Annotated in this window: 90 protein-coding genes, 3 tRNA genes, 1 rRNA gene, 2 pseudogenes and 2 CRISPR repeat arrays (1 of these 98 running past the window's edge); of the genes and pseudogenes, 54 read left to right on the top strand and 42 right to left on the bottom strand. The window is 62.2% G+C overall.

Features of this window, described 5'->3' with window-relative positions:
* The 6 genes and pseudogenes from gyrA to dnaA form a co-directional block, all read right to left on the bottom strand.
* Nucleotides 1-1,434: the 5' portion of a DNA gyrase subunit A gene (gene gyrA, locus LE416_RS12505; RefSeq protein ID WP_225049312.1), read on the bottom strand. The gene continues 1,284 nt to the left of window position 1, outside the view; 1,434 of the gene's 2,718 nt are visible here — the first part of the coding sequence; the start codon lies at nucleotides 1,432-1,434; its stop codon lies off the left edge, out of view.
* A 711-nt stretch (nucleotides 1,435-2,145) separates the two neighbouring features.
* On the bottom strand, nucleotides 2,146-4,128 hold the full coding sequence (gyrB, locus tag LE416_RS12500; protein ID WP_274705070.1) for a DNA topoisomerase (ATP-hydrolyzing) subunit B: 1,983 nt from the start codon (nucleotides 4,126-4,128) through the stop codon (nucleotides 2,146-2,148).
* Between the two features lie 400 nt (nucleotides 4,129-4,528).
* A pseudogene (gene recF, locus LE416_RS12495) lies at nucleotides 4,529-5,632 on the bottom strand (DNA replication/repair protein RecF); the annotation flags it as partial.
* Nucleotides 5,629-5,847 carry a S4 domain-containing protein YaaA gene (gene yaaA, locus LE416_RS12490; protein WP_225049311.1) on the bottom strand — a complete coding sequence of 73 codons (219 nt, stop codon included), beginning with the start codon at nucleotides 5,845-5,847 and terminating at the stop codon, nucleotides 5,629-5,631. The pseudogene recF and the gene yaaA, both read right to left, overlap by 4 nt.
* Nucleotides 5,848-6,754: 907 nt before the next feature.
* A complete protein-coding gene (gene dnaN, locus LE416_RS12485; RefSeq protein ID WP_225049310.1) occupies nucleotides 6,755-7,894 on the bottom strand; it encodes a DNA polymerase III subunit beta in 1,140 nt (379 codons plus the stop codon).
* 204 nt (nucleotides 7,895-8,098) lie between these two features.
* Nucleotides 8,099-9,433: a chromosomal replication initiator protein DnaA gene (dnaA, locus tag LE416_RS12480; RefSeq protein ID WP_225049309.1), complete on the bottom strand. Its 1,335-nt coding sequence runs from the start codon at nucleotides 9,431-9,433 to the stop codon at nucleotides 8,099-8,101.
* Between the two features lie 567 nt (nucleotides 9,434-10,000).
* Between dnaA and rpmH the strand changes: the two genes are divergently transcribed.
* The 7 genes from rpmH to mnmG all read left to right on the top strand — a co-directional run bounded on the left by rpmH (nucleotide 10,001) and on the right by mnmG (nucleotide 18,223).
* A complete protein-coding gene (rpmH, locus tag LE416_RS12475) occupies nucleotides 10,001-10,141 on the top strand; it encodes a 50S ribosomal protein L34 (RefSeq protein ID WP_003568442.1) in 141 nt (46 codons plus the stop codon).
* A 736-nt stretch (nucleotides 10,142-10,877) separates the two neighbouring features.
* Nucleotides 10,878-11,234, top strand: a complete 357-nt coding sequence (rnpA, locus tag LE416_RS12470) for a ribonuclease P protein component (RefSeq protein WP_225049308.1) — start codon at nucleotides 10,878-10,880, stop codon at nucleotides 11,232-11,234.
* 84 nt (nucleotides 11,235-11,318) lie between these two features.
* Nucleotides 11,319-12,149: a membrane protein insertase YidC gene (locus LE416_RS12465; RefSeq protein WP_225049307.1), complete on the top strand. Its 831-nt coding sequence runs from the start codon at nucleotides 11,319-11,321 to the stop codon at nucleotides 12,147-12,149.
* Nucleotides 12,150-12,178: 29 nt separating this feature from the next.
* Nucleotides 12,179-12,946, top strand: coding sequence for an RNA-binding cell elongation regulator Jag/EloR (gene jag, locus LE416_RS12460; protein WP_225049306.1), 768 nt, complete (start codon nucleotides 12,179-12,181; stop codon nucleotides 12,944-12,946).
* Between the two features lie 427 nt (nucleotides 12,947-13,373).
* A complete protein-coding gene (locus LE416_RS12455; RefSeq protein ID WP_225049305.1) occupies nucleotides 13,374-13,535 on the top strand; it encodes an LPXTG cell wall anchor domain-containing protein in 162 nt (53 codons plus the stop codon).
* A gap of 872 nt (nucleotides 13,536-14,407) precedes the next feature.
* Nucleotides 14,408-15,880: a tRNA uridine-5-carboxymethylaminomethyl(34) synthesis GTPase MnmE gene (mnmE, locus tag LE416_RS12450; protein WP_225049304.1), complete on the top strand. Its 1,473-nt coding sequence runs from the start codon at nucleotides 14,408-14,410 to the stop codon at nucleotides 15,878-15,880.
* Nucleotides 15,881-16,321: 441 nt separating this feature from the next.
* Nucleotides 16,322-18,223 carry a tRNA uridine-5-carboxymethylaminomethyl(34) synthesis enzyme MnmG gene (mnmG, locus tag LE416_RS12445; protein ID WP_225049303.1) on the top strand — a complete coding sequence of 634 codons (1,902 nt, stop codon included), beginning with the start codon at nucleotides 16,322-16,324 and terminating at the stop codon, nucleotides 18,221-18,223.
* An 89-nt stretch (nucleotides 18,224-18,312) separates the two neighbouring features.
* Here the strand turns inward: mnmG and LE416_RS12440 are convergent, their stop codons facing one another.
* The 5 genes from LE416_RS12440 to LE416_RS12420 all read right to left on the bottom strand — a co-directional run bounded on the left by LE416_RS12440 (nucleotide 18,313) and on the right by LE416_RS12420 (nucleotide 21,370).
* Complete coding sequence (locus tag LE416_RS12440) at nucleotides 18,313-18,678, bottom strand: hypothetical protein (protein WP_225049302.1); 366 nt, start codon at nucleotides 18,676-18,678, stop codon at nucleotides 18,313-18,315.
* 91 nt (nucleotides 18,679-18,769) lie between these two features.
* Complete coding sequence (locus tag LE416_RS12435; protein ID WP_225049301.1) at nucleotides 18,770-18,943, bottom strand: hypothetical protein; 174 nt, start codon at nucleotides 18,941-18,943, stop codon at nucleotides 18,770-18,772.
* An 18-nt stretch (nucleotides 18,944-18,961) separates the two neighbouring features.
* Nucleotides 18,962-19,222 (bottom strand): hypothetical protein, encoded by a 261-nt coding sequence (locus LE416_RS12430; RefSeq protein ID WP_225049300.1) that lies wholly within the window; start codon nucleotides 19,220-19,222, stop codon nucleotides 18,962-18,964.
* A gap of 307 nt (nucleotides 19,223-19,529) precedes the next feature.
* Nucleotides 19,530-20,207 (bottom strand): CPBP family intramembrane glutamic endopeptidase, encoded by a 678-nt coding sequence (locus LE416_RS12425; protein WP_225049299.1) that lies wholly within the window; start codon nucleotides 20,205-20,207, stop codon nucleotides 19,530-19,532.
* A gap of 299 nt (nucleotides 20,208-20,506) precedes the next feature.
* Nucleotides 20,507-21,370, bottom strand: a complete 864-nt coding sequence (locus LE416_RS12420) for a helix-turn-helix domain-containing protein (RefSeq protein WP_225049298.1) — start codon at nucleotides 21,368-21,370, stop codon at nucleotides 20,507-20,509.
* Between the two features lie 123 nt (nucleotides 21,371-21,493).
* Here LE416_RS12420 and LE416_RS12415 point away from each other — a divergent pair, with 123 nt between their 5' ends.
* On the top strand, nucleotides 21,494-22,624 hold the full coding sequence (locus LE416_RS12415; RefSeq protein WP_225049297.1) for an MFS transporter: 1,131 nt from the start codon (nucleotides 21,494-21,496) through the stop codon (nucleotides 22,622-22,624).
* A gap of 422 nt (nucleotides 22,625-23,046) precedes the next feature.
* On the top strand, nucleotides 23,047-23,424 hold the full coding sequence (locus LE416_RS12410; protein WP_225049296.1) for a YxeA family protein: 378 nt from the start codon (nucleotides 23,047-23,049) through the stop codon (nucleotides 23,422-23,424).
* A 124-nt stretch (nucleotides 23,425-23,548) separates the two neighbouring features.
* On the opposite strand, the gene LE416_RS12405 is transcribed toward LE416_RS12410, so the two are convergent.
* A complete protein-coding gene (locus LE416_RS12405) occupies nucleotides 23,549-24,127 on the bottom strand; it encodes a TetR/AcrR family transcriptional regulator (protein ID WP_225049295.1) in 579 nt (192 codons plus the stop codon).
* A 303-nt stretch (nucleotides 24,128-24,430) separates the two neighbouring features.
* On the opposite strand from LE416_RS12405, the gene LE416_RS12400 reads away from it, so the two are divergent.
* The 7 genes from LE416_RS12400 to LE416_RS12370 all read left to right on the top strand — a co-directional run bounded on the left by LE416_RS12400 (nucleotide 24,431) and on the right by LE416_RS12370 (nucleotide 33,089).
* Nucleotides 24,431-25,144 carry a pilin N-terminal domain-containing protein gene (locus LE416_RS12400; protein WP_225049294.1) on the top strand — a complete coding sequence of 238 codons (714 nt, stop codon included), beginning with the start codon at nucleotides 24,431-24,433 and terminating at the stop codon, nucleotides 25,142-25,144.
* On the top strand, nucleotides 25,099-26,226 hold the full coding sequence (locus LE416_RS12395; protein ID WP_225049293.1) for a SpaH/EbpB family LPXTG-anchored major pilin: 1,128 nt from the start codon (nucleotides 25,099-25,101) through the stop codon (nucleotides 26,224-26,226). Before LE416_RS12400 ends, LE416_RS12395 begins: the two co-directional genes overlap by 46 nt.
* A gap of 32 nt (nucleotides 26,227-26,258) precedes the next feature.
* Nucleotides 26,259-26,933, top strand: a complete 675-nt coding sequence (locus LE416_RS12390; protein ID WP_225049292.1) for a hypothetical protein — start codon at nucleotides 26,259-26,261, stop codon at nucleotides 26,931-26,933.
* 100 nt (nucleotides 26,934-27,033) lie between these two features.
* Entirely contained in the window at nucleotides 27,034-29,943 is a 2,910-nt protein-coding gene (locus LE416_RS12385; protein ID WP_225049291.1) for a hypothetical protein, read from the top strand.
* A 207-nt stretch (nucleotides 29,944-30,150) separates the two neighbouring features.
* On the top strand, nucleotides 30,151-31,224 hold the full coding sequence (locus LE416_RS12380) for a class C sortase (protein ID WP_225049290.1): 1,074 nt from the start codon (nucleotides 30,151-30,153) through the stop codon (nucleotides 31,222-31,224).
* Nucleotides 31,208-32,242 (top strand): class C sortase, encoded by a 1,035-nt coding sequence (locus tag LE416_RS12375; protein ID WP_225049289.1) that lies wholly within the window; start codon nucleotides 31,208-31,210, stop codon nucleotides 32,240-32,242. The genes LE416_RS12380 and LE416_RS12375 overlap by 17 nt, the downstream gene beginning before the upstream one ends.
* Nucleotides 32,235-33,089, top strand: a complete 855-nt coding sequence (locus LE416_RS12370; protein WP_225049288.1) for a class A sortase — start codon at nucleotides 32,235-32,237, stop codon at nucleotides 33,087-33,089. The genes LE416_RS12375 and LE416_RS12370 overlap by 8 nt, the downstream gene beginning before the upstream one ends.
* A 570-nt stretch (nucleotides 33,090-33,659) precedes the next feature.
* On the opposite strand, the gene LE416_RS12365 is transcribed toward LE416_RS12370, so the two are convergent.
* The 9 genes from LE416_RS12365 to LE416_RS12325 form a co-directional block, all read right to left on the bottom strand.
* A complete protein-coding gene (locus tag LE416_RS12365; RefSeq protein WP_225049287.1) occupies nucleotides 33,660-34,283 on the bottom strand; it encodes a response regulator transcription factor in 624 nt (207 codons plus the stop codon).
* Nucleotides 34,280-35,488 carry a sensor histidine kinase gene (locus LE416_RS12360; protein ID WP_225049286.1) on the bottom strand — a complete coding sequence of 403 codons (1,209 nt, stop codon included), beginning with the start codon at nucleotides 35,486-35,488 and terminating at the stop codon, nucleotides 34,280-34,282. The genes LE416_RS12365 and LE416_RS12360 overlap by 4 nt, the downstream gene beginning before the upstream one ends.
* A gap of 77 nt (nucleotides 35,489-35,565) precedes the next feature.
* Complete coding sequence (locus LE416_RS12355; protein WP_225049285.1) at nucleotides 35,566-36,285, bottom strand: ABC transporter permease subunit; 720 nt, start codon at nucleotides 36,283-36,285, stop codon at nucleotides 35,566-35,568.
* Nucleotides 36,286-36,322: 37 nt separating this feature from the next.
* Nucleotides 36,323-37,216: an ABC transporter ATP-binding protein gene (locus LE416_RS12350; RefSeq protein ID WP_225049284.1), complete on the bottom strand. Its 894-nt coding sequence runs from the start codon at nucleotides 37,214-37,216 to the stop codon at nucleotides 36,323-36,325.
* Between the two features lie 12 nt (nucleotides 37,217-37,228).
* Entirely contained in the window at nucleotides 37,229-38,134 is a 906-nt protein-coding gene (locus tag LE416_RS12345; protein ID WP_225049283.1) for an ABC transporter ATP-binding protein, read from the bottom strand.
* A gap of 691 nt (nucleotides 38,135-38,825) precedes the next feature.
* Nucleotides 38,826-38,990 carry a PspC domain-containing protein gene (locus LE416_RS12340; protein WP_225049282.1) on the bottom strand — a complete coding sequence of 55 codons (165 nt, stop codon included), beginning with the start codon at nucleotides 38,988-38,990 and terminating at the stop codon, nucleotides 38,826-38,828.
* 349 nt (nucleotides 38,991-39,339) lie between these two features.
* Nucleotides 39,340-39,453 carry a putative holin-like toxin gene (locus tag LE416_RS12335; protein ID WP_225049281.1) on the bottom strand — a complete coding sequence of 38 codons (114 nt, stop codon included), beginning with the start codon at nucleotides 39,451-39,453 and terminating at the stop codon, nucleotides 39,340-39,342.
* A 230-nt stretch (nucleotides 39,454-39,683) separates the two neighbouring features.
* Nucleotides 39,684-40,391, bottom strand: coding sequence for a glucosamine-6-phosphate deaminase (nagB, locus tag LE416_RS12330; RefSeq protein ID WP_225049372.1), 708 nt, complete (start codon nucleotides 40,389-40,391; stop codon nucleotides 39,684-39,686).
* Between the two features lie 87 nt (nucleotides 40,392-40,478).
* Nucleotides 40,479-41,255, bottom strand: coding sequence for a tyrosine-protein phosphatase (locus LE416_RS12325; protein WP_225049280.1), 777 nt, complete (start codon nucleotides 41,253-41,255; stop codon nucleotides 40,479-40,481).
* A gap of 256 nt (nucleotides 41,256-41,511) precedes the next feature.
* On the opposite strand from LE416_RS12325, the gene LE416_RS12320 reads away from it, so the two are divergent.
* Entirely contained in the window at nucleotides 41,512-42,438 is a 927-nt protein-coding gene (locus LE416_RS12320; RefSeq protein WP_225049279.1) for a ribose-phosphate diphosphokinase, read from the top strand.
* Nucleotides 42,439-42,649: 211 nt separating this feature from the next.
* On the opposite strand, the gene LE416_RS12315 is transcribed toward LE416_RS12320, so the two are convergent.
* Nucleotides 42,650-43,414, bottom strand: a complete 765-nt coding sequence (locus LE416_RS12315) for a tyrosine-protein phosphatase (protein ID WP_225049278.1) — start codon at nucleotides 43,412-43,414, stop codon at nucleotides 42,650-42,652.
* A 114-nt stretch (nucleotides 43,415-43,528) separates the two neighbouring features.
* Here LE416_RS12315 and LE416_RS12310 point away from each other — a divergent pair.
* Nucleotides 43,529-43,601 (top strand) — tRNA-Lys (locus LE416_RS12310).
* A gap of 318 nt (nucleotides 43,602-43,919) precedes the next feature.
* On the opposite strand, the gene LE416_RS12305 is transcribed toward LE416_RS12310, so the two are convergent.
* Nucleotides 43,920-44,897 carry a hypothetical protein gene (locus LE416_RS12305; protein ID WP_225049277.1) on the bottom strand — a complete coding sequence of 326 codons (978 nt, stop codon included), beginning with the start codon at nucleotides 44,895-44,897 and terminating at the stop codon, nucleotides 43,920-43,922.
* 596 nt (nucleotides 44,898-45,493) lie between these two features.
* Here LE416_RS12305 and LE416_RS12300 point away from each other — a divergent pair.
* The 5 genes from LE416_RS12300 (at nucleotide 45,494) to LE416_RS12280 (ending at nucleotide 61,316) form a co-directional block, all read left to right on the top strand.
* Nucleotides 45,494-51,469 (top strand): S8 family serine peptidase, encoded by a 5,976-nt coding sequence (locus LE416_RS12300; protein ID WP_225049276.1) that lies wholly within the window; start codon nucleotides 45,494-45,496, stop codon nucleotides 51,467-51,469.
* Nucleotides 51,456-55,499, top strand: coding sequence for a leucine-rich repeat domain-containing protein (locus LE416_RS12295; protein WP_225049275.1), 4,044 nt, complete (start codon nucleotides 51,456-51,458; stop codon nucleotides 55,497-55,499). Before LE416_RS12300 ends, LE416_RS12295 begins: the two co-directional genes overlap by 14 nt.
* A gap of 489 nt (nucleotides 55,500-55,988) precedes the next feature.
* Nucleotides 55,989-60,638: a MucBP domain-containing protein gene (locus tag LE416_RS12290; protein WP_225049274.1), complete on the top strand. Its 4,650-nt coding sequence runs from the start codon at nucleotides 55,989-55,991 to the stop codon at nucleotides 60,636-60,638.
* A gap of 216 nt (nucleotides 60,639-60,854) precedes the next feature.
* Nucleotides 60,855-61,103 carry a CsbD family protein gene (locus tag LE416_RS12285; RefSeq protein WP_225049273.1) on the top strand — a complete coding sequence of 83 codons (249 nt, stop codon included), beginning with the start codon at nucleotides 60,855-60,857 and terminating at the stop codon, nucleotides 61,101-61,103.
* Nucleotides 61,104-61,243: 140 nt separating this feature from the next.
* Nucleotides 61,244-61,316 (top strand) — tRNA-Lys (locus tag LE416_RS12280).
* A 165-nt stretch (nucleotides 61,317-61,481) separates the two neighbouring features.
* On the opposite strand, the gene LE416_RS12275 is transcribed toward LE416_RS12280, so the two are convergent.
* Nucleotides 61,482-62,492 (bottom strand): ABC transporter substrate-binding protein, encoded by a 1,011-nt coding sequence (locus LE416_RS12275; RefSeq protein WP_225049272.1) that lies wholly within the window; start codon nucleotides 62,490-62,492, stop codon nucleotides 61,482-61,484.
* A gap of 615 nt (nucleotides 62,493-63,107) precedes the next feature.
* Between LE416_RS12275 and LE416_RS12270 the strand changes: the two genes are divergently transcribed.
* The 3 genes from LE416_RS12270 (at nucleotide 63,108) to LE416_RS12260 (ending at nucleotide 65,552) form a co-directional block, all read left to right on the top strand.
* Nucleotides 63,108-64,445, top strand: a complete 1,338-nt coding sequence (locus LE416_RS12270; protein WP_225049271.1) for a hypothetical protein — start codon at nucleotides 63,108-63,110, stop codon at nucleotides 64,443-64,445.
* 16 nt (nucleotides 64,446-64,461) lie between these two features.
* Nucleotides 64,462-65,349: a class II fructose-bisphosphate aldolase gene (locus LE416_RS12265; protein ID WP_225049270.1), complete on the top strand. Its 888-nt coding sequence runs from the start codon at nucleotides 64,462-64,464 to the stop codon at nucleotides 65,347-65,349.
* Between the two features lie 130 nt (nucleotides 65,350-65,479).
* Nucleotides 65,480-65,552: transfer RNA gene (locus LE416_RS12260), tRNA-Lys, on the top strand.
* Nucleotides 65,553-65,652: 100 nt separating this feature from the next.
* On the opposite strand, the gene LE416_RS12255 is transcribed toward LE416_RS12260, so the two are convergent.
* The gene (locus tag LE416_RS12255; protein WP_225049269.1) at nucleotides 65,653-66,633 is read right to left on the bottom strand and encodes an NAD-dependent epimerase/dehydratase family protein; all 981 of its coding nucleotides are present in this window, start codon (nucleotides 66,631-66,633) and stop codon (nucleotides 65,653-65,655) included.
* Between the two features lie 108 nt (nucleotides 66,634-66,741).
* Between LE416_RS12255 and LE416_RS12250 the strand changes: the two genes are divergently transcribed.
* From LE416_RS12250 to LE416_RS12240, 3 genes are all read left to right on the top strand, one after another.
* The gene (locus LE416_RS12250) at nucleotides 66,742-67,929 is read left to right on the top strand and encodes a helix-turn-helix domain-containing protein (RefSeq protein ID WP_225049268.1); all 1,188 of its coding nucleotides are present in this window, start codon (nucleotides 66,742-66,744) and stop codon (nucleotides 67,927-67,929) included.
* A 64-nt stretch (nucleotides 67,930-67,993) separates the two neighbouring features.
* On the top strand, nucleotides 67,994-69,124 hold the full coding sequence (locus LE416_RS12245; protein ID WP_225049267.1) for an LCP family glycopolymer transferase: 1,131 nt from the start codon (nucleotides 67,994-67,996) through the stop codon (nucleotides 69,122-69,124).
* A gap of 77 nt (nucleotides 69,125-69,201) precedes the next feature.
* Nucleotides 69,202-69,897 (top strand): hypothetical protein, encoded by a 696-nt coding sequence (locus LE416_RS12240; RefSeq protein ID WP_225049266.1) that lies wholly within the window; start codon nucleotides 69,202-69,204, stop codon nucleotides 69,895-69,897.
* Between the two features lie 70 nt (nucleotides 69,898-69,967).
* Here LE416_RS12240 and galU read toward each other — a convergent pair whose 3' ends face one another.
* Nucleotides 69,968-70,885, bottom strand: coding sequence for a UTP--glucose-1-phosphate uridylyltransferase GalU (galU, locus tag LE416_RS12235; RefSeq protein ID WP_225049265.1), 918 nt, complete (start codon nucleotides 70,883-70,885; stop codon nucleotides 69,968-69,970).
* Between the two features lie 534 nt (nucleotides 70,886-71,419).
* Between galU and LE416_RS12230 the strand changes: the two genes are divergently transcribed.
* From LE416_RS12230 to LE416_RS12220, 3 genes are all read left to right on the top strand, one after another.
* Nucleotides 71,420-71,740: a KxYKxGKxW signal peptide domain-containing protein gene (locus LE416_RS12230; protein ID WP_225049264.1), complete on the top strand. Its 321-nt coding sequence runs from the start codon at nucleotides 71,420-71,422 to the stop codon at nucleotides 71,738-71,740.
* A 60-nt stretch (nucleotides 71,741-71,800) separates the two neighbouring features.
* On the top strand, nucleotides 71,801-73,201 hold the full coding sequence (locus tag LE416_RS12225) for an LPXTG cell wall anchor domain-containing protein (protein ID WP_225049263.1): 1,401 nt from the start codon (nucleotides 71,801-71,803) through the stop codon (nucleotides 73,199-73,201).
* Between the two features lie 247 nt (nucleotides 73,202-73,448).
* Nucleotides 73,449-73,820 (top strand): hypothetical protein, encoded by a 372-nt coding sequence (locus tag LE416_RS12220; RefSeq protein ID WP_225049262.1) that lies wholly within the window; start codon nucleotides 73,449-73,451, stop codon nucleotides 73,818-73,820.
* Nucleotides 73,821-73,971: 151 nt separating this feature from the next.
* Here the strand turns inward: LE416_RS12220 and LE416_RS12215 are convergent, their stop codons facing one another.
* Nucleotides 73,972-74,907, bottom strand: a complete 936-nt coding sequence (locus LE416_RS12215; RefSeq protein ID WP_225049261.1) for a phosphotransferase family protein — start codon at nucleotides 74,905-74,907, stop codon at nucleotides 73,972-73,974.
* A 260-nt stretch (nucleotides 74,908-75,167) separates the two neighbouring features.
* Here LE416_RS12215 and LE416_RS12210 point away from each other — a divergent pair, with 260 nt between their 5' ends.
* Nucleotides 75,168-76,193, top strand: a complete 1,026-nt coding sequence (locus tag LE416_RS12210) for a branched-chain amino acid aminotransferase (RefSeq protein ID WP_225049260.1) — start codon at nucleotides 75,168-75,170, stop codon at nucleotides 76,191-76,193.
* 95 nt (nucleotides 76,194-76,288) lie between these two features.
* Here the strand turns inward: LE416_RS12210 and LE416_RS12205 are convergent, their stop codons facing one another.
* Nucleotides 76,289-76,936 (bottom strand): nitroreductase family protein, encoded by a 648-nt coding sequence (locus tag LE416_RS12205; RefSeq protein WP_225049259.1) that lies wholly within the window; start codon nucleotides 76,934-76,936, stop codon nucleotides 76,289-76,291.
* A 382-nt stretch (nucleotides 76,937-77,318) separates the two neighbouring features.
* On the opposite strand from LE416_RS12205, the gene LE416_RS12200 reads away from it, so the two are divergent.
* The 5 genes from LE416_RS12200 to LE416_RS12180 all read left to right on the top strand — a co-directional run bounded on the left by LE416_RS12200 (nucleotide 77,319) and on the right by LE416_RS12180 (nucleotide 82,375).
* Nucleotides 77,319-78,713, top strand: coding sequence for a LysM peptidoglycan-binding domain-containing protein (locus LE416_RS12200; RefSeq protein ID WP_225049258.1), 1,395 nt, complete (start codon nucleotides 77,319-77,321; stop codon nucleotides 78,711-78,713).
* A gap of 101 nt (nucleotides 78,714-78,814) precedes the next feature.
* Complete coding sequence (locus LE416_RS12195) at nucleotides 78,815-79,639, top strand: HAD family hydrolase (RefSeq protein WP_225049257.1); 825 nt, start codon at nucleotides 78,815-78,817, stop codon at nucleotides 79,637-79,639.
* A gap of 21 nt (nucleotides 79,640-79,660) precedes the next feature.
* Nucleotides 79,661-80,473, top strand: a complete 813-nt coding sequence (gene yidA / locus LE416_RS12190; protein WP_225049256.1) for a sugar-phosphatase — start codon at nucleotides 79,661-79,663, stop codon at nucleotides 80,471-80,473.
* Nucleotides 80,474-80,888: 415 nt separating this feature from the next.
* Nucleotides 80,889-81,587 carry a metal ABC transporter ATP-binding protein gene (locus tag LE416_RS12185; RefSeq protein ID WP_225049255.1) on the top strand — a complete coding sequence of 233 codons (699 nt, stop codon included), beginning with the start codon at nucleotides 80,889-80,891 and terminating at the stop codon, nucleotides 81,585-81,587.
* Entirely contained in the window at nucleotides 81,587-82,375 is a 789-nt protein-coding gene (locus LE416_RS12180; protein WP_225049254.1) for a metal ABC transporter permease, read from the top strand. The genes LE416_RS12185 and LE416_RS12180 overlap by 1 nt, the downstream gene beginning before the upstream one ends.
* A 70-nt stretch (nucleotides 82,376-82,445) precedes the next feature.
* Here the strand turns inward: LE416_RS12180 and LE416_RS12175 are convergent, their stop codons facing one another.
* The 5 genes and pseudogenes from LE416_RS12175 to pepF form a co-directional block, all read right to left on the bottom strand.
* Nucleotides 82,446-83,309, bottom strand: coding sequence for an IS3 family transposase (locus LE416_RS12175; protein WP_225046558.1), 864 nt, complete (start codon nucleotides 83,307-83,309; stop codon nucleotides 82,446-82,448).
* Entirely contained in the window at nucleotides 83,306-83,485 is a 180-nt protein-coding gene (locus LE416_RS12170; protein WP_225049371.1) for a hypothetical protein, read from the bottom strand. The genes LE416_RS12175 and LE416_RS12170 overlap by 4 nt, the downstream gene beginning before the upstream one ends.
* Nucleotides 83,486-83,500: 15 nt before the next feature.
* A pseudogene (locus tag LE416_RS12165) lies at nucleotides 83,501-83,842 on the bottom strand (transposase); the annotation flags it as partial.
* Nucleotides 83,843-84,160: 318 nt separating this feature from the next.
* Nucleotides 84,161-85,039, bottom strand: a complete 879-nt coding sequence (locus tag LE416_RS12160; RefSeq protein ID WP_225049253.1) for an NAD(P)-dependent oxidoreductase — start codon at nucleotides 85,037-85,039, stop codon at nucleotides 84,161-84,163.
* 479 nt (nucleotides 85,040-85,518) lie between these two features.
* A complete protein-coding gene (gene pepF, locus LE416_RS12155) occupies nucleotides 85,519-87,315 on the bottom strand; it encodes an oligoendopeptidase F (RefSeq protein ID WP_225049252.1) in 1,797 nt (598 codons plus the stop codon).
* 296 nt (nucleotides 87,316-87,611) lie between these two features.
* Here pepF and LE416_RS12150 point away from each other — a divergent pair, with 296 nt between their 5' ends.
* Nucleotides 87,612-87,926 (top strand): DMT family transporter, encoded by a 315-nt coding sequence (locus tag LE416_RS12150; protein WP_225049251.1) that lies wholly within the window; start codon nucleotides 87,612-87,614, stop codon nucleotides 87,924-87,926.
* A 79-nt stretch (nucleotides 87,927-88,005) separates the two neighbouring features.
* Entirely contained in the window at nucleotides 88,006-88,734 is a 729-nt protein-coding gene (locus LE416_RS12145) for a nitroreductase family protein (protein WP_225049249.1), read from the top strand.
* Nucleotides 88,735-89,429: 695 nt separating this feature from the next.
* On the opposite strand, the gene LE416_RS12140 is transcribed toward LE416_RS12145, so the two are convergent.
* Nucleotides 89,430-89,873, bottom strand: a complete 444-nt coding sequence (locus LE416_RS12140) for an Rrf2 family transcriptional regulator (RefSeq protein ID WP_225049248.1) — start codon at nucleotides 89,871-89,873, stop codon at nucleotides 89,430-89,432.
* Between the two features lie 171 nt (nucleotides 89,874-90,044).
* Nucleotides 90,045-90,893, bottom strand: a complete 849-nt coding sequence (locus LE416_RS12135) for an NAD(P)H-binding protein (RefSeq protein WP_225049247.1) — start codon at nucleotides 90,891-90,893, stop codon at nucleotides 90,045-90,047.
* Between the two features lie 219 nt (nucleotides 90,894-91,112).
* Between LE416_RS12135 and LE416_RS12130 the strand changes: the two genes are divergently transcribed.
* From LE416_RS12130 to LE416_RS12115, 4 genes are all read left to right on the top strand, one after another.
* Entirely contained in the window at nucleotides 91,113-91,448 is a 336-nt protein-coding gene (locus tag LE416_RS12130) for a PadR family transcriptional regulator (protein WP_225049242.1), read from the top strand.
* Nucleotides 91,441-92,373, top strand: coding sequence for a DUF1129 domain-containing protein (locus LE416_RS12125; RefSeq protein WP_225049238.1), 933 nt, complete (start codon nucleotides 91,441-91,443; stop codon nucleotides 92,371-92,373). The genes LE416_RS12130 and LE416_RS12125 overlap by 8 nt, the downstream gene beginning before the upstream one ends.
* A gap of 111 nt (nucleotides 92,374-92,484) precedes the next feature.
* Nucleotides 92,485-93,183 carry a DUF2087 domain-containing protein gene (locus tag LE416_RS12120; protein WP_225049236.1) on the top strand — a complete coding sequence of 233 codons (699 nt, stop codon included), beginning with the start codon at nucleotides 92,485-92,487 and terminating at the stop codon, nucleotides 93,181-93,183.
* Nucleotides 93,176-93,517 (top strand): GIY-YIG nuclease family protein, encoded by a 342-nt coding sequence (locus tag LE416_RS12115; protein ID WP_225049234.1) that lies wholly within the window; start codon nucleotides 93,176-93,178, stop codon nucleotides 93,515-93,517. The genes LE416_RS12120 and LE416_RS12115 overlap by 8 nt, the downstream gene beginning before the upstream one ends.
* Nucleotides 93,518-93,642: 125 nt before the next feature.
* Here LE416_RS12115 and LE416_RS12110 read toward each other — a convergent pair whose 3' ends face one another.
* The gene (locus tag LE416_RS12110) at nucleotides 93,643-96,138 is read right to left on the bottom strand and encodes a hypothetical protein (RefSeq protein ID WP_225049232.1); all 2,496 of its coding nucleotides are present in this window, start codon (nucleotides 96,136-96,138) and stop codon (nucleotides 93,643-93,645) included.
* A gap of 211 nt (nucleotides 96,139-96,349) precedes the next feature.
* Here LE416_RS12110 and LE416_RS12105 point away from each other — a divergent pair, with 211 nt between their 5' ends.
* Nucleotides 96,350-96,799, top strand: coding sequence for a hypothetical protein (locus LE416_RS12105; RefSeq protein WP_225049230.1), 450 nt, complete (start codon nucleotides 96,350-96,352; stop codon nucleotides 96,797-96,799).
* A gap of 202 nt (nucleotides 96,800-97,001) precedes the next feature.
* Here the strand turns inward: LE416_RS12105 and LE416_RS12100 are convergent, their stop codons facing one another.
* The gene (locus LE416_RS12100; protein ID WP_225049229.1) at nucleotides 97,002-97,727 is read right to left on the bottom strand and encodes a hydrolase; all 726 of its coding nucleotides are present in this window, start codon (nucleotides 97,725-97,727) and stop codon (nucleotides 97,002-97,004) included.
* Between the two features lie 401 nt (nucleotides 97,728-98,128).
* On the opposite strand from LE416_RS12100, the gene LE416_RS12095 reads away from it, so the two are divergent.
* The 3 genes from LE416_RS12095 to LE416_RS12085 all read left to right on the top strand — a co-directional run bounded on the left by LE416_RS12095 (nucleotide 98,129) and on the right by LE416_RS12085 (nucleotide 101,198).
* Nucleotides 98,129-98,884: a DeoR/GlpR family DNA-binding transcription regulator gene (locus tag LE416_RS12095; protein ID WP_225049227.1), complete on the top strand. Its 756-nt coding sequence runs from the start codon at nucleotides 98,129-98,131 to the stop codon at nucleotides 98,882-98,884.
* Between the two features lie 611 nt (nucleotides 98,885-99,495).
* A complete protein-coding gene (locus tag LE416_RS12090; RefSeq protein WP_225049226.1) occupies nucleotides 99,496-100,263 on the top strand; it encodes a glycosyltransferase family 2 protein in 768 nt (255 codons plus the stop codon).
* A gap of 167 nt (nucleotides 100,264-100,430) precedes the next feature.
* Entirely contained in the window at nucleotides 100,431-101,198 is a 768-nt protein-coding gene (locus LE416_RS12085; RefSeq protein WP_225049222.1) for a DUF975 family protein, read from the top strand.
* A 298-nt stretch (nucleotides 101,199-101,496) separates the two neighbouring features.
* On the opposite strand, the gene lepB is transcribed toward LE416_RS12085, so the two are convergent.
* Nucleotides 101,497-102,108: a signal peptidase I gene (gene lepB, locus LE416_RS12080; RefSeq protein ID WP_225049220.1), complete on the bottom strand. Its 612-nt coding sequence runs from the start codon at nucleotides 102,106-102,108 to the stop codon at nucleotides 101,497-101,499.
* Between the two features lie 147 nt (nucleotides 102,109-102,255).
* Between lepB and cas9 the strand changes: the two genes are divergently transcribed.
* From cas9 to csn2, 4 genes are all read left to right on the top strand, one after another.
* Nucleotides 102,256-106,257 (top strand): type II CRISPR RNA-guided endonuclease Cas9, encoded by a 4,002-nt coding sequence (gene cas9, locus LE416_RS12075; protein WP_225049218.1) that lies wholly within the window; start codon nucleotides 102,256-102,258, stop codon nucleotides 106,255-106,257.
* A gap of 316 nt (nucleotides 106,258-106,573) precedes the next feature.
* The gene (gene cas1 / locus LE416_RS12070; RefSeq protein ID WP_225049216.1) at nucleotides 106,574-107,479 is read left to right on the top strand and encodes a type II CRISPR-associated endonuclease Cas1; all 906 of its coding nucleotides are present in this window, start codon (nucleotides 106,574-106,576) and stop codon (nucleotides 107,477-107,479) included.
* Nucleotides 107,457-107,762 (top strand): CRISPR-associated endonuclease Cas2, encoded by a 306-nt coding sequence (cas2, locus tag LE416_RS12065; protein WP_225049213.1) that lies wholly within the window; start codon nucleotides 107,457-107,459, stop codon nucleotides 107,760-107,762. The genes cas1 and cas2 overlap by 23 nt, the downstream gene beginning before the upstream one ends.
* Entirely contained in the window at nucleotides 107,759-108,445 is a 687-nt protein-coding gene (csn2, locus tag LE416_RS12060) for a type II-A CRISPR-associated protein Csn2 (protein WP_225049212.1), read from the top strand. Before cas2 ends, csn2 begins: the two co-directional genes overlap by 4 nt.
* A 14-nt stretch (nucleotides 108,446-108,459) precedes the next feature.
* Nucleotides 108,460-109,155: direct repeats of the CRISPR family, unit length 36 nt.
* Nucleotides 109,156-109,226: 71 nt separating this feature from the next.
* On the opposite strand, the gene LE416_RS12055 is transcribed toward csn2, so the two are convergent.
* The 3 genes from LE416_RS12055 to LE416_RS12045 form a co-directional block, all read right to left on the bottom strand.
* Nucleotides 109,227-110,126 carry an IS3 family transposase gene (locus LE416_RS12055; protein WP_179394254.1) on the bottom strand — a complete coding sequence of 300 codons (900 nt, stop codon included), beginning with the start codon at nucleotides 110,124-110,126 and terminating at the stop codon, nucleotides 109,227-109,229.
* Nucleotides 110,123-110,383 (bottom strand): transposase, encoded by a 261-nt coding sequence (locus tag LE416_RS12050; protein WP_179394255.1) that lies wholly within the window; start codon nucleotides 110,381-110,383, stop codon nucleotides 110,123-110,125. Before LE416_RS12050 ends, LE416_RS12055 begins: the two co-directional genes overlap by 4 nt.
* A 117-nt stretch (nucleotides 110,384-110,500) precedes the next feature.
* Nucleotides 110,501-111,131: a CRISPR direct-repeat array (repeat unit 36 nt; unit sequence GTCTCAGATAGATGTCGTATCAATCAGCGCCAGCAC).
* A 57-nt stretch (nucleotides 111,132-111,188) separates the two neighbouring features.
* On the bottom strand, nucleotides 111,189-112,121 hold the full coding sequence (locus LE416_RS12045) for an ADP-ribosylglycohydrolase family protein (RefSeq protein WP_225049211.1): 933 nt from the start codon (nucleotides 112,119-112,121) through the stop codon (nucleotides 111,189-111,191).
* Between the two features lie 383 nt (nucleotides 112,122-112,504).
* Here LE416_RS12045 and LE416_RS12040 point away from each other — a divergent pair, with 383 nt between their 5' ends.
* The gene (locus LE416_RS12040) at nucleotides 112,505-114,046 is read left to right on the top strand and encodes an ABC-F family ATP-binding cassette domain-containing protein (protein WP_225049207.1); all 1,542 of its coding nucleotides are present in this window, start codon (nucleotides 112,505-112,507) and stop codon (nucleotides 114,044-114,046) included.
* Between the two features lie 99 nt (nucleotides 114,047-114,145).
* On the opposite strand, the gene LE416_RS12035 is transcribed toward LE416_RS12040, so the two are convergent.
* A complete protein-coding gene (locus LE416_RS12035; protein WP_225049202.1) occupies nucleotides 114,146-114,883 on the bottom strand; it encodes a class I SAM-dependent methyltransferase in 738 nt (245 codons plus the stop codon).
* A gap of 389 nt (nucleotides 114,884-115,272) precedes the next feature.
* Here LE416_RS12035 and LE416_RS12030 point away from each other — a divergent pair.
* Nucleotides 115,273-115,343 (top strand): 16S ribosomal RNA (locus LE416_RS12030); the annotation flags it as partial.

Below are 115,343 nucleotides of genomic sequence, written 5' to 3'. Positions count from 1 at the left end.
CTTGCGCTGGATTTCCAGCAGCTCGTCGTAGATGATCTGGTGCACGCGCTCCGGCTTGGCCAAAATGTCCTTGTAATCGGCGATGGCGGCCTGCACGTCCGCGAACTCGTTTTCAACCTTCTCGCGCTCCAGGCCGGTCATGCGGACCAGGCGCATGTCGAGAATCGCCTGGCTTTGCTTGTCGGACAGCTGGTACTTGTCCATCAGGATGACCTTGGCCTTGTCGCCGGTTTCGCTGGAGCGGATGATGCTGATGATCGCGTCGATGTGGTCCAGCGCAATCTTCAAGCCCTCCAGGATGTGGGCGCGCGCCTCGGCCTTTTTGAGGTCGAACTGGGTGCGCCGGCGGATGACCTGCTCCTGGTGGGCCAGGTAGTAGGTCAGGATTTCCTTGAGGCTCAGGGTCTTCGGCGCGCCGTTGACGATGGCGACCATGTTGAAGGAAAAACCGGTCTGAAGGGGCGTCAGCTTGAACAGGTTGTTCAAAACGACGGTGGCGGAGATGTCGCGGCGCACGTCGATTGTGATGCGCATCCCTTCACGATCCGACTCATCGTTCAGGTCGGTGATGCCCTCGATCTTCTTTTCGCGCGCCAGCTCGGCGATGCGCTCGACCAGCTTGGCCTTGTTGACCATGTACGGGATCTCGGTGACGATGATGCGCTCGCGGCCGTTCTTTTCGGTCTGGATCTCGGTCTTGGCGCGAACGGTGATCACGCCCTTGCCGGTTTCGTAGGCGCGGCGGATGCCGGACTTGCCCAGCACCAGGCCGCCGGTCGGAAAGTCCGGCCCCGGCAGCGCGGTCATCAGGTCGAGCGTCGTCGCGTCCGGGTTGTCCATCAGGATGTGCAACGCGGAGATGACCTCGGCCATGTTGTGCGGCGGGATGTTGGTGGTCATCCCCACCGCGATCCCGGTCGCGCCGTTGACCAGCAGGTTAGGAAAACGGGCGGGGAGCACAACGGGTTCTTTTTCCGTGCCGTCGTAGTTGTCCTGGTAGTCGATGGTGTCCTTGTTGATGTCGCGCAGCATCTCCATGGTGATGCGGCTCATGCGCGCCTCGGTGTAACGCATCGCGGCGGCGCCATCGCCGTCGACGGAGCCGAAGTTACCGTGCCCGTCGACCAGCATGTAGCGGTAGGAGAAGTCCTGCGCCATGCGCACCATGCCCTCGTAGATCGAGGAGTCGCCGTGGGGGTGGTACTTACCCATGACGTCCCCGACGATGCGGGCGGACTTCTTGTACGGCTTGTCCGGGGTGACCCCCAGCTCGTTCATGCCGTACAGGATCCGGCGCTGAACGGGCTTGAGGCCGTCTCTGACATCCGGCAGCGCCCGGGCCACGATGACACTCATCGCGTACTCGAGGAACGAGGTTTTCATCGTTTTGGCCAGATTGACAGTGGTAATCCGGCTTTCTTGGCGATCGTCCAAAAGAATTATGTCTCCCTTCAGTGACCAGCGCCTTCGCGCTGTTTTCGGTATCGTGCTTGGCAGTTTCAGTGCCAGTGGCTTTTTAGGTTTAGTGGTTGAGGCCGCGGGCTCCGGGGCCCAGGCAGGGCGACCTGCGCGGCCGGTCTCCGCCCGTTGGGCTCCGACCTAGATTTGGAGCCGGCGCCGCGTTGCGGCTACCCCGTCTCCAAATCTGCCGGGATTGGCCACGCGCAAGCCGCGCCAAGTACGCGCGTCTTGCGGGCGGCCAATCCAATCGCTGGCCGCCCCGCCTGGGCCCCTACGCCCGCTACATCACGGTTGAAAGGCTACCGACGTGATGGGCAACACAGGCAAGCGCTGCGAGACTGATTACGAGAACCGGCCTCATGATGACGCTGCATGCCCACACGGTCGTCGGCAGAAACCCGACTCACAAAGGCTTCCGCAACGCTTCAGACCTCAACAGGCCAGCGCCACAGCCAGCGCGATGCTGCCGGTGGAGGGCGCCGGACGGGTCAGCCCGTGAAACGAAGATGTTCGTGATGACCGCGGTTTTGGTGGGCATCACCAACATCTTCGCGGCAGATTTGGAGACGGGCAGCCGCAACGCGGCTCCGGCTCCAAATCTAGGTCCGAGACCTTGGCTCGGACCGGCCGCACAGGCCGACCCGTCCGGCGCCCGGAACCTCCACCGCAGCCGTAGCCCGGCTTTTACGCGTCGATGTTCTTCGCGTCCACGTAGACGGCGTTGTCTTCGATGAATTGGCGGCGAGGGCCGACCGCGTCGCCCATCAGCATCTCGAAGATGCTGTCGGCGTTTTCCGCGTCCTCGGGTGAGACCCGCAGCAGGCGGCGCTTGTCCGGATCCATGGTCGTCTCCCACAGCTGGGAGGCGTCCATTTCCCCGAGCCCCTTGTACCGCTGGATCTCGGGCTTCGGGCTCGGCGGCAGCTGGCCGATCACTTCGGCCAGCTCCTCGTCGGAGTCGATGTAGCGCAGCATTTTGCCCTGGCGAATCCGGTACAGCGGCGGCTGCGCGATGTAGACGTAGCCGGCGTCCAAAAGTGGGCGCATGTAGCGGTAGATCAGAGTCAAAAGCAGCGTGCGGATGTGGGCGCCGTCGACGTCGGCATCGGTCATGATGATCAGCTTGTGGTAGCGCGCCTTGGCGACGTCGAATTCGTCGCCAAAACCGGTGCCCATCGCGGTGAACAGCGTGCGGATTTCCTCGTTGGCCAAAATGCGCTCCATCGAGGCCTTCTCGACGTTCAGGATTTTGCCGCGGATCGGCAGGATGGCCTGGGTCAGGCGACTGCGGCCGGACTTGGCGGAGCCGCCGGCGGAGTCCCCCTCGACGATGAACAGCTCGGAGATCTCGGGGTCCTTGCTGGAGTTATCGGCCAGCTTGCCCGGGAGGTTGGAGATCTCCAGGCCGGACTTCTTGCGGGTGGCCTCGCGCGCACGCCGGGCGGCGGCGCGGGCCTTGCTGGCCATCATCGCCTTGTCGACGATCTGCTTGGCCTCGGTCGGGTGCTCCATCAGGTACTTGTTGAAGTGCTCGGAAAAGGCGCGGTCGGTGACGGCGCGCGCGTCGGCGTTGCCCAGCTTGGTCTTGGTCTGGCCCTCGAACTGCGGGTCCGGGTGCTTGACCGACACGACGGCGGTCATGCCCTCGCGCACGTCCTCACCGGACAGCGAGTCGTCGTTCTCCTTCAGGGCGCCGGACTTGCGCGCGTAGTCGTTGATGATGCGCGTCAGGGCCGTTTTGAACCCGGTCTCGTGGGTCCCGCCCTCGTAGGTGTGGATGTTGTTGGCGAAGGTCATCAAAGTGGAGTTGTAGCCGTTGACCGAGTACTGCAGCGCGACCTCGACGGTGATGCCGTTGGCCTGGCCCTCGACGTAGATCGGCTCCTCGAGCAGGTTGTCCTTGCTCTTGTCGAGGAACGCGACGTACTCCTTGATGCCGCCTTCGTAGTGGAAAATTTTCTTCTCGGCGGTGTCCGCGCGCTTGTCCGTGAAGGTCAGGCGCAGGCCCTTGTTCAAGAACGCGAGCTCGCGGATGCGCTGCGTCAGGATTTTGTCGTCGTACACCGTGGTCTCGGTGAAAATGTCGGGATCAGGCGTGAAGTGAACCTTGGTGCCGTGGGCGTGCTCGGGCGCCGACCCGATCACCTTCATCGGCGTCTTAACCTTGCCGCGGCTGAAGTCCATGTAGTAGTACTTGCCGCCGTGGCTGACGGTGACGTCGAGGCTCGTGGACAGCGCGTTGACGACGCTGGCGCCGACCCCGTGCAGCCCGCCGGACACCTTGTACCCGCCACCGCCGAACTTACCGCCGGCGTGCAGGATGGTGAAAACGGTCTCGAGCGCCGGGCGGCCGGTCTGCTTCTGGATGTCGACCGGAATCCCGCGCCCGTTGTCGAACACGGTGATGGAGTTGTCGGGCTCGACGGAGATGTTGATCTCGTCGGCGAAACCGGCAAGTGCCTCGTCGATCCCGTTGTCGATGATTTCCCAAACCAGGTGGTGGAGCCCCTGAACCGAGGTAGACCCGATGTACATCCCGGGCCGCTTGCGCACGGCCTCGAGCCCCTCGAGCACCTGAATCTGGCTGGCGTCGTACTCGGCGGCCAGCTTCTCTTTCTTCTCCTCCGCGGCGGCTGCGTCAACCGCTGCGTCGGCTTGCGGCGTCAGATCTTCTGGCGCGGTGGTCTGCAAGTATTTGTCTTCTTGATCGGACACGTAAAATCCTCCTTACGAGCGTGAAACGGCGCGGGTTTAGCGGGTCGGCTAGCGTAGCGCCGGTGCTTGAAGCGGTTTGTGCTTCGAGTGCCGGTGCAAGCTAGACGCGCCCGCGGTGCGCCGTGGAACGCGTTTATGTCAGAGCGTGGAACCGAGCGCTAAAAGGCTCGGCGATATAATTTCAGCAATGCGATAAATTATTTTATTATGTTTCGTCTGTTTGCTGCGTATCGGTCGGTGCCGGTTTATCCGGCTCATCCGGGCCAGGGTCCGGCGCGGTCTCATCCCCGCCGGCATCAGGGTCAGCTTCGGAGTCGGCCTCGGCCCCAGCTTCATCCCCGCTCACCGCCGTCAGCTCACCGCCCGCCACGCGGAAGACCGCGGGCGCGTCGATGATTTCCCGGGCAATCCCGTCCAGGCTGGTGGTGGTGAGGAAGGTCTGCACCTTGTTTTGAATCGCCTTCAGCAGGTGGGTCTGGCGGTCGTCGTCGAGCTCCGACAGCACATCGTCGAGCAGAAGCACCGGGTACTCGCCGGTGTTGGCCTTCATCAGGTCGATCTCGGCGAGCTTGACGGCCAGCGCCGTGGTGCGCTGCTGGCCCTGGCTGCCGAAGCTTGCGACGTCCTTGCCGTTGACCACAAAGGCCACGTCGTCTCGGTGCGGCCCGACCAGCGTGGTGCCCTGCTCGATCTCGCGGTCGCGGTGGGCGGCGAACAGCTCGCTCAGCGCCTGGTAGGCGGCCTCGGTGCTCGCGCGTTGGTCCGCCGGCACCTGGGTCTGGTAGGCGAAGGTCAAGGTCTCCTGGCCCTTGGTGATACCCTGGTGGATCACCGCGGCGAAGTCCGCCATCTGGGCCAAAAGCCGGGCGCGGGCGACCACGATCTCGGCGCCGAACGCCGCGAGCTGGTCGGACAAAACGTCCAGGAACACGCGGTCCTTGGCTTGGTGGAACTTCAGCTGCTTGAGGTACGCGTTGCGCTGCCGCAGCATCGTCCGGTACTGGGTCAGGTTGTACAGGTACTTGGCGCTCATCTGGCCGAACTCCATGTCGATGAAGCGCCGCCGAGTCGCCGGGCTGCCCTTGACGATGGCGAGGTCCTCCGGCGCGAACAGCACGACGTTGAACTTGCCGAGGTACTGCGACAGCTTGGGCTGCTCGATGCGGTTGACCCGCGCCTTTTTGCCCGCCTTGGAAATCACCAGCTCGAGGCCGACGTCGCCGGTGGCCCGGCTGACGGTGCCCTCGATCCTGGCGAACTCGGCGCCGAAGCGGATCAGCTCGCGGTCGTTGCTGGTGCGGTGGCTGCGCGCTAACGCCAGCACGTAGATGGCCTCCAGCAAGTTCGTTTTGCCCTGCGCGTTGGCCCCGATCAAAACGTTGATCTGCGGGGAAAACGCGACGTCAAGCGCCGGGTAGTTGCGGTAGCTGCGCAGCTTGAGCCGCTCGAGCCTCACCCAGCCGCCGTCACGGTGAACGCCGCGCCGTCCGGCAGGGTCACCACGTCGCCGGGCTCAAGCTTGCGGCCGCGCCGGTCGTCCGGCGCGCCGTTGACCAGCACCCGGTTCTCCTTCAAAAACCACTTGGCCGCCCCACCGGAATCGATCACGCCGGCGTCTTTCAGTAACTGCCCCAGCGTGATGGTTTCGGTTGTGATCGAAACTTCGTTCATCGTTGCCACTCCTTTGGCGCTAAATGTTAAACACAGCGTTTACCTATATATTATACATTTTTTTGCGTGTCCCGACAACGCAATTCGGGCGTCAAACGCGTTCTAAGCGATTTTTCGCCGCGGGTAGCCCCCGACCCCAGAAGCGGCCAAAATTCCCTAAAACGCAAATCCACGCCGAAATTCGGCAGGCGGCCAAAAATTCCGCCCGGCAGCCGGCGTGAAAATCGCCTTGCAAAGCCCCCGGCGGTTCAGCGGGCCAACCACTCGCCGCGCGCACGCAAAAGGCGGGCCGGTCACCATGCGACCAGTCCGCCTGAATTTCAAAATTTGTCTTGGCTCCGCCCTAGGGTCGTCGAGCTCCGCAAGGCAACGGCCGCTCGTCCTTACGCTAGCCGGCGGCCTAAGTACGCCTCGCTCCGCTCTGGGTTCCTAGCTTCTTGCCCACCGGATCAGCCACCGCACCAGCGCGATCAGCGCCGCGGCAACGAGAAGCCAGATGACGACGGTGAAGACCGCGTCACCCCAGTTGAGTGCTGAAAGATTAATCATGTTTGTGTCCTCCTCGCGTATCATCGAGCTCCGCCGAGCAACGCCGGTTCGTCTAGCTAAGGCCGGCACTCGGGCCAAGGTGCGGCCCAAGCACCAGCCTTTCGCTAGCCGACCGGCTAAATGCGCTCGGCTCCGCCCTGGTTTCGTCGGGCTCCGCAAGGCAACGGCCGCTCGTCTAGCTAAGGGGGAACACCGGGCCAAGGTGCGGCCCGATGCTCCCCCTTACGCTAGCCGGCGACCTAAGTGCGCCTTGCTCCGCCCTGGTTTCATCGCCAGTCTACACCCAATTTTCGGGGGGGGGCAAGCGTGACCCCAAACAATAAAAAACACGCCAACGCGGCGTGCTTTTTATCGTCAATTAGTAGGTTCGCACCGGCGTGATCAGCTGGATGAAGTGGTCGTGGTCCTCGCTCGGCACCAGGGTGAACGGGCGCAGCGGCGCGGTGAAGTTCACCGCAATCACAGTCTGGCCGAGGCCCTGCAAGGCGTCTTTCATGTAGTCCGGGTTGAAGGAGATCTCCAGGTCGTCGCCGGTCAGGCTCTCGAAGCTCAGGTCTTCCTCGACGTTGCCAACCTCCGGGGAGTTGCCGTAGATCGTGGCCTTTTGGCTGGCCACCTCGAGGTTCAGGCGCACGACGTTATTGGCGCTTTCGTGCGACAGCAGGCTGGCACGCTGGATCGACGCGAGCAGGGTGTTGGCGGTGAACTCGACGGTCGTGGTCGAGCTGGTCGGAATCAGGCGGCTGGTGTCCGGGTAGTTGCCCTCCAGCAGTCGGGAGTAAAACGCGGTTGCGCCGGCCAGGAAAAGCACCTGGTTGTCGGCGAAGCGGATCTCGACTTGCTTGATGTCGTCGGTCAGCGTCCGGGACAGCTCGACCAGGCTCTTGCCGGGCACGATGACGTCGAAGTTGGCGTCCTGGGCGTCCGGCAGCGCGATCGTGCGCTGGGCCAGGCGGTGCGAGTCGGTGGCGACGGCGACCAGCTCACCGTTTTCAATCTGGATGTGCACCCCGGTTAGGATCGGACGGCTCTCCTGGTTGGACACGGCGATGACGGTCTGGCCGATCAGCTCCTTCAAGACGGCGGCGTCCAGCACCAGCGGCGAGTCGGTGACGATCTCCGGCAGGTGCGGGTAGTTGTTGGCGTCCAGGCCGTTGATGGTGAACTCGGACGAGCCGGAGGTGATCACGGTCTGGAAGTTGTCCTGGACCTCGAGCGTCATGGTTTGCTCAGGGAGTCGCTTCACAATGTCGGTGAAGAAGCGGGCGGGTAAAACGATGCTGCCGGTGGATTCGATCTGCAGGTCGTTGGTCTCGGCCGTGGCGTCGATGCGCGACTCAATGGAAATGTCCGCGTCGCTGCCGGTCAAAACCAGCGCCTCATCGGACAGCACCAGCTTCAGGCCGGTCAGGATGGGAATCGTGGTCTTGCTGGTAATCGCGCGTGACACATCGTTGAGCGTCTTGATGAAGGTTGAGCGAGTAATCGTGAATTTCATAGCGTGCCTCCTGGTGGTTGTATATAGAGATTAGGTCTTTAAGTAATAGTAGTAGGGCCTGTGGCTTCTGTGGATAACTCACAAAACGGCGCGGGCTTGCACTTATCCCCCTGTGGATAACGGGAACGGATAAGTCGGCCGGAAGTTTTGAGTTGTCCACATCCCGGTTTTTTGCGCGGTTGCGCCCGGGCGCGAGGCTTTGGGTCAGCCGCGGTTTTTGAGCCGGTTTTTCAGCTCGATCACCTGGGACTTGAGCTCGGGGTCGGCCGACAGCTCGGCGGTGATCTTCTCGTGGGCGTGGATCACGGTGGTGTGGTCCTTGCCGCCGAACTCGGAGCCGATCTTGGGCAGGGAGTTCTCCGTCATCTCGCGGGCCAGGTACATGGCGATCTGGCGCGGCATGACGATCTGCTTCACGCGCTTTTTCCCCTTCAGGTCCGAAATCGTGATGTGGTAGTACTTGGCGACCACGTCCTGGATGTGGTTGATCGACAGCGCGGCGTCCTTGTCGTCGATCTTCAGGCTCTTCAGGGCGTCGGCGGCAAGCGAGGTGGTGATGTCCGCGCGGTTCATCGCGGCGAACGCCTGCACGCGCACCAAGGCACCCTCGAGCTCGCGGACGTTAGAGTCGATCTGCCCGGCGATGTAAGACAGCGTGTCGTCCGGGATCACCAGCTGCTCGGCGTTGGCCTTGTTGCGCAGGATCGCGATGCGGGTCTCGAGGTCCGGCGGCGTCACGTCGACGGACAGGCCCCACTTGAAGCGCGACACCAGGCGCTCCTCGAGCTTCGGAATCTCGTTGGGCAGGCGGTCGGAGGTCAGCACAATCTGCTTTTTGTCCTCGTACAGCGCGTTGAAGGTGTGGAAGAACTCCTCTTGCGTCTGCTCCTTGTTGCCGAGGAACTGGATGTCGTCGACCAAAAGCAGGTCGACGTTGCGGTACTCCTGGCGGAACTGCTCGGTGCCGTTGGTCCGAAGCGCGTTGATGAAGTCGTTGGTGAACGCCTCGGACGTGACGTACTTCACGTTGGCCTCGGGGTGGTAGGCCAGAAGCTGGTGGCCGATCGCCTGCATCAGGTGGGTCTTGCCCAGCCCCACGCCGCCGTACAAAAACAGCGGGTTGTAAAGCTTGCCGGGCTCCTCGGACACCACCAGCGCCGCGGCGTGGGCCATCTGGTTGCCCTTGCCGGTGACGAAGGTTTCGAACGTGTACTTACTATTGAGGTGCGTCGGCGTCTTGAACGTCGGCACCGGCTTGGCCGCGGGTGTCGGCGTCGGGGCCGGCGCCGCGTCGCCGATCAGCTGGATCAGCGGCTGGATCTCGAGGTTCTTGAACGCGTAGCTCCACTCCACGACCTTGGTGGCGAGGTTCGCCTCCCAGTAGGATTTGTGGTACGCCGTCGGCACGCCGATGACCAGCGTGTGGCCGGTCAGGCTGATCGGCTTGGCGGTGTCGACCCAGGTGTCGAAGCTGACCTGCACCAGGTCGGCGCGGAATTTGTCTACGAGGTATGCCCATAGCTCGTCTAGTGATGGCACCCTGAAGCCCCCTTCTTGTCAATATTCGTCGGCTGCATAAAAATTCACGCCAAAAAACGGCGCCCGGGCGGCCGACAATCGCAAGGTTAAGTTTAGCATTTTACCAGAAAGTTTTCCACAAGTAAGCGGCATATCCACAGCCGGGGAAAAGCGACCGGAAGATTGTCGACAACCCTGCGAATAAGTTATCCACAGGCCCGTTAACAACGGGGGCGACCACTCGCTCAACTGGGGTTATCCACAGGCCATCTGTGAAACTGCGCCGCGGCGTGATGCATGTTTCACACGTTGTTCACAACCTAAAACACACCTGTGGATAATCACAATCACCCCCTGTGAACTTCCGGACGACCCGGGAAAAGCCTGTGGATTGTCGTCGGCGGCCGCGGCCGACGAGCACAGATTATCCACAACTTTTCCGCTGCTTTCACAAAATTTGTGGATAAAGTCGCCCCGGTTTTTTCGCCGTTCCGGCTTGACGCGGCGGGGGTCGGCCCGTATAATGGGAAGATGTTTGAATGACAATACGTTACTGAAAATAGTAATCGATAAACAGGAGGTGTCCTTATGACCACCAAGCGTACTTTCCAACCTAAGAAGCGTCACCGTGAACGCGTTCACGGCTTCATGAAGCGGATGAGCACCAAGAACGGCCGTAAAGTTTTGGCTCGTCGTCGCGCTAAGGGACGTAAAGTTTTATCCGCCTAACAACCCACTGACCGCGGTCAGTGGGTTTTTTTTGCAGAGGGCGGAGCAAGCCGATTTTAGCGGGACAAGCAGTGTAGGTTAGGAACCCGGGCCGTGCACTTGGGCCCGGGTTCCTAACCGTAGCTGATTGCTCCCGCGTTGGCTTGCGGAGCCCATTTAGATCAGCATGAAGTCCGGACTCCGGCCCGGCCACACCACTGCTTCCAACTCCGGGCCGAGGCGGCGGAACGCGTGGGGCTCTCGCAAGCCCAAAGACCGGTCTTGCGACCCGCCCTTGCTGTAAGCCGGCAAAGTACACCGACCGCGCCCCGAGAAAGCGCGGCTGCAATTTCACGCTGGCTCGCCTCGGCCCTCCGCCTCCAGCAGTGGTGCGGCCGGACCTCCGCCCTGCAAAGTGTTCAGAGGTGATGCGATGCTGGCATAGTCTAACCCGGTAGCTATCTGGGATTAGATTGGGAAAGACGTCGCTGGATTACGCTTGCTTGCCACAGTCAGCGAAGCCATTCGGTCCAGCGGTGTGCGCGTGGGGTTCGTTCGACGGGGCGGCTGTAGCCACATACTTGGGAGCCGGGGACGGTCGGATTAAGCCACGTCGGTGAAGCGACCCGCCGCCATTTGCGCGCATTTTTGCACAAACAGGCGTGATGGGCTGCACATACATAGGAAATTGCCGGTTTACAGGTGCGCCGACTGGTGGCGTCTTGTATAATAGAGAGCAGATTGTGAGGGAGCGTTCTTGCGTAAATCGTACCGAATCAAAAAAGAAGATGAATTCCAGCGCGTGTTCGACCAGGGCGCGTCGGTGGCCAACCGCAACTTTGTGGTGTACCACCTGCACGCGGACCAGCCGCACTTTCGCGTCGGGATTTCCGTGGGCAAAAAGGTCCACCTGCGCGCCGTGGTGCGCAACCGCGTGAAGCGCTACATCCGTCAGTCGCTGCTCGAGCTGCGCGACGACATCGACCCGCAGACGGATTTTCTGATCATCGCGCGCAAGTCGGCCAAGACGCTGGACATGGCGGGGACCAAGAAGAACCTCGTGCACGCCTTGAGCCTTGCGGGTATCCTGAACGATCACATCGACATCATCTAGGCCTGGGCGCGAGCGCCACTGCGGCGCTTGCCCCCGGCTTTTGTATACGACGACGCACCGCGTCGAACGAAAGAGGGAGAATTCGTGAAGAAACGCAATACCAAGCGGCTACTGGTCGTCCTTGGGATGCTGGCGCTGACCGTGTTCCTGACGGCCTGCGGCACCAGCACCGTCACCGTGCACAGCACCAACGTCTGGGACCGCTACGTCATCTACAACGCCGCGCAGTTCATCCTGTGGCTGGCCAAGATCTCCGGCGGTAACGCCGGGGTCGGGATTATCATTTTCACCATCATCATCCGCATCCTGATCTTCCCGCTGAGCTACATTTCAATCAAAAACATGTCCAAGCAGCAGGAAATCGCGCCGCAGATGAAGGCCCTGCAGCAGAAGTACCGCAGCAAGGACACCGACACCCAGCGCAAGCTGCAGCAGGAGACGCAAAAGCTGTACGCGGCCGAGGGCATCAACCCGGTGATGGGCTGCCTGCCGATCGCGATCCAGATGCCGTTCCTGTTCGCCCTGTACCAGGCGATCTACCGGACGCCGGCGCTGAAGATCGGCCACTTCCTGTGGACCAACCTGGGCCAGCCGGACCCGACCTGGATCCTGCCGATCCTGGCCGCGATCTTCACGCTGCTGACGAGTCTGACCTCCACGCTGGCGCAGCCGACGCGGACCACCGTGCAGTGGGTCATGGTCGGTGTTTCACCAATCATGATTCTTGCGATGGGCTTCACGTTCCCGTCCGCGCTTGCGATTTACTGGGTGGTCACCAACGCCTTTTCACTGGGGCAGACCCTGCTGTTGCAAAACCCGTTCAAGATGAAGAAGGCGCGTGACGAAAAGGCCCAGGCCGAGCGCGACCGCAAGAAGGCGCTGCGCCGCGCCTACAAGCGGGCGCTCAAGAAGTAAGCACCCGTTCCAGTAAGGAGGAGTCACCCATGCCTACTTTTCAAGGGGCAACGATCCAAAAGGCGATCGACGCCGGCCTCGTGACGCTCGGCGTCGCCCGGGAGCAGGTGGCCGTCGAGGTGGTCCAGGAGGGCAAGCACGGCTTGTTCGGCCTGGGCAAGCAGCAGGCCATCGTCAACCTGAGCGTGCTGGACGCCGACACCACGACGCCCGCCGCGGGCGCACCGGGCGCTCAGCCTTCACCGGCCCCCGTGGCCGCGCCGACCAGTAGCGTGCCCAAGCCGGTTCAAAAGGCGCTGGAGCACCTGCCGCACCCGGCCGGCCCGCGCCGCGACGACCAAACCGCCGTCGCCCTGGTCCAAAGCTACCTCGAGGACATCACCCGCGAGCTGGGGCTTGCGGCCACCATCACCAGCGAGCGCCGCGGCGACCAGGTCTGGTTTGACCTGAACACCGAGCGCGAGGCGCTGTTGATCGGCAAGCACGGCAAGATTATCAACGCCATCCAGTACCTGGCCCAGACCGAGTTCAACCACTACGGCAAGTCCAAGTGGACCGTGATGCTGAACGTCGGCGACTACCGCGAGCGTCGCGACGCCGCGGTGCGTCGCCTGGCGGAAAAAAGCGCGCGCGAGGTGATCGCCCGCGGCGCCAGCGTCTACCTCGACCCGATGCCGTCCTTTGAGCGCAAGGCGATTCACGCCACGCTGGCGGACAGCCCGTACGTCGACACCCACTCGGAGGGCACCGACCCGCGCCGCTACATCGTCATCACGCCCAAGGGCCGCGGCTTGTAACGCGCGCCACATCACAATGCACTGACGCCACCCCGGCAGGTCTTATACCTGCCGGGGTGTTTTTGCGTCCGGTGACGCGGCGTCGGGGATGCTTCGCCGGTGTGAACAGACCGTCATAGCGGGTTGTGGTGGTTTCCGCGTCTGGGCGTCGTGGCCCGTGCGGGTTCTGGCAGTCACGCGCACCGGCGCTGGCACTTGGCGTGGGGCCGACTGCCAACCATTTTACCCGGTAAGGGTTATTTCTGGCGGGCCGGCGGGTCAAGTTGCTACACTTAACTTAAAGGCGGCCATCGTGGCCGCGAGCGTTGTAACTGCGCGACAACGTGCCGACGTGATTGCCAGCCGCACCGAACGCCGAGGGATTCCTCCCGCCCGGCCGCGACGATTGTCCCCGACCCGATTCGCGCTCCCATGAGGAGGACTCTTTATGTACGGAAACACTTCTAAGCCAAGCCTCGCCGGCGCCGCGGTGCTGCCGGCGACCGGCGGGATCATCTCGCCGTGGATTGCCGTGGCCGGCTACGTTGTTCTGGCCGTGACCCTCGTCTCCTTCTACTGCCTGTGGCGCGCCACCAAGAAGATCAAGTAAGCCCGCGCGGCCCCTCCATGCGAGGGGCCACGTTGTTTTTTTATTTTGGGGAAAATCGCGTTGTGACGGCGTTTGGAAAACTTTTTTCGCCGCACGACGCTTAATATTTGACGGGAAAAGTTACCGGCGTTATGATGCCTTCAGATGATTATCTTAGGATGGGACGGCAGCTCAAAGCCACGGCTGTTGCAGTAGTCACCACCCGGGGAACGGTCAACGGGTCGCCCCGTTAGTACCCCACCCTTACCAAGCCGGACGTGTATCGCCACCCGGCTTTCAAGTGAAATCGCTTTAGTGTAACTCCCGGTATTAGTTGAGGGAGACACCAGGGACAAAGACTGCCACCCCATGGCCGTGCCACCGACTCGCCAACCCGCACCGCGGGGCAGCCGCGACGAGCCGGAGACCGTGGGCTTGTTCCACCGTGTCATCGCAAGACCTAGCGCGATGGCTCACCTCAGGATTCACCATCACAGCAGCAAAGGGCCAAGGCCACCGCGAAGCACAAGCGCGGTGGCTTCGGCGCGGCCGTCACCAGGGGCGTGGTGGCGGCCGTTTTTGTGCGGTGCCGGTTTGCTCGGCCGAGGGCGCATGGTATCATCAAGACACGGAGCCAGCGGACCGTTGATGACGGTTGGCTTCACAGTTGAATCATTAGATTGCTAGACTAATCTGCCGAAAAGTCTACTAGGGGTCTTTTTTGTTACTGTGCTGCGTCGGTCATCGCCGGCATGGACGACCGAGGTTTTGACAAATGCCGGCCGGTTTTGTACAATACAGTCACAATATTGCGATGAAGTAGTCAAAGTGCTTTGTCCGCCGCGGCCCCAGGGGCAGTGGCGGATACTGCACTTTTTTATTTGGAGGCAGCGATGGCACAGACGGTAACGGAGTACGACACGATTGCGGCAATCTCGACGCCGCCCGGCGAAGGGGCGATCTCGATCGTGCGCCTGAGCGGGGAGCACGCGCTCGCGATTGCACAAGCCGTGTACAAGGGGAAAAATCTCACGAAGGTGGCGAGCCACACCATCAACTACGGCCACATCCTCGACCCGGACACCGGCACGGTGGTCGACGAGGTGATGGTCAGCGTCTTGCGGGCGCCGAAGACCTACACGCGCGAGGACATGGTCGAGATCAACACGCACGGCGGCATCGTGGCGACCAACCGCGTGCTGCAGCTCCTGCTGGGCGCCGGCGCCCGGCTGGCCGAGCCCGGTGAGTTCACCAAGCGCGCCTTTTTGAACGGACGCATCGACCTGACGCAGGCCGAGTCCGTGATGGACCTGATCCGCGCCAAAACCGACCGCTCGCTGCAGGTCGCGGTGGACCAGCTCGACGGCAACCTGCACCACCTGATCACCAACCTGCGCCAGGACATCCTGGAGGTGCTGGCGCAGGTCGAGGTCAACATCGACTACCCTGAGTACGACACCGATGAGATGACCACCAAGCTGCTGCAGGAGAAGGCCGAGCAGGTGCTGACCCGCGTGGACGGCCTGCTTCAGACCGCCAGCCAGGGCAAGGTGCTGCGCGACGGCCTGGCCACCGCCATCGTCGGCCGGCCCAACGTCGGCAAGTCCAGCTTGCTCAATTATATGCTTCACGAGGCCAAGGCCATCGTGACCGACGTGCCGGGCACCACCCGCGACGTGCTCGAGGAGTACGTCAACGTGCGCGGCGTGCCGCTGCGCCTGCTGGACACGGCGGGCATCCGCGACACCGACGACAAGGTCGAAAAAATCGGCGTGGAACGCTCGCGCAAGGCGCTCGCGCAGGCGGACCTGGTGATGCTGGTGCTGGACGCCAGCCAGCCGCTGACCGCGGAGGACCGCGATCTGATCGCGGCGACCGCCGCCAAGCCGCGCATCGTGATCCTGAACAAGCAGGATCTGCCGGTGCGGCTGGACCTGAGCGCGACGGCCACCGCAGCAGAAGCTTCGGCTGCCGAAGCCTCGGGTGCGACCGGTGCCGCGGCGGCGGCCACAGCGGCCGCTGCGCCGAGCGCGAGCCTGATTCCCGAAGGCCAGATCGTGCGCACCGCCATCACCACCGGGGCAGGGATGCCGGCCCTGGACACCAAGATTGCCAACCTGTTCAACGCGGGCATCGAGAACTCGCAAACCACGGTGATGGTCACCAACGCGCGCCAGATCGGGCTGCTGCGGCAGGCCAAAGCCAGCCTGCAGAGCGTTTTGGACGGCATCGCGGCGGGGATGCCGATCGACCTCGTGCAGATCGACATGACCGCGGCGTGGGACAAGCTCGGCGAAATTACGGGCGACGCCGCGCCGGACGAGCTGATCACGCAGCTGTTCAGCCAGTTCTGCTTAGGTAAGTAGAGGGCGGAGAAGCGCGGTTAGCGGGACGGCTAGCCTAGCCGAGACGCTTGGGCCCGCACTTAGGCCCGAGTGCCTCGGCGTAGCTAGACGCGCCCGCGATGCGCTTCGTAGCCCGTTTGGATAGAGGGCGGAGCGCGGCGCACTTAGCCGGGCGGCTAGCGTAAGGCAGGGCATTGGGCGGCACTTGGGCCCAAGGACCGGCCTTAGCTAGACGAACCGGCGTTGCCGCGAGTAGCCCGTTTGGATAGGGGGCGGAGAAGCGCGGTTAGCGGGACGGCTAGCCTAGCCGAGACGATTGGGCCCGCACCTAGGCCCGAGTGCCTCGGCGTAGCTAGACGTGCCCGCGATGCGCTTCGCAGCCCGTTTTAGTAGCGGAGCGCAGCGCGCCGCATCCCGTTTACCAATCGAATCATTTCCCGGGAAATACCGGAAGGAGAAGTTATGCCAGAAGTGAAAGAGTACGAGGCGGCGACCTACGATGTCGTCGTTGTCGGGGCCGGCCACGCCGGCTGCGAGGCGGCGCTGGCCGCGGCCCGGATGGGGCAAAAGACGCTGCTGATCACCATCAGCCTAGAGATGCTCGCGTTCATGCCGTGCAACCCCAGCGTCGGCGGTCCCGCCAAGGGCATCGTCGTGCGCGAGATCGACGCGCTGGGCGGCGAGATGGGCAAGAACATCGACAAGACCTACATCCAGATGCGGATGCTGAACACCGGCAAGGGGCCGGCGGTGCGCGCCCTGCGCGCCCAGGCCGACAAGGCGGCGTACCACCGCAGCATGAAGGCAACCATCGAGCGTCAGGCCAACCTCGACCTGCGCCAGGGCCTCGTCGAGCGCCTGCTGGTCGAAGACGGCGCCTGCGTCGGCGTCGTCGCCGCCACGGGCGCGCGCTACCGGGCCAAGAGCGTGGTGCTGACGGCCGGCACGTCCAGCCGCGGCAAAATCATCATCGGCGAGCTGATGTACTCCAGCGGCCCGAACAACAGCCTGCCGAGCATCAAGTTGTCCGAGAGCCTGGAACAAAACGGCTTCAAGCTGCGCCGCTTCAAGACCGGCACGCCGCCGCGCGTTTTGGGCAGCTCGATTGACTTCACCAAAACCGAGGAGCAGCCCGGCGACACCACGCCGAACCATTTTTCCTTCACGACGCCGGATTCGCTGTACCTCAAGGACCAGCTGTCCTGCTGGATGACCTACACCAACGCGCAGACGCACGCCATCATCCGCGAGAACCTCGGCCGCGCGCCGATGTTCTCCGGCGTGATCAAGGGCGTCGGGCCGCGCTACTGCCCGTCGATTGAGGACAAGGTCGTGCGCTTCGCCGACAAGCCGCGCCACCAGCTGTTCCTGGAGCCCGAGGGCAAAGACACCGACGAGTACTACGTCGGCGACTTCTCCACCTCGATGCCCGAGGAGATCCAGCTCAAAATGCTCCACAGCGTCGCCGGCCTCGAGCAGGCCGAGCTGATGCGGCCGGGTTACGCCATCGAGTACGACATCATCGAGCCGTGGCAGCTGACCGCGACGCTCGAGACCAAGGTCGTGGCCAACCTCTTCACCGCCGGCCAGATGAACGGCACCAGCGGCTACGAGGAGGCGGCCGGCCAGGGCCTGATCGCCGGCATCAACGCCGCGCTGCGCGCAAAGGGCCAGCCCGGCTTCACGCTGCAGCGCTCGGATGCCTACATCGGCGTGATGATTGACGACCTGGTGACCAAGGGCACCAACGAGCCGTACCGGCTGCTGACCAGCCGCGCCGAGTACCGCCTGATCCTGCGCCACGACAACGCGGACCTGCGGCTGACGGCCAAGGGCCACGACCTGGGGCTGATCGATGCGGACCGCTTCGCCGCCTTCACCGCCAAGAAGCAGGCCATTGAAGAAGAGGTAAAACGCTTACAAACCACTCGTCTGCGCCCCAAGGAGGCCAACCCGTGGCTTGAGGCCCGGGGACTGGCCCCGCTCAAGGACGGGGTGCTGGCCGCCGACTTCCTGCGCCGCCCCGAGGTCAGCTATGCGGACCTCGTCCAGCTGGCCCCGGCGCCGGCCCCGGTCGGCCGCTACGTCGCCGAGGAGGCCACGGTGCAGATCAAGTACGCCGGCTACATCCAAAAGGAGGAGGCCGCCATCGCGCGCCTTCACCGCCTGGAGGCCAAGAAGATCCCGGCCGGCCTCGATTACCAGGCGATCAACGGCCTGGCCACCGAGGCGCGCCAGAAGCTGACCAAGATTCAGCCGGCGACCATCGCCCAGGCCAGCCGCATCTCCGGCGTCAACCCGGCCGACGTCGCCATCCTGTCCGTCTACATCGAGCAGGGGCGCATCGCCAAGGTGCAGGGCTAACCGCCTGCGCGACCGCGAAGCACGCAAGCACAGCAAAATAGCGTCACCGGGCACGATTGGCGGTCCGGTGACGCTATTTTTGTGTTCGGTCAGTCCTCGTGCCGCACCGCACATGCGGTCGTGACGAACAGCACAGACGCGGCGAGGGCCAGCCAGTAGATGGCGTGGGCGACGGTGAACAGCGCCCAGCACACGCCGGTGGCCAGCATGGTCAAGGCGGCCAGCGCGGCGGCCCACAGCGGGCGCGGCGGGCGGCTGACGGCGCTGGCCTCGAGGATCAGAAGCACGATCATCGCGATGCCGGCGACGGTGATCACGCGCCAGGTCGCGCTGAGGTCGCCGAAGTGCCGCGTGGTCAGCGGCATGACCACGTTGAGGGCCATCCAGACGGCGGCGAGCACCGCCAGCACCGCGGTGGCGAATTTCAGAAGCGGGGTGATGTAGCGCCTAAGCATAGTGGCCCTCCCAAGTCAGTTTGCCTCCAGTATAGGAAAAAAGCCGCGGCATTGGCCGCGGCTTTTGGCAATCGTAGGAGATTTTTAACCACTAGGGATGCGTCAGCAGGCTCACCGCCAGGCCGACCAAAACGAGGGCCAGGGCGGCCTTGGCGCCCGTGTTGACGCGGCTGAGCCGGTGTTGGCGCCACTCCACCACAATCAGTGCCACGGTGGCGAGCAGCGCGGCAATCACCATAATCATCAGTTTGGCAACGACAGACATGGGCCCCATCCTTTCTGGTCAGACTTCGAGGTCGAAGTACGGGTTGATGCGTTTTTGCAGGTCGTGAATCTTCACGAGGTCGATGGTCGGGATCAGCCGGTAGATGAAGCCGGCGAAGGTGTCGCGGTGGAACTTGTAGTCCATGCGCGCCATGCGATGCCGCCGGTCCTCCTTGGTGATCTCCCAGACTTCGAGGTTGTACGCCGCGTCGGGAATAAGTGAGATGAATTTCGTGTCGTCCAGCCAGACGACAGGGGTAGCAGTCGTAAGTTCTTGCATCGCAGGTCCTCCAATAATAACGTCGGATCCGTGCGGCCGCACCCAGGTCCGTGTGTGACATTAATTATAGCAGACTTGCGGGCGAAAAACCGGCCGCGGACTTTGTGAAACTCGGTTCACAAAGTCCCGGACAACGCGGGAGTAAGCCTTGCGGTGTCAAGCCCCAACTTGCAAAATCCTTGCTGGGGGCCGGATGAAAGCAAGTGGCAAGCGCCGTTGCCGCGCCAAAATATTTTTTTGGCGGAAATTTTCCGGCCGCGAAGGCTTCACAAACGAGGACGAACGTTTGTTCCTTACGGGTGCGTTTTCACCGGAAAAAGCCGACCAATGACGGCAGAAAATTGACGATCATATGGAGTGCGATCGAGTAGCGCAGGTCGCGCTTGCGGCGGTAGGTGTAGGCCAGGATCATCCCCATCCCCGCGTACACCACGAGAAAGACCGACAGCCGCGGCTCGTGCGCCAGCCCGAAGACCAGCCCCGACGAGACGACGGCGCCGAGCGTCGCGGCCGGTGTGTCGCGGCGCCAAAACAGGCTCATGAACAGGCCGCGGAAGGTCAGCTCCTCGAGCACCGGTGCGATCAGGGCCGACATCAGAAACAGCGTCCACGGCCACGCGGACTGCAGGGTGACGATGGTCTGCTGGTTCTGCGGGATGCCGAACTGCGCGATCACGATGTTCAAGAGCAGGATGCCGGCGTACATGCCGGCGACGAACAGGCCGCCCTTGATGGTCAGCCGCGTGCGGCCGATGCCCAAGGGGTTGTCGCGCGCAAGCCGCCGCCGGTACAGCCACAGCAGGGCCAGGCCGACCAGCACGCCGGGGACGGCGATGGTGACGGCCAGCGCCAGGTCGTGTCCGCTGGCCTCCGGGGTCCAGTGGTTCAGCCGCCGGACGACGACCATCGGCAGCTGGTAGGTGAACATCAAGGCGACGATGCCAGCGAAGGCCGCCACGCGGCCAACCCAGTTGAGAATTTTCATGTCGATTCCTCCTGAGCCGATTCTAGCACGGCCGGCGGGTTTTGGGAAAACGGCGGGCCGCAACCGGCCGCCGTGGAACGAGCGGGGGCAGCGCCCCGGCCGCTGTTTGCGCGTGGCCAGTTGAACCGGCAGCGGTCGCGGCTTCGGCCCGCCCGGCCCGGTCAACCGGAAGGCCTGGACGCCCCATTCTGCGTGACCCGCACGCACACCCGATTTGCGGGGACGCTTGCACGGTGCATCAGCCGCGCTACTACGCAAGCGGCGTCATCTGGAGATAGCCCGGTTTTGCAGGGTTGGGCTCAGATTGGAAAGTAATGATTGATCAGATTAACCATGCCGGTTTTGCCCAGCCACTGAAGGTGATCAATCAAGGCGGTGCGAGTGGCGGCGTCGCGGTGGCCGGCCCGGTAAGCCGTGATGAAGTCGAACAGGTGAGAAAGAACCACCAGTTCGGCGACGCGGTCGTGGCGCAGCTGCTTGGCTAACGCCTGTTGCGTGAAGGCGAAGATGGCCGCATTGTTCGCCTTGACCGAGTAGATCAGCAGGTTGCCGAACAACGGTGGCAGATCATGGCGGAAGAAGCGACTGGTGGCGTAGCTAATGACCGAGTGAAAGGTGGAGTTCAGGCAGGCCATTACGAAATCGGCATCGAAGACGAACAAGTTGTTGATGAACAGCGACAGCTCAAAGCGCCCCCAGTCGGCAATACCGCTGAGGTAGTGTTGAATCAATTCCCGGGCCCGTTGCGTCGCAGGGTCGCTGGCGTCAAACTGGTTCGTGCGGTAGGCGTAGGTCAGGCGAACCGTGGCGGCCAGCGCTGCATAGAAAATATCTTGGGTCGCTTGGTAGTCGGCATCCGCCCGGGTGAGAAAGGCGTCGGCCCAGTCCTGGGCGGCCGGCTGGTGAAGTTTGGGCGCGAGTCCGGCGAACAGCCGCCGCACGGCTTCCTTTTCGCTTGGGTTGGCCTGGTTGTACAGGACGGTGTACTCGTCGAGCGTGACGTTGAGTCGCTCCAGGTACTGCTGCATCGTCTGAAAATCGATCCGGGTGCCGTGCGTCTCGAAGCTGAGCAGCGTGGTGCGGTGGGTGATGCCGGCCGCAAGCTGGGCCTGCGTCAGGCCACGCGCCTGGCGCAACTGCCGGATAAGTTCGCCGTGAGTCATGGGTGCCTCCAATCAATGACGAGATACGCAACATCTGAATTTTCGGTGCTAGGGGCTATTGTACCATTGGTGGCAACGCCGGGGCCTGAGAAATCGCGCGCCCGAGTACGAGGAGGTTCGCTTATGTCTAAGGAATCACGAAACATTGTCCGGCTGATTGCGCGTGGTCAGACGAATAAATTCGGCAATTTGGTCTACGATTACGGGAACAAGCTGCTGATTGCCGGACTGGGGGCCAAGGCCAGCTTCTACATGAGCCTGTACCAGTCCGGTGAAACCATTGTCGGCATCATCTTCGACCTGATCGGCGGGGTGTTCGCAGACACGCGCGACCGCAAACGCATCCTCGTGGTTACCGATCTGCTGGCCGCGTTGGTGACGTTCATCGTCTGGATGCTATTTTCACCGCGCAACGCGGCCTTGCTGGTGGTGGTCAACATCGTCTTGGCCATTCTGTACGCCTTCAACAGCCCGACGTACAAGGCGATTGTGAAGGACCTCCTGAGCAAGGCGAATGTCTACCGGTACAACTCATTTTCCAAAACGATTTCGGAGTTCATCAGCGTGGTGTCGCCGCTGTTCGGGATGTTTCTGATCTCGGCGGCCATCGATTGGCGCTTCGAGCCAATCGTCACACCCAAGCCAAGGCCCGCGCTCAAGCGCTCGACGTTCGGTGCCATGCGTCAGGGCTTCGACTACATCTGGCACGACCGGGAGCTGATGGTCGTGCTGGTGGCGAGTTCACTGATTAACTTTTTCTTTGCCGGGTACGAATTTGCGCTACCCTTTACGAACCAGATGGGCCACTTCGCACATCTTTACGCCTACATTCTGATTGCGGAGTCGGTCGGCAACATTACTGGCGCCACGTTGAACGGCCTGTGGGGCAAGGACTTGAGCCTGCGGCAGTATAGCCACTTTCTGCTGGGGGTTGCGCTGCCGATTGTCATCCTGCCATTCGTCAGCTTCCACTGGCTGGTGCCGGTGGTGTTGTGCGGCCTGTCTTCGGGGTTCATGACCGTGTTTAACGTGCAAATGTTTTCGAGCCTGCAAACCACGGTGGCGGCCGATTACCTGGGGCGTGTGTTCAGCGTGATTTTTACCGTGGCGATTCTGTTCATGCCGGTTGGGACGTTCTTCTTTGCGACGTTCAGCCACACAAGCTGGCTGATTTTCACCTGGGTTGGGGCAGGGGAGCTTGCGGTTTACCTTGTGATGGCGACGGTGATTCGCAGTGGTCACCGGGCGCAATGACGACTTGGCGGCGAAAAAGTGGGCGTTGAATCGCACCTAATCCAGTACCGGTAGGCCGCCACGCATTTCCCCGCTTCGGGAGATGCATGGCGGCCTGTATGTGATGGGGGTTTTGTTTGGTCCCGTGGTCGTCTGGTTATTTTTCCACCTGTCGCGGATTAGGACATGTTGTTCACGATGTTCAGGACTTGGCCAAACGCGGCAATCTGGTCCTCAATCACGGCCGCGTCGCAGTCCAGCCTCTGGTCGGTCACCACCATCAGGAAGCTGCAGATCAGCCGGAAGGCCCGGCCGTATCGAATCGCCCGGGCCTAGCCGCCGCTCGGCCGCCGGTCCGAGTCAAGTTCCGCCGCCGGCCGAATGCGGCGGGGCCCGGCCGGCTGGTAAGCTTAGGTCATCACATTTTGGAGGACGAATATATTATGAAGAAACTTCTGATCGGGTGCCTGGGCATCGGCGCGGTCTGCGGCCTGGCGCTGGGCGGCGCGAAGCTTGCGACCCAACAAAGCGCAAGCGAGCTGGCCGGCGTGGTCGATCAGCTCAACCCGCTGGTGAAGGCGCAGGCCTACTACGTCATCACCGAGGCCCCGACCGCGATGGGCGAGCACAACACGCCCATCTATGAGCAAACCGCGGCGGATGCGCAGGGCCGCACAAGGCCGCTGCGGTTCACGGGGATGAAGGTGTTCACCACCGGCAAGTACCTGCGCATCCAAAGCAAGGGCGCGCACGTCACCACCTACGCCGCCGTGCCGGTAACGCAGGTGCCGGCCGCCGCGCGCAAGGCGCTGGCGCGGTAGGACGCAAAAACGGGATTACCACTGCGGTAATCCCGTTTTTGCGTCTTCGTCTTGTGCATCAAGGTGATTGGGTCATCTGGTTAACTTTTTCCCACCCGTCGCGTCGTAGTCTGGCCGCCGCGCGTCAGGAAATATTGTTCACGATGTTCAACACCTTGCGAAACTCGGTGATCTGGTCCTCAATCACGGCCGCGTCGTAGTCCGGTCCCTGGTCGGTCACCACCATCAGGAAGCTGTAGATCAGCGCCGCGAAGTGCTTGGCGATCGGGGCGGGGTAGCGCAGCGCCACCTTGCGCGCGCGCAGCTCGGCTTGAATCTGCGTGGCGAACTGCCGGCGCGCGCTTTCTTGGAAGCTGACCTCGGGCAGGTCGATTTTGCGCAGCAGTGCGATCTCCGCAATCAGGCCGCGCTCGGCCCCCGGCTGGGGCTGAATCGCCCTGGGCAGGCCCTCCGAGGCAAGGCGGTGGATCAGCACGGGGTTGAGCCGGGCCAGGCAGTCGTCGATGGCGGCCTGCGCCAGCGCGTACTTGTCCTGGTAGTGGCGGTAGAACGTGGTCTGGCCGATCTCGGCCGCCGCAACCAGCTGGAGCACCGTGATCGACGCAAAATCCTCCCGGCGCAGCAGGTCGAACAGGGCGTGAATGATTGCGCGGCGCGTTTTGCGAATGCGAAGGTCTAGGCCGCCGTGGGTGGTGTTTGGCATGAGGGACCGCTCCTTTTGTCAGCTGGGCTGCGGGGTGGGGGACGCAAACTTATTAAATATTTACGGGTTAATCTTATAACAACTAGCCCGTATGTAACAAGGGCCAAATATTGGCCCTCAATTTAGATAAGAAAAATTATAGAATGGCACCAAGTTGAGCGTGTGAACCTGAGCAACACACCGTACTCTGTGGGGGAGAGGGCCATCAAGCCCGGTGTCAGGTTGAACACGCACATCACGTGTAAGTTTCTTGTGAGCATTAGACCAAATGTGAGTTGTCAATCTCAATTTGGAGGACTAATGATGAACAAGAGCAAACGGAATAAGTTGACGCGCATGATCGGTGTGTGCGGGATTGCACTCGGGACGCTGGCAGGTTCGGGCACGGTGGCCAGTGTGATCCAACTCGGGAATGCCAAGGCACCAGTGGCTGTTGTGCGGGCGGAAACGGCTCCAGATGAAAGCACCGCGCGGACTTTGAACATTCACAAGTACCAGGCCAAGGACAACAAGATGCCGGTTACAGATAAAACCGGGACGAACAAGGCGACCGGGACCACTGCTGATGCGGACAAGATCGCTGGCGATAGTCTCACGCCGATGGCGGGGATTCAGTTCAAGGTCTACAAGCTCACTGCGGACGAGGCGAAGACTTTCAAGACAGATCCGGGCACGATTACCGGCAACTTAGACGCTCGTCAAAGCGTCGTAACCCTGACCACCGACGCGGCCGGGAACGCCTCCCACGTCTTTGGCAATGACGCAACCGCCGACGGCTACTACCTGGTGGTTGAGCAGAACAATGCAGCCGTCGCGACGAAATCGGATCCGTTCATGGTGAACCTGCCACTGGTTACCGCGACGACGAACGGGAGTCGAACCGTTCAGTACTCGGTCGACGTGTACCAAAGAACACAATCGACCAGGACGTCCTTTCCACCAACCCGGAGAAGACCTTCTCGGATGGCAAAATGGAAACGTCCGTCCAGTCGGGCGGCACTGTGTCTTGGGACCTGACCGCCAAGCGGCCGGCCGACGCCAAGGGGACCGGCACCGATGAGAATGGCAAAGAGGCCGCGACGTACGCCAAGCAGTTCGTTTTCTCCGACCCAATCGACACCAATTCGCTGGAACTGGACGAAGATTCAATCACAATGAGCATCCTGACGCCGGCGACCGATTCTGCGGAAGCAACGGCGCTGACGCTCGAAAGAGGCGTGGACTACACGTTCGATTACACCGCCACCAAGGATGGTAAGGATGCCGAGGGCAATAGCACCGACGCGCACTACAAGGTGCTGGTGCTGACGCTGACGCCGGCCGGCTTAACGAAGCTGGGGGATGCGGCGGAAACATCCACGGTGAAGGCCACGATCAAGACCAAGGTGATTGCTAACGCTAGTGACGCCAAGATTATGAACACCTTCGACACGTACTACACCGGGACGACCACCGATGTGCCGACCCACGAAACCACCGTGCCGAAGGACCCGACCGACCCAGGCGACTCGACGGACCCGACGGACCCGGCAACGCCTAAGGATCCGGATGACCCGACCGACCCAAAGGATGATGATCCGAACAATCCAAAGAACCCGATGGTCTACATGGGTAACGTTGACGTGCTGAAGACCGATGACAGCACCGCCAAGAACGCCCTGCCTGGTGCGACCTTCAAGCTTGCCGCCAGCGAGGAAGAGGCCAAGGCAGGCAACTTCCTGAAGGATGCCGACGGGAACGACCTCGTTGCAATCACTGCGGCGGAGGACGTCAAGGATGCTGATGGCACAATCGTTCGGGCCAAGGGTACCGCTGAGTTCACCGGCCTGCTCGTCAACCCGGAAACGAAGACTCAGGACTACTACCTGGTCGAAACCGACGCGCCGTTTGGCTACGACGTCGACGGTGAGATTCACAAGGTCATCGCGACGCAGGACACCGATATCGATGCCACCGTTGTCGATCCGGACAACTTCATCCCGAACCTGCCACTGACCGGTGCGCAGGGCCGCATCCTGATCCTGGCCATCGCGTCCGTGACGCTTCTGGGCAGCGGCTCCTACATGATTCTGCGCAAGCTGCGTGAAGCCAACGACTAGCGGGTTACCGTCAGCAAAAAGGTGGTGATTCCATGACGCAACGGCAGACGTCACACAGGGCGCTGCGCTGGCTGGCCCTTGGGCTTGCGCTCATCCTGGGCGTGACCCTTGGCGGCTTGCACGAAGCGACCGCGGCCACGGCGCCGCAGCTGGTGATTCAAAAGCGTGTCAGCGTTGACGCGGCGGGAACCACCCAGCGGACCGCCCCGCTGGCCGGCGCGCGCTACCGGGTGTTGCGCATCGTCGCCGCCGGGGATGCACCGATCGCGCCGACCGATGCGGCCTCCTACCGCCCGGCGACCGGCCTGGCCGCTTTTGACCGCACGCTGGTTACCGACGCGCGCGGCCGCGCGGCCGCCGCGCTGACGCCCGGCGCCAGCTACCTGGTGCAGGAGCTTGCGAGCGCCGCGATTCCGCGGCCCGCGTCCCCGGTCGCGATCACCGCGCCCCGCGGCGGCGACACCGTCACGGTGACGCCCAAGTCCGGGCTGGTGACCACGACGAGTGTGCCGCCTCGGCTGCCGCTCACGGGGATTGATCCCAAGACCGTGACGGCGGCGGGAACGCCGGTGGGCAGCATCATCGCCCACACCGGCGGCACCCTGAGGCTTCAGTCGCCGCTCCCGCTTTTGGCGGGGCTGCTGCTGGCGGCCGGCGGGTACCTGCTGGCCATCCGCCGGCTCGCGCGCACCAGGCGCCGCCTGTAACATGCCGAACCGCAATCGCTCCCAGCAAAACTGCGTGGGGGCGATTGTCGCACCAGCACCAGTCGCAACCGACCGGTGCCCTGATTGGAGAGTAGGCACTATGACCCAACAATTAACTGTAACCAAAAGGTACGGCCCGCTGCGGCGGCTGTCCTTGGTGACCATCGGCGTGCTGTGCGCCGCCATCGCGTTCGCCCCGCTGGCCCCGGTGGTGGTCGTGGCCGCCGACGCCGCCACGACCACGCAGGCGGCCGCTTCGGGCAGCACCGATCAAGGCGACGCGCGCGCAACCGCGAGCGCGGCGTCTGCAACCAGCGTGCTGGACAACGGCGGCCAGGCCGCCGCGACCGACGCGACGGGAAGCGCCAACGCGACGGACACTGCAACCGATGCGGCAACCGAGTCCGCGCCGGAAACGGCGGCCGAAGCAGCCGCCGAAGATGCAACGACCGCGCCAGCTGCTGATACCGGCGACGGGGCGGCAGCCGGCGACGCCGAAACGGCGACCACTGATGCGACTACCGAAACCGCAACCGATGCGAGCACCGCACCCGCGGCCGAGCCGGCAAGCCCGGCCACAGACGTCACGCCGCTGACCCCGGCCCTGCAGCCGCTTGCGACCCCGCCGGTCAAGGCCGGCCCGCTCGCGGATGTGACCAACCTCACCGATGACGAGGTGGGGGCGCTCACGAGTTTGAATGATCTGTTCGGTGCCAGTCCGTGGAAAACTGTGCCGCTGCTCAGCGACGGTAGCCTCAATCCCGCCGCGTACACGACGGCGGTCACCGGCGCGAACACGTCGCTCACCGCCATTGCCAACGAGACTAACTGGCCGCTCGGAACGTGGGCAGCGAAAGATTGGGTTGATATGCTCTTCGCCCCGCTGTTCAATGCCACCGTCAAGGTCACGGATTCTGAGGGGAAAGTCACCGAGTACACTTACGCGGACAACACCGCGACCGGGTCCGAGTTTTTCATGATGGATGAGACCGCCTTCCAGTCGGTCTACCGCGATACCCAAGACAGCGGCGTGGACGCTGCCCCGTACACACCGCTGAACGCGACTCTGACAACTGGGAAGACCTTCGCCGACATGGCCAAACAGGTTGAGGTCTACATCGACCAAGCGGGGCGCCGCCTCGCCAAGGTGATGACCACAAGCGACTGGGAGATTGCCGACATCGCGACCATCGACCCGGTCACCGGCTCAATCAGCCACCGGGTCTACTACAAAAACCTCGGCGCGACGCGAAGCAACATTCGACTTGGCAGCGCCTTAGACAGCAGTGTGGCCGATACTACAGTCATACCAGGCACGGTACGATTCCTTACCCGGCTTCAAGTCACGGCGGACGGCTACGATGGCCTCTACGTGACCGGACGGATATACGATGGATTCAAGGACAATGGGGATCCGAAACCAGTTTTGGGTGCGGCCCAGGATGCGGCCCTCCAGCCAGGTGGCCTGATTGTGTACAGTGACCCCGTCGATCCGACGAGAACCGAGGTCTACGTGACAAAGTCGTTGAGATATGATCATCTCGGTGACTATGTGGGCCTGGTCAGCGCGACCGGGAAGGATGCGCGCACGCCAGTCGTCGGCGTGGCGAAGGGCGAAACATACGACACCAGCATCATCTACGTGTCCAAGCCAATCCCGAGCCTCCCGACCGGCGGCACGATCCACCTCGAGTACATCGAGCGGCTGTCCGACAAGATGACGGCGACCAAGCGCTACGAGGACGCCGACACCGGCGCCGTGCTGGCCCACGAGGACATCGTCGGTAACCCCACCGATACCCTTAACTTCACCGACACGGACACCTACATCGCGCAAAATCCCGACGTTTTTGCCGGCTACGCGCCGAAACCGGTATCGGACAACACCGACAAGGCCTCCGAAGAAACGTTCCAGAGCAGCCCGGGCGCCTGGACGGTCAAGCTGCACAAGCCGGTAACCTACACCCCGGACAACAATCCCGAGAACCTGACGCTGACCACCACGGCCAGGGAGTTCGTCGAGTACCTCAAGGACGGCCAGCCCTACAAGCCGGCCGAGTTGGTAAAAACCATCCCGCTCTATCGCTACGCCACGGAGAGCTCGCAAAAGCCTGGCACGTACGACTACTCGGTGTGGACGAAAGAGAAGGTGCTGGCCAACGCGCACAATGTGGACACGGCCGATCTAAGCTTTGAGCGACTGACGCAGGAGCAAATCGATAAGTACCTGCCACTGGATTATAGCGGCAAGGTGACCAAGCTGACGATTAACGGCGGTGACCCGATCGCCGGAGACGCCAACGCTGATTTGTCCGCCACCACGAGCGAGCTGGCCGACTGGCTGGAGACCAAGGCAGTCGACCTGACCATCACCCGCACGGTCGATTACACGCCGGCTAAGGTTGGCCCAATCGTGCCGAAAGACCCCAGCGACCCGTACTACGCGATGACGCACAAGGCGCTGACGGTGAAGGTGGCGATCGATGACACCGCCTTGGCTACCGCCGACCGGACGCTGGTTGCGCTTGGCGCGGACGGCACGCAAACCATTAAGTTCGTCCGCACCGTGACCTACTCCGGGGACACGCTCCTCGAGCTCGGTCCCTGGATCGTGGACGTGGAGGGCGAGGCACCGGACAAGTTGGCGGACGTGTTCAAAAACGTAACCGCCAAGCCGCTTGAGGGATACAACATCACCCCAGGCGACACGGTGACCGCCGAAAGCCCCGTCACCGCGGTGGACCGCGTGCCGGCCACGCTGGTCGGCCAGCCGATCTCGGCGGCCCTGACCGCGTTTGCGGCCGACGACAACGGCGGTGTGGCCGGCGCTTCGGCGCTGACCTTGGATGGTCAGGACGGCACGGTCACCACCGAGCTGGTTTACAGCATGGTGATGACCTACCCGGCGGCCGGTGCCCGCGCCGCGCTGTGGCCCGCCGCCCTGGCGGCGGCCCTCGCGCTCGGCGCCACCGGACTTTTGATCGGCGCGCGGCGCCGCCGGCTGCGGTAGCTGCGTTGATCTGCTAGCACCCGCCGGCTGCGGTAGCCGGCGCCCACCGCGCGGCCGCACGCTGACCGCGCACGGCACCACGGTGACCGGGTTCGGCCACCATGCCGGAACCCGCACCGGTTTTGACACGTCACACCCAGACAGAAGGTGACCTTTACCACGGTAAGGGTCATTTTCACTACATATCCGCGAAAAGGAGGAGGACAGATGAACGCAAAGCCGCACTGGCGCCTGTTTGCGCCCAAAACGTGGTCGCCGTTCTGGTTCAACCTGGTGTTCGGCATCCTGTTCGTCATCGGCCTGATCCTGCTGTTCGCGCCGACCTGCTACACCCGCTACATCCAGCACGAATCGACGCTTGAGGCGGCCAAGTTCGACCGCGCGGCGGCCGCGAAGCCGGCGTCTGCCTTGGTGCGGCGCGTGCAGGGCTACAACGCCAACGTGGCCGCCCGCCAGGCGGGGCGGCCGCTGCCGTCGCCCGTCCGCACGTTCGCGCAGGTCCAGCCGCGCGGCGCCGTGATCGGCTACGTCAGCGTGCCCGCCGTCGGCATCGAGAACACCGTGATCCGCTACGGCGACAGCGAAAAGGTCCTGGCGCAGGGGGCGGGCACGATGCCCGGCACCAGCCTGCCGTACGGCGGCGCCGACACGCTGGCGGTCGTGACCGGCCACTCCGGGCTCGCCAACCGCGTGATTTTCGACAACATCCGCTACCTGAAAAAGGGCGACGTGTACTACCTGACCACCTTCGACGGCACCCGCAAGGCCTACCGCGTGACGCGCCTGAAGGTCGTCGACCCGCGGGAAAAAGGTGCGGTGGAAGCCGTCGCCGTCCAGCCCGGCCGCGACCTCGCCGTGCTGTTGACCTGCACGCCGCTGTTCGTCAACTCGCACCGCCTGCTGGTGTACGGCGAGCGCATCACGCTCAAGGCGGCCGCGGCGACGCCGGTGATTGCACGCGACACCTTCAGCCTGTACCACGTGTGGCTCTACGTGATGAGCCTGCTGGTGCTGCTGTTTGTGGCGTACTACCTGTGGCTGACGCACAAGCGCCGCCAGCAGCGCCGGGCGGCCGCAGGCGGTGGGGCCGACCAGGTCGGGGCCACCGCGGCGGCCGGCGACCGTCACGGCCAAACCGAGGCCACTAAGGCGGCCGACGACCGCCGCGACCAAACCGCGGCCACCGCACCGCAAGCGCCGACAGGGGACCAGCCCCCGATTGCACTAGACCAGACGCACCACCGACAGGGAAGGGGGGACAACCATGGCGAAACCGACTAGACCACGTGAGGCGAACGGGGCGGCACGCAAGCGCCGCCCGTCGCGCGTGCTCAGCGTGGTGCTGATGCTTGGCATCGCTTTGTCCGTCGTCCTGTTTTTCACCCCGTTCGTGTACGACCGGCTGGCCTCCAACCAGCGCCTCGAGCTCGCCAAGGACTACCGTAAGCGCGCCTACCCGGCCGACGCCAAGCGCGATGCGCTGATCCGCCAGTACAACGCCAACATCCTGGCGCGCCAGCGCGGCCGGGTGCGGCCGTACCCGCAGGCGACGTTCAAGGCGATTCAGGCCGACGCCGGCGACGCCTTTGGCTACGTGCGGATCCCGAGCATCCACCTCAAGGCCACCCCGGTGTTTTACGGCACCGCCGACGCCGTGCTGGCCAAGGGCGTCGGGTCCTTGGACTACACCTCGCTGCCCGCCGCCGGCCAGAACGTGACGGCCTCTTTGACCGCGCACACGGGGCTGGCCAACCGGATCTTTTTTGACAACATTCGCTACCTGCAAAAAGGCGACGTCGTGTACCTCGACGCCTTCGCGCACCAGTACGCCTACGCGGTCGACGGCAAGCGCGTGATCGACCCGACCGACCCGGACGCGTACAAGGCGTTCAACATCACGGATAGCCGAAACAAGGTGATCCTGATGACCTGCACGCCGCAGGGCATCAACGACCACCGCCTGCTGGTGTTCGCCCACCGCATCGCGCTGAAAAAGGCCAAGGCCACCGCGGTCCGCGTGCGCGACCGGTGGTCTTTGATGAACGTCTGGAAGTACTGCTTCCTGTTCCTGCTGATCGCGCTGATCCTGACCTACTGGTACTACGCGCGCAAGAAGCGGCGGCGGGAGGCGGCCGAGGCGGCCAAAAACGAATCGGCACCCGCGGGCAAGCTGGCGGAGACCGCGATTAACGAGGCCCCGGCAGACGAGACACACTCGGTAGACCCGACCGCGGCAGCTCCGGGGACGGCGGCGGCCGAGACGGACCCGGCGGCCCAGCGCGAGGCCCCGCATGACTAGGCGCTGGCTGTGGTTCCTGCCGGCGGCGCTGCTGCTCGCCGCCGCGGTGCTCGCCGGCGGCCTGGTGTGGCGCAACCTCGAGCGCGCCCCGGCGCTGGATGGCCAGGCGATGCGGGCCAACGCCGCGCGCGTGGCCAAGGCCGGCGCGCCGACGCAGCGGACGCCGATTTCCGAGGTGGACGCGAAGACCTACGTGGCGGCGCAGACCCAGGCCGCAAGCCTTCAGCGCCAAAGCGGCTACGCGGCGCTGATCATTCCGAGCGTCGACATCACGCTGCCTGTGTTCGGCCGCATGAGCAACGCGACACTTTCCGCCGGGGTTGCGCGCTACTTCACGGATCGGCCGCTGGGGGAGGGGAACAACGTGTTCGCCGCGCATAATTTTCACCAGGACAAGGTGCTGCTCGGCGCAATCAACCGGCTGAAAAAGGGCGCGGCGGTGTACCTCAGCGACGGCCGGCGCGTCTTCACCTACCACGTGGTCGACAACCGCGTGGTGAAGCAGACCGAAACCGCGGTGCTGGCCCAAACTCAGGAGGATCGCGTCACCCTGATCCGCTGCGAGGGCCCAATCGGTACCGCGTACCGCCGGGTGGTGGTGGCACGGCGCGCCGCGACCACGGCCGCGGCGGCAACCCGCGTGCGCCGGCAGGTGGCGGCCCCGCCGAGCCAGCCGCAGCGCTGGCTGCGCGCCCGGCCGTGGTACGGCGCCTTTGCGCTGCTGTTCTTGGGTGGCCGGGTCACCGGCTGGCTCTGGGGCCTGCTGGGCGCGTTCGTCTTCCTGATGCTGCTCGGCGGCGTCGGCTTCGTGGCCGGCCCGCCGCGGCGGGCGACCACGGCCGCATGACGCGAAAAAAAAAGCCTCATATAGGTGAGGCAAGGATAGTGAGTTAGCAGCGTATCAGCAGAGCTAAAAGCGTCGAAGATCAACGAAAACACATTGAAGTGTGCCATCTCTGTGCCACGACGCCATCCGATAATGCTTTATCGAGGGGTATCTCAGATAAGGGTGATCGCCGTTTCTGTCTCATCACTTTTCCGCGCGCTGTGCAGCGCGAAAGGCGCAAGCGCGAGCAAAGGGCGGTCGGCGTCAGCCGCCGCCCATCCCCCCAGTACGCTAACAGGGAGGAGTAAACTACACAAGCATGCCTGAATACTGGGTAGAAACGCCGGTACCATAAGGATTAACTAGTTACTAGCTAAGTGTGGAATGCGCAGCAATCCACCATTTCGACAATATTTCTCTTTTCATAGTCTGCGGCTATCGTAACAGCATCAACAATTGGCGAAGACTAGATGGTGGCACACTGGACTTGAAAAAGTAGAGAAAACCAAGTATATAGAGCTTGAACGGCGCTGTTAGTGTTTCTTGTCAGCATCAGATGTGAGAGAGAAAATAATCGGCACATACTTTCGTCTATAACTCAATTAAGCCGTCACGCAACGCTGCCGCCACCGCCTCAGCGCGGGTGAACACGCCCAACTGATTGTAGATCTCGGTGAGGTGTGCCTTGATTGTTCGCTCGCTGAGATGCAGCGTGTCGGCAATGTCGATATTCCGCGACCCTTCGGCCACCATCCTCAAAATCTGCTGGTCACGGTCATTCAGTTGCGGCTTAGCTGCCGCCGGTGCCGCAAACGCCTTGCCCATCAACGATGGCTCGACATAGACCTGGCCGTTGATGGCGCCTTGAATCGTCTTGACGATGGTGTCCTTGTCGGCGTCTTTGAGCATGAAGCCTTTGGCCCCTAGACGCAGGGCCTGTTGGATCGGCTCCTGGTCATCAAACGTCGTCAACACCACCACTGGCAAGGCCGGGTGGGTCTGCGCCAACTCGCGCAGCATTGCGATGCCGTCCATGTTCGGCATCCGAATATCAGTCAACACCACGTCTGGTGTCAATTCTTCGACCTTGGCCAAGCCGTCCTGGCCGTCCACGGCGGTGCCGACGGCCTCCATACCGTCGGTGGTTTCCATGATCAGCGACAAGCCGGTACGTAAAATCTGGTGATCGTCTACGATTAAAACGCGAATACTCATAATTGCTCCTTCTTCGTTACTGGCATCGTCAAGGTCACGGTGGTGCCTTCGCCTGCGGTGCTGACGACGGTCAACGCACCATCAAGCGCCGCAGCGCGCTCGTGCATACCCTGCATCCCGAAATGGCCGGACTTCTTCTTCATGATCGTGCCTTCGCCAAAGTCGATCACCTGCAGGCGGAAAATATCTTCAACCGATTCACCGCGTACGATTGCCTGCTTGGTGTCGGTGTGCTTGACCACATTGATCAACGCCTCTGACACGATGCGGCTGATCTCGGTGAGCTGAGCGCCGGAGTAGTCCGGCACATCGTTCATCTTGATCGATACGTCTAACTGATAGTTCTTCATGAAGGCTTCGGCCAGCAGTTCCAGCCGTGCCGTCAGGCTCTGCTCCGACGTCGCGCGCAAGTCGGTCAAGGTCAGCCGCGTGTCGCGCAAGGTATCGCGGGCGATGCCGGTTGCGCCTTGGATGACTTCAAGCGCCCGGTCATCCTTGCCGCTTTGCAAAAAGGCCTGCGCTGCTTCCAGCTGCATGACCGTTCCGGCCAAGCCCTGGGTCAAGGTATCGTGCAACTCACGCGCCACCCGCTGGCGTTCGGTGCGCACTGTCGATTCTTCGACTTGCGAATAGGCAATTTTCAGCTCCGAAACCAGGTCTTCGGCGCGTTGACGGGCGGCTTGTTGCTGTTGGAAAAAACGCCAGTAAGCGATCACTACCAGCAACATAAACACCAGCCCAACCAATACCGCAACACCTTCCAGCCAGCCGTTGTACACAACATACACCAACCAGATCAAGAGACTCAGCCCAGCTAAATACCCCAAGGCTTGCTTAGGCCGCGAGTACAAGTTGATCATCTCGATAGCCATGATTGGAATTACGCCGAAAAATAGTACAGGCATCTGATTAGTCAACGCAATGGTTGTGCTAATCGCAAAGCCCAACTGCGGTAACAACAACCACAATCGACCTCGCCGGATTAGCCAATCACCAAACCATAGCAGCACTTCTTCGGCCAGCAGACCACCGAATATGATTTGTTCCTGCCACATCTGCGTAATATCTGAATAGTGCGTCAGCCAGCCACTGGACAGGTTAATACTACTGGCAGTACTGGCGACATACATTGCAGCGAAGCCAACAATCAACATGAACAACATCAATGGCAGGCGCAACACGTAATATGGGGTTTTCTTCTTCATACAATATCCTCTAGCTTTAATGATACGCCCTCTTATCACAAAAAACGATGTGTCCAACAAAGACACATCGTTGTTGATTAAAGTGGCAAGTCCTTCTTGGCAAAGGCCGTGGTGCCGACGCCGAAGGTCACAGCGGCGATGCCACCTAAAACGACCAACTTAGGCAGCCACTTGGACCCTGCGGCCAAGATATTCTTGTAGTCGAATAAGTTGACGATGGTCAAGTGCTGGACGTTTTCTAGTCCTGCCACACCGTAATCGGCAAAGGAGCCGACGATTGCCAGAAGAATGAACAAGATAACTAGCAAACCACCGGTGCCAAGCGCGTGCTTGGAAAGGTTGAAGATTCCGGAAGCGGCAAACATGATGCCGGCAAAGGCCAAGGCGACCATGAACGCCCCGAAGTTCAAGTTGATCAGCGTCTGGGTCTTGAAGCCCGCGTCGGCGATGTTGTTAGCAATCACGGACACACCTGCCATCGCGCCATAAGTGACGGCGAGGCTCCCAACCATGTACACCAGCTGCGTGATCGCAACGGTAGTGCGACGAATCGGCGCGGTGAGAATATAAGCCATTGAGCCTTGGTCGACTTGCCCGGCAAGTAATTTGTTACCGGAGATAACCACGAACAATGCGACCATCGTTGAAGCCAGCATGCCGAAGTACATCGGCCCGACTAAGGCTTGGGTTTGCTTCATCACGATCAGCTGGGCCAAGATGACGTTCATCACCAAGGTCACCAGCCCCCAGACGGCGAAGTTGGACTTAAAGGTTTGTTTCAGTAATGGAAAACTCATGATTTGATCTGCTCGCTTTCTTGTATACGAAGCCGCATTACAGCTCCAATTCCTTCTCGAAGTAGTTGTCCAGCGTCTGTGTCGCAAAGCTGACGTCGGTGAGCTTGACTTCACTCAACAGCTGCAACAGCTTGGCTTCATCGGCGTTGGGCACCAACAGTACCACGGTGTTGTGCAGCGGGTCTTGGCGCACCACCTCAAAGCCGCTGGTCAATAGGCAATCGAAGCCGTCATTGGTTGCGGCCTCGATGGTCACGCGCTGGGCGGCGTGGATCTCGGCAGACTTGCGCTCATCGAGCACGTCGATCACTTGGCCATCTTTGAGGAACATGATGCGGTCGCAGGTGCGCTCCAGCTCGTTAAACATATGACTGCTCAAGAACACGGTGGTGCCCTGGGCTTTGACTTGGAGGATCAAGTCGATAAAGGCGTCGCGCATCACGGGATCTAAGCCAGTGGTCGGCTCGTCTAGCAATAACAGCGGTGGTTTAGTCATGAATGCGCACACCAGCGCGGTCTTCTGCTTCATGCCTTTGCTCATACGGCGCAAGTCGGCAGTGAGGTCGATCTTGAAGCGCTGGATCAACTCATTGACGTATTCGTCCTTGTTGGCGCGCAGCAGCGCCAGTTCGTTCTGTAAGAAAGTCGCACCGGACTTGGTATCGGGAAAGGCGATTTCGCCTGGCACGTAGCCAATCAGCGACTTGGTCTTGGCGGCCTTAGCCCAGGTGTCCATGCCGCGAATGGCGGCGGCGCCTTCCGACGGGTGAATGAACCCCATCAGCATCCGCATGGTGGTGGTTTTGCCGGCACCGTTCTTGCCGACGATGCCGACAACTTCGCCTTGCTGGATTGCCATGTTCATGCCGTGCACGCCGCGGTCGTGTTTGTAGTTCTTAGATAATTGCTTGGTTTCAACCATTGCTAACATTACGTTCCTCCGTTAAATCGTCTTGAAGATCTTGTCCGTGCGGTAAAAGTTCATGAAGTACGATTCCAGATCGAACTTGTCTTCAACCAGCTTCGTGATATGGCGGCCTTTGAGCTGGTTGGCGAAAAAGTCACCGACTTCCGCCGCTTTGACCTTCACCTTCAAGCCGACTTTGCACTTTGTGCCGCCGAGTTCGTTAGCCGCCAAGTCGCGGTCGTGTTCTGTGGCGAAGAACAGCTCGTAAGTCTTCACATCTTTGTTCTGGAGCTTGTTGGCGTCGACTTGCGACACAATCTTGCCGTCCTTGATGATGGCGATGCGGTCACAGGTCGCCTCGACTTCTGGAAAAATGTGGCTGGAAAGTAGGATGGTTTTGCCGCGCCGCTTCTCGGACACCATGAACTGAATGAATTGCGCCTGCATCGCCGGATCAAGCCCGCTGGTCGGCTCATCGAGAATGAGAATCTCTGGGTCAGCTAGGAAGGCGGTGACCACCGCGAGCTTACGCTTGGTGCCGAGGCTCATGCGCTTGGTGTTGCCGCTGGGGTCGAGGTCAAACATCTCAAGCAACTGGTTCAAGTATGTGTCATTTTTGACGCCGCGCATCTGTTGCATGGTGCGAATGAACTGCCACCCGCTGACGTTCTCGGGCAGCGCAATCTCCCCTGGCAAGTAGCCGATGTGCTTCATCACTTGGTTGTATTGGGTGGTGGCGTCCAGGCCGAGCACGCTGACGGAGCCGGACCCCGGCTTGGTGAAGCCAGTGATGTGGCGAATGGTCGTGGTTTTGCCGGCGCCGTTAGGACCGAGGAACCCGAAGACTTCGCCGGGGTGGATCTCGAAGCTGACGTCGAAGATGCCGCGACCGTGGCCAAAGTCCTTCGTGAGATGATCGACCTTCAATGCTGCTTGTGTCATGTTTGCCTCCTGCAATTAACAGATGAACCTAGCTTACCGTGGATCGTGCGTGCTGCCATCGTCTGAACGGGCAGACTTTCGTTGCCCGATTGGGCAGTTTTCAGGATCTCGCATCACGTGTTGCGAATGAACCAGCCGAGCGCTGTGCCGACGACGGTCAAAATTGCGGCGATCACGAGGGACTTCATTGGCGTTTTCTTCCTGGCATTTTCCATGTCTGTTCTCCTTTGGTTGACTTGATGAATACAGCATACCGAGAACTAGCTGCCTTGCCATCGTCCAAAAGGGTACACCTGCGTTGCCCGTTCGGGCAGTGCCAGCGCCGGCCATTAAAAAACCGCATTTAATCGCGCTGCGGAGGATGAACACGACTTATACGGTGGATTGGCTAAAGTGCCGACGGTGACCGCCCACGCATTGCGCACTTGCTCGCCTCACTGCTACTTAGCCTTGGGAGAACCCGTTAGTGATTCGGGCTCGCCTTGGCCACGGGGATGTGCGAACGACTTTAGAGATTTAGGGTTACCTCTAAAACAGGCGTGACATTGAGGCTTCTAAACGACGGGAAGGACTGGTTGCAGTGCCGTCAGGGTGAAAATCGTTCAGCGTGTGCCGTGTTTGTGCCAGAGTAAAATAAAAAGCCGACAAATCAGCGTTTGTCGGCTTAAAGTTGTTTCACGTGAAACAGTGGTTAGTCTGCCATCAGGAACATCAGCGCCAGGTAGACCCAAAACAGGATGCCGCCGCCGAACACGAACAGCAGACGCACCCAGATGCTGCCGATGCCCAGGGCCTCGGCGATGCCGCCGCAGACGCCGGTGAAGACCCGGTCGGTCGATGATTTGCGCAGTTTCATGTTATTTCTCCTCCAAGTGTTGTGATGCCTTTAGTTTAACCGGTCGGGTGCTTAGGTGCATCGCTCGTTATGCGGAGATTGGGGTCGGGCGCAGGACCGAGGCCGCGGGCTAGTTGTGCATCAATAACTGGTTGACCGCGCAGTGGGACGCGGGTCGCGGAGCGGTAATCAGCGGGTGGCAACGCGGTGAGGGGCGAGTGACGAGGTTGGCCGCCGGGTTTGCGCGGCGGCGTGGGCATGCTATACTGAAGGCAGAGAAAAACCCCGTGCGTCAACACGGGGCTCGCAGACCGTTGATAACGGCTGGCATTGATTCAGTTAGAAGATCGCTAAACTCCTGCCACGAAGTTTACTCGCGATCTTTTTTGTTGCCGTGGTCCGCAATCTTAAGCATCAGATCGACGAGCGACAGGATAAACCCGCCGAACGTCAACGCAACGAGGATTGCTTCGCTAACCGTCAACACGGCACCTCCTTTCCTTTGGAGTTTGAGCATCGTGCATACGCACCACCTCGCCTTCGAAAAGATCAGATTTACCAACCGGTTTCAACTTTCTGCTTGCGCTAGTGTATCACGTGCCACTGATTGCGGTCATGGCAGCCGGGTTAGGGTTTGACCAGCCGGTGGTGGCAAGGGTCGCTTAGCCGAAAAAAAATCCGCCATATCGGCGGATTTTTTCGTAGCTTGTGAAATTACTTGCTGAGCTTGCTTGCGGCCGCTTCGTCGATGATGAGGATCGCATCCGAGTGGTTCTGCAGCACGGAAGCCGGCACGTGGTTGGTGACGGGGCCTTCGATGGTCGCCTTGATGGCGTCGGCCTTGTCTTCACCGTAGGCCAGAAGCAGAATCTTCTTGCCCTTCATGATCGAGCCGATGCCCATGGAGATGGCGTAGCGCGGCACGTCCTCTTCGCGGTCGAAGAAGCGCTTGTTGGCCTCAATCGTGGATTCGGTCAGGTGCACCTTATGGGTCTTGCCGTCGAGGTCGGAGCCCGGCTCGTTGAAGCCGATGTGGCCGTTGCGGCCGATGCCCAGGATCTGGATGTCGATCGGGTTGGCCGCCAGAATCTTCTCGTAGTCCGCAGCGGCGGCCTCGGAGTCTTCGGCGTTACCGTTCGGCACGTAGGAGTGGGCGAACGGCTTCTTGTTGAAGAGGTTGTCCTTCATGAACTGGTGGTAGCTCTGCGGGTTGTCTTCCGGCAGGCCAACGTACTCGTCGAGGTTGATCGAAGTCAGGTTACTGAAGTCAAGGTCGCTTGCGATCATGGCTTGGTACAGCGTAATCGGGGTGCTGCCGGTGGCAAGGCCCAGAACCTTGGCGCCTTGTTCGATGCCAGCCTTGATGAGGTCAAAAGCGACCTGGCCGCCTTCTTCTTTATCTTTAACGATTTTTACTTCCATCATAAAAGCCTCCTTGTTTGGTCTAGTCCAATATACACCGCGGGGGCCGTCCATGTCAACAATGGTCTAGACGAATCGCAAGCTTTTTCACGGCGCCAACAGCCGCTGCCGCAAAATCGTCTGCGTCGCCTCATCGATCCCCAGCACCGCCTTGGCGTAGTGCGGCCAATCGCCGTGCGCGCCGCGGATGTACGCCGCCACCGCCATCTCGCACTGGCGCTCGGCGCGGTTGCGGTTCATGTCCGCGACGAAGGTGCTGCCCGGGTCCTGCAGCGCCTGGGTCACCCGGGCGGCCGGCGCCTCGAAAACGGCGTTGGTCAAGAGGTAATCCTGGCGAATTGTGGCCTCGGACGCGCCGAGGAGGCCGAGCAGAATCATCGCGGCCACCCCGGTGCGGTCCTTGCCGGCGGCGCAGTGAAACAGCAGCACCTCGTCCTCCGGCAGCGCCAGCACCAGGTCGATCAGTGTGCGCCACTGCACAATCGCGTGCGCATCCGTGAGCATGCGCAGGGAGTACTCGGCCATCGGCGCAATCCGCGGGTCCTGCATCGCGCCGAGGTACTGCGCAAGTGTCTGAGGCAGCGGCGCCATGTCGGCGAAGGGCAGGATGGACAGCGCGTGGTAGGTGACGCCCGGGGCCAGCACATCCGGCCAGCCGCGTTGCTCGGCGTCGCTTCTCAGGTCCACCACCTGGCGCACCCCGTAGTCGTAGATCTGCTGCGCATCGGCCGCCGTCATCAGGGCCAGGCTGCCCGAGCGCAGCAGCCGGCGGTTTTGCACCCGCCGCCCGCCGGCCACGGGGTACCCGCCGAGCTCGCGCAGGTTCACCGCGTCCGGAATCGGTAACAATCGTTGTGGTTCCATGATCCGCCTCCCATGTCCCCATTATACCCAGTGGCGCGGCGCCGGGGTAGTTTTGCGGTCGCCGGCCGGTGCGGCGGGGCGCGACGGTGGTCGAAAACGGGCGTCACGCACCGCGTCGTTTTGTGCGCTGCCACGCAATGTAGCGGCGCTGCACACCGCCTCACAAGCCGGTTGCGGCCGGTCCGCAGTCGGGCTTCGACGGCCGCGCGACTTTTTGGTATAATGGGCCTGACACTACAACCTAATGGAGGACGACATGGCAGGAGTTAAACTGTTCGCGCTCAACGGCAATCTGCCGCTGGCGCAAAAAATCGCGGCGGAGGTCGGCTTGCCGCTGTCGCCGGCATCGGTGCGGCACTTTGCCGACGGGGAGATCGCGATTGACCTGGACGACAGCGTGCGCGGCGCGGATGTCTACGTGATTCAGCCGGTTTCCGACCCGGTCAACGAGAACTTCATGGAGCTTCTGATCATGGTCGACGCGCTGCGCCGCGCCAGCGCCCACACGATCAACGTGGTCGTGCCGTACTACGGCTATGCGCGCGCCGATCGCAAGGCCCGGTCGCGCGAGCCGATCACGGCCAAGCTGGTGGCCAACCTCCTGACGATGGACGGCATCAGCCGCTTCATCGCCGTGGACCTGCACGCCGATCAGCTGCAGGGCTTCTTCGACATTCCGGTCGATCACCTGCGGGCGCTGCCGCTGTTCGCCGACTACTTCCGCGATCAACACCTGACGGACGTTGTCGTGGTGGCCCCGGATCACTCGGGCACCAAGCGCGCCCGTGAGCTGGCCGAGCTGCTGCACGTGCCGATCGCCATCGTCGACAAGCGGCCGGAAGCCGAGGCCGGCATCATCGGGGACGTCGCGGGCCAAAACGCAATCATCATCGACGACCTGATCGACACCGGCGACCGCGCCGCTGAGGCCTACACCGCGCTCGCCGCGGCCGGCGCCAAGGACATCTACGCCGTTGCGACCCACGCGATCTTCTCCCGCGGCGCCAGCCAGCGCCTCGCCAACCTGCCGCTGCGCCAAATTGTGGTCACCGACACCATCAACCTGCCGGCGGAGAAGCGCCTGCCGAACATGGTCACCATCTCGGTGGGCCAGATGATCGGCCAGGCGATCAAGCTGATCGCCTCCAACCAGTCGATCCACCCGCTGTTCGACTTCAAGTAAATTAAAACACGCGCCGCCAGTCGCCGGAATTTCCGGTGGCCGGCGGCGCGCGTTTTTTCGGCGCTGGCGTCGGGTGAATACGTTTACTGGGAGGCGGGGGATAGCCAATCACAGGCTGACGTCGGAAGCGTTTGCGCAGAATTGGCCGAGATAAAATACGCACCAGGTATAGATTTTTAATCCACATATCGGACGGCGTTATGCGCCGATTCTAATCTATCAGGTATAGCTTCCTTAGATCGGTCAAATCGGCCGGCGACAGCCCCAGCTGGCGCATGACGTAGTGCGGCCAGTCGCCGTAGTGCCGGACAATCAGCGTGGCCACCGCGCGGTAGTTGGCGGCCTCCGCCGGGTGTGCGTTCATCGCGTCGACCGCCGCGCTGCCGCTGGGCCTGACGCCGGCTGCTGCGGCGTCGTAGATCCGGTTGGTCAGCAGGTAGTCCGCCTTAATGGTGGCCTCGGGCACGCCCAGGGCGCCGAGCAGCATCATCGCGGCCACCCCGGTGCGGTCCTTGCCGGCGGCGCAGTGAAACAGCACCGCTTCGTTCGGCTCGGCGGCCAGCACCGTGGCGAACACCTCACGGAAAATCGCGTTGGCGTGGCTGTCCGTCAGCATTTTCTCGTAGGTCGCGACCATGCCGACCGGCGTTTTGACCAGGCGGCGGTAAAAATGGCGGTACGCGCGGCACCACAGCGGCGCGCGGTCTGAGAAGGGGTAGACGGACAGGTGGCGGTACGCGATGGCCGCCGGGATCCGGTCCGGCGCGCGCCGCACCTCGGCGTCGCTGCGCAGGTCGAGGTCGTGCGCGACCCCGTAGTCGATGAGCTTTTGTTCGTCCGCCGGCGTCAGGTCGCTCAGGCTGCCGGCGCGAACCAGGCGGTGCCAGGCGACGGTGCGGCCGGCAGTGGTTTGGTAGCCGCCGAGGTCGCGGACGTTCACGGCGTTTTGCAGGGAGATGATGCGATTGGACTCCATGATGACCCTCCATTCCTTGCCCCCATCTTAGCAGATTTTCGACTTTTTCGCTGAATGGCCTTGCGCGCGTAGGGCCGGGGTGGTAATATTATCAAGTCGTTAAGGCAATCACATGGGTGGTTAGCTCAGCTGGCAGAGCAACGGACTCTTAATCCGTGGGTCCAGGGTTCGATCCCCTGACCACCCATAACGAACCGGCGTCGCAAGTTTCGGCTTGCAGCGCCGGTTTTTTTTGCGCGCGTCAACTGGCGGCGCAGAATAATCTGATAGTATCTGAGAGCCCCGCTTCGTGCTCGGGGTCCGGTCAAGTTGACGGATACATCATCGACCGTTTCATCCGTGCCGACGCGGCGTTACCCCAGGATTCATCCCGGGGTAACGCCGCTTTTTTGCGCAAAAAGGCGCAAGGCTTACAGGCCTTGTGCCCTAGGGAAGCGGTTCTTGGAGCTTGCGCCCAACGGTTTTTATCTATATCGCGCGTTGTTCATAGCCAACGGATGCAGGGTCAAGTGGTTTGCGGTGGTGAATCGACCGGCCGCCGCTGGTTGGCTGGGTGGAAGAGCCGGCCGGCCAGCTTGGTCAGCGCCTGCTGGGTGGTGACCAAGTGATCGCTGGGGGTCGGGACGCGGTACAGCCGGGTGATGCGGCCGAGTTTCTGGGCCCGGGCCAGAATCGCGGCTGGTCGGTGGTGAAGAAACGCGTGGCAGGTTACTGGTTCGGACAGTGCGTCGTAGATGGTAAGCTCAAGCGCATCGTACTCGAAAATTGTGTAGCGCGTCCCACCAATGAGGACCCCTTCGGTCACCCGGTCGGGCTGGTAGCGCCGCCACAAGGCCTGACGCATGCTGGCGGTGACGATGCCGGGCGTGGTCGCAGGTACGGCGACGGGAACCGTGGTGCTGTTGGCGGCCAGAGTCGAAAGCCACGGTGCCAGGGTGCTGGTGGCCGTTGGGGTGCAGGTCAGCACGTCCAGATCGCTGGCCTGAGCAATGCGATCGGAGAACAGGCTGGCGGTGGCGGAGATGGTGAAGGTTGCCGCCGGGTAGCGGATGCTCAGCAACTGGGTCTTGAGCGGTTGCGCGGTGTCGCATAATGTGAGCCCGGCGGCGGACAACCCCGCCAGGCTCGCGGCCTGGGCCGGGTTGTCCGCCAGGTGCTGGCGGTAGCGGCTGCCGGTGTTATGGGCGATGAGCGTGACTGTCGTGGCTCCAGCGGCCTGCACCTTGGCCGTCAGCGCCAAAAAGTTGGTGAAGGCATGCTGGCTGACGGTCGGCATGACCACCGCAAGTGCCAGCGGATCGGCCAGGTCCGCCAGCTCATCGATGAGGTGCTCGAGGTGCGTGACCGCCGGAATCAGGCGGCAGACGGCGTGGCCAGCACGGGCGTCGTCGGCCATGTGGCTCAGGACCGCTCGATCGATCGCCGTGTTGCCGGCGAGACTCCAAGGGGCCGCGTCGCTGCGCGGTGGTTGTGTGTCTGCCATGTCATCGCCTCCTTTGCTGGCTTATTATACCAGAAATATTCACACTGTCACCTCATAATTAGCGCCAGTTAAATGAGAAAACGCGGCCGCGGCCGTCTAACGTCGATTCTTGTGATTGAATGCGCCACCGTCAACGCGAAAGAAACGTGTGTAGAGCTTTGTTGCCAGCGTTAGCTCGGGAACGACACACAATTGAAATATATCGAGTACTGTTATTTAATTTACCAAGACAACCGTTCGTTATGTTAACTGTAATCCGCTGCCAACCTGCCGTTATTCAGCCACTGGCAAGGCTATCGGCCGGCCAAGCTTGATCCTGCCAATTTAATTAGAAGATTATGGCAACACATTCGCATCGCGGGGCGTTATTCGTTAATTTTTCCCGGTTGAACTCATTGTTCTCTCATCGTATAATCCGGTCATACTTCCGGCTTATGCAGCCATTCCAAAGGTGGGTGAGTGTGTCAGAACAGTGTGGTGAGGCGCCACGGGTAGGGCCGTGGCGCCTCGCGCAACCGCAATTATTGCGCGACTGATTCGCAGTCGCATTACATGGGATCTGTGCGAGCAGACCCAAGATTAGAGAGGATTAGGGGTTGAATAAGACGAATAGCACGACCCTCAACCGCCTGACCGGCATCTTTTTGTGCTCCACGCTGCTGTTGGGCGGTGCGGCAAACCTGGCGCTTGACGCGCCAGCGGTTGTTTCCGCAGCCAAGACGGTACCGGCACAGGAGACGACTCAGGCGACAACGCAAAAGACGGCCACGACCAAGGACACCAAGGCCGCGACCAAAAAGCTCCACGCCGCGGATGAGGCGACGGCCAGTGTGCTGAAGAAGGACAGCCTGACGCGGATTGCCGCGCAGCTGAAGGCCAAGGGGGCCAATCCAAAGAAGCTGTCTTTGGAAGCGACCGAGAAGAAGACCGTCCGCGTGATTGTTGAGCTGACGGGCGAAGGCGCCTTGGCGGCCAACGACAACGAGCGGCAGAGCTTCAAGAAGGCCGACAAGGCGGAAAACCGCGTGCTGGCTAAGCAAGACACCGTGCAGACCAAGGTTGAGAAGCTGACCGGGCACAAGGTGGCCCAGGAGTTCGGCTACCTGCTGAACGGGTTTTCCATCGATGCCAAGGTTCAAGACATCGCCAAGATTCAGGCCATCAAGGGCGTTAAGGCCGTTCAGGTTGCCGACGTGGTGGCGCAACAAGACGCCACGGCCAACGACACCGTTGAGGCATCGACGGCCTGGGCCAACTACGGCGTGGATGGTACGGGGATGGTGGTGGCGGTCATCGATTCTGGGATCGACGCCAACCACAAGGACCTGCGCCTGAGCGACGAATCCAAGGCCAAAATCAGCAAGGCCGATTCCGTCAAGTACAGCAAGGAATTGGGCTACGGGACCTACGAAAGCGCCAAGGTGCCTTTCGCACATAACTACGGCAACGGCAACGACACCGACCTGGTGGCCGACGACGGCGTCGACCACGGGATGCACGTGGCCGGTATCATCGGCGCCAACGGGGAGGACCCGGACGGCGTGACCAGCATTCAGGGGGTCGCACCGGAGGCCCAGCTGCTGAACCTGAAGATTTTCGCCAATGACGGCCAGGACGGCCCGACCACCGACATGACGATTCAGGCCATTGAGGACGCCGTCAAGCTCGGTGCGGACGTGATCAACATGTCTTTGGGCTCGTCCGATGACACCGCGACCACGGCCAACGCCGAGGTCGACGCGGTCAACCGCGCCGCGGAAGCCGGCGTCGTGCCGGTGATCGCCGCCGGGAACGACGGGGTCGCCGATTGGCTGGGCCAAGGCGCGTCGCAGAATATGTCGACCGACACCAGCCCGGACACCGGGCTGATGTCCTCGCCGGCCAGCGCGGCCAACGCGATCACCGTGGCCTCCAGCGAAAACTCGACGCACAACGGCGCCACCGCCGACATGCTGGTGGATGGCAAGACCGTGGAAGCCGGCCTGAGCATTCAGGGCAGCGACAGTGTAACCAAGGCACTTCAAGGCGTGTTCCCGGCCGGCCAGCTGGTGCTACTGCCGGACAAGACCACGAAGGATGCCGAAGGTACCGCCATCGATCCGGTGGCCGACGGGATGCCTGGTCGCGGCTTTGCCAGCGACTTTGAAGGTGTCGACGTGACCGGCAAGATCGCCGTGGTCTCCCGCGGGATCAACAACTTCACCGAGAAAATGCAAAACGCCGAGGACGCCGGCGCGGTGGGCATCATCATTTTGAACAACGCGGATGACGACATCCGCGCCACCATCACGGACGGCTCGGCCATCCCGACGCTGTTCTTCAATCAGCCGGCGGCCGCCAAAGTCCTGGCTGCGGCCAAGGCCAACCCGACAGGGACCTTCTCCTTCAGCGCCATCAAGGGGGCCAACGTGGCGAGTGCCTCGGCCAACACGATGTCGACCTTCTCGACCTGGGGTTACAACACCGACTTGAGTGCCAAGCCGGACGTGACGGCACCGGGCGGCCGCATCTGGTCTTTGATGAACGACAACCAGTACCAGGAGATGAGCGGGACCTCGATGGCGACACCGATGGTCGCCGGCAGCGCCGCCTTGGTGCTGCAAGCGATGAAGGGCAACACCGACCTGACCAAGCTTGACTTGGTCAACGCCGTCAAGCTGTCGCTTCAAAACACCGCCATTCCGATGACCGACGCCAAGCACGACAACGCCCCGTACTCGCCACGCCTGCAAGGTGCCGGCGAGGTTCGCATCGCCTCCGCCATCCAAAACACGGTGACCTTGGACTACAACGGCCAGGGCGCCGCGTCGCTGAAGTCGATTGACTCGCGCAAGCAAAGCTTTGACGTCACCTTGACCAACCACGGCACGTCGGCGGCGACCTACCAGTTCAACGACTACAACGGGGTGTACACCAAGGCACTGGACGACCAAAGCATCAACTACGACACCAAGATTGACGGTGCCAGCATCACGGCCGACCAGAACGCGATCACCGTGGCCCCGGGCACCGAAACCACCGTCACGCTGACCTTGAGCCTGCCGGATGATTTTGCCACCAGCCAGTTCGCCGAAGGGTTCGTCGGCTTCACCAGCCAAAGCGAAGACGCCCCAAGCCTTGTGATGCCTTACCTCGCCTTTTACGGCGACTGGGGGCACATCGACGGCCACAGCGTCTTTGACGGTCTGGGCGGCGATGCGGATTCCAAGTTCGGCTACAACTTCCTGCAAGACACCAACAACAACGTGCTGGGGCTTGACCTGAGCTCGGACGATTACAGCTCCTTGGCCAACGCCACCGAAGACGAAAGCAGCCTGCCGCGCTACGTCGACTTCATCGACCGCAACAAGTCGGCGATTTCGCCGAACGGGGACGACTTCAAGGACAACGCCGAGGCCATCGTGATGACCAACCGCAACGTCAAGACCCTCGTGGCCTCGATTGAAGACGCCGATGGCAAGCAGATTCGCAAGCTGAACACCGAGTACGCCGGTATTCGACACTTCGTTGCGGATGACGGTAGCGAGTGGTGGTACCAGGTGACCAAGGATCCGGCGCTTGCCGCCTTTGATGGCACGATTTACAACGGCGTCACCGGACAAGACGAGCTGGTTCCGGACGGCCAGTACTACTACCGCCTGGACGCGACGGTTGACGGCCAGGATTCAACCTCCGAGACCATCAAGCTGCCGGTGAAGGTCGACAGCGTCGCACCGAAGTTCCAGGACCTCAAGGTGGAGAAAAAGAGCGACGGCTACCACCTGACGGGCCGCCTGACCGACGCGACCAGTGGGCTCAGCAACTTCACCGCCCTGCAGGTTGACCTGAACGGCGGCCAGCGCGTGGCCTCGACCTACCACCTGGACAGCACCGTGTCGCTTCAGGATTACGTCGACGGCAACAGCAAGGCCACCGCGCTGCTGAAGGACAAGTCCTTTGACATCACGCTTTCCAGCGAGTTCGCCCAGCACTTCCAGACGGGCAAAAACGAGCTGACGCTTTACATCGACGACAACGCCGGCAACGAAGGCACGGCCAAGGTGAGCTACGCCAAGGCCGCCTCGGCCAGTGAGCTCGGCGCCACTCCGGTGATGTACAACGCCTACGCCGATGAAATCGAAACCAGCACCTCAACGCCTTACTACGACGAAAAGTCCGGTACCTACACCTTCTACGGCAACTTTGACCGCGATTTCTACCTGAACGGTCAGCCGGTCAAGGTCGATGAGGACGGCAACTTCGTGGCGCACATCAAGCTTTTGTCCGGCACCACTCAGCTGGTCTTTGCGCTTGACGCCGACAACCAGCGCATCATCAAGAAGATGAACTTCGGCTTCACGGTGCTGCCTTTGGCCACCTTCGACAAATCCGGCGGCAGCTGGACCACGTACTCCGGGATGCCGGTTTACATGATCGAAAATGCCGAGCAGTTCATCCACCTGTCCGGTCACCTGGACGGCGACGGGGACACCACCGGCGTGGCGGGAGCCTTTTTCCCGGCCATCCTAGCGTCCCAAGGCGGCAGCGCGACAATCGAGTGGAAGTACGACAACACCAAGCGGACTTTCAGCGGCACCTTCTCGATGCTGCCGGACTTCGATGAGATGGCGAAAATGGACTACGGCGATCTGTCCGATGAGGAACGCTTCGCCAAGCTGACCGGCGTGGCCATGGGCTACCCGGGCGATGACCTGTTCACCGCGGCCGCCTACGAGAAGAACGCCGACGGTGAAAAGATTAGCGGCTCGACCGACGCCATTCTGGTTCACCAACTCGGCGGCGCCACCATCACCTTCGACAACGTGACGACCGACGGTGTGGTCCTGCTCACCGCCTCTCGCGCGGCCCAAAAGGGTTACGACGCCGATACCGGCATCTACAAGGTGACCGGCAGCATTGCCACCAATTACATCGAGGATCTGCGGATCTTTGGCAACAGCACGGATCCAGACGACCCGGCCAACCAGCCGACAATCACCGACGACGGCAACGGCAACGGCCGCTTCTCCTACGACCTGCACGTGAACCCGTCCGACTCGCGCGTGGTGGGCTACTCGTACTTCAACAAGTCCACCGGCGAAACCGTCACCGGGAGCTTCGGCTTCGAGATGGACACGGTGTTCCCGAAGATCACCATGGCGGATGAGGACACCTGGCAGGTTTCCCAAAAAGACGACGTCGATCTGGAGGTCTGGACCAACAAGGACACCTGGACCTTGGCCGGCACCGCAGGCGATGACCTGACCGGCTACCAGCTGTACATCGATTCGGACGAGGCTTACCGGTCCGATTACGATGGTACCGTTTTGGCCCAGTTCAGCGACAACAAGGACTACAAGTTCAGCCAAGACATTGACCTGAGCGGCCTGGCGGAGCGCACCGTGCGGCTGACCCTGTACGATAACATGGGCAATGCGACGCGCAAAACCATCCTGATTCACCACGCGACTGAGGCGCCGGCTGCACCGGTTGCCAAGGCCTCAAGCACTGAGCTTGGCAACAAGCCGGTACTGGTCACCGCCACGCAGGCCAAGGGCGAGAAGATTCGCTTCAGCCTGGACGACGGTAAGACCTGGACCGACTACAGCAACGGCGTCGTCAAGGGCGTGAACGGCGACGTTCAGTTCAAGGCGGTCGACAAGTACGGCAACGAATCCGCGGTGACGACCTACAGTGTGACCAACGTTGTCCGGATGATTGCGGCCACGCCGACCGCGACCCTGAGCGATTACGCAGACGGGGCCATCACCCTGACCTTGGGTTACGATCGCAAGCTGACCGATGACCTGGCAGCCATCACGCACCTGCAGTACAGCACCGATGGCGGCAAGACCTGGCAGCAGTACGACAAGCCGCTGAATGTCAGCGAAGACACCACCTTCGAGGTGCGGGTCGCAGACGACGCCGGCAACATCAGCGCGGCCAAAACCGTGACGGTGACGCTGCCGACCGACACTGACGACAACGCCACCACCGAACCGGACGATGACACGACGACCCCGAAAACGGGCGACAGTGACACCACCGAACCGGACGATGACACGACGACCCCGAAAACGGGCGACAACGCCACTACCGAACCGGACGATGACGCGACGACCCCGAAAACGGGCGACAGTGACACCACCGAACCGGACGATGACGCGACGACCCCGGTAACGGGCGACAGTGACACCACCAAGCCTAGTGACGCCACAACCCCGGCAACGGGTGACAGTGACACCACGGAACCAAGCGACAGCGATGCGACCAAGCCGCACAAGGGCACGAGCAAGACCGCGGCCAACTGGGGCAAAGCGGAACCGATGACCGGCAGCAAGATCAAGCAGGCCAACGGCTGGAACATGCAGGCCGGCAACCAAGCCGGCAAGCAGGCCGCCAGCTGGAGCCGCAACAGCGCCACCGGCAAGACCGCAAGCACCGCCACGACGGGCAAAACCGGGCTGCGGGGCCTGCTGCCACAAACCGGCGAACAGCTGCTGCTCAGCATGACCATTGTCGGCCTCACGGTGGCCTTGGCCAGCGCCTGGGCGATGCTACGCAAATGGGGGACTAAGAATGAAGAAAAGTAATTCCAAACGACTGCTTTACAGCGCGGCCGTGCTGGGGGCGTTGACCGTGGGTGCGGTCGTCGCCACCACGCCGGACACCGCTGTTCATGCGGATACCAGTACCGAGACGGTGCCGGCGACCCAGAACGTGCCGATCGATGAGGCGCATTTTCCGGATGCCGGGCTTCGCGCCTTGCTGATCAGCTGCGCCAACGCGGCCGTTCAGATGGACAGCCTACCCAACGCCGAAACGGCCAACTGGGACGGCAAGTCGCTGACGCCGACGATGCTGCAGTGGCAGACGCTGCAACACGCGAGTTACGCCTTGGAGGGCAATGTTCACGACCTGACCGGCCTGGAGGTGTTCACCAAGCTGGACACCGTGGACGTCAGCGGGATGCCGCTGGACTCGCTGAAGGGCCTTCAGCCGGCAACCTCGGTGGTCGCCTTGGTCATCAACTACGACCAGGCCCCGCTCCTGAGTGCCCTGAAGGACAACGGCCTGACCGCCCTCAAGGTGATTAACCAAACGGACAGTCAGACCGACACCTTGGACCTGTCCGCGGTGCCGGATCTTGATACGTTGTCGCTCATCGGCGGTACTAGGGTTGCAGATGAGGACGGCGGCACCAAGTCGGTCGACAACCAGTGGCTCAAGCAGCTTGTGCTGCCAGCCAACAGCAAGTTGAAGACGCTGGGACTGTTCAATTTTTCGAACTTGACCAGCTTCAATTACGCGGCCCTGCACGACCTTGAGTCCCTGTACCTCAACGACGTCACGCTCGGCAACGACGGCAAGCTCGACTTTTCCGCTGCTCCGAACCTCGAGAGCCTGACGTTGATGGAGACCAACACGTCCGACCTGCAGCTGAGCGACAGCGGCAAGCTGACCACGCTGCGCTCCTCCGACTCGAAGCTCAAGGCGCTGGACCTGTCCGGCCAGCCGAACCTGAAGCAGCTTGACCTGCGCAAGAACCAGATCACCAGCCTGGACGTCGCAAACCTGACCAACCTGCAGCTGTTGGACGTGGCGGAAAACCAGCTGAGCGAGCTGGCGACCGGTAAGCTGACCAAGCTGATGGAGCTGGATGTGTTCGACAACCAGTTGAGCGAGCTGGAGCTTAACGCGCCGAACCTGGTGATTCTGAACGCCTCCAACAACCAGTTGAGCGGTGACTGGGACCTGTCCAACCGGCCCGAGCTGGCCGAGGCTGACCTAGACGGCAACCAGCTGACCACAATCAACCTGAGCAACGACCCGGAGCTGCAGGTGGCGACGCTCAACGACAACCAGCTGACCAGCGTCGACTTCAGCCAATCACCAAAGCTGATGGTGGTCGCAACCGATAACAACCACCTGACCCACTACGACGTCAACTCGTCTTTGGCACTGGCCACGGCGATCAAGGGCGGCGCCGGGCCGGAGCTGACTGGCTACGGCCAAACCGTCGACGCCGGCATGTACAAGGTCAACGGTCACTGGTACGTGGATCTGGCCGCCCTGACCGGCAACAGCGACTCGTCGTACTACCGCATCAGCGACAACAACTGGTTGCTCGATGACCGCGGCGTGGCCGAGTACCAGGGCAGCGGGGTGCCGACCACGCTGACCTACCAGTACATGGCGCTGCACATGCCGGGGCTGACCCCGAACATCTCGTTTTTCCTGAACCTCGAGACGACCCTCACGCTGAAGGAGGCCGAGGCGCATGACCTCGCCCTGAACTTCTACGTGGCGGCGGATGCAGACGGCACGTACCACGGCCAGCTGGCCGGTGCGACCGGCAAGGATCAGCCGGTGGGTCGGACTATCGCGGCCGACGAGCAGCTGACGGCTTCCCTGGTGCCTGGTGTCGTGGCCGATAACGGCTACGTCCTGGACCACTGGGAGGACGGCTACGGCAAGGTTGTGGACATTAACCACTACCTGCCGACCACCGACACGGCGCTTTACGCCGTGCTGCGCAAGGCGACCGAGAAGGATTACGTTGAGCAAAGCGGCTACAACGACGGCTTTGCCGATGGCTACAGCGGCAACGGGGCTCGAAACCTGACCGCAAGCGCCGATGCCTACATTCGCACCTACAACACGGGCTTCAATGACGGGAATGCGGCCTACACCGCCGAGTACGAGGCCGGTCAAAAAGCCGGTGAGGCGCTGGTAGGCGGTGGCGAGCAGCTGCGCAACGCGATTTTCAAGGACGCAACCAAGACCTACGCCTACTGGCTGGGAATGCGCGACGCCTACGTCGCAGCCGCCAAGGCCGCCGGCAGCCTGGATCCAAGCAAGGTCAGCCAAGTGCTTCAGGCCGACCTGGCGCTGGGGCTCGGCGATCACAGCAGCGACGTCGGTGACAAGGCCGCGATCTACGAGAGCATGTACGCTAGCGCTGCCCAAGGTGCTGCGGATGCGGCGGCGGCCGGTAAGGCCGACGCCGAGGCCGGGAAGGAGCAGACGCTGCCTGAAAACAGTGCCTACGCCTACCTGTATGCGCAAAGCTACGCCGCCGTCAAGGACGCCGCGGCCGGCGAAGCAGCCGGCACCGCCGACGCCAAGGCCGGTGCGTATGCGTCCAACCCGAGCACTGCAAGCGCGGCTTACCGCGAGGCTTACGACGCGGCCTACGCCGCTGAGAAGAAGACGGGGAGCTTTGCCGCTGCCCGTCAGGCGCTTGACGACGCCGCGGCCGGTGAAACGGCCGGTCAGGCTGCCGGGGCAGCCGGTGAACCGAGTGCGGACCTGACCGCGCAGTCGGAAGCCTACCAGAAGGCTTACGCTGCGGCTTACGCCAAGGCCAAGGCGGCTTACGATGCCGACTTTGCGCTGGGCCAGGCCGCCGGGGCGGCGGATTACGCCGCCGGTGAGCCGGCCGGCACCGACGACGGTGAAACCGCGGCTTACGTGGCCGGCTACGAGGCCGGTTACCAGGCTGGGGCTCAGGCCGACGTGGATGCGCTGGCCGAGCAAAAGGCAGCTGGGGCCGCCGCCGGCACCAAGGATGGTGCGGCGGCCGGTGACGCGGCCGACAACACCGACCAGTCGCAGGCTTACCGCGATGGCTACGATGCCGCCTACGCCGAGGCGCTGGCGACCTACCAGGCCGATTTTGCCGCCGGTGAGCTCGCCGGCTTCCAGGACGCCGGCGACGGCGCCAAGGCCGACGTGACGGCGCAAAGCGCCGGCTACCAAGCCGGATACGCCACCGGGTACGACCTGGTCGCTCAGGCGACCACCACCGATCCGGACGTGACGGCAGCCACGGCCGCCGAAGACGCCGCCGCCGGTCAAAAGGCCGGGTTCGCAGACGGCGCCAAGGGCGTTGCCGCGGCCGACGTGACGGCGCAGAGTGACGCCTACCAGGCCGCCTACACCGGCGCTTACACGCTAGCCAAAAAGGCCTACGACTTCGGTCAGTACCTGAAGGCAGCCGCGGTGAAGGCAAAGGCCGCCGCCGCAGCCAACGCCGCAACCAAGGCGGCCGACGCCAAGGCCGGCCGCGCCGCCGGCTTCGCCGACGCGGCCACCGGCAAGGCGCAGGCCGACCTGAGCGCTCAATCCGCCGCTTACGCCACGGCTTACCAGGCCGCCTACGCCCAGGTCACTAACCTGAAGGCGCTGGGTGAAAAGGTCAGTGCCGCGAAGAAGGCGGCCCTGGCTGAGGCCGCCGGCAAGACCACCGAAACCGATGACACCACCGAAAACAGCGACACCACTGAAACCGCTGATACCACCGAAACCGGCGACGCTACCGGCACCAGCGACACGACCGAGCCAGCCGCAACGACCGGCGACGATCAGGCCGCAACGGCCGGCGCCACCGAGCAGACCGGCAAGGCGGCTGCAACCACCAAGTCCGGCGACAACACCGGCAAGGCGGCCGCAACCACCGAGACCGGCACGTCGGCAACCGCCAAGGCCGCCAAGCAATCCGGTGACCTGCCGCAGACCGGAACGCAGCGTGCACAGGGCCTGGTCGCCGCAGGGCTGGCAGTGATTGCCGCCATCGCGGGCTTCTTCGGCCTCGATCGGCTCTACAAGCGCCAGCACTAGTGACACCGCGGGGCGGTCGCCCTCTCTCGGCCGCCCCGCACCTCGGAATGCAACGGCGGCCCGGTGACGGGTCGCAACACTGAATTTGAGCGCGGTGCCCCTACCGCGTTGCCAATGAAAAATGGTTCCACCGCTTCGATCTGGAGGCGGTGGAACCATTTTTATTTCCCGGGAAATGATGCGATGCGGCGAGGCTACTTCAGGTCCGCCTCGCGCTAGGCGTAGTTACCGTCAGTCATCGCGCGGGCAGCGGTATCAGGGGCACCGTCTCGCCGCGTTGTGCGAACTGCCTTCTTGTGAAGTCGCCAGTACAATCAATCGGTCGACCCGGCATCGGGTCGGCCTTTTTGACTGCCGAGGCGTATTTTGTTTTCCGAAGATTTGTTGGTATAATTGGAGCGTGTAAGCACGTCGGCCGGGCAGGGGAAACGCCGGTTGACGGCATCAGCATGGGTCCGATTGCCAGCCGTGAAAACGGAGGGTTAATCGATGCGTCAAGGAATTCGTCGTGTGAAATTATATAAGGCAGGCAAACTGTGGGTTGCCTGCGCCACGGTCATGGTAGCCGGAGGTGTCGCGTTGGTCGCGGCGTCGCCGGCTACGTGTGTCGGTGCCACTGAGGCCACCACCTCATCGGTTCTGACGACGCCGATTGCGCTGAGCAGCTCGGCGCTGCCGACGCCGGCCCAGCCAACCGGTGCGGCGGCCGGTACCGTCCAGTCCGAGGCCAACCAGACCGACGCCGTCCAGTCCGGTACCGCCCAGTCCGCCACCGCGGCGGCGCAAACCGCGCAGGGCGCGCCGACCACCGGCACCACCACGGCCACCACGGTGGCGCCGGTGGTGACCACCAAGGACCGCAACGGGAACGCCTCGGTCGATCCGACCAACACCGGCAGCGGCGTGACCGCCATCTCGGACGCCAACATCGCCAACTACTTCGACGTGCGGGACATCGCCGGGATGCCGAAGACGTTTGACGGGACCAACGTGCAGCTGACCAACGGGCTGGAAGACGAGTACAAGCCGGGCCAGCTGCCGTACAGCAGCGGCATGGTGATGATGATGGCCAACCAGCAGATCGACTTCACCACCGACTTTTCGCTGAACCTCACCATGAACGTGGCCTGGGATCCGGCGACGATGCGTTCGTGGCTCGGTGGCGACGGCTCCGCGCTGTTTTTTGAGCCGCTCAGCCAGGCCGAGGTCCTAAAAACGGCCCAAACCGGCTTCAATCTGGGGCTGACCAGCGATCCCACCGCGTCGGCACAGACACTGAGCTTCAACCTCTCGACCAACGCGAGTGGGCAGCTGGACGGTGGTCACGCTGACCACTGGTTCGCCTACCGCTCGACCGGCGCCAACGCCCCGCTGGATGGGCTGACCGACTTGGGACTGGATATCGGCAAAACCGCCGGCAGCCTGACCTTCACCTACGACATGTCCTACGACGCGGCCACACGGATGCTGCACGTCGCAACAACGGACGCCAACGGTGCGCCGATGACAAGCTGGGACGTGCCGATCACGGACGCGCAGGTCGGCAAGGGTTACACCCTCGGCGTGAGTGCGGCCACCGCTGCCTCCCACGCGGCGTACAGCGCAACCTTCAACCGCTACACCTACACGCCGTCGGAGGCGACCCTTGCCATCAGCGCCAAGGGGCTGCCGACCGGCGTCAGCGGCCCGAACCAGACCGGCATCAAGGCGATCGCCGGCAACCAGGTCGCGTTTTACCCTGAAGGCACCACGGCGCCGACGACCACGCCGAGCGGGTTCCCCGTGACCAGCGCCTACGCCGTGCCGGCGGTTGATGGCTTTGCGCTGCGTGCGCCCCAGTTTGTCAGCATCGCGGCCGGCGACGCCAACCAGGTCGTGTTGAACTACGGCCGGCCGGCCACCACCACCGTGCACTACGTCGATGAGGCCGGGCAAACCCTGGCGCCGGATAAAACGCTGACCGGTTTTGTCGGCGACACCTACACCGCAACGGCGACGCTTGCCGGCTACGATTACGTGGGGCTGAAGGACGGCTCCGCCGCGGTCAGCGGCCCGTACACGGCCGCCGAGCAGAGCGTCACGCTGGTGTTCCGTCGGCCGAAGACCACTCTGGCCGTGCGGTACGTCGACAAGGAAGGCAATGAAATTCAGGCGCCGACCACCCAGGCCGGCGTGATTGGCGAGGATTACACCGTCAAGGCCCCGATCATTGCAGGCTACGACTACGTGGGCCTGGGTGATGGCTCCGCCGCGCTGACCGGGAAGTACGCCGCCGGGCAGACGGTCACCCTGGTCTACGCCAAGCAGGCGACGCTGACCGTGCGCTACGTCGACGGCCAGGGTCACAAGATTCAAGACGATCAGGTCATCACGCAGCACGTCGGCGACGGCTACTACAAGATGGCGCTGCCGATTGCGGGGTACGATTACGTCGGCCTGGGCAAGGACTCTGCTCCGCAGGCCGGCACGTTCACGGCGCAGCCGCAGACCATTGTTTTTGTCTACGCCTCGGAATCCGGCAGCCTGACCGTGCGTTACGTCGACGCCAACGGGGATGAGCTGCAGCCAAGCACCACGATGACCGGCGACCTCGGCCACAATTTTGCCGTGACCATTCCCGGCATCAAGGGCTACCACTACGCCGGCCCGGGCAAGGAAGGTAGCCAGATTACCGGTAGCTACACTCAGGAGCCGCAGGTGGTCACGCTGACTTACACCCGCGACGAGCACAAGGTGCCGACCCCAGTTGCGGCCGGTGACCTAACGATTCGCTACGTTGACGAAAAGGGTAACGAGATTAAGTCCGCAATGGTGAAGTCCGGTTACGTCGGAAACGGCTACGAGGCCGCGGCACCTGCGATTAAGGACTACGACTATGTTGGGCTGGGTGACGGTTCGGCGGCGCTGAAGGGGACATTTACCGCGACCGCGCAGACTATCACGCTCGTTTACAAGCACAAGGAAGTCCAGACCGGGACGCCGGTTGAAGCCGGAGACCTGACGATTCGCTACGTCGACGAAAAAGGTAACCAGATCCAGGCCGACACGGTGAAGTCCGGTTACGTTGGGAACGGCTACGAGGTCGTGGCGCCTGCGATTAAGGACTACGATTACGTGGGACTTGGTGACAGCTCGGCACCGCTGAAGGGTACATTTACTGCGACCGCACAGACCATCACGCTGGTTTACAAGCACAAAGAAATCCAAACCGGGACGCCAGTTGAAGCCGGCGCCCTGACGATTCGCTACGTCGACGAAAAGGGTAACAAGATTAAGACCGACACGGTGAAGTCCGGTTACGTTGGGAACGGCTACGAGGTTGTGGCGCCTGCGATCAAGGACTACGATTACGTAGGGCTCGGTGACGGTTCGGCACCACTGAAGGGTCAGTTCACTGCGACGGCTCAGACGATCACGTTGGTCTACAAGCACAAGGAGACCCAAACCTCTACGCCAGTCGAAGCCGGCGCCCTGACGATTCGCTACGTCGACGAAAAAGGTAACCAGATCCAGACCGACACAGTGAAGTCCGGTTACATCGGGAACGGCTACGAGGTCGTGGCGCCTGCAATCAAGGACTACGACTATGTCGGGCTGGGTGACGGTTCCGCGGCACTGAAGGGTCGGTTCACCGCGACCGCTCAGACGATCACCTTGGTGTACAAGCACAAGGAAATCCAAACCTCTACGCCAGTCGAAGCCGGCGCCCTGACGATTCGCTACGTCGACGAAAAGGGTAACCAGATCAAGACCGACACAGTGAAGTCCGGTTACGTTGGCAACGGCTACGGCGTGACGGCTCCGACCATCAAGGACTACGATTACGTTGAGCTCGGTGACGGTTCGGCACCACTGAAGGGTCGGTTCACTGCGACCGCGCAGACCATCACCTTGGTCTACAAGCACAAGGAAACTCAGACTTCGACCCCGGTTGAAGCCGGCAACCTGACGATTCGCTACGTCGACGAAAAAGGTAACCAGATCCAGGTCGACACGGTGAAGTCCGGTTACGTCGGCAACGGCTACGGTGTGACCGCTTCGACCATCAAGGACTACGATTACGTTGGCCTCGGCGACGGCTCCGCCGCCTTGACCGGTAAGTTCGCGAAGTCCGCGCAGACCATCACCTTGGTCTACAAGCACAAGGAAATCCAGACTTCGACCCCGGTTGAAGCCGGCAACCTGACGATTCGCTACGTCGACGAAAAAGGTAACCAGATCCAGACCGACACGGTGAAGTCCGGTTACGTTGGCAACGGCTACGGCGTGACGGCTTCGACCATCAGGGACTACGATTACGTCGGCCTCGGCGACGGCTCCGCCGCGCTGACCGGGAAGTTCACGAACTCCGCGCAGACCATCACGTTGGTCTACAAGCACAAGGAAATCCAGACCGTTACGCCAGTTGAAGCCGGCGACCTGACGATTCGCTATGTCGACGAAAAGGGTAACCAGATCCAGACCGACACGGTGAAGTCCGGTTACATCGGCAACGGCTACGGCGTGACGGCCTCGACCATCAGGGGCTACGATTACGTTGGCCTCGGCGACGGTTCCGCGGCGCTGACCGGTAAGTTCACGAAGTCTGCGCAGACCATCACGTTGGTCTACAAGCACAAGGAAATCCAGACCGGGACTCCAGTTGAAGCTGGTGCCCTGACGATTCGCTACGTTGATGAGAAGGGGAACGAGATTCAAACCGCAACGGTGAAGTCCGGTTACGTTGGCAACGGCTACGGCGTGACGGCCCCAAGCATCAAGGACTACGATTACGTCGGCCTCGGCGACGGTTCCGCCGCGCTGACCGGGAAGTTGACGAAGGCTGGGCAGACCATCACACTGGTTTACCGCACCCACACCACGACTGAGCCGACCGACCCAACCAATCCGATGACCCCGACCGCTAAGCCGACCACACAGACGGGCAGCGACGGCAAGGGCAACCACGCCGAAACTGGCACGACTGCGCGGACTCGGCTGCCGATCACCGGTGGTCACGCGGCAACAACCGCGGCGACGGCGAAGACGCTGCCGCAAACCGGCGACCAGCGCAACCTGCTGCTGCAGGCGCTGGGGATGCTGCTGCTCGGTCTGACCGGCACCGGGGTCATGCTCGGCCGCCGGCGCCGCGAGCGGTAACACGCCGCGTTTCTTGCGTGAAAACTGAACGTTACGACAAGAGGGACACCGCGGCGGCGGTGTCCCTCTTTACATCATGGCAAATTTAATTGCGAACAACAAAATTGGTAAACCATTTTTACAAATGCTGAATTTGCGTTGTGCACAAGCAATCGTTTACAATTAGGTCAGGCAGAAAATGCCGCAACCCCAAGCCCACTCACAGGAGGAATGCACATGAGTCTCGATGACAAGCTCGACGGCATGAAGGATCAGGTGACCGGCAAGGCCAAGGAGGTCGAAGGCAAGGTGACCGGCGACAAGCTGCGTGAATCACAAGGCAAGGCCGAGACCCTCGCCGGCAAGGCTAAGAGTAAGCTGGCCGACGTCAAGGACGACGCGGAAGAAGCCGTGGACAAGGCCAAGGACAAGCTCAAGGACGCAGCCGACACTGTGAAGGACAAGCTGCACGACCTGAAGGACTAGCCGGCGGGCCGACACACACCGAGGGCCTCGTGCCACCACTCGTAAGTGGTGGCACGAGGCCCTTTTTGGCAAAAAAGTCCTTGCCACCAATATCGGCCGTGTGCTATTATGTTTAAGTTGTCGAATGGCAATGCAGCAATGGGTGGTTAGCTCAGCTGGCAGAGCAACGGACTCTTAATCCGTGGGTCCAGGGTTCGATCCCCTGACCACCCAGAAGATATCGTAAAAGAACCGCGATTCACATTTGTGAATCGCGGTTCTTTGTCTTTTCCGGCCCAATTACGATCGGGTTGCACCACAGCATAAGAATTATGGGAAGGGCGCGTATTTGATTGTTGGAGTGGCCGGTGACAGCGCCCGCCGTGTCGGCCATCATCATTACGCCGCTTTGTTAATGAGCTGAGTCAGCAGGGCATCGTTAGGATTGGTGAGATCGCCCGTGTCCTCAAGGATTCCGAGGGCGATGAGGTTCTTTTGCTGCTGACGGTAGATTTTGGCGAGTTCCCCGTTATTCAGCATTTTGAGCACTTGCTTGGAACTATACAGCTTCTCGGTGCTTGTGATTTCGGTTTTAATTTCGGCTTCGTTCTCGGTCAGAACTGTTGCAATCCACTTCGCGGCGTTTTTGCCGCCGCGGTTGCGATAGTCCATGGCCTTGAACATGGCCTTGTCGAACTTAACGACGGTCGTTGCGTGCTTCTTGGCGAACGTCGGCGTGACAACCCATGAGCAGGCGAACGGCATGCTGCTGGTAAAGTCCGAGTCGGTTGCGAGGGTGACGGCGTTCTTGCCTAGTTTCGTCGTGATCTGCGTCGTCCCGGGTGCCCAGGTGGCACAGGCATCGACTTTGCCGGAGTTCATGGCAGTGGTGATGGCACCGATGCTCATGCTGACGACCGTCACGTCCTTCTCCGTCATGCCGGCTTTCTTAAGGGCGGCGTCGAGGATGGCCTGGCTGGTTGTGCCGGCAACGACGGCCACCTTCTTGCCTTTGAGGTCCGAAACGGAGGTGATGCCGGACGCCTTGTTTGCGATCAGCTTGTCGGAAGTGCTGAGACCGTCAAAAAGGGCGAGTTTCGCCGTCCCGTTGGCGACCTGTGTGTGAGCACCCGGTCCAATCTCACCCACGTCGATGCTGTCGGATTTCAGGGCGGCCACGACGGAGGGGCCGTCGTCGAACTTAACAAGCTTGACCGTCAGCCCTTGGGCTTCGAAGTAGCCGGCTTCCTTGGCGATGGCCGCGAGTCCGACGCTGTTGACGGATTCCATGTACCCGATGCGGACGGTGGTTGTTTGGTCAGAATCTTTATTACTACTGGATGAGCAGGCACTCAAGGTGGCAAAAAGAGCGCCGATCGCGGCGAGAAGGGGAACGATTTTTTTCTTCATAGGTGTAAGACCTCCTGATGGTGGTAAGCGTTAGCTGGGGCGAGAAATGGTGACTGGGGGACAGGTTGATTCGCGTGGTGAGAGGTGAGGGTGTTCGGTCCCGTCGCTGGTGGGGTTGCGGGGCCACTCAGGTCAACAGGACGCGGGTCTATGTACAGTTGCGGGGAGACTTTACGGGAAGTCTCCCGCATGCAGGATGCGCGAAGTCCACGTCAGGCCGCATCGACCATCACGGCGGAGGACCCGTATCCCCTGCTGACGCGCGGGCGACTTTCGTCCGATTAATGGCCTCACGCATCGGTGTGATAGGCGTTCCTGATGATCAATGGCAGGGTTCATGGTGATCGGTAGACTCGTCATGTGCTTTGCGGCTCCGTTCTGATGTGGATTGCTATTATGAGACTTTTTTAATGTAAACGTTAAAATGTGAATTAGCAGTGAACTTTGGGTGATTAAAGGCCGGATTTTTCTCGACTCCGTCCTTCATCAATAAGTGCCTTTTTCTTCGCGTTTTGTGCGTTAAATGGTCATTAACCACTTCGACAATAGGAGGTATCAAACCGCTGCAGAGCCTTTACCGGTACGGTGAGACTCAGCCAACCAAAGGAGCACGTCATGCAAAAAATCGTGTACGTACCAGTTGAACGTCGCTTATTCGATGCCGCAGCCGCGGATGCCATCTTCGACCAGATGCGGGGGCAGCTGCAATCATTGCCGAACGTGATGCTACCGGCGCATAACTTGGGCACGCCAAGTGAGATGATTGAATACCTTCGCGGGATTCCCTCAAGTGAGGTCGGGGGCGTCATCTTCCATAACACGTCATTCACGGGCAGCGAATTTATCGAGTTGATCCATCAGTATTTCCCCTCCGTTCCGGTCCTTGTGATTGCCTCCCGTGAGCCGAGCATTGGCGGATGGCTCCGGTTGAACGGCGCGACGGGCCTCATTTCAACCGCTAATTACCTCAAGCGGCGACATCATACATACGACTTTATTTACGGTGACCCGACGGAACCGGCCGTTCAGAAGAAGGTCGCGGCGTACGTCAGGGCGGTGAACACCATGCTGGCAATCCGAACGCTCACCATTGGCGTCGTTGGCAGCTTCCCGGTTGGGTTTGACTTTGCGGGCGCAGATGAGGGTGAACTGGCGACCGTGTTTGGGACGCACCTGAAGCATTACGACGTCGACGCCAGTTTTGCTGCCGCGGACGCCTTAACCCCGACGGATTTTGCCGACGAACTGGCTTACGCCAAGGCACACATTCGTGGCCTGGACGTTAATTTGCCGGAAACCATCAAGTTCGTCAAGTTTGTGGCGCTGATCCGGCAGCGGGCGGGCGCCGATGGCCTCGGAGCGTTGGCGTCACGCTGCTGGCCAGACTTTTTCGACAGTTACCACGCGGCACCCGGTGCGGTCTGGTCGCAGTTGTGCGACGAGGGCATTCCGACCGCGATGGAGTGTGACATTCACGGTGCGCTCTCGATGGCGATTCTGCAACAATTTGCGGGCGCCAAAACCCCCGTCTACATGGGGGACATCTCGAGTCTGGACTCAAGCGACAACACGCTGACGGTCTGGCACGATTACGGCCCTTACGCGATGGCCAATCCCAAGTATGGCGTGGTTGCGAGTGTCCACCCCAACCGCAAAATGCCGGTGAGTCCGCAGGCAGTCCTGAAACCGGGCCGCGTCACGTTGCTGCGCGTGCACGTGAACGCGGAGGGGGCCTACGAGTTAGTGGTTCTGACTGGAGAGGCGTTGGATGTGCCCGCACAGTTCAATGGCTTTTCGGGTCGGTTCCACATGACCGCACCTGTGGCGGAGACGTTCAACGACATCGTTCGTCATGGGTTCGAGCAGCATTATGCCCTGATCTACGGTGATTACGTCGACGATCTTGCCACGTTGGCGACCGTCATGGGCCTGCCGGTGACAATGTATAAGTAAAGAATGAGGTGACTCAATGGTTTTAGTACGAGCAGATATTCTCGCGAAGGATGCGCAACGCTATCATTACGCGGTGGGCGCATTCAACGTGACGACAATCGGCATGGTTCAAGGGGTGATTGCGGCAGCCGAGGCGAACCAAGCGCCGGTCATCTTGCAGTTTGGTGAACGTCAGGCGCGTTTTGTCCCACTGGCAACCATTGCGCCCATTCTCATTGCCGCCGCCAAGTCCGCGACGGTTCCCGTGGCCGTGCACCTAGATCACGGGCTTAGTTTTGAGACGGTGATGCAGGCGTTGCGACTGGGCTTCTCCTCCGTCATGATCGATGCCTCAAGTCAGTCCATCGCAGCGAATCAGGCCGTGACGGCGGCGGTTGTTCGCGTGGCTCATGCGCTGAACGTCTCCGTGGAAGCGGAGCTCGGGCCCATGCAGCGGGAAGGTGGCCCGGATGCGGTTGATTACGCTGGCCTCGACGCCACTTACACCGACCCGGGGGTGGTGGCAGACTTTGTTGCGGCAACGGGACTTGATATGTTGGCCGTGGCGTACGGCACGGTCCATGGCGTGTACACGCAGACGCCCCGATTGAACTATGACCGACTGGCCGAGATTGCACAGCAGACCCATGTCCCCCTGGTCGTTCATGGCGGCTCGGGCTTGTCTGATGGGGATTACCGCCGTTCCATTGCGGGAGGCATTGCAAAAATCAATTACTTCTCGACGATGGCCAAAAACGTGACAGACGCAATTCGTGACCGCTTGAATCAGCCGGAGAATCAGGGCGTTTTTGTCTCGGAGTTAGCCCTGTGGGAGCGCGACTTGGTGGCGGAAGAGGTTGCGGCGCGACTTGCGGTGTTTGGCGGCCAGGGTCGTGGACCGGAAGTGCTGCGGATGATGCGCTAGCGACGCGACAAGTGCGAGAACAAGCAAATTTTGTCGGTCCTGGATTGCGGTTTTTCACACATTTTCGCTTTGTACAATTGCCCAAGCTAACTTCAGATAGACTTGCTTTGACAAAGCAACCACAAAACGAGGGTGGTTAGCTCAGCTGGCAGAGCAACGGACACTTAATCCGTGGGTCCAGGGTTCGATCCCCTGACCACCCAGACCGGCGTCGTGCAGATGTGCACGACGCCTTTTTTTGTCGTCGCAACGCAAACACGCCCATCCGCGGATGGGCGTGTTCGGGCGAATCTGAGGGGCGCGTTAACCCTTGATGCACTTGGCCAGGCTCTCCTCGATGGCGGCCCTGACGTCGTGGTCGCGGATGCCCAGCACCTGCTTGGTGTCCGCGGGATCGATGTACAGCTTCAGCGCCTGGGTCTGGCCGACCATCGCGGTGTGGATGCCGTGCTCCTTGCCCGCCGCCGCGGTCGCCGCGTCGATCTGCTCGTAGGCCGGGCGCACAGTCTCGTAGTCGAGCACCGGAATCTGGGTGGTGGCGGTCTGGCCCAGCGCGTCCACGATCATCTGGTAGAAGTCGTGGTAGGTCATGTTGGTGTCACCGATGGCGAACGTCTGGCGGTGCTTGCCGTTGATCATCGCGCCGACCGCCGCCTCGGCGACTTGCTCGACCGTGACCATCGCGGTGCCGCCGGGCAGGGCAGGGAAAACGGCCTTGCCGCGGATCTGCTCAACGAACATCTGCCACAGCGGCATGCGCCCGGGCATGGTGCCGAAGATGTACGGCAGGCGCAGGCTGGTCACCGCCATGCCGCCCTCCCCCTCGGCAAAGGCGACTTGCTCTTGCAAAAGCCGCGTGTTCGGGTAGGGCTGATCGGCCAGCGTCGGCAGCGTGTCCCGCAGCCGCATCGCGAACTCGGCGAAGTAGGAGCCGAAGACGACGAAGTGCTTGACCCCGGCCGCCTTGGCCAGGCGGGCCAGCCGCTGGGTCGGCAGCACGTTGGCGTGGTAATAGAAGCTCAGCGCCGGCGCCTCCGGAACCACCCGCTCGTCCGCCCCGGCCGCGTACATCACGCCCTCGCAGTCGGCCAAAAGTGCCGTAATCTCGGCGTCCGACATCGCAAACAGGTCGCCGAGTGTGACGTCAACCTCATCCGGCAGCAGGCCGTCCGCCGGCAGCGGCGGCAGCGCAATGGTTTTCACCTGGTAGCCGCGGCGCAGCAGCTCCAGCGTCGTGTAGTACCCCAAAAAGCCGGTCCCGCCGAGAACAAATACCTTACTCATCGTCATCTCTCCTTTTTTGGAAGCGCTTTGCTTCTCGATTCTCCTTCAGTATAATGGGAGAAAGACGAGAAAAAGCGGCGAAATTCCGCTAAGTGTTCGGAGGCCGGGATGACAGAGAATTACCCTTACGTGAGTACGAATTACCTCAGCAGCCAGTACCGCCCGCAGGAGCTGACCGTCTGTGAGGAAACGGTGGCCCGCACCACGCCCACGGTGATGCGCGACGAGGCGGAGATCCTGGTGATCCTGGAGGGCGCGGTGACGCTCGCGCTTAACGGGCACGACTACCCGCTTGCGGCCGGTCAGGTGGTGCAGCTGCTGCCGTACCACGTGCGGCGGCTGGTGGTCACCGGAGCGCCGGTGCGGCTGTACCGCATCCGCTTCTCCCTGGGGCTGCTGCTCCTGGGGACGACCCAGGAGGCGTCTTACCTCGCGGCGCTGCAAGACATCGGGCGCTTCGTGCCGATCATCGCGCTCAAGCCGCGCCAGCAGGTCTTTTTGGCCCAGTTCTGCGCGGAGGTGGCGTACGAGCAGGTGCAGCGGCAGGAGACCGGGAGCCTGAACCTCGCGCTGATCTCCTACGTGATGGCACTGTACGAGAGCCAGGCGAAGTCGCTTGCGCTCGCCGACTGCGAAACGGCGCCGTACCGCTACCTCAAGTACCTGCAGCTGCACCACCAGGCCGAGCTGACGCTGCCAAGCGTTGCCGCGGCCTTTGGCGTGCCGGCCGCAAGCGTCGAGGCGGCGCTCAAACAGGCGACCGGGTACGGCTTCGGCGACCTGCTGGATCAGGTGCGCATCCGCAACGCGGTCGGACTGCTTCAGTTCCAGGGGCTGTCGTTGCGCCAGATTGCCGCCGTGTGCGGCTACACCAGCGTGGGTCAGTTCGGCCGGCGCTTCGCGCGGCTGCGCGGGTGCACGCCCGCGGGTTTTCGGCGGACACTTGCGGCCGAGCACCAGGTGATCGGCCAGTCCGCCGGCTGGACCAGCGCCTGTTACGTCTTTGCGCACTGCTGCGAGCCGCTGACGCTCCCCGGTGTCGCGGCGGTGCTGCACTGCTCGGAGGACGCGCTGGCCCGCGACCTCACCGCGCTGTTCGGGCTGTCGTTCAAGCCGCTCGTGACCTTTTTCCGCTGCCAGATCGGCCGCCTGCTGCTGCAGGCGACGGACTGGCCGGTGGCGACCATCGCGCGGCGCGTGGGCTACGACAGCGGCCAGACCTTCGCGCGCAACTTCCGCAAGCTCTGGGGCCAGACGCCCAAGCAGGCGCAGTTGGCGGCGCACCGCGGCGCGTGATTGGGGGATGTCCCCGCGCGGCGTCAATGCTACAATGGGTGAAACACGGATGAGGAGCAACGACATGGCAGCAGAGGATTCCCATTCTAAGCAGGCGGCGCCGGTCGACCTGGCCGCGCCGACCGATCACACCAGGCGCCGGCGCCGCCACGTCTGGCGCTGGGTGCTGGCCGCGGTGGTGCTGGTCGTCGGCATCGCCGGCGCCCTGATCGGCCACACCGCCTGGAGCCTGTACCACTCGGTTCAGACCACGACGGCGCGGACCTACACGCCGCTGAAAAAGCAGACCAAGGCGCAGACGAAGGCCGCCGCGGCGGCCATCACCGCGCGCCGCCCGATCAGCATCCTGCTTTTGGGCACCGACACCGGGGCGCTGGGCCGCACGGAGGCCCGCGGCCGCACCGATTCGATGATCCTGGTCACGATCAACCCGAAGGCGGGAACCACCACGATGGTCAGCATTCCCCGCGACACGATGAGCCAGATGATCGGCTATTACGGCGTCAATATTCAAAAAATCAACGCCGCCTACAGCATCGGCGCGACGGACATGACCGTCAACTCGGTGGCCGCCTTGTTGAACGTGCCGATCCAGCACTACGCGATGGTCAACATGGGCGGGCTGGAAAAGGTGATCGACGCGGTCGGCGGCGTGGACGTCACCGTGCCGTTCACCTTCACCGACGACGACGGGAACCATTTTGCCAAGGGGCCGATGCACCTGAACGGTAAGTCGGCCCTGGCCTACGTGCGCATGCGCCACGAGGACCCGCGCGGCGATTACGGCCGCACGGCGCGGCAGCGGCAGGTGATCACCGGCATCCTGAAGGCGGCGCCGAGCTTCAAGAGCCTGAGCAACTTCAAGGCGCTGATGGCGCAGATCCAGGACAATTTTCGCTCGAGCCTGAGCTTTGAGGACATGGTCGCGCTGTTCTCGCACTACCGCGCCGCCGCCGACCACGTCAAGGAGGACCACCTGCAGGGCGTCGGCTGCTACCTGAACGGCTCGTCCTACCAGATCGCGCCGACGCAGGAGCTGCAGCGCGTCTCCGACGAGCTGCGGACCAGCCTCGGCTTGTCAAAAGCAACACTTCACAACGAGGAGACCCGCCAGAACGCGCTGAACCCGAACTTCGACTGGAGCGGCGCCTACACCACCGGCTACACGGTCTACGGCGCCGACCGGGTGAACTGAGGGCGGCCGCCAGATTTAGTTGGTGCCGTCAAGTTTCTGCTATATAATGAATTCAATAACAGGTGGAGGCGAAACCGGTGGAAAAATGGCTCGTGGGGTTGGCGAATAATCTCTTGTTGCGTGAGCTCGGCGTGGGGGCGCTGATCCTCTTGACCATCGTGGTCTACTACTTCCGCTACGTGCACCTGGCGCGGCGCCTGCACGGCCGCGCCCAGCAGAACGGCCTGACGCGCCTGATCGCCGGCACGCGCACGGTGATGGTCGGCCTGGTCTTCGTCTTGCTGCTGGTGATCGGCTACGACCGCGTCTGGCCGCACTTCGCCCCGCAGGCCCAGGCGACGGCGCAGACCGACAAGGCGTCCGGCAGTGAGAAGAAGGCCGCCGGCGACAAGGCGACGACCAACAAGACCGCAACCGGCAAAGCCGATTCCGGGGAAAAGGCCGCCGGAACCAAGACCGCGGCCAAGGGCGGCAGCGCCGACGCGGCCACCTCGAGCAGCGACTCAAGCGCCGAGTCGTCTTCAAGCGCCGTCACCGAGACGGCCGAGACGCAGGCCGCCGAGACCCTGGTGTCCGACTACTACGCCAAGAACCCGAGCGCCCTGGACACTACGGCGCAGGTGACCTACCGCTACCTGGGCGACACCACCGGCAACGCGAACATTCCGGTGCACCGCATCGGGGGCTTCGTGACCGAGAACGGCAAGGAGGTCCAGAAGTACGAGTTCTGGGTCTACCCGGGCAACCAGTTCGACAGGGAAGACAATTTTTAGCAGACCAAACAAATACGCGCCTCACACCGAATCCTGGTTGTGAAGCGCGTATTTTCACATGGCGGCGGGGCTACTTGGTCGCCTTGCCGGCGGCCTTGGCCGCGTCCTCTTGGTGCAGGCGCTCGCCCAGGTCGATCAGGTAGGCGCGCAGCTCGTCTTTGATCTCCGGGTGCGTCAGGCCGTACTCGATGGTGGTCTCGACGAAGCCGAACTTGTTGCCGACGTCGTAGCGCGCGCCGGTGAACTCGTGGGCGAACACGCGCTGGGTGTGGTTCAGCGTGTCGATCGCGTCGGTCAGCTGGATCTCGTTGCCCTTGCCCGGCTTCTGCTTCTCCAAGATGTCAAAAATCTCCGGCGTCAGGAGGTAGCGCCCGATGATGGCGAGGTCCGACGGGGCGTCTTTGACTGCCGGCTTCTCGACGAACTTGCGCACGTTGTACAGGCCCGGGTGCACCTCGTTTTCCGGGTCGATGATCCCGTACGATGAAACCGTATCGTGCGGCACCTTTTTAACCGCCAGGATCGAGGCGTGCGTGCTCTCGTAGCGGTCGATCAGCTGCTTGGTCAGCGGCACCTTGTCCTGCATCAGGTCGTCGCCGAGCATCACGACGAAGGGCTCGCCGGCGATGAAGGACTTGGCCAGCCGCACCGCGTCGCCCAGACCGTTGGGATAGGGCTGGCGCACGAAGAAAATGTTCACGCCGATGTCCGTGGTGTCCTTGACCATCTGCAGCAGCTCGGTTTTGCCCTTGGCCGACAGGTTCTGCTCGAGTTCCGGGGCGGAGTCGAAGTGGTCCTCGATGGAGCGCTTCTGCTTGCCTTCGACAATCAGGATGTCTTCGATGCCGGACGCCTTGGCCTCCTCGACGATGAACTGGATGGTCGGCTTGTCGACAATCGGCAGCATTTCCTTGGCGAGCGCCTTGGTGGCCGGCAGAAAGCGCGTGCCCAGCCCGGCGGCCGGGATCACAGCCTTGCGAACTTTCATGTGATTACCTCCGTGTCTGTTATAGGATAACCATACCGTAACCGGGACGAAAATGATAGTTTTAAGCCACCGGTGGTGCCGCGGCGGGGAGGCGCCGCGTGGTCCGGGGTCAGGTGCACAAGTAAAAATGTTTTTTGTTTATATTTAATTTTTTTCAAGCAGATATTCAAAAAATTAACTGCTAAGGTTCGCGGCGTGTACTAAGTCAAACGTTATTGAAGTGTGATAATATTCAAGTTAAATAACAGACAAAAGCCTTTATGACGGCAATTTGAACCGCGTTGATTTTTTGGTATATACCGAATCTTCTGGTTATTGTAAAGGCTTGCGTTTTTGCAATGGGCGTCTGACGGGATCCTCGGCATTAAACTTCAAATATTTGTATTGCTCAATTAGTATTATGAGAACTTTTAATTAGAATTTTTTTGACTAGCCCAAAATCGGGCTATATACTCTGTGTTAGTGACAGGGCTCTCGAGGGCCGCTGTATCACACATTGTTTCTACTATAATTCCACTTAGGGGGAAAAGGTACATGAGCAATCGTAACGGTGCAAAGAAACTGTATAAGGCGCACAAGACCTGGATCGCTGCCGGGCTTGCCGCCGCAACGCTGTTTAGTGTTCAGACATTCGGTGCGCAGACCGTCTCCGCGACGGGCGCCGGCATCCAGGCGACCGAACCTGTCGCCGACACGTCTGCGTTGGTTGCCAGCATCGCCGAGAACAAGGGCTTCATCGCCCAGCTTGGCATCGGTAACGCTAAGGATACCGTCACCGGGAAGTCGTTTTATGGGGACTTCGACGCGCTGAAAGCACAGGTGGGCAAATCCATCAACACGATGGACGACCTGTAAGCGGCGTACAAGCCGATCGCCCAGGGGGTCAAGGAGGCCCTGAAGGCGAAGTTCAAGGCGATGATTCCAGCGGACGCGGGCAATCTCCAGGACGGGACGTCCGGGCGGTCGTTCTACGGCCAGATTGACTACCTCTTCAACACCGGCTCGGTGGTCATCACGGACACCGGCGTTGAAATCCGCGTTGATCTTAACGAAGCGCAGGCCGTCGTGGACCGCGCACACGGCGCCAAGACGCCTTACCGAATTGACTACGTGGACAGTGAGACCGGCAAAACGCTGACCTCAACCACGCTGACCGCCCAGGCCGGGACCAGCTTCACCTACGATAAGTACGCCGGTGACATCCTCGCCGGGGTGCCAGACGGCTACAAGATTAACGCCGACCAGATCGACTACGATCCTTCGTTCATTAACTACAAGGATCCGGCGGTTCAGGAGACGACCAAAAAGCCGGCCGACACCGTCAGCACGGCCCGCATCAAGGTCACCTCGCGTGCGAGCCTCCTGAACGAGGGCCTGACCGCCACCGCCGCCGCTGATCTGGCAAAGGGTCAGGAGAAGGCTGCTGCGGCGCTGAAGGCCGAAAACGCCGCCACGCCTTACGAGATCGATTACATCGACAGCGAAACTGGTGAGGTGCTCGCCACCACGACGCTCACGGAGCCGGCCGGGACCACCTTCACGTTCGACAAGTACGCCGGCACCATTTTGGCCGGCGTGCCGGATGGCTACAAACTCAATGCCGACCGCATCGACTACGATCCGACGTTCGTCAACTACAAGGATCCGGCTGTGTTCAAGGCGACCCACAAGAAAACCACAACCGTCAGCACGGCGCACGTGTTCGTGACCTCACGCGCAGCCATCCTGAACGAAGGGCTGAAAGAGACGGCGGCCGCAGATCTGTACGACGCTCGTGCGACAAAACTGGTCGAAGGTCTGAAGGCAACCGCCGCTGCGGACCTTTACAACGCCCGCGCAACGAAGCTTGCTGAAGGCCTGAAGGCAACCGCCGCTGCGGACCTTTACGACGCCCGCGCAACGAAGCTTATCGAAGGCCTGAAGGCAACCGCCGCTAAGGACCTTTACAACGCCCGTGCAACGAAGCTTATCGAAGGCCTGAAGGCAACTGCTGCTAAGGACCTTTACGACGCCCGTGCAACGAAGCTTGCCGAGGGTCTGAAGGACACCGCCGCGAAGGACCTTGCCAACGCGCGCGCTGCCAAGGCTACCAAGACGACGCCTACCACGACCCCAGCCGTTAAGACGCCTGCTACCAAGGCTGCCGTAACGACGACCGCCGCGAAGACGACCGCCGCGACCAAGGCTGCCGCAGCAACCAAGGCACTCCCACAGACCGGCGACGACGTGAACGTCACCGCCTCCGCTCTGGGTGTTGTCGCCGTTGTCGGCGCACTGTTCGGCCTGGCCGGCACTTCCCTGAAGAAGCGCGCCTAAGCTAGGATTGATCCAAGAAAGTCTGCCTGAGAGGGCAGGCTTTTTTGCGTCCGGGAAAAACGGAGCGCCGGGCTGCAGACACGTCAATAAATCACATTCACCTTCCGACTTACAGATATGCAAGAATGATAAAAATCCCGAAAAACTAGGCGAAAATCATGTTGCTCACATCGATAAAATAACGTATATTGGAAGCTACGGACGCGCGGAATTACCGCGCACCAGTTGAGCAGGAGGAGAATGTGACATGAGTTTTGATATGAAGAAGTTGACGCCGAAGTGGATCGCAATCGGGGTGGGGGTCCTGGTTGTGATCGTGGTCGCGGTGGTGATGGCGATGCCAAAGCACCTGTCCGGTAGCTACTCGCACACCACGGATCTGCTGTTCGTCAAGGCAACGGACACGCTGAAGTTCGATGGGAGCACCGTCACCGAGTACGCAGATGGTGAAAAGACCAACACGGGCACGTACACGCTCAAGGGTGATCAACTTGAAATCAAGGTGGGCGACTACAGCATGACCGCGACGGTGAGCGACGATAAGAAGTCCTTCACCGTCCAACACGCGGACGGCCTCGCCGACCTCGCCCGCGGCATGAAGTACTCGCTGGACAAGTAACCGGGCGCAGTAAAGGCGCAACCCGCGGGTTGCGCCTTTGTTGTGCTTGAGTTCGGGGACCGCCTGCCCGAGCAGCAGCCGTTGGGGTGCGCGAATCGCCGTCACGCGGTGGCCAACCGGTGCGCCCGCTGGGCTCAACCGGGCACTCGCATTAGCCAGTCACCCGCATCAGCTCGCGCAGGCAGTCCGCGCTAGCCGCGGGGTTGGCGTACTCCACCGCGTACACGAAGCCGTCCAGCGCGCTGTACAGCGCGTGGTAAACCGTGCGGCGAAGCACCGCGTCCGGGTCACTTGCGGGCCCGCTGCCATAGCCGGCGTAGAAGTCAGCCGGAAAGGTAGTGATGGCGAAGTCGAACTCCGGGTCGCCGAACAGCCCGCGATCGCAGTCGATGACGGCGACCAGACGGCGGTGATCGGGGCTGACCAGCACGTTGCCCTCCCACAGGTCGGCGTGAACCAGGCACGGCGCGGTGATGGCATCAAGCGCCGGCCGCGCCGCCGCCACGAAGGCCTGCACCCGCGCGGCCTGGGCCTTGCCCAGCAGCCCGTGCTGCACCAACAGCTCCAGCGTGGTCGCAAACTCCGCCTCGACCCAGCCCGCCCACGTGGCGAAGCGCCGCGTGGGCTCCGCCAGGCGACCGAAGCCGGTGCCCGGGATAGCGTGGAAGGCGGCCATCGCGGTGCCGAGCTGGCGGTACAGGGCCAGCCGCTCCGCCGGGGTGACGGCCGGGTCGTTGAGCGTCACCCCGGGCAGGCAGCGCGTGATCATGTAGGCGCGGCCCAGCACGGGGTCTCGAGGGGACCAGGCGACAACCCGGGATCCCGGCACGCCGTGGGCGGCCAAAAGGGTTGCGGCTGTGGCGTCGGCGGCCATCAGCCCGTGCTCGAAGGGCAGCAGGTACTCCGGGTGCACCGGCCCGACGCGCAGGATGTAGGCCGTCTTGTCGGCTAAGGTGAGGCGGTAGGTGGTGTTGAACAGGCCGCCGTGGGCGATGGCGACGCGGTAGTCCGCGGCACCTGGAAAGTGGCGGTGGATCAGCGCGGTCAGCTGCGGCGCGGTGAGTTCCTGGTAGATCAGCGATGGCATGGGTTGGCCTCCCGGCGGTTTTGCCTTCAGTATAGCCGACGGGGCGGTTCGTTTCACGTGAAACAACGGTGAAAACGCACGGTGGGCCGCCTGCGCGGGACGATTGCGGGCCACCGGGTCCACCGAGCGGCGGGTCAGTCAGCGACCCGGCCCCGACATTTTGTCCCCGGGGTGTCAGCTTTCCTGACCGCGACACTTGAGCGCAGACGGATTCTCGGGTATGCTTCAGTAAGCAAGAGACTAAACTTGGAGGTTATACCGTGACCATCAATCTTGATTGGGAGAACCTGGGCTTCAACTACATGGAACTGCCGTACCGCTACGAGGCGCACTACAAAGACGGCGCTTGGGACGAGGGCGGCCTGGTGCAAGGCAACCAGCTGTCGTTGAACATCGGCAGTCCGGCGCTGCACTACGGCCAAAGCGCGTTCGAAGGGCTGAAGGCCTACCGGACGAAAAGCGGCGCCATCCAGCTGTTCCGCCCGGACCAAAACGCGGCGCGCCTGGCCGATTCGGCGGCCAAGCTGTTGATGCCGGCGGTCGCCGTTGACCAGTTTCTCGACGCGGTGCGCCAGGTCGTGGCCGCCAACGCCGAGTACGTGCCGCCGTACGGCACCGGCGCGACCCTCTACCTGCGGCCGCTTTTGCTCGGCGTCGGGCCGAACATCGGCGTGGCGCCGGCCAAGGAGTATCTGTTCACCGTGTTCGCGATGCCGGTCGGCGCCTACTACAAGGGCGGCATGGTGCCGACCAAGTTCATGGTGGCGGAGACCTTCGACCGCGCCGCGCATTTTGGCACGGGGCAGAGCAAGGTCGGCGGTAATTACGCGGCGAGCTTGCAGGCCGGCAAGTACGCGCATGAGCATGGCTACGGCGACGCCATCTACCTCGACCCAATCGAGCACCGCTACATCGAGGAGGTCGGCTCGGCCAACTTCTTCGGCATCACCAAGGACGGCAGCAAGTTCGTGACGCCGAAGTCCCCGTCGATCCTACCGAGCATCACGCGGCGCTCGCTGATGACGCTGGCCCAGACCGCGTGCGGCCTGGAGGCGGAGGAAACCCGCATTCCGATCGACGGCCTGGGCGACCTCAGCGAGGCCGGCGCGTGCGGCACCGCGGCGGTGATCACGCCGATTCAGAGCATCACGTACCAGGGCAACGTCCACCAGTTCGGCGACGGCGGCATCGGCCCCGTGACCCAGAAGCTCTACGACACGCTGGTCGGCATCCAAAACGGCGATGTCGAGGGCCCAGCCGGGTGGATCATGACGGTTCAGGCCTAGCCAGGCGCGCGGCCGTCGACACAAAAAGCAGGTGCTTCCCTTCACAAATTGTGGGAGTGAGGCACCTGCTTTTTGGTTGCCGCCTGGTTCGCCGATCAGTCGGCGAAGTGCAGCACCTGGTCGACCGGGTAGCGGGCGGACTTCATCTCGTCCTTGCCGCCCGCAGCCGGCTTGCCGATGGCGATCGCCATGACCGGCACAAAGCGCGCCGGGTCGAGGCCGAAGAGCTTGGCCGCCTTGGTCGTGTCGTAGCCGCCGATCGGGTTGGTGTCGTAGCCGTGGGCGCGGGCGACCAGCATCAGCTGCGTGGCCGCGATGGTTGCGTCGACGGTCGAATCAGAGACCAGCATCGACTGCGGGGCCTTTTCGTACAGCGGCAGGAAGGTCCTGAGCACCTCGTCGCGCTTTTCCGGCGTGATGCGGCCGTCTTCGGCCGCCTGGTTCCACAGGTCGCGGTAGGACTTGAAGGCCTGGGTGTCGCCGAAGATCTGAACGATAGCGCTGGCGGATTCCAGCTGCGGCAGGTTGAACTTCATGAAGTATTGGCGCAGCAGGTCCTTGCCGGCCGCAGTATCGACGACCTCGAAGTGCCAGGCCTGCAGGTTGCAGGCGGACGGCGCGGTGATCGTCTCCTGAATCATGGCGGTCAGCTCTTCACGGGGAATCGTGACGCTGGTGTCGAAGTCGCGCACCGATGCGCGGTGCAGCAGCACGTCTGCGAAATCATTGTTAACAAAAGCCATCCAAAAGACTCCTTTCAAAGTGAGAACGCGGGGACGCTGGACGCAGCGACGTTGCACGTCTGACCCGTTGCAACTATATTCGCCCTCAGTATAGCGCTTTCGCTATTCTTTCGTAAGCACAACCGGTCACGTGTCGCACGTTAGCCAAAAACGTTTTCAACCACTCCCAGGGACCGGCGGCCGCGCGCCCAGCGTCGCTGCACCTGGACCGCCAAGTCGGCGCCCGGCGACGCACAGCGACCGGTGCCCGCGCAAGTAAAAAAACGGTTGAGCGAGAAATGTAAAGACGGACACGGACTCGTAATAAAAGTGTCACGGCACCACGGGGTTCGGCATGCTACGATTGAATTATTAAGAAAAGGTAACGATAGGAGGACGACGAATGAAGAAGGATCAGGTTCGGATGGGGCAGGCGCTTGGGGTGGCCGCGGTGGCACTCGCGGGGCTTGCGACGCAGGGACACGTGCGGCCGGTACAGGCGGCGACCGGGGCGGTTAAGGCGACGACGACGGTGAAGTCCGCCGGCACCCAGGCGCGCACCACGGTTTTGGCCAGCTCCGTGACGCGGGTGAGCCCGCTCACAAGCGGCATTCAGGCGCTGCAGGCGGCGAACACCCGCCGCTACCCGCGGGCGGTCGCCAGTTTTCTGAACCAGATCATCGCCGGGGCCATCACCGGGTGGACGCAGCACCGCATTCTGCCGTCTCTGACCGCCGCGCAGGCGATCCTCGAAAGCGGCTGGGGCAGCTCCAGCATGGCCGCGAAGTACCACAACCTTTTTGGCATGAAGGGCAGCTACAACGGCGCGACCGTGCGGGTGCCGACGCGCGAGTACTACGGCGGTGCGTACCACACCATCTACGATAACTTCCGCGTGTACCCGAGCGACGCCGCGAGCATGGCCGACCACGCCACGACGCTCGCGACCTCTTCCCGGTACGCGAACCTGATCGGCGTCACCAACGCGACCACCGCCACCAACCGCATCAAGGCCGACGGCTACGCGACCGCGCCGGATTACCCGGCCAAGCTGCGCCAGCTGATCAGCGCCTACCAGCTGACGGCCTGGGACCAGCTGGCGTTCAAAAACGCCGGCGCAACCAGCACGGGCAAGGGCACCGGCCCGGCGACCACAACCACGACGCAGACCTACACGGTGCGCGCCGGCGACATGCTGTACGGCATCGCCGCCCGCTACAAGACCACCATTGCCGCGCTGGTCAGCCTGAACGGCATCAAGAACGCCAACGTCCTGATGGTCGGCCAAAAGCTGGTTGTGAAGCGCACCACGACACAAGCAACTAAGCCGGCGGCCAAACCTGCGACGACGCCGACCACGACGCCCGCGGCAAAACCCGAGGCCAAGCCGGCCACGAAGCCGACCACCACGAAGGCGGTCACGTACACGGTGCGGGCCGGCGACACGCTTTACGCGATTGCCCGGACGCACGGCACGACGGTCGCGAAGCTGGTCAGTCTGAACAAGCTGGCCAACGCCAACCGCATCGGGGTCGGCCAGCGGCTGGTGATCCGCGCCGCGACCACCGCAACGAAGACCACGACGGCCGCAACGAAGAAGACCACCGCGGTGAAGGTCACCACGACCGCGAAGAAGGCCACACCGGCCAAGGCGACCAAGACCTACACGGTGCGGGCCGGCGACACGCTTTGGGCCATCGCCCAGGCGCACAAGACGACGGTGGCGAAGCTTTCCGCGCTGAACCACCTGAGCAACGCCAACTTCCTGCGCATCGGCCAGCGGCTGGTGCTGGCGTGAGCCGGGGAAGAATGGTAAGGTAAAACCGAGTACCACGCTGACGGCTGGTTAATCCCGGCCGTTTTTTGCGCGGACACTATTAGTGAAGGAAGACGACTCCCATGGACCTGATCGGCATCGACTTGGACGGCACGCTGCTGGACAAAAATCAGCACATCTCAAGCGGCAACGCGGCCGCGCTGCGGCAGGCGCAGGAAACGGCGATGCCGTTCATCTGCTCGGGGCGCGACCCCGAAGACATCCACCGGCTGCTGGCCGCGGCCCACGTGGCGCTGCCCATCGTCGGGCTCAACGGCGCGGTCGGCGTGACGGGCGGCCGCCAGCTGTTTGCGACCACCTTCGCGCCGGCGACGGCCGCCGCGGTGATTGCGGTGCTGGCCAAAATTCCCTACAAGGTGTACTCGCCGACCGCGCGGTTCGAGACCCGCGATTACGAGGCCAGCCTCCGCGCGCTTTTTGCCGCCGGGGACGCCGATCTGGCGGGGCAGCTGCCGTACCAGCTGGCCTACGACCAAAGCGTGCCGGCGCGGCCGCTGACGCCGGACGCGACCGCCGCGTTGACCAAGTTCAACGTGACGATTCCCAACCGCCGGCTCAAGGCTTCGGTCGTCGCGGCGCTGGGCAAGCTGCCGGGCGTCGTGACGACGGGGTCCGGCCCCGCCAACCTCGAGGTGATTCCCCAGGGGGTCGGCAAGGGGCTTGCGTTCGGCAAGCTGCGCGCCGCCCTTGCGCTCGGCCCCGGCCGCGACGTGGCAATCGGCGATTCAGAAAACGACCGCTCGATGTTCGCCGCCGCGGATGTCACCTTCGCCATGGGCAACGCCGTGCCGGCGATCCGGGCGGTGGCGACGGCGGTGGTGGCCCCGCACGACCAGGACGGCGTGGCCGAGGCACTGCGCCTGCTGGCAACCGGAACAGGCCGTTAACGATAGGAGGAAAACGCTGACATGACGATTCGACTAGTAGCTATCGACCTGGACGGGACGCTGCTCAACGCGGCGCACGGCCTCGATCAGGTGACCATCGACGCGGTGCGCGCCGCCGTCGCCCAGGGCGTGCGGGTGGTGCTGTGTTCCGGGCGCGCGCTGTCCGGCATCGCACCGTTCTTTCCGGCGCTCGGGCTGGGGCAGCTCGGGGATACCGTCATCGCCTACAACGGGGCGCTGGTGCAAGACGCCGCCACCGGGGAAGTGATCGACCAGCACACGCTGAGCCTTGACGACTACCGGCGGCTGGCCGCGCTGGCCGGGGAGCTTGGCGTGCACATCCAGGCGCTTGACGCGACGCGGCTGTACACGCCCAACGCCGACATCTCGCGCTTCACGGTGCGGGAGTCGTACCTGCTGCACGTGCCGCTGTTCTACCGCCCCCTTGCGGACTTCGCTGAGACCCAGCGCTTCAGCAAGGTGATGATAATCGACGAGCCCGCACTCCTGGCCAAGGCCAAGCAAGCGCTACCAAAAGCTTATTTTGACGACTATTACATCGTCAACTCCGAGCCGTTTTTCCTGGAGGTGTTGCACCCGGCCGTCAGCAAGGGCAACGCGGTGACGACCCTGGCTCGGCACCTGGGCATTCCGATGGCGGAGGTGATGGCCATCGGGGACCAGGCCAACGACGTGTCGATGATTGAGGCGGCGGGCCTCGGCGTGGCGATGGGCAACGGCATCGAAGCGGCCAAGGCCGCGGCCGACGCGATCACCGCGACCAACGTCGAGGGCGGCGTGGCGCAGGCTTTGAAGAAGTTCGTGCTGAAGTAGAGGGCGGAGCCGGGCGCGCTTAGGCCACCGGCCAGCGTAAGGCCAGTGCTTGAGGCGTTCTTTGCCTCGAGGGCTGGCCTTAGCTGGACGAGTGGCCGTTGCCCAGCGCAGCCCGTTTAAGTAGAGGGCGGAGCCGGGCGCGCTTAGGCCACCGGCCAGCGTAAGGCCAGTGCTTGAGGCGTTCTTTGCCTCGAGGGCTGGCCTTAGCTGGACGAGTGGCCGTTGCCCAGCGTAGCCCGTTTAAGTAGAGGGCGGAGCCGGGCGCACTTAGGCCGCTGGTCAGCAATCTAATAGGGGGCGACCACGGCGGCCGCCCCTTTTGCGCTGCTTTCAGAAAAACAATTTGGCAACCCGGGCCATCTCGTGTAAACTGTTATTCGTAACTGTTACTGTTAAGCACACCTGGGGGCAACCAATGACGCCATTAATCACCGTGTCGCACATGAGCTTCGGCTTCCGCGACCGCACGCTATACGACGACCTGAGCTTCGAGCTGGCCCGCGGGTCGATGACCAGCCTGATCGGGGCCAACGGGGTGGGCAAAACCACGCTGATCCGCCTGCTGATGGGGCAGCTGGCGCCGACCGCGGGCACCATCGCCCGCGCGAGCGACCTGAGCCTCGGCTACGTGCCGCAGTTTCGCAACATCGACCCCGAGTACCCGCTGACGATTCGCCAGTTCGTGCAGCTCAACCAGCGCAAGCGCCGGCTGCCCTGGCACACGAAGGCGGAAAAGGCGGCGCTGGACGCGGTGATCGCGCAGTGCGACCTGAGCGAACGGCAGCACCAGCGGCTGGGCGCGGCCAGCGGCGGTGAGAAGCAAAAGGCGTACCTCGCGCAGGCGCTTTTGACCCAGCCGAACTTCCTGATCCTGGACGAGGCGACGGCGAGCCTGGACGTCAACACCAAGACGGAGCTGATGAGCCTGGTGCGGCGGCTGAACCGCGAGCTCGGGCTGACGGTGCTCTTTGTGACACATGACCTCGAGCTTGCGCGCGAGTTCACAGGGCAGTACCTGCTTTTGACGGCGACGGGCCACGAACTGGCGCCGACCGCCACGATGGACCTGGCCAAGATGCCGCGCGAGCTGACGCCGGTTGCGGAGGTGCAGTGATGTTCCAGTACGATTTCATGCAAAACGCCATCATGGCCAGCACCTTCATCGCGCTGACCACCGGCATCGTCGGCGTCTTCGTCACGGCGCGCGGGATGAGTTTTCTCGCCCACACGCTGTCCGAGATCGGCTTCGCCGGCGCCGCGTTCGCGGTGTTCGTCGGCATCCGGCCGCTCGACGGCATGCTGTTGACCACCATGACCAGCGCCGTGGCGGTCGGCAAGCTGTCGGTGAAGGCCAGCCGGCGCGAGGCCTCGATCAGCGCCGTGTCCAGCCTGTTCACGGGGCTCGGCATCCTGTTTCTGGCGCTGTCGGCCAAAAGCTCGAGCTACGCGACCACCATTTTGTTCGGCAGCATCATCGGCATCTCGCGTGCCGACGTGTGGCAGCTGGTCGGCCTGGCCGCGGTGGTGCTTTTGACGATGGCCTGGGCCTACCGCAGCCTGGCCTTCGACTCCTTTGACCCGGTCGGCGCCCAGGCGCAGGGCGTGCGGCGCAACCTGATCGGCATCTACTTCCTCCTAATCCTCGCGGTATCCGTGTCGATCGGCGCGCAGATCGTCGGTTCGCTCTTGGTGTTCATCCTCCTGACGCTGCCGCCGGCCGTGGCCAAGTACCTCGGCCGCACGCTGCCGCAGATGCTGGTCATCTCGGTCGCGGCGGCCCTGATCGGCGTGTGGGCGGGGCTGGCGCTGGGTTACTACACCAACTGGCCGGTGACCTTCTTCATCGCCGCCATCGAGTGCGCGTTCTACTTCGCGGCGCTGCTGGCGCGGCGGCGCGGGTAATCGAATAGACAAGCAAGACGTGGTCGCGAGGTGAAGTGCAATAGAAAAGTTAGACAAGTTCAATTTTGAATCAAGCAATCATGGCCTGTTCCCGGTACGCGACTGGGGTCAGGCCATTTTTGGTTCTCGAGATTCTGGCATTGTTGAACCAATCAACGTAGCCGTTCACCAGCTGGCGCAGGCTGGCAAGGTCATCAATCCGATAACGATTCAGGCACTCGCGCTTCATCAGGTTGAAGAAGCTTTCAATTGGCGCATTATCATGGCAGTTGCCCTTGCGTGACATGCTCTGAACAATGTTCATGTCCTTCAGGCGCTGCTGATAGTCTGGCATCTGATACTGCCAGCCTTGATCAGAGTGAAGAATCGGTCGTACTCCTGCTTTGAGATGATGTTTGAGTTCGTCAAGCGTCGCTTGGATAAGCGCCTTATTTGGTGAGGCACTGACAATGGTGGCGAGGACTTCGCGACTAGCCTCATCGGTAATCGACGAGATGTAACCCCATTCGCCGTTATAGAGCCGAACCTGGGTGACATCGGTGTGAAGGACGGTGAGCGGCTGTTTCGCGCCAAAATGTTGCTTCAAGATATTGGGGACGATATTACCAACCGTGCCTTTGTATGAGTGGTACTTGGCCGTGTGTTTGGAGTAAATCGTCACTTTCAAGCCCATGTCGCTCATCAGACGTCGAATCGTCTCCTCGGCATAATGAAACCCGTGCTTCAACGCTTCATCATGAATCCGCCGGTAACCGTACGTCTCCCTAGAATCGTAGTAGACCCGCTTGATGAACTTCTTAATCTCAGCGTACTTGTCGGCCTTCTTATCCCGCTTAAGGCGATCATAGTACGTTGCTCGAGGCAACTTGAGTTGCCTAAGCAGCTCTTGAAAACCATAGCGCGACCTCAACGAGGTAACGATGCCCGCCTTCACTTTTGCTGAGAGTGCTTCGGTGAGTTCTTCGTCAGGGTCGCGAGTGCTTTTAAAAAATCACGATCCAGCTCTGCCTCGTGAAGCTTGCTTTTGAGTTCCAGAATCTCCTGTTGGTACTTCTCTTCCTGCGTCGGCTCAAGTTTCTTGATTGGTTTAATTTTCTTGTGCTTACCCATGGCTGGTCTCCCTTTTTGAGTAGTGCGCAATCCAGCCACCCCTTGATCTCTCACGATGCGATACCAAGAATTGACCTGGCTGGGTGAGATGCCGAAATGAGCCGCAGTTTGCGCACGACTTATTTGATGTGTATGCACATACTCTACCACTGCAATCTTGAATGTTTGGGAGTATTCAACGTTTGTATGCTTAACTTTTAGAGAATCGAGGCCATGAGCCTTAGCCTGATTAACCCAAGTTTGGACGATTCTGGCATGGGGTATTCCAAACTCTGTGCACAGATTTTTATAGCTTATGCCACCCTTAAGATACCTGGAGACAACCCTGATTTTAAATTCACTACTGTATTTAGTCATAAGAAAAGCCCCACAATCGTTAGACTTCTTGTCTAACAATTGTAGGGCACTTCAGAGGGCGGCCACGCCTTTTTCATGAAAAAATTAATCTGATGAATCAAGTTATGACCGGGGCCGCGCCACCGTTCCCGGGGAACCAAAAAAAGGACAAAGAAAAACCCGCACACACTTTAGGAGCGTCACGGGGTTCTCCTTGTCGCCTGATTAGCCACCGTTCTGAAACGGTCGCACGAGAATCTTGGATTCCGCGGTGTTGACACACCGCGTTTTTCTATGTCCCAATTCTGACATGGCCGGTGGTTGTGGCCAACCGGCGCCCTACGCCTCCCAGCTCGGGTAGCTTCGGATCAGCGCCTGGGTGCCGAGGTCGCCAAGACCGGCGTCGACCATCGCCTGGTACAGGCGGCGCGCCGTCGCGGTTGCCGGCAGGTCCAGGCCCATCGCGGCGGCCTCGTCCAGCGCGATGCCCAGGTCCTTGACGAAGTGCTTGATGTAAAACCCGGGCTTGGTGTCGCCGGCCAGGATGCGCGGCCCGTAGTTGCTCAGGCTCCAGTTGGCGCCCGAGCCCCCGGCCACGGTTTCAAGCAGCGCCGATTCGTCCAGCCCGGCCGCCTTGGCGTACACCAGCATCTCTGTCAGGCCGGTCATCGTGCCGGCGATCATGATCTGGTTGGCCATCTTGGCGTGTTGCCCGGCGCCCGGGCCGCCGAAGCGGTGGATGCTGGCGCCGACCGCCTCAAAAACGGGCTGCAGCCGCGCCGCGGTCGCCGCGTCCCCGCCGATCATGATGGTCAGCGTGCCGTTTTTGGCGCCGACGTCGCCGCCGGACACCGGGGCGTCCAGCGCCGTCACGCCGTGCGGCGCGGCGGCGGCCGCGATGGCGGCGGCCAGGCGCGGGGTGCTGGTGGTCATGTCGACCACGACGCTGTTCGCCGGCGCGCCGGCCAGGATGCCGTTTTCCCCGAAGTAGATCTGCTCGACGTCCTGGGGAAAACCGACCATCGATAGCGTGATCGCGCTTTGGGCGGCAACCAGCTTCGGGCTATCGGCCCAGGTGGCGCCGGCGTCCAGCACGTGCTGCGCGTGGGCTTTGGTGCGGTTGAACACGACGACCGGGTAGCCGGCCTTCAGCAGGTTCTTGACGATGCCGGTGCCCATGACACCGGTGCCGATGAAGCCGAGTTGGGGCTTGGTCATGACGGACAGCTCCTTTCAGATGGAAGAAGGACGGGGCGTAAGGGACTGGATGCTGCACACAATGGCGCAGGCTTCGCATCCCTCCTGTATTGGTGAGATTCAGCGAGCCGTATTGGGTTGGCGTGAAGTAACTGATGGCTTGCGATGTAGGGCGGAGGCACGGACGCTGTGGCGCTGGAGGCGTAGGATTGGGGCGAGCCAGCGTGACATTGCGTTAGTCGGCGTATTTTGCCAGCTTACAGCAAGGGCGGTTCCTGAGACCGTACTTTGGGCTCAAGAGAGCCCCACGCGTTCCGCCGCGCCGACCCGGAGCCGGAAGTGCCACAGCGTCCGCGTCGGAGCCCGGGTAAACCGGCCGCAACGCGCTAAACGCGTTCCCCCGAGCAACGCGGGAGCGGCTGGCTACGCACCGGCACTCGAAGCAAAGGACGCTTCAAGCGCCGGCGCTAGGCCACCCGTCCCGCTAAGTGCGCTCGGGCTCACGCTCTGATCAGCTTTTCGAACTCATCCAGCCGGTCCTCGAACACCTTGAAGGCGTCCTCGAGGTAGGCGGACTGGGCCATGTCGACGCCGGCGGCCTTCATCGTGTCGATCGCGTACTGCGACGAGCCGGACTTCAGGAAGCCGAGGTACTTGTCGACGGCGCCCGGCTCGCCCGCGCTGATGCGCGCGGCCAGGGTGGAGGCGGCGGCGAAGCCCGTTGAGTACTGGTAGACGTAGTAGTTCATGTAGAAGTGCGGGATACGCGCCCACTCCAGCGCGATCTCCGGGTCGCGCGCGACGGCCGGGCCGTAGTAGCGCGCGTTGAGGTCGCCGTAGAAGTCGGACATCGCGGCGGCGGTCAGCGGCGTGCCGGTCGCGTCCTGAACGTGGATCCAGTGCTCGAACTCGGCGAACTGGGTCTGACGGAAAACGGTGCCCTTGAAGCCGTCGAGGTAGAAGTTCAGGATGTACGCGCGCACCTTCGGATCCGTCTGCGTCTTGAGCAGGTAGTCGGTCAAAAGGTTCTCGTTGCTGGTCGAGGCGATCTCGGCGACGAAAATCGGGTAGTCGCCGTACACGTACGGCTGGTTGTGGCGGGTGTACCAGGAGTGCACGCTGTGGCCGGTTTCGTGGACCAGGGTGTACAGCGCGTCCAGGCTGTCCTGCCAGTTCAACAGCTCGTAAGGCGCGGTGTCGTAGGACCCGCCGGAGTAGGCGCCGGAGCGCTTGCCGAGGTTTTCGCACACGTCGATGTAGCGGTTGTCAAAAATCTCCGCTACGTGGCTCAGGTAGTCCGCACCGAGCGGCGCCAGCGCCTTTTTGGCCATGTCCTTGGCCTGCTCGTAGGTGTAAGACAGCGGTGCGTCGCCGGTCAGCGGCGTGTACATGTCGTACATGTGCAGGTCGTCGAGGCCCAGCAGCTCCTTGCGCAGCGCGACGTAGCGGTGCAACAGCGGCAGGTGGGTGTTGACCTGCTCAATCAGGGTGTCGAACACGGCTTCGGGGATGTGGTTGCCCGCCATCGCCGCGGCGCGGGCGTCCGGGTAGTGGTGCGCGGTCGCCAGGAAGTTGTGGCGCTTGGTCTCGCCGGCCAGAGTCGTCGCGAATGTGTTTTTGAACTCGCCGTACGCCTTGAAAAGGGTCTTGAACGCGGCCTCGCGCACGGGGCGCTTGGTGGAGCGGATCAGCTGACCGTACAGCCCGTTGGACAGCTGGCGGGTCTTGCCGTCGTCGTCTTGCACCGAGTCAAAGGACAGGTCCGAGTTGTTCAGCACGTTGAACGCGGCGCGGCTGGCGCCCAGCGCGTCGCCGGCCGCGGCCAACAGCGCCTCCTGGGCACTCGGCAGCACGTGCGCGCGCCCGGCGGTGATGCCGTCGATGTAGTGGCGGTAAGGCGCAAGCGCCGGGGTGGCCAGCCAGGCGGTCAGCGTGTGCTCCGGAATCGCGAGGATCTCGGGCTCCATGAAGGCAATCTGCGCCTCAATCTTGGCGACCATCGCCTCGGCGCGGGCGTTGAAGCCCTGGTAGTGGGCGTTGGCGGTGTCCTGATCGGAGGACATCGAGGCGTAGACGTACACCTTCTCAAGCGCGCGCACCACGTCCAGGATCTGCGCGATGCCGGCGGCCAGCGCCTCTGCGCTGTCGCCCAGCGTCCCCTCGAGCTTGGCGGCTTCTGCGCCCTGCGCGGTCACCGCGGCTGCGGCCTGCTCCCACTCGGCGTCGGTGGCGAAAATGGTGGTCAGGTCCCAGGTCAGTTCGGTCGGGACGGCTTCGCGCTTCGGTAGTTGTTCCATTCGACTCATCTCCAGTTTCTCATAGTGGCTTAATTTTACCACAACGGGGCGGCGGCCGCCCGATAACGAAACGAATGGCGGCCTGGCGGCTATTAATGGGCTTATCGCGTGGGCGGCGGGGCGAATATTACCGGACTGATGCCGGCGAGCGGCTATCAGAATTCTAATGGTCGTGGGCGCCGGGGTGTGCTACCCTAGGGGCAAGGTAATTCTTCTGCCGCCGGGCAGGCACCGCGTCGACATCCTCAGGCCAATGGGATGTCGGCGCGGTGCGTTTTTTTAGGAGTGTGTTGAACATGGCTTGGTTGTATCTGATTGTTGCGGGGCTGTTCGAGGTGGTGTGGGCGACGTGCCTGAAGCTGTCGGCCGGCTTCACGCGGCTGGGCTTCGCCGCCCTGACGGTGGCGGGGATGCTGGTCAGCTTCTGGGGCTTGGCGGAGGCGACGCGGCGGCTGCCGATGAGCCTCGCCTACCCGGTGTGGACCGGCATCGGCGCGGTCGGCAGCGTGCTGGTCGGCGTGGTGCTCCTGGGCGACCGGCTCAGCCCGCTGACCTGGGGCTTCGTGGTCCTGCTGGTGGTCGCCATCGTCGGCATCAAAGTGACAAGCTGAACGACGAACACGCGGTTGCGGGTTGTCGTTCGGGTTCGTCGGTGTTAAGTTAGGACTATCACCGATTTTGGAGGCCATCATGGACACAATTGCGTTGAACCACCGCAGCATTCGCCGCTTCAAGGCGGCATCAGTCGACTACCAGGCGCTCGAGGACGTGGCGCGGGCCACCGCCTCCAGCGAGTTCCTGCAGTCGTTCACCCTGATCCGCGTCACGGACAAGGCGCTGCGCGAGCAGATCGCGGCGATCTCCGGCAGCGCGGTGCTGCAGGGCGACAACGGCGAGCTGTTCGTCTTCGTCGTCGACTGCGCCCGCGACATCGCGCTGGCGCCGACCGGCAGTGACGTGCACAACTTCACCAACTGGAACGCCTTTTTGGCCGGGTGCTTCGACGCGACGCTGGCGGCGCAAAACGTGCTGGCCTGCGCCGAGCGGTCGGGGCTGGGCGGGGTCTTTCTCGGCAGCATCCTGAACGACCCGCAGCGCATGATCGACCTGCTGCACCTGCCGCGTCACACCTTCCCGCTTCTGGGCCTGATGGTCGGTGTGCCCGACGAGGCACCGCAGCCCAAACCGCGCCTGCCGCGCGCGCTGACGGTGGGGGAGAACGGCTACCCGCAAGGCGATGTGGCCCAGGTGCGCGCCTACGACACCGCGGTGGCGCACTACTACGCCAACCGCGGCGCCGACGCGCGGGACGAGTCCTTCACCAGCCTGGTGCAGCGCCACCTGACTGCGGCGGTCCACCACCGCGACGAGATCGGCGCCATCCTCGCGCGGCAGGGGTTCGTGCTGCCGCAGGATTAGCAGGGGATTAATGTCATTAATGCACTGATGACCGGTCGCGCCGCCTGCGCGCGTGGACGCGGCCGTTGGTCAAGACGGCGGGGGCGCTGAAATGCCCCCGCCGCCTTTTTGCAACGCAAGGGCCTTCTCGTGCCTTTGAAATAAATTGAATGCGCTTACTCTTGACGCTTTATAACGGGGGGGTACAATCGAGCCGGACATCCATGGCGGCGAATACTCGGTTTGAAGAACTGAAATAGTGGAGGAGGAAGCGCATTGACAAAGCGAATGCGGGTTAGCAAACCAATGGCGCGTAATATCTTAAACGTCGGAACAGTGGTCGTTATTTCGCTCGGTTTTCTTCTGTACGACGGTTTTTTCCCGGGCTCAAGCTTAATCTGGCCCTTCCTAGTTCTCACGAGCGGCCTCTCTTTGTTGGGCTGGTTTGTTAACCGGTGGATTAGTCACAGTTGTTTGCCCGATAAGTGAGACGACGGTACGGATTAGGCAATGGCCAAGTCGACCACGAGCGGCTCGGCTTGGTAACCGATTGTGAGACTGCACCGCGTCGCCGTATTGTCCGGCGCCATAGATGCGGTCTGTGGTCGCCCAGCATTGGCACGCAAAAAAGCGCAAACGAATAGCCGCGCAGGCGTCCTCGGATGCCTGCGCGGCTGGTTGTCTTGGCCTAGTGTCATCGATTCGCTGCCCGCCGGCTACCCCGGCAGCTGCCCGGCGGCCCGGGCGCGGCGGGTGATGTCCGCCGTCAGCTGGTCCAACGTCACCGCGGCCATCGCGGTTTCCGCCGCGTCCTGAACCGCGGCGTAGGTCTGGTCCAGCGTGGCCTGAATGTTGGCGCCGACCGGGCAGCGCGGGTTGGTTTTGACGTCGACGTGCAGCAGGCGGCGGTCGCCCTCAAGCGCCCGGTAGACGTCCAGCAGCGTGATCGCGCTGGCGGGGCGGGCGAGCGTCGGGTTGGCGGCGCCGGGCTGGCTGTTGATCAGGCCGGCCTGCACCAGCGCGGCCATCAGGCGCCGCACCAGGCTGGGGTTGCTGTCGATGCTGGCGGCGATGGCGGCGCTGGACAGGTCGCCACCGGCAAAAATGGTGATGTAGGCGAGAATGTGCACGCCGTCACTGAGTTTGTGTGAGTATTTCATAGTCGCTCCTTGGGTTGTCTCGCCTATCATAACGCAGGCGGCCGCCGGGGGCCAGCCCCGGGGCTGCCGCGTCGCCCGGTTGGGCAGCGGCCGCCGCGGGCGCGACGCGAGATTCGGGTGGCCGGCGCGGCAATCGTGTGACCGGTGGCCGCTGTCCGGGCGCTCGCGGCGCTACTCGCCCAGCACGTCCTGCACGGCCTCGGCCAAAGGCGTCAGCGGGCGGCCGAGCACCTCCGGCAGGTCGTCGGTGGTGCCCGCCAGCTGGTTGTCGCGGATCAGGCCCTGCAGCATGCCCATCACGGCGACGTTGGCCTCACTCATGCCGGCCTGCGTCAGGCCGGCCGCGTACTCGGCGGCGGTCAAGTCGCGGACCGGAAAGTCGCCCGGCACCGCGGCGGCGAGGTCGGCGTAGGTGCGCGGCGCGCCCGAGAACTCGTAGATGGCGCGCGGTTCGGCGCTGGCCAGCACGCGGGCGGCGGCTTCGGCGTACTCCTTTTCAAGCGCCCAGCCGACCAGGCCCGCGCCCCCTGCGTAGACGAACGGCTTGCCCGCCGCGGCCGCCTTCAGCTGGTGCGCCTCGTTTTCCAGGTACCAGTTGTTGCGCAGGAAGGCGTGGGGGATGCCGGCGGCTTCGATCGCCTTTTCCGTGGCGGCGTGGTCTTGAGCCAGCGGCGTCGTGGCGGTGTCGGCGTGCGGGAAGCTGGTGTAGGCGATGAAGCCGACGCCGGCCTGTTTAGCGGCTTCGACGACGTTCTCGTGCTGGGTCAGGCGCGGCACGGCGGCGCCGGGCTGGCTGGAGATGAAAAGCAGCCGGTCGATGCCGGTCAGGCTTGCGGTGAGCTGCGGCACGTCGGTGTAGTCCCCGGGGCGCACGGTGACGCCGGCGGGCAGCACGGCCTTGGCGCGATCAACGTTGCGGGCCAGGGCGACGACGTTGGGTGCGCCGACGAGGTTGGTGAGGGTGCGAACGGCGGCCTGGCCGAAGTGGCCGGTGGCGCCGGTGATGGCATATGTGGTCATAAGCAGATCTCCTTTGTGGTGTTACTTTGTAAGTAACTTGCAACTCTTATTGTAACAGCAAGCGGCGGCGCGTCAACCCCCGGTGGCCGGATCGATGGGAAAAACCGCGGCGTGCCGGTAACGCCCGCACATAAATTTTTTCGTCGGGCCGGCTTCCTTGCTTGACAAGTTAGTTGCCCAGACTTATCCTTGCAGTGCAAGTTAGTGGGAGGTGAGGGCATGCGCAGGCTGCCGACACAGTTGTTGAAGGGCACGCTCGAGGGCGCGCTGCTCGGCGTGATCGCGGGCGGTGAGACCTACGCCTACGAGATTCACCAGGCGCTGGTCGCCGCCGGGTTCGGCGAGGTGGCGGACGGCACCATCTACCCGCTGCTGCTCAAGCTCGAGCACGGCGGGCAGATCGAGGGCGTGCGGCGCGCCTCGCCCAGTGGGGGACCGCCGCGCAAGTACTACCACCTGCTGCCGGCGGGCGCGCAGGCGCTGGCGGACTTCACGGCGGATTGGGACCAGATGGCCGACGCGATGGCCAAGTTGAGGGAGGCACACCATGAGTGAGACTAAGCACAAGCACGAGGAAACCACGGCCGAGGCCGCAACCGGGACCGAACCTGAGTCGGAAGGTGTCCGCGCAACTGGAACCGCATCCGAGGCGGACACCGCCCGTGCGGCCGTAACCGAACACGACCCCGCGGCCGATCCGGACGCGCACGCCACGCTTTTGCCGCGCAACCAGGACTACTACGACCGGCTGGCGGCGTACGTGACCGACGCGATCGGCGTCGACGGGGTGGCGGCCGATTCGACGCTGGCCGAGATCCACCGCGACCTGCTGCAGGCGCAGCACGACGGCATCGGCGCCGCCGACTACTTCGGGCGCGACCCGCAGGCGATCGGCGACGACATCGTGGCCAACCTGCCGCACCGCAGCCGACGCGGCTGGGTGATTCTCGGCGTCGTCGCCTGGGCCGTGGCCTTTTTCCTCGGCGGCTGGCGGGCCATCATCGAGGATCCGGCCCGGGTGCCGGTGGGGACGCTCGCGCTGCTGGCGTTGCTGTTGCCGCTGGCGATTCTGGCGATCACCGCCTGGCACCGCCGCAGGACCTTCACGCGCAAAAAGGTCCGGACGTCGTTTCTGACCATCTTGCTGGCGGTGCAGCTGGTGGTGCTGCCGCTGTCGGATGCCGTGCCGCACTTCGGCCTCGTCGCGGTGCCGGCCTGGTTCGCCGTCGCCGCCGGGTTCGGCCTCGCGGCGCTTTTGGTCGGCTTCGCCATCTGGCTGGGCCTGCACTCCTGGGTGTTCGCCGCCATCGTCGGGGTCCTTGCGACGCTGTTCGCCTACCCCGCGGCGGACGCGCTGGGCACGCTGCCCGGCTGGTGGGGCCGACTGATGATCCCGCTGATGCTGGTCGGGCTGACGCTTCTGGTACGCGCCGGCGACTGGCTGCTGCCGACCAGGTGGCAGGCCAAGGACCGCGAGTAGGGCATGGCCAGGGCGTCTCGCCGGTGGTGGGACGCCTTTTTGCTGCCGTTTTGGCCGAAAAACGTTTACATATACCGTAAACACGGGTACACTTCGAGCAGGAGGTGCGAGATGACCAACACAATCGAGGACTGGCGGCGCGGCTTCCACCGCGAGCGGCGCACGCTGGCCTGCAACTACTGCGACGCGCACGAGCCGCTCACCACCGCCGGCGAGCGGGCGCTGACGGCGCACATCGAGGCGGCGCACGGCGGGGCGCTCGCCGCGGTGCTGGCCGCGCCGGACCGCGCCAACGCGCTGACGCCCACCCAGCAGACACTTTTGACCGCCTTTGCCGAAGGCGCCAGCGACCGCGACGTCGCGGCCCAACTCGGCCTGGCCGCGGGCACGGTGCGGCACCAGAAGTTCACCTTCCGGCAAAAGGCGGCGCAGGCCAGGCTGTACCTGGCGCAGTTCACCGCGGCCTTCGGGGCGGACGCGGGCGAGTCGTCGCTGGTGGCCGTGCCGGCGGCGGCCGCTGCGCTTGGCATCACCGAGGCCGACTACGCCGCGGTGATCGCCAAGCACGCGCGCTTCGGCGACAGCCTGACGATCGCCTGGCCGCGGGCGGAGAAGGCGCGGGTCTGCCTGTGCCTGCGCCTGTGCGAGGAGTTCACGCCCGGTCAGCATTACAGCGGGCCGGCGGTGCGCGCCGTTTTGGTCGCGGCCAACCCCGACTACGCGATCCTGGCCCGTTACCTGGTCGACTACGGCTTCCTGGCCCGGACGCCGGACGGCCGCGATTACTGGAGGATTTTTACCAATGAATGACGAAGCGAAAAAGGCCGCGCGCCTGGCCTACAAACTGGCGCCCGTCGAGTACGGCGTGATTCAGATCGAAAACACCGTGAACCACCGCCGCTTCATCGCGGCGGTGCCCAACATCAGGAACCGCTGGACTTACTACCGGCTGAACCTGGAACGCGGCGCCTACCACGACACGCTGATGCAGGCCGACTGGGACGCGATGGGCGAAGACGCCTTCGCGTACTCGGTGCTGTGGCACGACAAGACCGATGACGTCGTGAACATGCGCGCCACGCTGAAGGACCTGGCCGCCGAGTGGGAGGCCAGGGTGCAGCCCGAGTACCACCGCTGGCGGTAGGCCGCCGCGGCGGGGGACCCCAGCACACGGCTGAGCGGACCGGTTGACCCGGCCGGATGGGGCCCGGCCAACACGAACAATGCCCACCCCGGCGTCTGCCGGGGTGGGCATTGTTCGTGTTGGCACTAGCGCTGCATCGGCTTGCCGTCGAGTTCGGCCTTCATGGTCGCTAGGTCAGCGCCAAGCGTCGGCTGCCACGTGACCTGGTGGCCGTCCTGGAACGGCCCGGTCCAGGGCTGCAGCGTGATCTGGTCGCCGGTCAGCGTGTAGGGCACGTTCCAAGTGGTGCCGACCGCGTCTTCAAAGCTCAGCTTGCCGCCGGCCGCGGTGACCTTGGCCGTGATGACCGCGAAGTAGTTGCCGGGATTGGTGATGCGCACCTCGCTGCCGCTGAGGAAGTAGCCGTATGGCGAAAAATCGTGCACCAGATTCTGCGGTGCTAGGTTCTGATCCATCGCTTGGCTGGCGTCCACGCCGTCGAACTTGTCCGGCTCAATCCGAATCGTCTTGCCCTTGAGCGCGGCGTCCAGTGCCGCGGCGGTCGAGGCGGCGTCGGGCTTTTTCTTGGCGGCCTTTTTCTTCGTTGCCTTCTTTTTGGCCTGATCATCCGTTGAGGCGTGCCAGGAGAACAGCTCTTGATTGTAGGTGATGGCCGCGGTGGCGAGCGGGGCTTGGCCCCACAGCTTCGGCAGCTCGGACTCGCCCTTGAGCTCCGCCACGAAGTCGCCCTCGATGCTGGCGTCGGCACGGGCGCTGGCAGCCGGTGTGACGGCATCCAGCTTGAACCCGAAGCTGGCATCGGCGTCCACCTGAAGGCCGGCAAAGGCGGACACGTCGACTGGGGACAGAGCGCTGGCAATCACCAGCTTGGTCTTGGCGTTGAGCCCGGCGCGGGCGGTGGCGGACAGGTCCAGTTTGCCGCTGCCCTCAGCGGAAAATGCGTGGGTCAGCTTGAGCTTCTTGCCGGAGGCGGCCGTGAGGTGGGCCTCCTCGCTGATGCCGAGGTCGAACGTGGCCTTAATCTTGCCGGAGGCCTCGATATTCAGGCTGACTGGAATCGCCACCGTCACGCCGGGGGCCGGGGTGGGCACCACGATCTCGCCCAGCGGCAGGCCGGTCTTGAGCTTGGCCAGCTTGGCGGAGGTGTCGGCGTCAGCGGACAGCGTGTAGGCAAAACTGTTGGCCAGCTTCATGTCCTCGTCAATGGACGCCTTGTAACGATGGGTCAGGAAATCGTAGTGGTAACTTGCGGTGACCCCGCCGGTGGCGGCGAGATCGTTCTTGATGCTGACGGGGTTGCTGGCGTCTTTGACCTTGGGGTACTGGTAGGTCAGCCGATGGTGCTTGGCGTCATCGAGTTTGTAGGCGACGTCCACGTCCAGCGTGGCCGACCAGCCGGTGTTGGTCAGCGCGATTCCCTTCGCCGGGGTCCCGGACACAGCGACCGCTGCGGCCGGGATGAAGACGGCGTCTCGCATGTTGGCGGTGGCGCCCGGCGCGTCGACGGACGCCAGCACCCGGTCGACCGGGGCGTCGGTCACGGTCAAAACGGTGCGGTCGCCGTTTTGGCTGACCGCGGTCACCCTGGCCACGGCACCGCCGTAGTTGTAGCCGAACGGCGGCACGTACAGGGTGTCGCCGACGCGGTAGTCGCCGGCGGCCGCCGCGACCGTGATCCGCGCGTGCGCCGGATCGATGCGGTAGGCGGCGCCTGCGGGCAGCGTCTGCGCTGTGCTCTGCAGCACCAGCTCGCCTGCGGGCTTGGTGATCGCCGTGCCCAGCTTGACCTTGCCCGTGGCGGCCTGCACGGTGTAGCCGTTCCTGCCGCCCGGTGTCAGCGTCGCCTTCAGCCCCGGCGCCTTCAGGGTGTAGCGGTGGGACGCGACGAGGCGGGTGGTCAGGACGTGGTCGCGCAGTGCGACTTGGCGGGCCGCCTTGGTCTTGGCGTCCGTGATGGTGACCGGCCCGGTGACCTGGCCCAGTCGCGCGCTGAAGGCGGTCAGCCCGCCGCCGACCTTGGTGTAGGTCACGCGCGTCTTGAGCCGGTAAACCGTGCCGTTCAGCGTGAACTCGGCGGCGCCCTTGTCGGCATCGGCCGCCTGGGCGGGCTGCGCCTGCCACAGCGCCAGCCCACCGCCGAGCGTGCCGATCAAAAGCAGGACGGCCGCACCGCGGCGCCGTTGCAGCATCCAGAAACCGCCGCCAAGCAGGGCGACGACGCCCACCGCGCCCAGGGCGATGACCGTCACCGACGGGCCGCGCCGGGAGTAAGCGACGCTCGCGCCCGCCTTTGTCGTCGCGACCTTGTGCGTCTTGGCGTCGACGGTGAACGGCAGCGCCTGCTCACCGCCGAGGCCGAACTGGGCGATGTGCCAGGTCAGCTTGCCGGACTGCTTGGCCAGCTTCTTCGGCAGCGTGGCCACCACCGTGACGTCGCGGTACGTGGCGTTTTGCGTGTTCCTGAGCACCAGCCGGTAGTGGCCCGCCTTGCCCGTGGCCACCACCGCGGACTGCAGCGGGGCCGTGGCGGCCCGAACCGGCCGCGGCCGAGTGACGATTGCGACGGCGACCAGCGCCGCCACCAGCAGCGCCATCCGCCAGGCGCGTTGAATTGATTTCATCCCATACTCCTCCAAATCCTGTTACTGTCTAGTATCATGACGGCTTTTGGCCCGGCACGCAACCGTTGCTGACGTGCAAAAAAGCGGAAGCGGGGTCCAACGCCCACTGCATGGCGCTTGCAAGGGTGTACCTGATACGACAGAAAAATGTCGGCGTTCCCTAGCACATTAGCGCCGCCGCCTTGTTTACCCCGTGTGAGGAGGCGGTGACATGGCAGAGGAGTTCATGATCGTGCTGACCGGGACGACGGGGGAGGTGCGCCTGTACAACCTGGCGGACGCGGCGCTGACGTGGCCACAGGTGGCGGCGCTGGCGCGGGCGCTGTGCACGATTCCGGTGTTCGAACCGGCGGCGGAGGAGGGGTGCGGTGGGGATGCCGACTCGGCGGCTGGCACGCGCGACGGTGCGGTGGAAGCGGGGACGGGCCGCGGCGGGGCTACCGACTCGGCGGGCGGCGAGGGGCACGACCGAGGCCGCACGGAAGGGGCGCGGGCGGTGGCCGCCGAGGTGCTGAGCCGCACCGCGGCCCAACAACCCAAGACCACCGTGCTGACGGCGCTTGCGGTCAACGCCGTGCCGGCCCCTTCGGAACTCGCGGCGGCGGGCTGGGAGCTACGTGAGGCGACTCGTCGGGTGTGGGCGGCACCGGACGCGCGGTGAGGGGGCGTGAGTAGGGTGGTTGGGCCGCGCGACCGCTGCCGCCGAGGCTGCCCCGCCGAAGTTGCCGTCGCTGGCGCCCCTTCCCCGCCACCCGGCGTGGCAGGCGGGGCCGCGCTGCACCCGGCTCAGCGAGACGAGACACGAACAAGGCCCAGCACCGGATTTTTCCGGGCTGGGCCTTGGTTGCTTCTATTATGTTGGCTTACAGGATGGTGACGACCGCACTCAGGACGCCGGCCGACGGAATCTGGTTGTTCGGCATTGCGACGTCGATCTGGTGCGGGTTGCCGGCGGCGAAACCACCGGTGTCGTTGACCGTGCGGTACAGCGTCTGGCCGTTGGACATCTGGATTTTCACCCGGGTGCCGCGCGGCAGGACGGAGAGGTTGGCGGCGATGCCGCCGTAACCCATGCTGGAGCCCAGCACGGCCGGGTCGTAGAAGGTCACGCGGAACGTGCCGGCGGAGCGACCGCTGGTTGCGGTGTAGCTGGTCTGGGTCGCGGTAGCCGAACGAGTAGCGGCGGCGCGGGCGGCGACGGCCTTGGCTGCGGCTGCTTTCTTGGCGGCTGCGGCGGCCAGGGCGGCCTTCTTAGCGGCGGCTGCCTTCACGGCAGCGGCCTTTTTGGCAGCGGCCAAGGCTGCTGCCTTCTTCTTGGCTGCGGCTTCTGCCTCGGCCTTTTTCTTCGCGGCGGCCGCGGCTTCGCGCTTCTCCTCGGCGACGGCGTATGGGTTCACGCCGACCTTGAAGCGGATCGCGTGCGGCTTGGCCTTGATGGCCTGAACGGTGACGAGGTTCTCTGCCGTCTGTGCGGCAGCTGGTGTGTTATTGGATGCTTCGAGTTTGTACGCCGTGGCGGTTGGCTGTTCGATCGCCTCGACGGGCTGAATCCCGGCGTAGACGGCGAACGCGGCGCCTAATGCCATCATGATAATGATGGCGATTATATTGGCTTTTGAGGTTTTGATAGAAATCACTCCTACTTTTCTGTTAAGGTTCCCCCGGTAACTGACTGCAGTATATCGAGGCGGTGTGTCACCAGAGTGCCATTGTGTTTACAAAAATCGGAATTTTTGAAACAATGTTACCTCTTCGTAATATAACAGGCGTGAAATTTTTCTGTAAGCGGGCCCAGCCCGATTTTCATGAAAATTGGGCCACAAATTGTCAAATATGTTGTTTTTAACCTGGCACGCCCCACCCGCACGAAAATGAGCGGGCAAATTTGGGCTCACGCCCCCGCCCGCTTCTGCCGGCCGACGGCGGGCGGCAACGGGTGGGGCCAAAATCATGTATAATGAGCATGAATAATTGGCCGGAGGGGATTAGTGTGACAATGTACCGAGAAAAGCGTTTTTCCGAGATTAAGCGCCTGCTCGCCGAGCGCAAGGAGCTGAGCATCGAGGACGTGATGGCGGCCGTCGGCGTCTCGCGCGACACCGCCCGCCGCGACATCGTGGCGCTGGCCGCGGCCGGCGCCGGGCGCCGCACCCGCGGCGGCATCGTGTCCTTGACGTTCGGCCACACCGTGCCCAGCTACTCCGAACGCCTGAAGCTTTTTTCCGAAGCCAAAACCGCGATGGCCAACCGGGCCGCCGACCTGATCAAGCCCGGCGGCGTCTACTTCATCGACGACTCGACCACGCTGCTCAAACTGTCGCAAAGCCTCGACGAAAGCGTCACGGTCTACACCCACTCGCTGGACAACGCGATCGCGCTGTCGGTCAAAAGCGACGTGACGCTGCGCATCCTCGGCGGCAAGCTCAACCACCACGGCCGCTTCTTCTTCGAGCCGCGCAGCCTCGACCTGCTGTCGCGCATCGCCTTTGACGCTGCGTTCATCGGCGCCACGGCGATCGCCCAGGACGGCGTCTACTTTCCGTACGCGGACGACGCGGAGGTCAAGGCGACGCTGGCCGGCGCCGCCCGCCAGGTGGTCGTGGTCTCCGAGACCCAGAAGTTCCAGATCCAGGCCCCGTATCGCGGCTTCCCGCTTGCGGCCATCGACACGCTGATCACCGACCGCCCGCTGACGGCTTCGGAGCGCCGCTGGTTTGACCCGCACACCACTTTGTTGCACGCGTAGCCGGGGAACTGTCGCGGGCTACGGTCCGGGGCCGTTTTGGACTGTGCGGCCGGTCTTCGCCCGAGACGGGCTACGACCTAAAAGTTGAGCCAAGCGTCGCCTGCGGCTCCTCTGCTTGTCTCAACTTTTGCCGGGACTAGCAACGCGCCAGCCTCGCCCAACCCGCGAGTCTGCCGCGTTGCTAGTCCTTTCACTGTCCAAAACGGCCCCGGACCTCCGCCCGCTACATTGCGGTTGGGTGCACCGGATTGGCGGGAAGCAGCGGACACCATACCAATCCTCGTGCCGTCGAACAAAACCGCGCGACGAGGGGTTGACCTGCTGTGACGCCGGCGGAGGGCCCCGGGACGGGTCGGGCCGTGAAAGAATCGGCGGCCCGGATGACCCGCGGGCTTGGCGGGGCATTCGCGCTGCCGATTCCGGCAAAAGTTGCGACATCACGATGCCGTAGGCGGCGGATGGCACAACTTTTAGGCCGGAGCCGTGCGGAGGCCGGCCGCACAGCCCGACCCATCCCGGGGCCCGGAGCCACTCCCACATCGGCCTCGCCAGTTGTGCCGCGGGGAGTCGGCTGTTATAGTGAGACTAATAGGAAGAGACGAGGTGACAACGTGCAACCCAAGGTGTCCGTGATTGTGCCGATTTACAACATTGCACCGTATCTGGACCGCTGCTTGACGAGCCTGGTGGCGCAGGACTACCCGGCGCTCGAGCTGATTCTGGTCGACGACTGCTCGACCGACGACTCCAAGGGCGTGATCGCGCGGTTTGCGGCGCAGGAGCCGCGCATCCGGCCGCTTTTCATTGAGAAAAACGGTGGCGTGTCCGCGGCGCGCAACGCCGCGCTGGACGTGGCGACCGGGACCTACGTCGGCTTTGCGGACGGCGACGACTGGCTGGCGCCCAACGCAATCAGCACGCTGGTCGCGGCGCTTGAGGCCGGGCCCTACGACCTGGTTACCAGCCCGTTTTACCTCGACAACCCGCAATCCAAGGCGCCGACGCGCAGCGCGCGGCGGGACCGGCCGCTGTCGCGCAGGCAGTTCGTCAACGGGATGCTGGCGCCGGCCGGGCAGATCCGCGGCTACCTGTGGAACAAGCTGTTTCGCCGCAGCGTGATCGAGTCGGCCCACCTGAGATTCGACGAGTCGCTGGCGCTGATGGAGGACGAACTTTTCTGCGTCGAGTACGCGCTTTGCACGGAAAAATTCTTCTACCGCGGCGTTCCGGCCTACCACCACGTGATCCGCGCGGACTCGGCGACGCGCTCGTTCGGAATCCTGGGGTCACTGCCTCAGCAGCTGACCGTGCTGCACCGCATCAACCGCACGCTGCGGGCGGCCGACCGGCGCCGCGCGGCGGAGTCAACGGCGCGGTAGGCACTCGAACTGGGCCGGCAGCGGCGCCGGGACCGTGAGGCAACAGCGGCCGCACGTTCGCCGGGGGCGCGAGTCGGCCGCACAAGTGAGGCGGCGTGCCAAGCGGTGGCCCAGCGACCCGGTTGCGGCGACCGCCGGCGTGAACCGGCCACAAGATAGGAGACAATATGAAAGAAATTCTTTCGCGGCGCGAGATTAAGCGCCGCGCGCACGCCCAGCTGCGTGAGGGCACGGTGTTTCGCGACCTTGCCGTGGCGAACCTGCTGCCGTGGCTGATCACGGTGTTTTTCGCCATTCTGGCCTACTGGGTGATGTTCGAAAGCGTGACGAAGTTCGGGCTGGCCAACATCGCGTACAACCCGCAGAACTTCCTTGATTACTACGCGTCGCGCACCAGCAACACCGCCGCCGAGAGCATGTTTGAGGGCCTCGTGTCCCTGTGGTTCGCCCAGGCGGTGGCCTTCACGGCGCTGGACGTGACCCGCGGGCTCACGGGCTTTTCCGCCGGCAAGGCAATCCTGCGCACCTTCAACAGCCGCTACTTCTTCAGCCTGCTGGCGACTTGGCTGGGCTCGATCATCTTGGTCGGCCTCGGCCTGTCGCTTCTGGTGGTGCCAGGCATCGTGCTGATGTTTGGCCTGCGGATGTGCTACTACACGCTGTACGACGGGCGCAAGGACGGGGCGCGCTACGGCTTTCTCGCCGCGCTCGGCGACTCGTGGCTCCTGATGCGCGGCCACAAGTTCGAGTACTTCGTGCTGGAGCTGACGCTGATCGGGTGGTTTTTGCTCGAAAACCTGACCTTCCACCTCTTCGACCTGCTGATCGACCCGTACCTGCAGTTGGTCAAGGCCGGCTACTACGACAACCTGCGCAACATCTGGCAGCGGGCCCACGCGCCGCACGATGACCAGCGCCCGGACGCCGAGGATTAAATAAAAAAATGCTCAACGCCACAAATTCTGTGGTGTTGAGCATTTTTATTATGGGGCGGGATGCGGCGGTGTTGTCGCAAACGGGTTCCACGAGGCAACGCCGATTCGTCTAGCTAAGCCCGGCCCAAGCACCAGGCTTACGCTAGCCGATCGGCTAAGTGCGCCTCGTTCCACCCTCTAAACGGGTTCTACAAGGCAACGCGGGCGCGTCTAGCTACGATGGGGACCTTGAAGCCAAGTGCGCTTCAAGGTCCCCATCTAGGCTATCCGTCCCGCTAAGTGCGCCTCGTTCCACCCTCTAGTAAATCGTCATCTTATTCAGTGGCCAGTAGCGCCACACGACCACCGACTGGACGTGGGCCTTGGTGACGAAGCCGAAGTCGCGGCCGTCGTGCGAGACCAAGCGGTTGTCGCCCATCACGAAGTAGCTGTTCTTCGGCACCGTCGAGCGGCCGGTGGAGGTCAGGGTCTTGAGGCTGAAGTTGTAGGTGAACGGCACGGTCGCCGGGTCGCGGTTGGCCTTGGCGGACTCGGACTTGATCTCCGCGGTCATGAAGGCCTTCTTGAGGTAAGGCTGCTTTTGCAGCTTGCCGTTGACGTACAGCTTCTCGTTTTTGACCTGGACGGTGTCGCCGGGCATGCCGATGACGCGCTTGATGTACAGGTCGCCGGGCGAGTCGGGGGCGTCGATGACCACGATGTCGTTGCGCGACACGGCCTTGTGCCGCAGCGAGTAGAGGCGGTCGCCGTCCTCGAGCGTCGGCTGCATCGAGATACCCTGCACGATATCCTTAGAAACGACGAAGCGCGTCAGGGCCTGCGTGGCTAGGACGACCACGACGATCAGCACGACGAATTCAATGGCGCTGCGGAGGAAGCTCTCCTCTTTTTTGGGTTTTTGCGTAGCCATGAGACACCTTCCCAAACTAGTTTCGTCTATCATAACACAACGGCGTTAGGGGGAGGGGAAAAGCAGACTGGCGGCGAATCTTTGACTTGCCAGGGGTTCGGCCGTCGCGGATAATGAAAACGTACACATATAATAGGGGGAATTGATGTGGTAAAACCATACGGCATTGGTCTCGATATCGGGACAAACAGCATCGGCTTTGCGATAGTGGACAGCAATGGGGACCTGACCCGCGCCAAGGGGAAGACGGGCTACGGCGTGCGGCTGTACAGTGAGGGTCAGGCCGCCGCGGATCGGCGCGCTGCCCGCACCACCCGGCGTCGCCTCAAGCGCCGCCGCGCGCGGCTGCGGCTGCTGCGGGAATTCTTCGAGCAGGGCACCTTGCGGGATCATTCGCTGGATGGTGATCCTAACTTTTTCGAACGCCTCAAGTACTCGGACGTGTCGCCCAAGGCCGGCGAGCTGCCGGCCGCCAAGGGCCTGCTGAACGACCTGAGCGATCAGGCACTTCACGAGCAGTACCCGACCATCTATCACCTGCGACGCGACCTGGTTGCCGGCACCAAGAAGGCCGACATTCGCCTGGTGTACCTGGCCATTCACCACATCATGAAGTACCGTGGCAACTTCCTCAGCGAGGGTCGGGCGCAGGACTACAAGCCGGGCAAGGTCGCGGTGGCTGAAATCCTGAGCGCCATAGATGAGGCGCTGAGCGAAATCGTGCCCGAGCTGGATCTGCACTTGAGCCAAGCTTCGGAAGACGCGGTGCGCAGTGTGCTGATGAACGTTCGCAACACGCGCAGCGACACGCAAAAGCAGCTGGTCGCAGCGTTCCCACAGTCGGCGGACAAGGCGCAGGCCAAGCTCCAGAAAACGTACCTGACGGAGCTGACCAAGGCCGTGGTCGGGCTGGGGGCGAAGTGGGATGTGGTGCTGAACGCGCCGGTCAGCGACGATGTTCAAAAGAAATCCTTTGCCGACGCGGAGGAGCTGATGGCCGGCCTCGAAAGTCAACTGACCACCGCCCAGGCCGAGCTGGTGACGAACCTTCAGACCCTCTACCAGGCCCGGCTGATTGCCGGACTGGTGCCGGAGGGGCGGGGCTTCTCGGAGGCCATGGCCGAGTCGCATGATAAGCACGCTGATCAACTGAAGCTGTTCAAGGCGTACCTGGCGACGCGGTCGGTGACGGATGCGCGGGCTCTTCGCGCGGCGTACAACGCCTACATCACCAATAAAGACGAGAAGGCCAAGACCTTCACTCGAGATGACTTCTACAAGCGCCTGACGAAGCTGATCGGGGACGACACCGACGTAAAGGCGACCACGATCCTTGACTTGGTCGCCGCGGAGGATTTCCTGCCCAAGCAGCGCACTAAGGCTAACGGGATGATTCCGTACCAGATGCACCAGCAGGAGCTCGACGCCATCATCGCGCATCAGAAGCGCTACTACCCGTGGCTGGCCGCACCCAACCCGGTGACCGCGCACCACAGCGCGCTGCCGTACCAGCTTGATGAGCTGATTGCTTTCCGCGTCCCTTACTATGTGGGCCCCTTGATTGACCCTAAGGCCGAGGGCGTCGGGGACAATGCGAAGTTCGCCTGGGCGACGCGCAAGCAGTCGGGAGCCATCACGCCGTGGAATTTCGATGAGATGATTGACCGCGAGGCGTCCGCCGACAGCTTCGTCCAGCGCATGAAGACCACCGACACCTACCTGATGGGCGAGGACGTGCTGGCCAAGCAGAGCCTGATCTACCAGCGCTATGAGGTGTTCAACGAGCTCAACAATGTGCGCCTCGACGGCAGTGCGCTGACCGTCAAGCAGAAGGAGGCCCTGTTCGAGCACGCCTTCAAGCAGACCAAGATCGTGACGGTGAAAAGCGCGCTGAAGGTGCTGAAAAACGCCGGCCTCGCCACGGCCGACGCCGAACTCAAGGGGCTGGCCGAGGATGACCGCTTCCTGGCCAGCTACAGCACCTACATCGACCTGCGCAAGATTCTGGATGAGCGGGTCGACAAGCCGGAGCTGCAAAACGACCTGGAAAACATCATCACCTGGTCGACCGTTTTTGAAGACGGCAAGATTTTCCTTGAGAAGCTGAACGAGATCAAGTGGCTGACCCACGAGGAGCGCGTGAAGCTGAGCAACATCCGTTACCGCGGGTGGGGTCAGTTCTCGCGCAAATTCCTGGTTGAGCTGCGCCTGAGCACCGGTCAGTCGATTCTCGACAGCCTGCAAGCCACGAGCGCCAACCTGATGGTGCTGCTCAAGGACGAGCAGCTGCAGCAGCAGATTGGCGAGGCCAACAGCGCAGTGGCCAAGGCCGGCGACGTCGATGACCTCGTCGCCGCGGCGTACACCAGCCCGAGCAACAAGAAGGCCGTGCGCCAGGTGTGGCGCGTGATTGAAGACATCATGCGGGCCAAGGGAACCGCGCCGGCCTACCTGTTTATCGAAACCGCGGACGGCGAAGGCGTTGCCGGTCAGCGCACGCGCAGCCGCCAGCACCAGATTGACACGCTGGTGCCGGAGCTGGACAAGGAGATTGCCGCCGAGTTCAAGGACAAGGTCAAGGAGAAGGCCGACTTCACCGACCGCCTGGTGCTGTACTTCCGCCAGAACGGACGCGACCTTTACACCGGTGAGAAGATCAACCTCGATCACCTGAGCAGCTACGACATCGACCACATCCTGCCGCAGTCTCTGATTAAGGACGATTCACTGGATAACCGTGTGCTGGTCAACCAGCGCATCAACCGCGAGAAGAACGCGACGTTCGCCAGCGCGCTGTTCGCCGCCAAGCAGCGACCGCTGTGGGTGGCAATGAACAAGGCCGGCCTGATCAGTGGGCGCAAGCTACGCAACCTGACCATGCGGCCGGACGAAATCGATAAGTACGCGACCGGCTTCGTTGCCCGCCAGCTCGTCGAGACGCGCCAGATCATCAAGCTGACCGAGCAGATCATCGCCGGCGAGCTTCCGGACACCAAGATTGTGGCCATCAAGGCCGGCCTATCCAGTCAGCTCCGCGATGAGCTGGACTTCCCGAAGGTGCGCGAGGTCAACCACCATCACCACGCCTTCGATGCCTACCTCGCCGCGCGCATCGGCACGTACCTCGTGAAGCGTTACCCGGGGCTTGCCCCGATGTTCGTGTACGGGGACTACGCCAAGTTCGACGTTAAGGGGCTCAAGAGCTTCAACATGCTGTGGCCGCTGACGCACGGCAAGACCGTTCAGGATAAGGAAACCGATGAGGTCCTGTGGAGTCAGCGCGATATCGACACACTGGCGCGCATCTATGACTTCAAGAAGATCTTGGTGACGCACGAGGTTAAGTTCAATAACGGCGCGATGTTCGATCAGACCATTTACCCGGCAAGCGAGGTTGGCAGCAAGAAGTTAATCGCGCGCAAGGCGGATCGGCCCATTGAGTTTTACGGCGGCTACACCAATGAAAAGACCGCATACCTCAGCATCATGAAGGATACAGACCGCAAGAACGGTGAAGGTTACCGCGTGCTGCGGGTGCCAACGCGCGCACTCAACGAGCTCAATAAGACCACCCCGACCGAACGGAAACGGCTGATTGCACGATTCAACGAATCGATTATCGGTAAGGCAATCAACCCGAACGATATTATCTTAGAACGCGTGGGATTGGATCAGCTCTTCTTCAATCAGCGGTACCAGTACTTCATGACAGGAACGAACACGCTGTTGCACAACTTCCAAGAGTTATTCCTGAGCCGAGGACAGCAGAAGGTATACAAGACCAAGGACGCGACTTTTGGGGACCTGGCAGAAATATTTGAGGTTATCTCGCAGCAGGCAGATAAGTACTTCCCACTCTACGATATTAATCAGTTCCGCATTAAATTGAGAGAGGCCGCCCAAAGCCTTAATTCAAAGCCTGTTACAGGAAAGGTTAAGACGGTTGAGGATATTAAAAAAATCCTGAACCAAGTATTACTTGGTATGCAGGCATCACCAGCGCGTGGTGACTTAAAGATAGTTGGGATTAGTACCCCGCTTGGCTTCATGCAACAGGGCAAGGGTATCTTCCTCGATGCTGACACCGAAATCATCTACCAGTCCCCAACCGGCCTGTTCGAGCGACGGGTGAAGCTGGCGGACCTGTAACACAACGATCTAACACTCGGCGAGACGCCGGACCACGATGAAGAAATTCGGAGTTGGCCCGGCGTTTTGTCGAAGCTGAACAAAAAAGCCACCGGAGGGCTCCGGTGGCGGTAGTACAGCGGTATTACATATGTATGGCCCGATAACGGGCTCATAAGATGAAACTTGGCTTTCGCCTTGTTTGATCTCAACTCTAGATGTCGTATCAATCAGAGTCAGCGTTGAGGATGTCGTCTCAACAGATTCATTAAACCATGGATACCGGTTTTTTGCAAGCGCTTTGATCGCTTGCACGCAAAATGGGGAGGCGAATATTTTGGGATGGCGAACAGTTGTTGTGTCGCAGCACGCCAAGGTTTCGACGTTGAGTCGCAATCTGGTGGTTCAAAATGATCAGGGAACGTACCCGATTCCCATCTCGGACATCGATATCGTGGTGCTCGAGACGACGCAGGTGATGATTTCGGCCGATGCAGTCGCAAGCCTGGCGGAGGCGGCCGTGCCGGTTGTTTTTGCCGGCCACAACGGACAGCCCGTCGCCAAGACGATGGGCACGAGCTTTCGCAACCAGATCAGCGGGCTGATTCGGCGGCAGGCGGCCTGGCCGCGGGACCGCATCGACCGCCTCTGGACGACGCTTGTGGCGACCAAGATTGCAAATCAGGCCCAGGTGCTCGACTACCAGCAGCAACCCGCAGACGACCTGCGAGGGATGATTGATGAGCTGGAGCTGGGGGACCCGACGAACCGGGAGGCGGTGGCCGCGCGCAGCTACTTTCGAAAACTCTTCGGGGATGGCTTCTCGCGCAGTGACATGTGTGCAATCAATGCGGCGCTGAATTACGGCTACGCGCTGCTGCTCGCGCTGATTGACCGGGAGATTGTCGCGACCGGCCACCTGACCTCACTCGGTATTCACCACGACAGTCAGGATAACGAGTTCAACCTTGGCTCCGACCTGATGGAGCCGTTTCGGCCGCTGGTCGATGTCTGGGTAGCCAACCAGAAGTTCGATGAGCTGACGCCGGACGTCAAGCACGGCCTGGCCGACCTGTTCAACATGGAAATCACGTTCAACAGCGGGCAGACGCTTTTTCGCAACGCGCTGACGGCGCACGTCAGGTCGTGCCTGCATTACCTGGATGAGGACGAGGACAACGTGGAAATCGAGGTGCTACTGCCTGATGAGGTATCGAATCATGCGATTAATGATCATGTTTGATCTGCCAGTCGACACCAGCGAGCAGCGGCGAAACTACCGACGCTTCCGTAAGGAGCTGATCAATGACGGGTTCCTGATGATGCAGTATTCCATCTACGTTCGCGTCTGTGTCAACCGCAAGGCGGCCAGCGCGCTGGAACGCCGGGTTGCGCTGCGGGCTCCCGCGGATGGACTCGTTCAGTCGCTGATGATTACTGAAGTCCAGTACCAGGCGATGAACTTCATCTCGGGCAAGGCCAGCGACGACATTCGCAACTCGGCGGCGAGGTTGATTGTCCTATGAATATGACCTATTTTCCCTACAAACCGATTGAGACGCAGCCTGGAAAAATTGTCGTCGTTGCCACTCAGGCACCCAAGGTTTATGAAGACCTCTGCCGCGGCCTGCGCGACGATACGGACAAGGTCAGGCTCAGTGACGAGCACTTCCAGTCTGTGCTGCCCAGCAAAGCACTGCTCTGGGGTGGCGATCCGCTGCTCGAGGTGAACCTGGACAAACTTTTTCAGCGGCTGCTGCTCAAGCGACTTAACGCCGCAATGTCGGACCAGGCGAAGGCCCAGCTGATTGATCAGGAGCGGACCCTGCAAAGCGTGGTCGCCGATGCCTTGTTTTCACTGGATCTGCCGCTCGAAATTACGCAGACGGTGACCGTGGAAACGATTCTAAAGTCGGCGGCAATTATGTATAATGAAGCTGTTAGCGGAGATGTCGCCGCTACGCTTGAGGTCCTAATCAAGACGCTGGTCGAGTTGAACGACCAGCGCGTCCTCGCCTTAACCAACGTGAGTCACTATCTGAATCAAGCACAGTGGGAGACTTTCCGCGGGCAGGTCAAGATGTCGAATCTGCCCGTTGCTCTCATTGAATTCACCAATACGCCGCTTGCTGACTTGGGTGAGAACACCTGTCTCATCAACATTGATCGCGACTTCATCGACTCCAGGGAGCTCGATGCTGAGAACTAGATTATAAAAGATCGGTCTCAGATAGATGTCGTATCAATCAGCGCCAGCAGAAATCAAGGTCGATAGTACCGACAAGTATAGTCTCAGATAGATGTCGTATCAATCAGCGCCAGCAGAGGCCAGAAGGTCTACGTCACCGAGGTTGTGTCTCAGATAGATGTCGTATCAATCAGCGCCAGCAGACTTGGCGGTCGATGCCAGCGACGATGATTGTCTCAGATAGATGTCGTATCAATCAGCGCCAGCAGGTACTCGACTTAGTCGGTGGACAGGGTGCTGTCTCAGATAGATGTCGTATCAATCAGCGCCAGCAGTAGTTACCAACTGGTGGTCGATGATTGCGTGTCTCAGATAGATGTCGTATCAATCAGCGCCAGCAGCCAACACGTGCCGGGCGAATCGCTAAGTACGTCTCAGATAGATGTCGTATCAATCAGCGCCAGCAGACGCTTGCTTGTGGTGTCATCAGGATTGCGTCTCAGATAGATGTCGTATCAATCAGCGCCAGCAAGCCGTTCTAGTGAGGGCAGACTATGACGACGTCTCAGATAGATGTCGTATCAATCAGCGCCAGCAACCCTGCGCGATTGCGTCGCCCAGTGGCGCGGTCTCAGATAGATGTCGTATCAATCAGCGCCAGCAACCACGGCCAACCCAAAATACCACTGGCCCGTGTCTCAGATAGATGTCGTATCAATCAGCGCCAGCAACCGTTCGAGATGGATTTAAGTCAAGTTTCGAGACAGTGAATCTATTTGATTTGTGTGTTCCGAGTTTATAGTCAGGCGTTACAATTCAGCGCATGACCATGCCAGTGAGTTATTTCATATTGAACTGGACTCATCATTTCTAGTCCAGAATGGATCCGAGTGCGGTTATACCACTTCTCGATATATTCGAAGATGTTTGTTCGTGCTTGTTCAAAAGTGCGGTAATTCTCTGGGAAAACGTAATGTTCCTCTTTTTTGAATGAGGCATGAAATGACTCGATGATTGCATTATCGTACGGCGTTGCTTTACGACTATACGAGTGCTTAGCGCCGACAGAAATCAGGATTTCTTCGAAGGCAACGCCGGTAAACTGACTGCCAAGATCTGTGTGTACGGTCAATCCTTCAAAGACGTTACGATCAATCAATGCGTTACTAAATGCTTTAATAACTAAGGTTTCGGTCATATCGCGGCCGTACGCAAAACCGACGATACGGCGTGAAAACAAGTCCATGAAGGTACATAAATAAGTCCAACCATCTTTCGCCGTTTGAACGTAAGTAATATCACCGGCCCATTTCTGATTGATAGCTGTTGTACTAAAGTCTTGTGCCAATAGGTTGTTCCGCTCAGCTACTGGATTTGCTGCTGGTGCTGCGCGATATTTTCGGCGAGTGATCGAACGCAATCCTTCTTCACGCATGAGCTTTTGGATCAATTTTTGACCAACGTGGTCCTCCCGTTGTTGGTTGATCATAAAGGTGAGCTTGGGTGCGCCGTATCGGCCTTTTGCGGCTTTATAGGCGACGTGTAGTTGTGCTCGTATTTCTTCCCGACGCTTCTCGGTTGGCGTTTCTTCGTGATTGCAGTAGCGATAATAAGAACCTCGTGGTACGGATAAAGCATCGGTGGCTGTGACGATCGGGAAGTCGTGAGTTTCAATAAAGGCATACAAATCGCGGTTCGTCACTTGCTTTGTTTCGCGAAGATGCCCAAGGCTTTTTTTAGGATCTCATTCTCCTGCTTCATTTGAAGGTATTCGGCTCGCATCTTCGCATATTCTGCACTTGAAGGATCCTTGGTCGATGCTTGTTTATGCTCAGTGAACCATTTGCCCAAAGTTGCGATGGGAACGTCGTAGTCTTTACTTAATTCGCCTGGTCCTTTGCCGGCAGCGTGTAGTTCGATGAGCATGTCTTTGAAATCTTGGTTGTACTTCTTAGCCATAACAGATCCTCCAGTAATCATACTTTGATGTCATTATACTAGATTCACTGTCTCACTTTTGAGGGTAACACCAATCAGCGCCAGCACCACAACGCCCGTGTCGCCGATTTTCACGTCTGTCTCAGATAGATGTCGTATCAATCAGCGCCAGCACAGGTGTGACGTGCAAGTGCTCGGCTACCGCGTCTCAGATAGATGTCGTATCAATCAGCGCCAGCACACGTAGTTGAACCCGTCGCGCTTGGCGTACGTCTCAGATAGATGTCGTATCAATCAGCGCCAGCACCGCGCGGGGCCTTGCACTTGATGGCGTACTGTCTCAGATAGATGTCGTATCAATCAGCGCCAGCACATGGCCCGATCGGCACGCCTGCCGATACCAGTCTCAGATAGATGTCGTATCAATCAGCGCCAGCACCAGCGGCGTCGCGCTGGGCTTGGTCAAGCAGTCTCAGATAGATGTCGTATCAATCAGCGCCAGCACCAACCGTGGCCCAACTTGCTATAATAGACTGTCTCAGATAGATGTCGTATCAATCAGCGCCAGCACCAGAAAGCCACTAAAAAACACTCAAAAAGGGTCTCAGATAGATGTCGTATCAATCAGCGCCAGCACGCAGGAGTTCGTGGTGGGACTGGCAAGCAGGTCTCAGATAGATGTCGTATCAATCAGCGCCAGCACCAACAGCGTAGGGCGGCCGCGGTGAGTAGGGTCTCAGATAGATGTCGTATCAATCAGCATTAGAGCGAATAGCCTACACAAAGAGCGCAGTCAATTGGCTGCGCTTCTTTGCGTGAATGCGCGTCAGGCCTCGTCGCTGTCCTCAAAGAACCCGGACTTTTCGGCGCGCTGCACCCGTTGCACGATCTCGCCGTACCTGGTCAGCAGCAGGCACCAGCGGTGGGGGATGCGCAGGTAGCCGTACGCGAGGCCCGCCAAGCCGCCGGCCAGCGCCGCGTAGGCCGCGCTTTCGTGGCCAAAATTGGCCGCGGTCAGGACGGCGGGCGCGAAGTCGTCGGTCGCCTGCAGGCTGTACCACGCCACGCCCAGCACGTTGCGCGGCGTCGCCGGGCCCGCCGCCAGCGTTTTCGCCTGCGCCGCATCGAGCCCGGCCAAAAGCGCGAAGTCCAGCGCGACGGGCTCGCCCTGGTAGTGGGTCAGCGTGCCGTTGAGCGCGGCGTCCAGCGCCTCGGGCAGCGTCTGGCCGGCCAACAGCCAGGTGACCGCCTGCAGGTACATGGTGGTCGCAATGCGGTTGGCGAGCCCCGGGTTGGTTAGGTTGACGAAGGTGGCCAGCTCGTCCGTCGCCGCCGGAATGTCCAGCCAGTTTTCCCCGAACTGGTGATGGAGGAAAAAGCCGACCGGCAGGCTGCGCAGCAGCGCGCCGGGGTCAGCGTCCGGGCGGGCCGGCGTACGGCCACCCAGCGCGGCCGCGGTCGCCGGCCAGGTGTGGCGCGGCGCGGTCGGGTAGGCGGCGTACGCCCCGGTCTGCGCCCACTGGCGGTACTCGGTCATCAGCCCGGCGGGGGCAAACCCGCTAGCGAGGGCGGCCAGCCCGGCCTGGGCCAGCGCGGTGTCGTTGCTGTAGGCGCCGGTCGGCCCGCCGGCCACGGCCGTCATGCCGGTGATCGGCGGGGTGTGGGCGCCCACGGTGGTGCCGACAAGCGGCAGCCCAAGCGCGGACCCCAGCGCCGCGCCGATGGTGCCGTGGGTCAGCCGAGAGGTGATAAGCGTCATAATTAATCGCTCCTTTCAGGGGTGGCCGCGCCCGGTGCGCGGCGGATGAAACGTGGCAATCCGGCGAGTAGTGCGAGCCTGCGCCCGGCGTGCCGGCCGCGGCAGCCGAGGGGTAATCTGCGTGCCGGCGGACGGGCACCGCCAGTACGGGGTTGGCCGCGGGTCATGGCCCGCTGGTCCTCGGCCCGGTCCGGGCCGCCGCGCTGGCAATTGCCCGCGGCACCCTGCTACCATCTGGGTGGGGCCTGACGTCATTATCCGCCCGGCGCGCGGCGGGGGCAAAGAATCTGCTCGATTGCCAAGACCCGGTCAAGTGTGGTAGGGTATTATGACGTTTTTTTCTGAAAATGAAATGAAAAATTTCAACAAGGAGGACCACCACCATGAGTGTTTTGACGGTGACCGGCTTATCGCAGCGCTTCTTGGATAAGCAGCTTTACCAAGATGCGAGTTTTCAAGTGAACCAGGCGGATCACCTCGGGGTGGTCGGCCAAAACGGCGTGGGCAAAAGCACGCTGATCAAGATCCTGACCGGCGGGCTCGAGCCGGACGAGGGTAAGGTGGTGTGGCAAAAGCACCTGCACATCGGCTACCTGGACCAGTATGTGAACCTTCACCCAGGCCAGACGGTCGGTGAATTCCTTCACACAGCCTTTGCGGAACTGTTCGCCAAGGAGGCCAAGATGAACCAGATCTACGCTGACTACGCACAGAACCCGGACGACGAGCTGCTGGCCAAGGCCGGCACCATCCAGGAGGAGCTCGAGGCCGCGGAGTTCTACGACATCGACACGAAGATCGACACGGTGGCCACCGGGCTGGGGCTCGACGCCATCGGCCTAGATCACCCGGTCGACGCGCTGTCCGGCGGCCAGCGCTCCAAGATCATTTTGGCCAAGCTGCTGCTGGAGAAGCCCGACATGCTGCTGCTGGACGAGCCGACCAACTACCTGGACGTCAGCCACATCGCCTGGCTGACCGACTGGCTGCAGAGCTTCGAGGGCGCGTTCATCGTGATCTCGCACGACTACGATTTTCTGGAAAACGTGACCAACGCGATCCTCGACATCGAGTTCGGCCAGATCACCAAGTACACCGGCAGCCTGCACCAGGCCATGCGTCAAAAGGAGGCCGACCACGAGACCTACATGAAGGCCTACGCCAAGCAGCAGGCGCAGATTCAAAAGCAGGAGGCGTTCATTCGCCGCTTCAAGGCCGGCACCCGCTCCACCGCGGCCCGCTCGCGCGAAAAGCAGCTGGCCCACCTCGAGCGCCTGACCCCGCCGGGCAACCGGGCGCACGCCCACCTGGCCTTCCCGTACCAGGAGGTGCAGCGCCAGGTGCTGGTGTACGTCAACGACTTGGTGGTCGGCTACGACCAGCCGCTGCTTGCGCCGATCAATTTTTCCATCGCCAAGGACGAGGTGATCGCCCTGCAGGGGTTCAACGGCATCGGCAAGTCGACGCTGCTCAAAACCATCCTGGGACAGCTGCCCGCGCTGGGCGGGGATGTCGCCATCGCCGACAACGTGGTCTTCGGCTACTTCGAGCAGGAGCTGGACTGGGCGATTCCCAAGCAGACCCCGCTGCAGTACCTGATGGGCAAGTACCCGGCCCTGAGCCAGCGCCCGCTGCGCCAAGTGCTGGCGCGCACCGCGCTGACCCGCGAGGAGATGGACAAGCCGCTTCAGATGCTGTCTGGTGGTGAACAGAGCAAGGTCAAGCTCGCCGACTTGATGCTGACGCCGAGCAACATCCTGATCATGGACGAGCCGACCAACCACCTGGACGACGACACCAAGCGCGCCCTGCAGGACGCGCTTAGGGCCTACCCGGGCGCCGTGGTGCTGGTCTCGCACGAAACCGGCTTCTACGACGACAGCTGGGTCGACACCCAGATCAACATCGAGAATTTGCAGCGCTAGCCAAAAAGCGGCGGCCCCCAACCTTGGGGGCCGCCGCTTCGTTCATGATAGAAAGTAATCGTCGCCGCCGAACGGTTCACCATGTGTCTCACCGCGGCCCTAGACCGCGCAGGTGAGCAGGGAGAACGTGTAGTCGGTGGTGGTGACCACCGGCAGGTTGGGGTCGGGAACCCCGATCACGGCCGCCGCGAGCTCCTGCGCCTGGCGCAGCGAGAAGGGTCGATCGAACGCCGGCAGCAGGTCGGTGATGGTGACCGTGTCCTCGAGCTGGTAGCTGAAGTCCTGGTGCACCACCCGCGCACCCTTGAGGATCAGCCCGCGCTGAATGTGCCACGCCCGCCTGGGGTCCGCCTGCGCCACGGTCAGCGGCGTCAGGTTCAGCGCCCGGGCCATCTGCGTGACCAGCCCCGTGGTCTGCGCCGTCTGGAGGTTGAACGCCAGCGCCCGCTTGGCCAGCGCCCGCAGGTGGGGCAGGTCCTGCGGCGTCAGCGTCGGCAGCTGGCTGATGAAAACCAGATCGGCCAGCTGCCGATGCGGCAGGTCGTGCCAGTCGCCGACGCGGAACGCGGCGTTTTTGACGGCGTGCGCGTCGAGCCACCCGCGCGCCTCTTCAAGCATCGCGGCCGACCAGTCGGTGAGCGTCACGTGGGCGGCGGCGCGGGCCAGCGGCAGCGCGTAGCGCCCGCTGCCCGCCGCCAGGTCGAGCACGGACAGCCGGCTCAGCGGCCACTGGGCGTTGAGCGCCGCGACCACGTCCCGCTCGACGGGCAGCCGCGATTCCCGCTGAACGCGGGCGTATTCCGGGGCGAAGTCGTCCCAAGCGCGTGGATCATCCATGGTGTCACTCCTCAATTTGCAGAAAGTTGGTCAAACCGGTTGACGCTGCAGGGCTCACTTGGTATGATATCAAAGTTGTCTTTTGGATGACACGGAAACGACTTGAGCAAGCAAAAAAAGTGTTTGACATCAACGTCGCGACCTGCTAAACTATAAAAGTTGTCGCAAGCAAGGCATAACGCCTCGCTAATAAGAAGTTAAAACTTCTTATTGACAACGATCGGCCAACGCGATATACTTAATGAGTTGTCGCTTGGACGACAAGGTAGTCCTTTGAAAACTGAACAAAGTTTCGTAAATGTGATAGGGCTTTTCTTAATTGAAAAGAATTAAACACTGCGAAGTCAATTCGCTAGTAACAACAAATCGAGCTATTCAAACAGCTCATATTACATGAGAGTTTGATCCTGGCTCAGGATGAACGCTGGCGGCGTGCCTAATACATGCAAGTCGAACGAGG

This window comes from Lacticaseibacillus kribbianus, from assembly GCF_020180945.1.
GTDB lineage: Bacteria > Bacillota > Bacilli > Lactobacillales > Lactobacillaceae > Lacticaseibacillus > Lacticaseibacillus kribbianus.
This window is presented reverse-complemented; position numbering and strand designations above follow the sequence as displayed.

Bases quoted from the DNA above. Each gene is read 5' to 3' on its own strand.
- LE416_RS12440 (WP_225049302.1), bottom strand. From the start codon at position 18,678: ATGCTTAGGCGCTACATCACCCCGCTTCTGAAATTCGCCACCGCGGTG.
- LE416_RS12360 (WP_225049286.1), bottom strand. From the start codon at position 35,488: ATGAAGAAGAAAACCCCATATTACGTGTTGCGCCTGCCATTGATGTTG.
- LE416_RS12230 (WP_225049264.1), top strand. From the start codon at position 71,420: ATGAGCAATCGTAACGGTGCAAAGAAACTGTATAAGGCGCACAAGACC.
- LE416_RS12380 (WP_225049290.1), top strand. From the start codon at position 30,151: ATGAACGCAAAGCCGCACTGGCGCCTGTTTGCGCCCAAAACGTGGTCG.
- LE416_RS12415 (WP_225049297.1), top strand. From the start codon at position 21,494: ATGTCTAAGGAATCACGAAACATTGTCCGGCTGATTGCGCGTGGTCAG.
- LE416_RS12215 (WP_225049261.1), bottom strand. From the start codon at position 74,907: ATGCCATCGCTGATCTACCAGGAACTCACCGCGCCGCAGCTGACCGCG.
- LE416_RS12435 (WP_225049301.1), bottom strand. From the start codon at position 18,943: ATGTCTGTCGTTGCCAAACTGATGATTATGGTGATTGCCGCGCTGCTC.
- LE416_RS12050 (WP_179394255.1), bottom strand. From the start codon at position 110,383: ATGGCTAAGAAGTACAACCAAGATTTCAAAGACATGCTCATCGAACTA.
- LE416_RS12285 (WP_225049273.1), top strand. From the start codon at position 60,855: ATGAGTCTCGATGACAAGCTCGACGGCATGAAGGATCAGGTGACCGGC.
- LE416_RS12400 (WP_225049294.1), top strand. From the start codon at position 24,431: ATGAACAAGAGCAAACGGAATAAGTTGACGCGCATGATCGGTGTGTGC.
- LE416_RS12355 (WP_225049285.1), bottom strand. From the start codon at position 36,285: ATGAGTTTTCCATTACTGAAACAAACCTTTAAGTCCAACTTCGCCGTC.
- LE416_RS12040 (WP_225049207.1), top strand. From the start codon at position 112,505: ATGAGTGTTTTGACGGTGACCGGCTTATCGCAGCGCTTCTTGGATAAG.
- csn2 (WP_225049212.1), top strand. From the start codon at position 107,759: ATGAATATGACCTATTTTCCCTACAAACCGATTGAGACGCAGCCTGGA.
- LE416_RS12410 (WP_225049296.1), top strand. From the start codon at position 23,047: ATGAAGAAACTTCTGATCGGGTGCCTGGGCATCGGCGCGGTCTGCGGC.
- LE416_RS12085 (WP_225049222.1), top strand. From the start codon at position 100,431: ATGAAAGAAATTCTTTCGCGGCGCGAGATTAAGCGCCGCGCGCACGCC.
- LE416_RS12375 (WP_225049289.1), top strand. From the start codon at position 31,208: ATGGCGAAACCGACTAGACCACGTGAGGCGAACGGGGCGGCACGCAAG.
- LE416_RS12205 (WP_225049259.1), bottom strand. From the start codon at position 76,936: ATGGCTTTTGTTAACAATGATTTCGCAGACGTGCTGCTGCACCGCGCA.
- LE416_RS12160 (WP_225049253.1), bottom strand. From the start codon at position 85,039: ATGACCAAGCCCCAACTCGGCTTCATCGGCACCGGTGTCATGGGCACC.
- LE416_RS12170 (WP_225049371.1), bottom strand. From the start codon at position 83,485: ATGGGTAAGCACAAGAAAATTAAACCAATCAAGAAACTTGAGCCGACG.
- LE416_RS12145 (WP_225049249.1), top strand. From the start codon at position 88,006: ATGGACACAATTGCGTTGAACCACCGCAGCATTCGCCGCTTCAAGGCG.
- LE416_RS12430 (WP_225049300.1), bottom strand. From the start codon at position 19,222: ATGCAAGAACTTACGACTGCTACCCCTGTCGTCTGGCTGGACGACACG.
- LE416_RS12245 (WP_225049267.1), top strand. From the start codon at position 67,994: ATGGCAGCAGAGGATTCCCATTCTAAGCAGGCGGCGCCGGTCGACCTG.
- LE416_RS12140 (WP_225049248.1), bottom strand. From the start codon at position 89,873: ATGAAATACTCACACAAACTCAGTGACGGCGTGCACATTCTCGCCTAC.
- LE416_RS12225 (WP_225049263.1), top strand. From the start codon at position 71,801: ATGATTCCAGCGGACGCGGGCAATCTCCAGGACGGGACGTCCGGGCGG.
- LE416_RS12250 (WP_225049268.1), top strand. From the start codon at position 66,742: ATGACAGAGAATTACCCTTACGTGAGTACGAATTACCTCAGCAGCCAG.
- LE416_RS12395 (WP_225049293.1), top strand. From the start codon at position 25,099: ATGGAAACGTCCGTCCAGTCGGGCGGCACTGTGTCTTGGGACCTGACC.
- LE416_RS12455 (WP_225049305.1), top strand. From the start codon at position 13,374: ATGTACGGAAACACTTCTAAGCCAAGCCTCGCCGGCGCCGCGGTGCTG.
- LE416_RS12150 (WP_225049251.1), top strand. From the start codon at position 87,612: ATGGCTTGGTTGTATCTGATTGTTGCGGGGCTGTTCGAGGTGGTGTGG.
- LE416_RS12255 (WP_225049269.1), bottom strand. From the start codon at position 66,633: ATGAGTAAGGTATTTGTTCTCGGCGGGACCGGCTTTTTGGGGTACTAC.
- LE416_RS12295 (WP_225049275.1), top strand. From the start codon at position 51,456: ATGAAGAAAAGTAATTCCAAACGACTGCTTTACAGCGCGGCCGTGCTG.
- LE416_RS12340 (WP_225049282.1), bottom strand. From the start codon at position 38,990: ATGAAACTGCGCAAATCATCGACCGACCGGGTCTTCACCGGCGTCTGC.
- LE416_RS12350 (WP_225049284.1), bottom strand. From the start codon at position 37,216: ATGTTAGCAATGGTTGAAACCAAGCAATTATCTAAGAACTACAAACAC.
- lepB (WP_225049220.1), bottom strand. From the start codon at position 102,108: ATGGCTACGCAAAAACCCAAAAAAGAGGAGAGCTTCCTCCGCAGCGCC.
- LE416_RS12290 (WP_225049274.1), top strand. From the start codon at position 55,989: ATGCGTCAAGGAATTCGTCGTGTGAAATTATATAAGGCAGGCAAACTG.
- LE416_RS12325 (WP_225049280.1), bottom strand. From the start codon at position 41,255: ATGGAACCACAACGATTGTTACCGATTCCGGACGCGGTGAACCTGCGC.
- dnaN (WP_225049310.1), bottom strand. From the start codon at position 7,894: ATGAAATTCACGATTACTCGCTCAACCTTCATCAAGACGCTCAACGAT.
- LE416_RS12220 (WP_225049262.1), top strand. From the start codon at position 73,449: ATGAGTTTTGATATGAAGAAGTTGACGCCGAAGTGGATCGCAATCGGG.
- LE416_RS12115 (WP_225049234.1), top strand. From the start codon at position 93,176: ATGAATGACGAAGCGAAAAAGGCCGCGCGCCTGGCCTACAAACTGGCG.
- yaaA (WP_225049311.1), bottom strand. From the start codon at position 5,847: ATGAACGAAGTTTCGATCACAACCGAAACCATCACGCTGGGGCAGTTA.
- LE416_RS12390 (WP_225049292.1), top strand. From the start codon at position 26,259: ATGACGCAACGGCAGACGTCACACAGGGCGCTGCGCTGGCTGGCCCTT.
- LE416_RS12265 (WP_225049270.1), top strand. From the start codon at position 64,462: ATGGTTTTAGTACGAGCAGATATTCTCGCGAAGGATGCGCAACGCTAT.
- pepF (WP_225049252.1), bottom strand. From the start codon at position 87,315: ATGGAACAACTACCGAAGCGCGAAGCCGTCCCGACCGAACTGACCTGG.
- LE416_RS12200 (WP_225049258.1), top strand. From the start codon at position 77,319: ATGAAGAAGGATCAGGTTCGGATGGGGCAGGCGCTTGGGGTGGCCGCG.
- LE416_RS12275 (WP_225049272.1), bottom strand. From the start codon at position 62,492: ATGAAGAAAAAAATCGTTCCCCTTCTCGCCGCGATCGGCGCTCTTTTT.
- LE416_RS12345 (WP_225049283.1), bottom strand. From the start codon at position 38,134: ATGACACAAGCAGCATTGAAGGTCGATCATCTCACGAAGGACTTTGGC.
- yidA (WP_225049256.1), top strand. From the start codon at position 79,661: ATGACGATTCGACTAGTAGCTATCGACCTGGACGGGACGCTGCTCAAC.
- LE416_RS12180 (WP_225049254.1), top strand. From the start codon at position 81,587: ATGTTCCAGTACGATTTCATGCAAAACGCCATCATGGCCAGCACCTTC.
- mnmE (WP_225049304.1), top strand. From the start codon at position 14,408: ATGGCACAGACGGTAACGGAGTACGACACGATTGCGGCAATCTCGACG.
- LE416_RS12425 (WP_225049299.1), bottom strand. From the start codon at position 20,207: ATGAAAATTCTCAACTGGGTTGGCCGCGTGGCGGCCTTCGCTGGCATC.
- LE416_RS12135 (WP_225049247.1), bottom strand. From the start codon at position 90,893: ATGACCACATATGCCATCACCGGCGCCACCGGCCACTTCGGCCAGGCC.
- LE416_RS12270 (WP_225049271.1), top strand. From the start codon at position 63,108: ATGCAAAAAATCGTGTACGTACCAGTTGAACGTCGCTTATTCGATGCC.
- LE416_RS12370 (WP_225049288.1), top strand. From the start codon at position 32,235: ATGACTAGGCGCTGGCTGTGGTTCCTGCCGGCGGCGCTGCTGCTCGCC.
- LE416_RS12320 (WP_225049279.1), top strand. From the start codon at position 41,512: ATGGCAGGAGTTAAACTGTTCGCGCTCAACGGCAATCTGCCGCTGGCG.
- LE416_RS12385 (WP_225049291.1), top strand. From the start codon at position 27,034: ATGACCCAACAATTAACTGTAACCAAAAGGTACGGCCCGCTGCGGCGG.
- cas2 (WP_225049213.1), top strand. From the start codon at position 107,457: ATGCGATTAATGATCATGTTTGATCTGCCAGTCGACACCAGCGAGCAG.
- mnmG (WP_225049303.1), top strand. From the start codon at position 16,322: ATGCCAGAAGTGAAAGAGTACGAGGCGGCGACCTACGATGTCGTCGTT.
- jag (WP_225049306.1), top strand. From the start codon at position 12,179: ATGCCTACTTTTCAAGGGGCAACGATCCAAAAGGCGATCGACGCCGGC.
- LE416_RS12405 (WP_225049295.1), bottom strand. From the start codon at position 24,127: ATGCCAAACACCACCCACGGCGGCCTAGACCTTCGCATTCGCAAAACG.
- LE416_RS12305 (WP_225049277.1), bottom strand. From the start codon at position 44,897: ATGGCAGACACACAACCACCGCGCAGCGACGCGGCCCCTTGGAGTCTC.
- LE416_RS12315 (WP_225049278.1), bottom strand. From the start codon at position 43,414: ATGGAGTCCAATCGCATCATCTCCCTGCAAAACGCCGTGAACGTCCGC.
- LE416_RS12045 (WP_225049211.1), bottom strand. From the start codon at position 112,121: ATGACGCTTATCACCTCTCGGCTGACCCACGGCACCATCGGCGCGGCG.
- LE416_RS12125 (WP_225049238.1), top strand. From the start codon at position 91,441: ATGAGTGAGACTAAGCACAAGCACGAGGAAACCACGGCCGAGGCCGCA.
- LE416_RS12120 (WP_225049236.1), top strand. From the start codon at position 92,485: ATGACCAACACAATCGAGGACTGGCGGCGCGGCTTCCACCGCGAGCGG.
- galU (WP_225049265.1), bottom strand. From the start codon at position 70,885: ATGAAAGTTCGCAAGGCTGTGATCCCGGCCGCCGGGCTGGGCACGCGC.
- LE416_RS12130 (WP_225049242.1), top strand. From the start codon at position 91,113: ATGCGCAGGCTGCCGACACAGTTGTTGAAGGGCACGCTCGAGGGCGCG.
- LE416_RS12035 (WP_225049202.1), bottom strand. From the start codon at position 114,883: ATGGATGATCCACGCGCTTGGGACGACTTCGCCCCGGAATACGCCCGC.
- LE416_RS12420 (WP_225049298.1), bottom strand. From the start codon at position 21,370: ATGACTCACGGCGAACTTATCCGGCAGTTGCGCCAGGCGCGTGGCCTG.
- LE416_RS12100 (WP_225049229.1), bottom strand. From the start codon at position 97,727: ATGATGGCATTAGGCGCCGCGTTCGCCGTCTACGCCGGGATTCAGCCC.
- LE416_RS12195 (WP_225049257.1), top strand. From the start codon at position 78,815: ATGGACCTGATCGGCATCGACTTGGACGGCACGCTGCTGGACAAAAAT.
- LE416_RS12105 (WP_225049230.1), top strand. From the start codon at position 96,350: ATGGCAGAGGAGTTCATGATCGTGCTGACCGGGACGACGGGGGAGGTG.
- LE416_RS12110 (WP_225049232.1), bottom strand. From the start codon at position 96,138: ATGAAATCAATTCAACGCGCCTGGCGGATGGCGCTGCTGGTGGCGGCG.
- LE416_RS12365 (WP_225049287.1), bottom strand. From the start codon at position 34,283: ATGAGTATTCGCGTTTTAATCGTAGACGATCACCAGATTTTACGTACC.
- rpmH (WP_003568442.1), top strand. From the start codon at position 10,001: ATGACCACCAAGCGTACTTTCCAACCTAAGAAGCGTCACCGTGAACGC.
- nagB (WP_225049372.1), bottom strand. From the start codon at position 40,391: ATGGAAGTAAAAATCGTTAAAGATAAAGAAGAAGGCGGCCAGGTCGCT.
- LE416_RS12185 (WP_225049255.1), top strand. From the start codon at position 80,889: ATGACGCCATTAATCACCGTGTCGCACATGAGCTTCGGCTTCCGCGAC.